The organism is Paraglaciecola sp. QJM3NY_14, assembly GCF_056173245.1.
Window position 1 is genome coordinate 4,152,345 of the sequence record NZ_CM149664.1, and the last position, 115,343, is coordinate 4,267,687.

Below are 115,343 nucleotides of genomic sequence, written 5' to 3' on the forward strand. Positions count from 1 at the left end.
CCATGAGCTCACCAATTTAAATCGGCACCCTTGGTTCGAATACACGACATCCTTGGCTAAACATTGATGCTCAGCGTCCGTTAGCATTAAGCTCTCGTCAGCGATCCCGTAAATAACAGGCGTTACCGCTGAAGGTAACTGCGCCAACCAACGCTTGCTCTCAATTTCATTCCCGTTGAGTACCGCGAATCTGAGCTCAGGTTGCTTCAACAACTCGCGTTTAGCTTGGGCGTAGGCTTGCATAGTGCCGTGATAATCGAGGTGGTCTCGCGTTAAGTTCGTCAACACAGCCACATCTGTTTTAAGCGCAGCAACGCGTTGTTGTACTAATGCATGAGAAGACACTTCAAGGGCGACTTGTTTAACCTGGTCTTGTGCAAATTGCGCCATCAATTTATGCATGCTGATAGCGTCTGGCGTGGTGTTCGCCGTTTCACTATGCGATGCGCATGCCCCTGATTGGTCAATCACACCTGAGCCTAATGTGCCAATTGACGCGGCACGCTTATTAAGTAGCGCTGCCAATTGACTGGTTAATTGTACTGTCGATGTCTTACCGTTGGTGCCCGTCACGCCAATCACTTGTAAGGACTTGGCTGGGTAACCATAAAATGCAGCCGCAAGTGCGGATAACTGAGCAGATAGGTCATAAAAGCTGATGATTAACGATTGCTCGCGCATACTCGTATGCCCGTGCTCTGCTTGGGTTTCGCACTCGGCTATGATGACCTTTGCGCCTAGGCTGATCGCTTGAGGAATAAAATCTCGCCCGTCACGTACATGGCCTTTGAGCGCAATAAATGCACTGTGAATAGCCACATCACGGCTATCAAGCACCAAAGATTCAATCGTAATGTCCCCGGCCTGAATAGCAAATTCTAACAGTAGCGGTTTTATACTCTGCGCTGTTTTTGAATGAGCCCGCTTTAATTGATCTTGGTTAGTTTGCACTTGTTTGCTATCCAGCATGAGACGCTCCCGTAATTGAGGCCAGTGAAGACACTGACTTGTCATCGGGGGGAACGTTTAACATTTGCAAACTATTAGACATGATTTTTGAGAACACAGGCGCTGCGGTATCACCCGCATAATATAAGTCACCGCGGGGTTCGTTGATCAGTACCACTACCGCAAGTTGCGGGTCAGATACAGGCGCCACACCAGCGAAAATACTGACGTACTCTTCGCCGTAACCACCAGCGACCGCTTTTCGACTGGTGCCCGTTTTGCCTGCTACGCGATAACCAGGGACACGCGCTTTCGTGCCTGAGCCGCCCTCATTGACAACACTTTCCATCATGGTCAGTACTTCATGAGCGATGTCCTCGCTGAGTACTCGCTCTTCGGGCGCTTTTTGCTCACTCTTTATCACGCTAAGCGGGCGTTTAATGCCGCCACTGCCCAATACGCTATACATTCTGGCTAGCTGGGCTGTGGTCACCGACAAGCCATAACCAAATGATAAGGTGGATAATTCAAACTCTGACCAGCGGCTGCGATCATGAAATATACCGCTACTTTCACCAATAAGATTCGAGCCTGTGTCGCTCATTAACCCCATGTTGTAATACTGATCTATCAAAAATTGCTTTGGCACAGATAAAGCCAACTTCGAGGTGCCCATATTACTCGATTTACGAATGATCCCGGTTAAATCCAACTCACCGTAGTTACGAGAATCTCGCACCATGCTACCGCCTACGCGCATCCAACCAGGTGAGGTATCAATAACGCTGTCCATTTCTACTGAGCCAAATTCCAATGCGCTAAGCACCGCAATAGGCTTAATCGATGAGCCGGGCTCAAAAGCATCTGTAATCGCGCGATTACGGATCCGGTGACCAGAAACGCCGCTACGATTATTCGGGTTATAAGACGGGTTATTAACCATGGCCAGTATCTCGCCGGTTTGCACATCAACCACCACGGCTGAAGCGGAAGTGGCTTTGTAATACTGCACGGCTTTTTTCAATTCTTTGTAGGCAAAGGCCTGAATACGCTGGTCAATCGTCAACTGAATATCTTTTGGCTCTTCACCGGCTTCTTGCTCTAAAATTTCCACCTGACGGCCTTTGCCATCACGACGAATTTTACGACTGCCAGGGGCTCCCTTCAGCCATTCGTTATATAATTTTTCGATACCCTCGATGCCCTGATCGTCAACATTGGTGAAACCAATTAGCTGCGCAGACACTTCTCCTGTTGGGTAATAGCGACGAGATTCGTCTCGCAAATACACCCCACTGATTGAAAGCTGATCCACATAATCAGCCATCGCAGGTGAAACTTGACGTTGAATGTACACAAAACGCTTTTTCGGATTTTTCACGCGTGAAACGAGCTTGGTGTAATCTTGACCTAACACGTCAGCGAGTGCCTGCCAGCGGCGCTTGTCATTCAATGAACCGTTTTCAACGATGGTTTTCGGGTCAGCCCAAATGGCTCTTACTGGCACACTTACCGCCAAATTCTGGCCATTTCTGTCAGTTATTAAACCTCGGTGCACCGGCATATTTTGCGTGCGTAATGTGCGGTTATCCCCTTGCTTAATCAGCAAGTCAGGGTCGATAACTTGAATGTAAACTGCCCGCGCTGATAGCCCAACAAACACCAACATAATCACGCCTATCACAAGCAAATAGCGCCACTGCAAAGCAGTAGGGGCGACATTTTGCTTCGCTTGCTGATTACGTTTTTTGTTGGTGCTAACTCGGCTCATTTTATTCTCACCACCACTTCTTCATCAGCTTGCGGACGGCGCATGCCTAATTGCTTAGACACCAAGTTCTCAATACGATTATGTTCGGTTAACGCGCTTTGTTCTAAAATCAGATTTCGCCATTGGACATCTAGCTGATCTTTCTTTTGCATCAGGCGCTCAAGCGCAATCGACGCCTGGCGATTATGGTGTGCACTCAAGATAACGGCACCCGCGCTAACTAACAGTGACAAAAACAACAAAACCCGCACGGGATGGCGGGCTAGGTCAGCAAGCAGAAAGCCGACGAGTTTGAAGTTAGTTTCTTGGGTACTCATAATTTTTCGGCAACCCTGAGAACCGAACTACGAGCACGGACATTTCGAGACAACTCATCACTTGAGGGTTTTATGGCTTTGCCTATGGCTTTCATGGCTTTATGAGAATCTATTTCAGCCTGCATAATGGGTAAACCATGGGGAACTTGAAGACCGCGGCTTTGCTCTCGAATAAAGCGTTTTACTAGTCTGTCTTCCAATGAATGAAAGCTGATCACAGACAAGCGTCCACCAGAATTCAAGCTATTTAACGCGGCTTTCAAACCCGTGCGAATTTCATCCAGTTCACTGTTGATATAGATACGAATACCTTGAAAGCTGCGCGTTGCTGGATGCTTGAACTTGTCTTTAACGGGGACCGCCAAATCGATAATTTCGGCCAATTGCGCCGTGGTGGTTATTGGTGCTTCTTGACGCGCATTAACAATACCGTGAGCAATACGTTTACCAAATTTTTCTTCACCAAATTCTTTGATGACTTGTGCAATATCCTGCTCTTCAGCATGGGCTAACCACTGGGCAGCACTTTGCCCTTTAGTTGGATTCATGCGCATGTCTAATGGCCCTTCACGCATAAAACTAAAGCCACGCCCTGGCTCATCTAGCTGGGGTGAAGACACGCCCAAATCCATCAAGATACCGTCTACTTTGCCGTGCAGTTCAAGAGAGGTAAGCACCTCTTCCATTTCTGAAAAGTTACAATGATGTATACTGAAACGTGCGTCATCCGCTAGCGCTTTAGCCGCTTCAATCGCTGAAGGGTCACGGTCAAGGGCAATCAAGCGTCCATTTGGCGATAACTGAGATAATATCTGCTTAGTGTGACCACCACGCCCAAATGTGGCATCCAGATAAACGCCATCAGGTTTAATCGCTAACCCGTCAATGGATTCTTGCAGCAGTACAGATAGGTGTGATGGTTGCGTAGTCATTAGAGTGAGAAATCCTGCAAGCGCTCAGTTAATTCAAAGGCTGCTTCTTGCTCAGTCGCAACATCTTGTTGTATTTGTTGTTGCCAGACACTGTGATCCCAAATTTCGAATTTGTTCAATTGGCCTACCAACATAATTTGTTTATCTAAATGAGCATGCTCGCGCAGCGGCGCAGTCAATAAAAAGCGACCGCTCTTATCCATCTCCCCTTCGGTTGCATAACCGAGCAGTAAACGCTGTAATCTGCGCTCATGGGGATTCATACTGGATAGGCGCGAAAGTTTAAGCTCAATTTCTTCCCATTCAGGAAGTGGGTAAAGCAGCAAGCAAGGTTGCTGGGTGTCAATAGTACACACCAGTTGCCCCTGACAATCATCCAGCAAAGACTGACGATACTTCGTTGGTATCGTTACCCGTCCTTTTACGTCAAGATTGATTGCGTTAGCGCCGCGGAACATTTCCTAGCCTTTTTTATAATTCGTTACTGATTTAGAACCATTTCTCACTAAATATGAGTTTTTGATCCACTTTTTGCCACTTTTACCCACGATGCACAGTTTAGGTACCTCATGTCCATCATGTCAAGGGATAAAACAGGCAATTTGACGATGCCTCAAGCCAGAGAAATCAAGGCGTTGGCTGAAGTGACTGATATGTGAAAGGAATTACTAAAAGTGACGCATTTTGGCATCACCGAAGGCAAATAAATCTCACTACTCGTTTGCGAAGGCAGGTAAGACGGCGGATTTTTAATCAGTCAGGGAAGGAAGTCACACACAAAAGGGGGTAAATATGTAAATAAAATGGGTTAAATTTGAAAATAAATAATATTATAATATATATGTACATAAGAAACTGTCCGACGTTGGTGATTGAACCACGTGTTTGCTTATAATGACAGCCCTATCAATATCAATGAGTTAGTTATGTCCAATTACGCTACTTACCCAAGCCTGAAAGGCAAAGTTATTCTTATAACCGGCGGTGCTACTGGTATCGGTGCGGTTATGGTAGAAGCGTTTATGCGCCAACAAGCCCGAGTCCTTTTTGTTGATGTGCAAGAAGAAGCTGCTCATGCATTGTGCAGCAAATTGCATGCAGAGCTGGGTGCAGCCCCCATTTTTAAGAACTTAGATACAACGCATATAGACGAACTACAAGCCTTTATAAGCTCAATCGGACACAGTCACGGGCGCTTAGACGTGTTAATTAATAATGTCGCCAATGACACACGCCACTCTCCTCTTGATATCGACCAGCAAGGTTGGCGAGACTGTATGGCTGTGAACCTCGACTCGACGTTTTTTGCTTGTCAAAGCGCGATCCGCCTAATGCGGGACAAACGTACTGGCAATATTATTAATATGAGCTCTATCAATGTGCTGATTGGACCAAAACAAATGCCCGGTTACGTAGCGGCTAAATCGGCGTTAAACGGTTTGAGTAAATCCTTGGCCAATCAATACGGCGAATATGGCATACGAGTTAATACTATATTACCCGGCTGGGTGGCCACTGACCGTCAGCTCGCTCTTTGGTTGACGCCAGAAGCAGATAAGGAATGGCAAAAATCCGTTGCCCTGCGCGGCAGTCTTGAACCCATACATGTGGCTAACATGGCGCTATTTTTAGCAGCAGAGGACAGCGCAATGATTACTGGCCAGCAGTTTGTCATTGACGCAGGGCGAACCTGATGAACATGCAGTCTGATATTATTATTTTGGGTGATTGGGGCACAAGCGTATGCCGTCTCTACTTGTGCCGCTTTCATCAACAAGAGCTCACCGTTTTGGCACGCACCAAGGGCATGGGCATCAAATATATTAATAACCCTGAGTCTCGATTTTTTGAGTTATGCCAACCTTGGATAGAATTATACGGAAATGTGCCGGTATTTTTAATTGGTGCCGTCGGCTCTGACACCGGCTGGAAACAAACCAGCTATGTGCCTTGTCCCACAGATAAGAACAACTTATTGGCGTTGAGTAAAAGTTTTTCAGCTCGCGGCTTGAACATCACCATTTTACCCGGTGTGTCTTGTCAGAACCGCCATCATCTGCCTGATATTATGCGCGGTGAAGAAACCCAAGTATTCGGCTTTTTGTCTCAAGTGCTTAACGCCTCCCATAAACGCTTGATTTGCCTGCCAGGCACCCATACCAAATGGGCATTATGTGAAGGTGAAAGCATTGCTTCTTTTGTTACCAGTCCAGTGGGAGAACTCTATGAAGTGCTGAGTCAACATAGTGTACTGCTTAGCCCTGCTTCTGTACCCAGCTGGTGTAAAAGCAGTTTTACCAATGGATTACGGGTAGGCATGCATCAATCGAGTAACTTACTGCATACCTTGTTTGCTACCCGGGCGTATCAGATCATCGACAAACGCACCAACGCAGAAGCTGCTGGTTATTTGTCAGGCTTACTGATTGGGTCAGATGTAAAAGCGGCTATGCAAGATTTTGATATTTTCTCGCATGTGGCAGTCATTGGCTCGGACCATATCTGCGGTTTGTATGTTGAGGCACTAGAGTATATGGGGATCAGCACTGAACATTTTAGCAACGAAGATGCGACCTTATTAGGCCTACAAACCCTAGCTTCAGTAAAATGGCGCGACCTCGCCGCTAATACACCAAGCGAGCAATCGTAACGTGAAGCCAATAAATCAGTCAAAAGACGTGAGTTTATATCGCTGCTTAGCAGTGGAAAACGAATTAGGCGAAGGCGTCATTTGGGATCCCAGGCAACGATGTGCCTTTTGGACAGACATACTAGGCAAACAATTCTATCGCTGGGATTTTGATAACAAGGTTACTCAATACCCCTGCCCTGAAAGATTATGTTCTTTTGGCTTAACCCCTGAGCCAGATTGGTTTATCGCTGCGTTTGAAACGGGTTTTGCATTTTTTAATCCGATTGAACAAGACATCCAATGGATAAGCAAAATAGAAGCCGATTTACCTTACACTCGTATGAATGACGGCAAAGTTGACCGTCAAGGGCGTTTTTGGGCCGGCTCCGTCATCGAAGATGACAGTGTGGATGTCTCCACACTTGCAAGCGACCAACAAGCCAAACTCTATCGCTTAGACGCTAATGGCCAAGCGCGCACAATGTTAGATGGCATTTCCATCGCTAATGGGCTGGCGTTCAGCGCCGACAGTAAAACAATGTATTTCGCTGATTCAGCTAAGCAACAAGTATGGCGCAGTGATTTTGAATCTGAATGTGGCACGCCAAGTCAATTGGAGCATTTTTTTGCTACGACAGGCAACGCATTTCCAGATGGCTCGTGCATTGACAATCAGGGTTACCTTTGGAATGCTCAGTGGGGAAGCGCTTGTGTAAAACGATACTCCCCATCAGGAACACTAGATTTCACCCTACCCGTTGATTGCCAACAGCCGTCATGCGTAAGTTTTGGCGGCCCAGACCTTAATCATCTAATTATTACATCAGCACGAGAAGGGCTATCTCGTGAGGATGATGAAATCTATAAGCACAATGGGGCGGTAATGATTTATCACACACCGTTTAATGGAATAGCGGAGCCAATATGTACAGTGCCTCGGCGGCAATAACACCGTCTCGGCGAAACTGGCACTGTCAGCTCATTAATTAAAATAACAATGAAACGCGGAAAAAATAATGGCAAGTAGAATGTTTAGCGGGAATTTTACCCGTCACATAGTGCAATCGTTGGGCAAGGCAATTGCTTTGGGTGAGTACCCACAAGGGGAGCCGCTTATGGCAGAAGCTGCGCTGTGCGAATCGTTTGATGCAAGTCGCACGGTATTGCGTGAAGCAGTAAAAATGCTAACCGCGAAAGGCATGTTAGATGCCCGCCCTCGCCGCGGCACCATAGTGTTACCAGAGTCACAGTGGAACTTGTCAGACCCTGATATTTTAAATTGGCTACTGGATCGAAAAGGCTCACTGCCAATTATTTCAGAATTCGCCGATATGCGCTTAGCCATTGAGCCTGCAGCAGCAGGTTTGGCGGCGCAAAATTTAACAGAAGAAAACCGGCAAACCCTGAACGCAGCTATTGAGCGTATGGAAGCAGCAGCAAGGGGGGAAGACGATCACCTCGATGCTGACATTGCTTTTCATGTTGGCATTTTAGAAGCCAGCGGAAATCGTTTTTTTTGGAATATGCGTCATACCATTGAGGTTGCGCTACGTTTCAGTATTCGTATTACCAACCGCCACAAAGGCGTAGACCGTGCAAGTGTGGAAGATCATCAAGAGATCCTAGATTATATTTTGGCGGGTGATCATCAGTCCGCTGAGAACCAAATGCGTAGCCTATTGTTAGAAGCAAAAACCCTTCTCAATAAAGCGCTAGACGATGAAAAGAACAGAAAATCTCAACAAAGTTAACCTATAAAAAGTTAACCTGTAAAAGGACCGAAATTGCGATGCGGATCAAAGATTGTATATTAGCTATTGACCAAGGTACTACTTCAACACGAGCCATTATTTTTGCGCCCGATTCGAGCATTATTGCCGTAGCCCAACAAGAATTCACTCAGCATTACCCAAATGATGGTTGGGTAGAACATGACCCAGAAGATATTTGGTCATCAACCGTTGTGGTATGTCGCCAAGCTATTTCAGAAGCAATAGCAAAAGGCGCCCGTATCGCAGCGATTGGCGTTACGAATCAACGTGAAACTACGGTCGTGTGGGATAGAAACACAGGCCAAGCTATTTACAACGCCATTGTATGGCAAGATAGACGCACCGCAAAAACGTGCCGAGAAATGCAAGATAAAGGCTTGTTTGACGTGGTGAATTCACGCACAGGTTTATTGCTTGACCCATATTTTTCCGCCTCAAAGGTCGCATGGATTTTAGATAATGTTGAAGGGGCTCGTGAAAAAGCAGACGTCGGAGACTTGGCTTTCGGTACGATTGATTCGTTTTTGATCTGGCGGTTAACTGACGGACAGGTGCACGCCACTGATGTGACCAACGCCAGTCGCACCAACTTATTCAATATCCATGACATGGCATGGGATCCCAAACTGCTAGAGGTCTTCAACGTCCCTAAATCAGTGTTACCCGTGGTCAAAGAATGCGCTGATGACTTTGGCCATACTACCGAAGATTTATTCGGCTTTTCCTTGCCAATCCTAGGTGTTGCAGGAGACCAACAGGCCGCCAGCATAGGACAATGTTGCTTCAAAGAGGGCGCGATAAAGAGCACCTATGGTACTGGCTGTTTTGTCATGCTAAATACAGGCACCAAAGCCTTTAACTCTAAAAATAAACTGCTCACGACCGTGGCTTACACCATTAAAGGTGAAACCCATTATGCCCTTGAAGGCTCAATTTTTATTGCTGGCGCTGCCATTCAATGGCTGCGTGATGGTTTAGGCGTCATTAAAAGTGCTTCAGAAACTGAAGACTTAGCCAAGTCATTGGATGACGATCATGGTGTATACATGGTGCCGGCCTTTGCAGGACTAGGCGCGCCACATTGGGCGCCAGATGCTCGCGGTGCCGTATTCGGTTTAACTCGAGGCACCACTAATGCACACTTCGTGCGCGCGGCCCTTGAGTCAGTGTGTTATCAAACCTCAGATTTGCTGCATGCCATGGCAGAAGATGGCGTATCACTGGATAAAATTCGCGTCGATGGCGGTATGGTTGGCAATAACTGGTTATGCCAATTCTTGGCTGGCATTTTAGATGTCACAGTAGAGCGGCCTAAAATCATGGAAACCACAGCCCTAGGCGCGGCTTATCTTGCCGGTCTTAAAGCGGGCATCTACGCGTCATGTGAGCAGCTAGCCAGTATGAACGAAGTAGAAAGCAGCTTTGACGCTGAAATGCCTTCTTCTCAGCGCCGAAAACTAATTGCGGGCTGGGAAAACGCGGTACAAAGCACCTTGGGTTATACGAAATGATCAAACATCGCCTTTTTGGGACGCTGCCTGACGGACAGAAAGTCACTGAATACAGCTTGCGAAATAAAGTCGGTATGCAGGTAGATATTCTTGATTTGGGCGGCATCATTCGTCGCTGGTTAGTGCCAGATGCAGAACCGTTAAAATCAGATGTGCCGCAGGTACCAGTGGATATCGTGCTTGGCTTCGATACTCTCGAAGATTATATCGCTGACCAAGCTTACGTAGGGGCACTTGTTGGGCGCTACGCAAACCGTATCGCCAAAGGACATTTTGCGTTAAACGATGTAAATTATCAGTTAGATGTGAATCAAGGTGGTAACAGCTTACATGGCGGTTTTGAAGGGTTTAATCGCCGAGTTTGGCAAGCGCAAACACTAGATAATGACGCTGAAGCTTCCTTGATGCTAACGCTTACCAGTGAAGATGGCGATCAAGGCTTTCCCGGTCGATTAGAAGTCAATGTGACTTACACTTTGCATGAAACAGGTTTGAAAATAACCTACCGCGCAAAAGCAGCGCAAGACACGGTGTTCAATCCTACCCAACACAGTTACTTTAACTTAGCCGGACATAACAGCGGCTCCGTTGAAGATCATCAAGTGCAAATTTTGGCCAGTTATTACACCCCAACCGATGAGCACGCTATCCCCACGGGGGAATTAGTTGATGTAAATAACACGCCGTTTGACTTGCGTGAAATGACGACACTTAAGAGCCCATTACAGTCCAGCCATAAGCAGATAAAACTTGGTAATGGCTTTGATCACAACTGGTGCTTAGATGCTTACCAAGCCAAGATGAATGCGCCAGAGCTGGTCGCTAAGGCTTTCGAGCCCAAAAGTCGGCGCACTATGAGTGTTTTGACTACTATGCCTGGCATGCAGCTTTACACAGCAAATTACGTTGGACCAGAGCCCATTGGAAAAGGCGCAACAGAGTATCAAGGTAAACAAGCATACTGCTTTGAAACGCAGTTCTACCCAGACTCACCTAATCAAAGTCATTTCCCCAGCGCCACGCTTAAGGCCAATGAAGAGCATTACTCTGTGACCGAATATCGTTTATCTTTTTCGTAGATAATTTGCAAAGTATCTTATCCACAAAGGTATAAACAAAAAACGCTGCCATTTGGCAGCGTTTTTTTAATTAAAGCTTACTCAACTTTCGGCGGAGGAATCAGAGCTTTCTTGTGCTTTTGATTTACGGCCTTTATACAGTTTTCGCATAAACGCCCCGAGCCCGAGAACGATGATCACCCCAAACTTCTTCAAAAATATCAATGCAGCCGCGATTAGCCCCGTTTTTGCAAGCACTTTGCCAGCCACCAGCGCACCAATCCCATATGCTGCCACATCGTCTATATCTGGGTTAAAGTCAGCGTATTTTGACCCCTCTTTAAAGTCAGCGATAGCCAGCACACTATCGAGGTTTTGATTGATCAGCGGCAATTGATCCATGCCCGCAATAAAGTTCAGTACTAAAACTCCCTTTCGGCCTAACACACGAATATTGTAATTAAGCGTATTTACCGGCGCATCACCAAATTTAATCTCTTTGGCCCAGTGCAACTTATTCGACGCTTTATCGTAGTAGGGCTTCGCAGCCCAGCCTACTAATGATATAGCGTCGTAACCTTGTGCAACGCGCTCTTCACTGTTGAGTGAGGTATCTTCTTTCATTTGAGTTAGCAAGTCATCGTAATTGATGTCGTCGGCATCGTCGTCTGTGACATAACCATCTTGTTCATACTCAATAGTGACGCCCCAAGAGCTTGTTTCAAACGGAGTCGCGCCTGTTGGAAAAAGCATCCCTAACATGGTCTCTGCACTGCCTGGTGGATTGCCCCATATATCTTCCAATACCTTACGAGAATCCGCAGCGTTTAAAAAATAGAATGTATCTGGCACGTTTAGCTCTGCGACATCCCCAGGTAGCGATATATTACCTGTTTGCGGCTCCATAGAGTCCCATAACGCATTGGCCCACTTTATGTATTCTTGCTGTTCTATATCTTGGGGGATTAGCGCTTGTTGATCTAGCTCTTGTTGAGCCAACTCGCTTGATTGCTGACTGGGTACGGCGTCTTGAGCACGTGCGTTCATCGTTGCGATAAACAGCAAAGTACAAAACACTCTAACTAATAATTGCATAATATCCCTATTAAAATAATCGGCTTTTCATGATCCCTAGCCTACCCATCGCAGATACCTAGCTCACTGATCCGTAAGCTTTTTATATCAGAGCTCGAAGACCTAGTCCAATTTTCATGGCATAAAGATTAAGCACAAAAAAGACCATAGAGAGTTAAATAACTCGGCTATGGCCAATAGGAAGTCACACTCGATGACACACAACTTTGTACTGCAGATTCGGGGTTAGAGCGTACTTAGTAACCCTAAAACTCCTTGACGAAATTCATGTATTGTTTCATGTCGCCCACTATGGCTTGCTCTAACAGCTTGCCGGTATCGATGGCATAAGGCTGATTAAAATGAATATCCCAAACGTCAGACTCTGTACGCCAATGCTCATATACGACTAGGGTGTCGTCTTGCCCCTCGATAATATATAAGTCAAACACTAAGTTTCCTGGCTCTTCACTTCTCGTATGCACAATGTGACTGGAAAATTGTTTAAGCAGCTGCTCTCGATACTCACGCTTAATCTTAAATATAAAAAAGATACTGAAGACTTCATCTTGGGGCTGCACCTGCTTAGGGTTGCTTTCATGCAATGGCGCTGGATGAGTATCCTTTAAATTTAGCACTTCCAAGGGCGACGCAAGAGCCGTTTCAGCCAGCTCAAATAGCGCTTTTGCGTACGGTTGATTCGCATGCGTTTGGTGAGCTTCAGCACTTGCCCAGCGCTCGTAAGCAAAAATGGTCGTTGGTGAATCCTTACCCTCAAAGAAACGCATTTCCAGCATCCCCGGCTCGTTCTGTGAACCTAGTTTATTATCGTTTAAAACCTGTTTGAACGTTTCGAGTTGTTCGGGCTTTACATCAAATTTTACGATCAAAGTGAGCATGGTCATGTCCTTTCTATTGAGATATTTCATTGGGTTTAAAGGCAGCGTCTGTCACTTCAAGTTGCCGCAACAGGTCTGCCTCAGTCAGTGATGAAATACTATCTTTCATTGCTATATTGAAAAACCAGCAGAATGCAGAAAGACTTTCAATGAAAATTTGATAACGAAATGCGAAACTCAGCAGTGCATGCTCTGCATGCTGCGTTCAATACCGAGAATAATCCCGTTTTTGCCGAACCGTACGTCGACAAAGTCCCCCTGATGAAACCGACCTTCAATCTGCTGAATGTTACGAAGAGCATCGATTAAACGTTGAGAAACTCTGACAATTTGCGCGTCGCAGGTTTGCAGTTGCCAGCCGTCGCTTACTTGGGCTAACACAGCATGCTTTTGGTGGTGCATAACCAATACTTCTCGCTGTGCTAAATAGTCAGCGTAATGCGTGGCAAAACGTTCTGAAATCGCCTCCGACTGTTTAGTTGAAGCTAATGAATGCAACGTGACCTGGGTATATGTTTTATTAGCAAATACCTGTGATGAATCATCCCAAGCGCTGTGGTGCCAGAACGTGATCAGCACTAGAAGCAGTGTACTCGCGGCTAACGCAACATTTCCGAGGCGTTGCCAAACGTGCCTATTCTGAAACCCAGAGCGCTGGGCGTTAAGCGTAGAGCGCTTAATTGCTGGTGGCGCTTTGATCTGTGCTTTGCGCGCTTGGTATAAACTCGCTAGTGACGAATCGTTTAATTCATTTTGATTGTGTTTCTCTTTTTGCTCAGACATGCTTGTGTCCTAACCCCTCTTTCAATTGCTCGCGCAGCGATGCTTTGGCATAACGCAGTCGACTCTTAACGGTTTCCTGACCGCAGTGGGTGATTTGCGCAATTTCTTGCATGCTGAACCCTTCTTGTTGTAAACAAAAAGCTTCTCGCTGCACAAACGCTAGCGAATTCAACGCTCCATCAAAGCGCGCTAGCAGTGAGCATGATGTGATAGCAGGAGCAGCTGCCCTATCGATTGGCGCACTTTCGTACACCAAACGTTTTGTTTCGCGATACTCGTCAATCAACAGGTTTCGCGCCAAGGTAAATAACCAGGCTTTAAAAAGCCCTGTGTCCTGATATAAATGTCTTTTCTCAATAACCTTGAGCCACGTCTTTTGACTAATATCTCTTGCCAAGGTGCTGTCCGATAATGTCAGCAGAAAGTGATACAAATCGTCTCCACAAGCATCATAGAGTTTGATTAATACGCCTTGGTCACCTGAAACGGCATATCGTCGCATCAAACGTTCATTACTGTTTGATTGACTAAACCAATATTTCAGCGCTAAGTTAATCGTCAATAGCGTTCCCTCTAAATACGTTCTTTCAACGGTCGTATATCACTTTTACTATGCCAGAGCGTGCGCTAATGGGATAGTTTGAAATCGAGTACCACCGTTAAGCCATTTTGTTGCTGTGGTTTGCCCGCTACGATTTGCGGTTTGTACTTCCATTTCCCCAATACTCTTCTGGCTTCGCGATCAAATGTTCTTTTGGGCTGGGCATCAATCACTTGCACATCTATAACTTGCCCTTGCGTACCGATAGAGAACGTCAATTTCACCCACCCTTCGATACCATCGCGAGCGGCTTGAGGTGGATATTTAGGCTCTATTCGTACCACTGGACGCGCTTCACCTTCATCCAGCGTTATTTGTGTGTCAATTGGGCCTGATGGCCCAGCAATAGTGATATCAGGCACGTACTTAGAGATTAGCGCGGATTTATCAGGCGCTTCTTCTTGAGGCTTGGTTTGCTCTGTGGGAATAGGAACAGGCTTCGGTTTAGGTAAAGGTCTTACTTTTTCAATGACTGGATTTTCTTCAAACTGTTGATAAAGATTAATTATCGGCAAAGCCTCCACTGACGTCACGCCGGTTGCGTTGTTTTCGATTAGTTTTTGCATCGCCACAAATAACCCAAAAGTTACGGTGCTGGCTATTAGCAGGCTGCCCGCTACACGCGCCATAACTTGAAGGGAAGGATGTGTTAATTGAGGTGAAGCTGAATCAAGGGTTGTGTGCATCGCTTTTCTCCTATTGTTTAATGGAGTAACGACGCACAACGCCAAAAGGGGTTAAATTAAATTACACCTAGTCACATTAAAAGGTGAGCCAACAATAGCATTACATAATATGTGACTGAGCCATAAGCGCCGTTGAAGTGTTCAGCGATGATAAAAACGGCACTTAAAATAGGGTACAGCCCGGCTTATTTCCCCGCTTGAAATATGCTCCAGTTGCTGGACAGCTCTAGACTGAATTGGTCAATACTGAGATTAAACCGAGCAGATTTACCAATAAACTGGGTGTTGTCCCATTGTTGGTGAGACACCAAGGCGATAACATTGTCGCCTGACCGAAATAGCTCACTGGGTATAGCAATCTTTAACGGATTATACTGCCAATCTTGGCTATTGAGTGCCTTTCCATTGATGTAAATCTGCTTGATTTGATTTGCCTTTCCGACACTTAAACTCACCACTTCTGGGTCAATTGCGAAGTGCACGTGCTTTCGAGCGATCAGAGTTTCACCTGTAGCAGCCCCTTCCATAGACGCTAGATTCATGAGCGGCCACTGGGAATCATCAAACTGAGGTTGCAGCCATTCACTCTTCACAGGCGTAGAAGTTGAAGGCGGAGTTGAACGTGAAGGTGAAGTTGAAGGTAGCACAGGTTTGGCTTCTTCTTTATCCATAGTGACGGATTGAAGTGGCTCTACTGGGCGCTTGGGTTTGTTCGCCAATGCCACATCTGACACGGTTGCAGTGGATTCGCGCGTGGTACTAGCATTATCCAGAGACACTTTTTCAGTTCCCTGAGTTGGCGCTTTATCTGGAGTAGCTCTTGGATTAGCTCTTAAAATAACGTTGTTTTTAGCGTCAGCCTTGGCCACGGCAACGTCTGGCTTAACAGGTGTGACTTTCTTCACATCTGCATGGCCAATAATAATACCGTTTACGGTCTTAAAGTGTGTGCTATCAGTAACAGTCAACTTAAATGGGCCGCCAGCTTTCTGTCCCGGCATACTCACATGCCACAGACCATTGCTGCCTGCTTGCACCCTGGCCATCGTGTAGGTTTCTTGTTCTTTAATCAGCTTTAGATCAACGGTTCGCCCTGGTTCGGCAAGGCCACCAACGTTAATTTTTTCACCGGGTTGAAGTAACATATTATCGTTTAAGCGGGTGGATAGAATAATGTCCCCCTTTGGATTTCGCATACTAGGCTCAGCATTACCCACGTATATATCATGCAGATACTGGGTCTGTTCACCGTCACTAATAAGGAACTGATAAGGCCCTCCAGGAGGTTGCTGAGCAAGTGATACTTGCCACTGCCCTTGGGTGTTTATGTGCGCTCTGGCCATAGTTACCGTCGTGCCGTCTTTGAGCAGTTTAACATCGACTGTGCCACCTTCAGGCCCCAGACCTTTCAGAGCAATGGCTTTGTAAGCAGGTACACTTTCGCCATCGATGAGTTGCGCCGTTAACTGGGTAGATAATTGAGCAGTTAATCTTGCTGTCGACGCTTCGCTAACGCGTTGCGCGGCCTGAGCTGCTGTGGTCACAGTCGCGATCAACAAAACCGCAGCAAACGCCTTTAAGCGACCGCTAACTAAAAATTTGATCTCCCGCAGGCTGATCATGCTTTCACTCCTCTTGAGCGTGTAGCCAAGCAGATACACTCGGCATTCCATTTAAGGTTGTTAAGTAGATATTGTGTGTATTGACCGAGCATAGAATGAACATCGACGGGGTGCTTACACGCACTAAATAGCGCGTAGCGACTAACGAATGTCAGAATACGATCCCCTAAGCAACTATCCGTCGCTGTCTGTTATTCGTTAGCTGGTTTTCAATAGGAAGGGCTTTAGCAAATTTCACGCCGAGAATTAGTTGAAAGGCCTGATGTAGTAAGTTCAAGGCGCATAGCCATGCTATATGCACGTGACCGATGAGCATGTGCGAGCGTTTTCTTATGAAAGTGCTATGAAAGTGCAATGCCCATAAGTGCGCCATAGTTGTACTTCACTTTCATTTCAGGTTACTTCTTTTCAAATCAATTCTTTTCAAGTCACTTCTTTTCAGATCATACAGCCGTTTGGATCTGCTGAATGATTTTGCGTAACGTGGGCTGAGTGACGTCCAGCAGCTTGGCTTTATGTTGCTGACTCAAATCTTGCTGTAACACCAGTTGCTGCAATGAAGATTCAATTACTGGCCACGAAGCACTGTGCGGCTTATGCTCAAGTATCTCGGTGAAAATTCGACTGCATAGCAGAGTTAACTCAGCGAGATCGAGATGATCAAAATCCTGTTTGTTCAGCTTGGCATAGCGCCGCCTGATGGTCGATTCTGATTGATCAAGCTGCAAAGCGACCTGGTATAAACTGCCCCACTTTACTACGCACTGATTCAACCACTGCTTTTCCAACCAACCACTGATTGAGAACAGTTGATTTTGTTGACATGCAAAGGCAATTGTTTGTGTTAGCAGCGCCGAAACCTGCTCTAATGTCACGCTATCAGGTTTAGTCCCTGCGGTGAGTAAATCTGGCATCTGAGCAGATGAACTGGCACTGCTTTTTAACGAGACATCGTCTCCCTGTTCCTGCAAAATTAAATGCTCAGGCTCCACATATGCACCGGCGCAAAGTATGACCGCACGCATCATGCAATTACGTAACTCTCGCACGTTACCCGGCCATGTATATGCGCTCAGCTTGTCTATGGCAGTGGCAGAAAAATCCAAAATATCTTTGTGGTATTGCCGGCTAAACTTACGCAAAAAATGCCGACACAAGAGCAGAGGATCATCCCCTCTTTCGTTCAATGCTGGCAAGTTAAGGGTGAATACATTAATACGGTAATAAAGGTCTGCTCTAAAGCGGCCCTGTGCTACTTCGTCTGGCAAATTGCGATTTGTGGCCAATACTAAGCGCACGTCAACCTTTCTGACACGTTGGTCACCTACCGCAACAAAGGTTTTTTCCTGAACAAAACGCAGTAATTTTGATTGGATGTCCAGCGGTAGTTCACCCACTTCATCCAAGAAAAGTGTACCGCCATCTGCTTGGGCAATCTTGCCTGGTTGGTCAGTTGTTGCCCCAGTGAAGGCACCTTTTCTATGACCAAATAGCTCACTTTCAATTAAATGCTCGACTATGGTGGAGCAATCAACCGTGATAAACGGCTTATCAGGGTGCAGGCTGTGATTATGCAACTGCTGAGCAATGACCTCTTTTCCTGTTCCAGACTCCCCAATGATTAGCACAGACGCGTCAGTGGGAGCGACTAGTTGTACTTGCTGCATTAAGGTACGCATTGCTGCTGATTCAAATAGCAATTCATGCTCTGGGGATGGATCTTTGTCTGCTACAACGCGGCGATTTTCATCCTGTTCAAGTAGCATAATACGGTCAATAGCAGCCGCTAAGTTAGGAGTCACTTGCGCTAACTGCTCAGCGCATTTGTGTGCGTTTTCCTTCCCATTTGGCGTCCAGCAAACCACTAAAAAGCCCAAGCATTGGGCTCTGGTTTCCAATGGGATAACAGCGCATTGAAAGTCAGATAAATCTGTTATTGGCTGCGCTAAACGCTCATGCGTAGAAGAATTCGTTATATTACTATTTACCCACTGGTGTATTCGCTGAACCTCGATGTCCGCAATGGCTGCGCTATGTGATAAACATGACAAGGCTTCACCTTGTTGGATATACAGACCAGCAAACATGCTCTGTAATCCGCTGGCCAGTAATTGACAGACTTGGGATGAAAAATCCTTTAAAGAATGGGTATTACCAATAAGGCGAATAATATCCCACTGCAAGTTCATCAATCTGAAATCATCGCTGGGTGCTTGTGAGAACTTACCGCTCATACGGTCAAGATTGGCTAAAATATTGGCGTCAAACTGTGGTTGCCAACTGACAAGTTTACCGCCCCCTATGCTACGCGCAGCTTGTAGCGCTGCGTTCGCTCGACGAAATAATTCCAGCGGTGACTGTTCTCCTAACTGCTCTTCTGAATCTAACGACGCTAAGCCTAGGCTAAATTCTAGTTTCAGCTTTTTACTTGTAAATGACATAGAACGCAGGCTCTGTAACATCCTTGTGGCGAGGATCTGGCCCTGTTTTTCGTTTGTTTCAGGTAAATGCGCAGCGAACACAGCCCCACTGTAACGACTGGCAAAATCATTGCCTCTCAATACAGCCGAAATAGACTGCATCACTTCTTTGAGCACCTCGTCGCCAATTTCACGCCCATGAACACGATTAAGCTCTGCAAATTCGTCAGGATTAATCAGCAGCAAGGTGACAGGGGTACTTTGCTCACTCAACTGAGCAACCCATTCTTGGCTTTGCCACTGAGCCACTTCGCGCAAAATGAGCAAGGTTTCATCATTGGGTAACGGCCCGACAAACCCATCTACCATCAATACGGTTTTGTCTAATTGAATGGGAAATGGCGGTAGACGCGTCATGGAATGCGTAAGCCCTAAGTCAGACAATATATGCTGCAGGCGCTTTTTCGCTGTAGAAGAGGGAATATGCAAGCTGCTAAGCCAATTTTGCCCTATAGCTGATAACCCTTTGGTTCCCAGCATAGACAATAACTCAGGGTTAATATCTTTAATTTCCCCACTGGCATTTAAGGTTAACGACAGATCTCCTAAACAATCTGACAACAGGTTTAGTTTATGCTCAACATACACTTTATCTTGGCTAATGCTGGCTTGTTGTCTCAACAGTGAAAGCATCATCGCTAATACACCGCTTGCTCGCCAATCAACGAATATATGCCCAGGAACGGGCTGAGTATCTTGCAAGGCTACGGTGTCAGCGGTTAGCCAATAAACGTCTTGCTCGAGCAGTTCGTATTTGTCAGTTAATGCGATTGCATGATCTTCACTATCACATGCCACTAACAAAGGTGCTGATTGATCACTTTTAATCGCGGTGACGGCTAGGCTAAGTGGCGCAATATCAAACATAAATTCAGTATTGGCAGTGTGCTTTTTTAGCTCTCGAATATGTATTGTATTTGGTTTATCCACGAACAATTGGATACGCTCAAATTCATCTGCTAGCTGGGCGAAGGCGGGAGACATTTTCATCATAATTCTGACATCAGATACGTAAAGTCTTGGCTAAGCAAAGGACCAATATAATCTGCCGCCACAGGCCTAGAAAATAGATAGCCTTGTAACAGTAAATTACTGGTGTTTTTGAGGATGGTAATTTGACTGCTGTACTCTATACCTTCGGCGATAACCCCGAGTGTTAAGCTCTCAGCCAGCGCCAAAATGGCTTCCACTATCGCCACATCATCTGGGGCCGAATTTACATCACACATAAAAGAGCGATCTATTTTGAGAATATCGATTGGAAAACGCTTGAGATAACTCAACGAAGAGTACCCTGTCCCAAAATCGTCTACGGCAAGCGAAACCCCAAGGGATTTAAGCTCAACCAGACGGGCGATGTTTTCCTCGGCGTCACTCATGATCACCGACTCTGTCAACTCCAATTCTAATAACGAGGGAGGAAGCTGACTCTGGGCTAAAACCTTTGCAACCGTTTGGGTAAAATCGAGCTGCCTAAATTGATGCGCAGATACATTGATGGCCATACGCACTGAGTGACCTGAATCTAACCATTGCTTGGCTTGATAGCACCCTTGCTCAAGCACGAGTCTTCCCAGTTCATTGATAAGGCCTGTTTCTTCAGCAATAGGAATAAACTCATCAGGAGGAATAATCCCTCCCTTTAACGGTAACCAACGAACAAGCGCCTCAACCCCAACAATGCGCCCCGTTTTGGCACACACTTGTGGCTGATAAAAGGGTACGATTTCGTTACTTTTTAGTGCTTGTCGAAGATCTTGCTCTAATTGCAGGCGTGCCGCGGCTTTAGAGTTCATGGAGTCTTGGTAAAATTTGTAACAGCAGCGGCCAGATTGCTTGGCAAAATACATAGCAGTATCAGCATTTTTTAGCAGTGTTTCAGCATCTTCACCGTCATTAGGAAATGTCGAAATGCCAATACTGGGGGTTACCACCACTTCGTATTGCTCTAACTGAAATGGCGTACTGAAACTACGAATAACCCGCTCCGCCACCAGCATGGCTTCATTTGGATCATTCAAACGGCTAAGGAAAATAGTGAATTCGTCACCACCAAAGCTAGATAATTGAGGGGCTTCCTTGTTTTTTTCAGCGGCAACGCGCGCAAATGTATCACTGTCTCGTAAATTAGCCTGTAAGCGATGTGCGACCTTGCGTAACAGCTTGTCACCATAGCTGTGACCCATGGTATCGTTAATTCGCTTAAAGCGGTCTAAATCTATAAACAGCATCGCGGCTTGATACTCGTTGCGCTTGGCCATAGCTAAAAAGCGCTTTAAATCTTGCATCAAATATTGACGATTGGGCAACCCTGTCAACGAGTCATAAAACGCTAGCTGATGCAATTCTTGTTGTTGAGTGACTAAATCAGCGAACGCTTGACTAGCGCGTAAAATATACTTAACTCGCTCCCCCAAAATGGGCCATTTAATCGGCTTGGCGATAAAGTCTGTGGCGCCCACCGCATAGGATTTATGGATTGAATCAATATCATCTGAGCCCGTCACCATAATGATGGGGATGTGCTTACCATTTTTATGCTTACGAATATATTCACAGACGTCAAAACCGTTCATTTCAGGCATGGAAACATCTAGCAACAGCAAGGCAGGATTATGCTCTTCAAATTGCTCTATCGCGCGTTTACCATTTTCAGCTTCCAGCACTTCAATGGTGTCACTGGCGAGTGTTTCCCTCATTAAGATCCGTGCTGTGAGATCATCATCACTGACTAGAATCTTAACCTTTCCCTCAATCGACATGTCTGAACGTCTCCAATTTTTCGCAGCTGATGATAAAAGTCGCTTGAATACGCTGGGCTAACGAAAGCACTTCCTGTACTTCATTATTCTTTACTTTGCTCTCTAACTCCCTACACAATTCGTATAAGGCCTTCGCGCCAGAGTTACCGGACATCGATTTAAGTGCATGGGCGATTTCCTCGGTAACGGCTAGATCTAACGGCGCTGTTTGTGATAGTTGGGCCAATTGCTCAACCAGTTTTTCCGCCTCTTGGGTAAAGGCATCAAGTACTTTCGCAAACACTGGGTTACCGGTATCTCGAGAAATATTGAGTAACGTATCCACAGTCGACATGTCTAACAGCGCGAGTTGCTCTTGGGTCTCATCAGTCTCTTTAAGTGCATCGTGAGGTGGGTCTTCATCTGTGATTAGCCCATCTTTAGCAACAGGCGTTTCCAAGAAGCGCGATAACGTTTGCTCTAATTCTTGCAATGAATACGGTTTAGACATGACATCGTTCATGCCGGAGTCCAAGCACTGTTGCCTCAGGTTATCGCCCATGCCTGCGGTCAGCGCTATAATAGGAATATTCGGCCAATTCTGGCGAATAGCTTTAGTCGCAGCGTAACCATCCATGACGGGCATTTGACAATCCATCAACACCAAATCAGGTTGTTGCAAGTTCACTTGCTCTACTGCTTCGGCACCATTGTCAGCTAACCAGGCTTCACACCCCAATAGCCCGAGCATACTTTTGGCGACTTCTTGATTGGTCAAACTGTCTTCTGCCACTAAAATATTGGCAGAAAAATGCTGATGATTGCGATGTTCGTCATCAGCTCGACTCGACGGGATGTTTTCAATGCCCAGCGCTCTATTTAAACTCTTATGCAAGCCTCTAAAATGCACCGGAAGAGGCAAAACATTGCGCGTGTCGTTCTCCTGCCATTGGGAAGTCGGCACCAGACAAATCCAATTATCCAAAGGAATGCCCGCTTCTTGGATAGACGACTGGTATTCACCTTGGCTGATCCATAAGCCCTTTTTGGCGGAAGCAAGTTCAGATTTAACCCGTTGCACGTGCACCAAGTTGATATCTAATTTACTCAGCATGGTTTCTATCGCATGCCCCAACCCACCGTTTAAATTAACTAAGTAGACAGTTGGACAGGCTAATATTGGCGCAGGTTGGATCAATGAGGTGTCCGAAAGCGGTAAATCAATCTTAACACTGAAGCGACTGCCTTCCCCAATGTTGGATTGCACGCCTATTTGCCCCCCCATAAGCACAGTAAGCTGCTTACAGATAGCCAAGCCTAGGCCTGTTCCGCCGTATTTACGTGTGGTTGACGCATCTGCTTGCGTGAACATTTCAAAGACCTTTTGCTGGCGATCTGGTGCCATACCAATGCCGGTATCCTGTACGCAAAATGCGAATCCGCTGTACTTGTTGTTACCCTCATGTTCAGTATCATGACAGGCGACTCGCCTGATACTGACATTGACTTCTCCACGCTCGGTAAATTTGATCGCGTTACTGGTTAGATTGGCGATGATCTGGCGCAAGCGAGCAGGATCGCCGTAGACCTGCGGCAAAGGCTCAGGGGATAAAATGGCGTTAATGTTGAGACCTTTGTTGTACGCAGCCTCACTAAACAGATCGCACACTTCCTCTATCAGTGCTTCTAGGTCAACGGGCACTGACTCCAACGTCGCTTTACCCGCCTCCAATTTTGAAAAGTCCAAAATGTTATTAAGTAAATCCAACAATAGCCTGCCAGATCGGTACACCAGCTGGGCAAAGTGCTGCTGTTTTGGTTTCAGATCTGAGCTTAATAAGACCTCGGTCATACCTAAGACGCCATTCATTGGAGTACGAATTTCGTGGCTCATAATAGCTAAAAAGTCACTCTTCTCTTTACTGGCTTGTTCAGCGAGTCTACGGGCTTTTTCGGTCTCTACTACTGCTTGCTCAAGCTGGCTATTAGCATGACTTAATTCCTTGGTACGCTCGGCAACTTTTTCTTCCAACTCTATGAGTTGTTGCAGTTCTTTTTGCCGTTTTCTACGATATCGCCATATAACGTTGAGGATAATTAGCAGCGCTATCAAGCAATATAAACTGTAGGCCCAAAGGGTTTTCCATGGCGGAGGCAACACAGATATGGGCAATTCAACCCCTTGGGTATTCCACAAGCCTTGGTTGTTGCTAGCCTGTACTTTTAAAACGTATTCACCTGGGGGCAAATTAGTAAAGGTAGCCAAGCGTCTGTGCTCCAGTTCAATCCAACTAGGATCAAGTCCCTCTAACTTGTATCTATATTGGTTTAGGCCAGGCGCGTTATAATCTAAAGCAGCAAATTCAAACGAGATGAAATAATCTGTGTAATCCAACTCCAGATTTTGTAGACGCTGGTAAGGGACATCGAACCACACTTGCTCATTGAGCTTTTTAATGCGCACCAATACCACAGGCGGCACGACATCGTTGTCTTTTATATCATCAGGGTGAAAACGCACAACGCCTTCATTGCCACCGAAATACATGACGCCTTGACTGTCTTTGAACCCCGCGCCGAAATTAAACTCGCTATTTTTGAGCCCTTGTGAGGTGTCGAAATGACGAACCTTGCCGCTTTCTGGGTTCAACCGCGTTAAACCCGCCGTGCTGCTCAGCCATAAGTTGTCATTTTTATCATTCAAAATAGCGTAAATATGACTACTGGGTAGCCCACTGAAACCGTCGAAACGAGTAAAGTGATTTCGTAATTGTCCAATATCACTCGCAGACCACTTGTTTAAGCCGCCGCCTTGAGTACCGACCCAAAGTTGTGCTTTTGAATCCTGGTAAAAAGCCCACGCCATAGGTGCAGATAGACTATCGAAGTCGTTCGGTTGATGCTCTATATGATCAAAATTCAGCGATACCGGATCAAGCATATTAATGCCCGCAACCGTGCCGACCACTATGGTTCCATCAAGAAGTTGGTAGATAGCGAGCACACGATCGCTATTGAGGCTGCGTGGGTCATTTTCGTCGTAGCGATAGTGCACAAATTCTTCACTGCCTGCCGCCAAGTAATTAAGCCCGCCGCCGAATGTCCCGACCCAAATATTGCCGGCACTGTCAGGAAAGACACTGGTGACACCATTAAAACTCAGGCTTTTCGGATTTTGAGGATCATGCACATAATAATCAATGTGCTGAGTATCGACATTGAGACGCCCCAGTCCACCACCTCGGGTACCAAACCACAGCATGTTGTTATCACCACGCACTGTCATCACTCTGGCATCACGTAATGCAGGGGTGCTGTCTTTATTAATAACATCTTGCACTTCGCCTTGGGCGTTTAATCGCGATAAGCCACCATAAGTCGCCACCCAAATAGCACGCTCCCCTTTTGATGACTGCGTTTCCGCAAATCCCAGTACAACATTATTGGCCAAGCCCTTAGTAATATGCTCAAAGGGCACTTCTATATTTTTGGTGATCCCGTTGAACGTTCCAAACCACATTAACCCAGAAGGATCTTGCAATATCGACAGCACTTTATTGTCGTTCAATCCGTTTTCTGTGGTGTAGGTAGTAAACATGTTACGCCCGTTCCACAAGCTTGCACCGGACTCAGTACCCAACCACACTCGCTGACGTTGATCCTGATAAATACTATGTACTAGATTTGCCGCAAGGCTACCTGCCTGCTCGTTTTCATGTTGCCAAGTGGTAAACCTAGTGCGCTGAGGGTCCAACATACTTACCCCTGCATCGTGACTGGCTATCCACAAGCGTTGCTGAACATCAATGAAAACTTGCGTTAATTTGTCACTGAACAGTGGTTCGTTTGAGCCTGCATGAATACGCGTCAGCGTTCTGGTTTTTTTATCTAATTTGAGTAGGCCATTGCCGTCGGTCGCCAACCAAATACAGTTGCCATCTTCCACTAGCGACATGACCGCGGCGTCTTTGTCCAACTCAGGCAACAGAGCACGGGTGTCAAAATGTTCAAATGTCATATCTTGGGGATTGAACCGACTAAAGTTACCGTCGCGATAACCTATCCAGATGTAATTTTCTGCGTCGTGATAAAGAGATTGCTGTCTGTTTGATAATGGTGACTGGCCAGAGTCTTTAGCATCTTGCCAGACGGTGAAGGTCTGCTTGGCTGAATCAAAAAGATTCAGTCCCCCACCATCAGTCGCAATCCATAGTCTTTTTTGCTCATCTTCTAATATTGCGCGTACATTATCTGAACCGAGGGAGTTCGGTTGCCGCGGATCGTGTACAAAACTAAGGAGCTGATAACCATCGTACCGACTGAGGCCTTCTTGCGTGACGATCCACAGGTATCCGGTACTGTCCTGATAAATCTGGCGTACGGTTTTTTGCGATAATTCTCTGTTTAATTCAGCGGACGTAAAACTGAAATTAGGGCTTTCAGAAGCGTGAATACCCATAGCGAACGTGAAGAAAAACAGAACGCCAAATACCTTACTCATGACCATATGCGTGCAGTGACTTATTATTTTTTAAAAAACAGACTACCCCATCGCTGTAGAATTGCCAACAGATACAGCAGCTTGGCAACCTCTCATAGCGCCATAATCCGCAGTTATCGGTTCAATTAAGCTCAAGAATTACGCTTTAAGCAGAAAGGAAAGAATGTTGCATTTTTAATTATTAAAAATAGAAAAGCCTCTTATCGCTATGAACCTAGGCTCAAAGTGATAAGAGGCTTACCGCATACCTCTGGGGAACTAGGTCGTTATTCTTGCAGCATGAAGTTTTCTTGGTTCATGTGTGCTTCTTCCCACATGAAGGCTTCTTCCCACATGAAAGCTTCTTCCCACATGAAAGCTTCTTCCCACATGAAGGCTTCTTCCCACATGAAAGCTTCTTCCCACATGAAAGCTTCTTCCCACATGAAAGCTTCTTCCCACATGAAGGCTTCTTCCCACATGAAAGCTTCTTCCCAAACTTCAAACTCAAACCCTTGAATGTAGTAGTTGCCGTTTTCATCTTTTCGAGCTGCGCCCATATAATGTTGGTCGCCACTAATATCGGCCGCTATGTCCATGCCATTATTCGCACAACCTGATTCATTGGAATCTACGGCTTTTATTGCATTAACACTGCCTGAGCCCTGTTGAAATGGGCTGTAAGCCAGTTTGCCATTCACTTGAGCCATAGTCGTACTGGTCATCAAGCGACATTTCACATCGTTCGCACTGAGACTTGGATCGTCTTGTAACATTAACGCGACTACGCCACTGACCACACCTGAAGCTTGTGACGTACCGGACATGATAAAGCGGTCTTTACCAACCATATACTGAGGGTATTTAGCAGGCACATACATGTCTTCGTTCGCTAAGCTAAACATATGGCCGCCAGGTGCCACCATATCAGGCTTTATAAAGGCCTCGTGAGTTGGGCCCTGAGATGAGAACGAAAGCAAGGTGTCATCATTTGCATTGTCCTGAGTGTAATTATCGCTGATTGCCCCCACGCTTATTACGTAAGGTACGTTTGCAGGTACGCCAATGGTCATTGCACTTGGGCCTGTATTGCCCGCTGATGTCACCACAATGACGTCTTTTTCCCATAATGCCATTACCGCTTGGTTAATGGGATCATCCCAGTAATTTGAACGAGGCGGCGCACCAAAGGAAAGGTTTACTACCCTTATATTTAACGCTTCATGGTTATCAGCTATGTACTGTAGGCCGCGTAATGCGTCTAAGTAAGTACTATGACCGTCTTCGTAAAAGGCTTTTACGACCACTAGGTTTGCATCCGGTGCAACACCTTGATAATAACTGCGCATTTGGCCGTCTACGACCGCACGGTCACTATTGGCAATGATACCTGTAATGTGAGTTCCGTGGCTGTTTTCATCAGTAAGATTACTCACGTTCAGTTCCGTATCTTCTAAAGCATCATATGCCGCTTTAATACGTGTATTATTCGCCGTGTCATTCCCTAACGCGCTATGCGTAGCCCATAGGCCGCTGTCGATAACAGCAACGGTAACGTCTTTACCTGTAATGCCACGATCATGTAGTTCGTCAGCACCAATGTTATTCACATAATAACTGTTGCTATCACCTTCATTTGCTTGGGTGTCGTACCCCTTCACTAGGCTGCGATCGCAACCCTCTTTGAATTGAACATCCAAAGAAAAATCACGTTGTTGGTAATTTTTCACGCCTTTTTTGGCAAAAGATACTTCAACCGTTACGCCTTCGAACGAATCTAGTTTGGCAAAACGTTTGAGTCGCTTAATATCAATCGACAATTCACCAGTCTTCTTGCTGTACAAGCGCCAGTAAACAGTGGCACCGTTCACTTTTACAGAATAGATATGTCCCAGCTCTTCAGGCCATTTGAAAGACATGCTTTGCATGTTAGCTTCCATGTCACGGGCGTTATACAAGTTCCAGCGAATACTTCTATTGGTTAGCTCTGCTACGTGACTTCCATATACTAAACAGTGATCCAATGCGCTGGATGTATAAACGGCTTCGTTCTTTTTGATAGTAATAATGTCAGTCAACTGATTCAGCAAAACTAGCTGTGCGTCACTTACCCGAACGCCAATCCCGTTTATCAGGGGCAACTCATGTGTTATCACGCCGCCAAGCGTATTAATCACTTCAGTTAAGATACTGATTTCAGCCCCCTGAATAATCACTTCATTATTCAGACCCACTAAACTATTAACGGTTTTAACTAATTGTGAAGTTCCGAGTGAACCTGGCTCAACAGTAGATTTGATGTCGTTAACTAAGCTGCTAACTTTTAAGCCCGCTGTTGCGAAAGCGCTAAAGCACACCATTCCCGCTAGCAGTACTGCTCGCTGCTTATTAAATTTTGGTTTCATTATATTTTCCTTTTCAAATCCACTCGCCGAGTTCGAAGTAAATTCAGTTAGCACTATCGCTCTAACGGTAAAGAGCAAGCAGCATGCCAATTTGCAATACACTGATTTTAAAGCAATTTATTTTAACATGAAAATAACGAACGGACTAAAATGAAATTATTGAATGAATAAAATGATGGCAATTAGACTTTTGGTTGCATTCATTTATTTCAATTTATTGTTAAACAAGGCACATACTGGTAGATCAACACCCGTCAATAAGCCCTATATAAGCCCTATATAAGCAAGGTATGGGAGTATATGAGGTGAATTCGAAGAGTCACCTAAGCGTGAAAAAGTGCAGAAAGCCGCCAATAGCGAGGTGGGGGCTTACCAAAGGTCTAAAGTATGATGTAGCTAGGGTACCACGAACGTTTGTAGGGCTGTACTGAGACGAATCTACATCCGTTAATGATTGTCACCCACCATCGCATATGAGACTCAGATACGTATGTAAGAGAACGAGTTCATCGCCATTGAATCTTATCCACTTCATCAATAGAACTCGCTAGCATTAGTTGCCCCGAACGGATCAACGATTCAGTCTCAGCGATTACAGCACTGAACACGTCCTGTTCATCGCACGTCAAGTCAGTAAAGCCTATCCACGTGTTTCTGTTTGACTTTTTAGCGGCATATAAACACAAGTCGGCTACATCAATAGTGCGCTCCCAATTAAGTGAAGTGGGATTGCTCGATAGCAATGGAAACACGCTGAAACCAATTGAACAGGTGACATTTAGCGCAATGTCTTTTTCAATCTTGAATGAGTGCTCTTGAATTGAACGACGTAAACGTTCGGCCAGTATGGCTGCTCTGCTTCGATTGACAAAGCGCGCAACGATAAGAAATTCTTCACCACCCCAGCGCAACAAATAGTCAGTCTCACGAAATACACTTTCTAAGATTGATTTCATTTCGACCAAAACAATATCACCAGCGCTATGACCATGTTGATCGTTGACCTGTTTAAAATGATCTAGGTCAACTAAAAAGAAGACTAAGTCAGTATCTTTTGTCGCTTGTGCAGCACCAGTAGCCAGATTTTCTTCATGTATTGCAAGCACGAAATCTATATCTGCGGTTAGGTGTTGGCTCAAGTAACGGCGGTTTTTGAGGCCAGTTAGCGGATCAGTGAAACTAATCTGCTCTAATTTATCATTGGCTAATCTAAGATCTGCGGTACGCTCTTTCACTTTATCTTCTAAATCAATAAGATGCTGAGCTCGTCGTAAACGCTTTAGACGGTATCTGCGCATAGCGTTCAATAGAATAACAATGCACAAGAACACGTAAAAACAGTAAGCCCACACTGTCTTCCAAGGCGGGGGTAGTACTGTGATTGGCAAGGAGACGCCGTGTGCATTCCATAGGCCTAAGTGGTTACTGGCTTGTACTTTCAGTTCATACCGACCAACTGGTAAATTGGTAAAGGTTGCTTGGCGGCTGTGATCCAATTCGACCCATTTAGGATCTAATCCTTCCAACTTGTAGCGATACTGGTTGAGCTCAGGCGCATTAAAATCTAACGCTGCGAATTCGAAAGAAATATAGTAATCCAAATAGTGTAAGACAATCTCACTCTGCTCTTGATACTGTAAATCAATGCCTACTTTTTCATTCAGCTTCTTTATTCTAACTAAGACCACAGGAGGAACTTTTTTACTTTCTTTAATATCATTTGGATGAAATCGGACAAAACCCGAGTTGCCACCAAAATACATGATTCCCAGACTATCGGTAAAACCTGCGCCAAAATTAAACTCGCTGTCCTCTATACCTTGGGACGAATCGAAGTGACGCATAGTGCCGTTATTTGGATTAAAACGCGTAATACCAGCGGTACTACTGACCCACAATGCACCTCGTTCGTCGGCCTGAATGGAATAAATATGGCTGCTAGGTAGTCCACTACGCTTATCAAAATGAGTAAAGCGGTTTTCTAATGTTCTGATATCCTCTTTGCGCCATTGATTTAAGCCGCCTCCTTGGCTACCAACCCATAGGTTTTCATTATTGTCTTGATAAAATGTCCACGCAGTAGGCGCCGATAAGCTCTCAAACTTATCTTGTTGGTGTTCAATACGCTTGAAAGTCGATGTAATTGGATCGAACACATTCAAACCTGAAACGGTGCCAACGACTAACGTATCGTCCTTTAGTCGAGAGAGCGCTACCACGCGATCACTGTTTAGACTACTTGGATTGTTAGCTTCATTGCGAAAGTGTTTAAATTTCTTGCTATTGGCGGGCAAAAAATTCAAGCCTCCACCGAATGTTCCAATCCACAGATTCCCCTGTTTATCGGGTAATATACTGGAGATACCGTCGAAACTAATGCTGCTTGAATCGTTTGGCGCATGTTGAAAATAGTCTATTGCTTGCGTATCAACATTTAGCCGGCCCAATCCACCGCCACGGGTGCCGAACCACAAAATATTGTCATCGCCACGAACTGTCATTATGCGAGGATCTTCAAGGGCTGGTGAGCTTTCTGTGTTAAGCACCTGCACAACAGCTCCATCACTGTTTAATTGTGATAAGCCTTCATAACTCGCAACCCATATAGATCTATTGCCGGATGCTGAACGAGTTTCAGCAAATCCCAACACTGTATTACTCGCCAAACCTTTATCGATTAACTCGAATGGCACTTCGACACCTCTGGTAATCCCGCCATATGTGCCAACCCACATCAAACCTGATGGGTCCTGTAATATAGACAGTATTTTGTTATTGCTGACTCCATTTTTTTCACTGAAATTTATAAATTTATTTTGAACATCCCATAAGCTAAGACCCTCTTCTGTTCCCAACCATATCCGCTGTTTTTGGTCTTGAAAGATCGTATGAACTAAATTAGAAGCTAAGCTGCTTACTTGGTTCTTCTCGTGTCGCCACGACTTGAACTTGTTCGCGTCAAAATCCAAAAGGCCTAGGCCCGCATCGTAGCTTGCAAGCCAAAGACGTTCTTGTGAATCAACAAATACCTTTGCGAGTCGGTCACTAAATAGCGGCTCTTCGTCATTCATATGAATACGAGTGAGAGAACGATGATTTTTATTTAGGATCAATAATCCATTGCCATCTGTCGCTAGGTAAATATTTTCAGCATTTTCTGTAATGGATGTAATAAACGCATCTTGTCCGATACTTGGAAGTAAATTTCGGGTTTCAAAGTGTGTGAAAGTATTGTAATCAGGATCAAACTGACTGAAGTTGCCATTGTTGTAACCAAGCCAAATGGTCCCATCTCGTGCTAAAAATAAACTACGGATCTTATCAGACATGGGAGACTTACGAACATCACTACCTGATGGCCATTGCGTAAAACTATGATCCAGCGGATTAAATAAATTTAACCCGCCGCCATCTGTCGCAATCCACAAGCGTTTTTGATTGTCTTCGACAATAGCGCGAACGTTATCAGAACTAATGGAATTGATTTGACTTGGATCGTGTACGAAATTTAACAGCTGGTAACCGTCGTATCGGCTCACACCCTCTTGAGTCACGAACCACAAATAGCCGGTGCTATCTTGGTAAACTTGGCGAACCGTTTTTTGAGATAAATGCTTGCTAAAATCAGCAGGGTTAAAACTAAAAAATGGCTTTTCACTTCCTTGCAAACCTGTACTAAAAAAGACGGATAGTACAACCCAAATCATTCCGTTTTTGAACATAAATACATCAATACTACTAAGATAATACTTCAGCCTAACTCAAGCGGGGAGACTTTCCAACAATTGGATAGGTAACAGCGAGTTATAACGCTAGTGCCGATCCACTAGGTAGGATAAAAACACTGAAAATACATGTGTAATGAATTGAAAACCGTCTAGGGAGTTAGCTTTATTGCACTACTCCTGATACCTCTTAGCGAGAAACGCACTACATTTAGTGACGTCCATTGGCATGCCGAGTAAATACCCTTGTAGCCTATCTAATTCGAACTTTTGGCATAGGCTTACTTGATTCTGTGTTTCTACCCCCTCAGCAACCACAATGAAGTCCAATTTTTTAAGCATCAGTGCTAACGCTTCAAAAACTCTTAAGCGTTTATCTGTGATTTGCATAGTGGCTTGCATACTCTTATCTAATTTAACAATGTCAATGGGGTAATCCATCAAGTGCGCGACCGACGAGAACCCCATACCAAAATCATCTAGCGCAATTTTGAAACCATTTTCAGACAAGATATTCAAAGAGTGCGTTACCTTACTGTTATCTTTAATCAATGCGGTTTCAGTTATCTCTAATATGATGTTATTTGCTGACACGTTATGCGCTTCAAGCGTGCGCTGAAACTCGCTCAGTAGCCCATCATTTTGCAACTGTACTGGGGAGATATTAATCGACAGGGTCAAGTTTTCATCAAACCGTTGATGCCAGGTCGAAAGCTGTGCGATTGCGGTTTCAATGACCCACCGTCCAATTTGATCAATTAATTTACTTTGTTCTGCCACGGGAATAAACACATCTGGCGTGTAGCATATTTCTGCTTCTGGCCAGCGAATCAGTGCCTCAAAGCCTAGGAGTTTGTCACTTTTGGCACAGAAAATAGGTTGGTAAAATAATCTGAACGAGTCGTTTTCGAGCACATTCGTTAAGGCATTATGAATAATAAACCGTTGGTTAAATTCTATTTGGTAATGAGGCTCATAAAACCTAATGCCGTTTTTGCCATCTTGCTTAGCGCGATACATAGCAATATCTGCACATTTCAACAGTGCTTGAGAATCATCTGAATCCACTGGGCATAGCGCTACACCTATGCTAACGCCACACACAAATTCTTTTCCTTGAATATTAAAGGGCTGCTTAAATGAATTGAGCACACGATTGCTAATATTGTTTACATCCTCGACACGAGCGATGTCCCCCAGAATAATAGCGAACTCGTCTCCTCCTAGGCGTGCGAACCCTTCATTATTGCGCAAACAACTGCGTATTCTTTTTACAGACTGCTTAAGCACACTGTCACCGGCTTCGTGTCCCATGGTGTCATTCACGTGCTTAAAGTTGTCCAAGTCCAATGCTAAAAGGGCAACATTGCTGCCGTCTCGTTTATTGCTAGCAATCATCACTTTTAAGGTTTCTTCAAAATGGTAGCGATTTGACAGGCCTGTTAGGGGGTCCATTTCCGCCATTTTTTTCACTTCTAAATAACTCATGTGCATGCGCTGCTCGATTTCGAAGCGCTTATTAGCATGCAAAATTGCACGCTCTAACTTGGCTAACGTGATCTCATTTTTAGAAATATAATCTTGAGCACCCGCTTCAATACATTGCAGCGCCAAAGCGGGATCGTCTGAGGCACTTATCATAACGACCGCAGTATTACCCATATCTGGCTTGGCATGCATATCAGTGACCATTTCAATGCCATCCACCTCCGGCATACGACAATCAAGTAAGATGACATCAAATTGATTGCTATCAAGTAGCTCAAGCCCTTCTGCAACAGAACTAGCCTCTTGCACTTCATGATAGGTATCACCCGACGCGCTAAGCGTCCTTCTTACAACACGCCTGTCAACAGCATCATCGTCAACAATGAGTACCTTCATACGCCCCCCCCAATGGATGCATAGCGTCTTACGTTATAACTGAAACATGTTCTCATCCCTGCTCTACTCCATGTTTAGGTTTTGGCCAATACACAGTAAATGTAGTTCCATTTTCGCCATCAGAGTCAACTTCTATTTTGCCACCGTACTGGTTCAGGTGCTTGAGTACAACAGAGAGTCCTATCCCACTGCCTTCTACTTCATCTCTGGATTTCAACGTTTGAAAAAGTTGAAAGATACGCTCAAAGTGTTTTGGGTCTATACCTGGGCCATTATCTTCAATACCTACGACGTAAAAATGTTGCATTTCGCGAAAGCTAACATTGATTTGTGGGCTTGATTTATCGTTGTGCTTAACTGCGTTTCCCAATAAATTTAGCATGATCGTTTTGAACGGAACGGGGGCGACCGTTAGCTCTGCAGGCTCAACATTGATAGTAAACTCTTCTGGGGCATCTAAGAGTGGCGTTAAATCTGCTACCAGAGTTTCCAACACAATGCGCTTTGTGGTTGTATCTTTACGACCAATTTTGGCAAATGAAAGTAAGTCGTCTAAAAGCTGATACATCCTATTGGCACGATTGACAACTAAGCGAAGATTCTCTTGCGATTCCGTTGGCAGAATATTGTGGCAATCTTCCTCAATCCAACCAAGGAGTCGACGTATGGCATTTAAAGGGGCTTTTAAGTCATGAGAAGCGATATGGGTAAAATCATCTAAATCATCATTAGCGTTTTTCAACTGCCGAATCAGATTTTCGCGATCTGTGATATCTCTGCAAATACATAAAATATGAGGCTTTCCGCTAGCGTTGTAAAATCGCCTTTTTATCGTTTCATATACCATCCTTTGACCTGCTGATGAGTACGCCTCTTGTATACTGACACACTGGCCATCTTTGAACGCTTTTTTGTCTTGGATGAGTATATCCTTAGCCTCTTGGCCACTAGGCTCTTTGACATTGGTATTGCCAATAACCTCTTGCTGTCTATCTTTAGGGACAAGTGACATGAACGCTTGATTGGCGTAAATGAACCTAAATTTGGCGTCCTTAACGTAGATCCAATCCTTATTATATTCAGAGACAAGCTGGTCAAGTTCGCGTGCTTGGTGAGATTCGATAATATGTTTGTGCTGCTCAAGATGGCTAGTAATGCCGCGTACTAACACATTTAAGGTAGATATATCCTTGGGCAGAAATTCTCGTTTTTGACTGTAATATAACTCTAAATAACCAAAGGGTACCTTGCCACCAGCGGCGTCACCAAGAACAATAGGCATACTTACGCGATGATAATCGTCGTCGATACAAACCCAGTTCGCGTCTGTTAACTCTGTGGTGTTTACCTGATCTCGATAATACAACGACTGTCGAAAAGAATGGGTATCTGCGAGCATTTGCGCTGTGGCATTTCCGCTGTGGGCGACGGGGATAGCGATATTTTGATAGTGACATGCCAATCTGCAGTAAAGTGGCTCGAGCGTTAGCAAAACAAGTTCGCAGATATTATTTAGGTTGACCAGTAAGGAGGGATCTAAATTCAGCTGCCATTCTGAATCTTCTGCAGCCAGATTAGGTCTTCCGATGTAATGTTCAATCTCTAGCATTTGCCTTCCTTCTCAGCTATCCATCATTTTTAGCCGAGCGCTTGAATCGTTTCATCAAGCACTCCTTGGTTTAATTCACCTTTTACTAAATAACGTTGAACGAACTCATACTTCAAAGCCCGCTCTTTATCTTCACGTCGCTCAGAAGATGAATACATCACGACCACACAAGACAATATGGCTAATTGCGTACGAAGAATGGCAAACTCTTTCAAAAAATCGAACCCGTTTACTTTAGGCATATTTATATCTAAAAAGATGACTATGGGCGGATATTTGTCGGGGTGTAACCGTAGATTCCGTTCGTAATCTCGCAGGTATTCAAGTGCGGTTGAGCCATCGTCCTTTTCTTCCACTTTATCAACACCTAACACCCTTAACTGACGGCGTAGAATATATCGGTCGAGCTCACTGTCATCTACGATAAGTACTTTTACTGTTTTCATATTTACACCTGTTTAGGCAATGTAATAGCAAAAGAGGTGCCACGCTCTGATGTCTCTACCGATATGGTTCCCTTTAAAATTTCCACATGTTTCTTCACAATCGCTAGGCCCAAGCCTGAACCTGAACTTACCTTGGGGTGAAAACGTTTGAACATCTGAAAAATTTCATCTTTTCGAGCGCTTGGAATACCTAAACCGTTATCTTCAACCACTATCTGGTATTCACCCTTTACGCAGCGTGACGATACCTTCACATATGGCTCAGTCTCTTTAGAGTCATCTCGATACTTCCACGCATTTGATATCAAATTCTCTAATATCTGCACAATACGCACTTCGTCACTGAATAGCGGCTGGGTCATGTCGTCTTTTAAGTGAACAAATCCCTTGGAGATATTTTCAGGTCCAAAAAGTCTCTGCTCTATCGATTCTATGACCGCATTCAATGAGATATTAGAGTAGTGACCATTTTCCGCATCCGCTGAAGTCAATGACAAAATACCGATTACCAAAGCCTCAAGACGCTCCATTTGATCATGGATTTTATTGGTATCATTGATGGCATTGGCATAGTTGCCATTTTCAATGTCTTCGACAATAAACTGGGTCAGCATCTTTGATGAGGTGAGCGGTGCTTTAAGATCGTGAGAAGCCCGATATGCAAATTGTGCTAACTCATCATTTGCCCGTAACAGGCTGTTTGTGCGTTCTTCTACTAGGCGTTCGAGCTTCTGGTTAATCTGGGCAGTCAGCATTTCATTAGCGATACGTTTTTTAGCGACTTTTAACAGCGTTTTCAACTCTCCTGTTGTACGTTTTTCTATCTGCTCAAACAGAATTTGCGTATCGTCAGTGCGTCTTAGTAATTTAATTGTGTTCCGGATAGAAGAAGAAATCGTTTTCGACATGTAACTAATAAAGAGGATATTAAACAAGGAAATACAGATAACAAAAGGAATCATAGTGCGCATAACAAAAGATACAGTATCTGCAACTGGCTTCTCAAAATCCGCAGAGTTTTGATTAAATCTCAGTGCAACGTCTCTCAGATCAGTAATAAAGGTGTCACGCTCTATCAAACCTTGAGCGTAGTTATCGATAACGCTCAATGCAAAATTGGCGTCATTGATATCTTTTTTACATATTTCTACTGCGTGGAAAGTACCTATTTGGCGCATGATAAAACCGTTGACAAAATCCACGGTATCTAAGCATTCAGTGGGTTGCTGGCGAACATTTTTGACTGCCATCCGCAACTGCTCTAGGTCACTTTCTCTTTCATCTACTTGGTCTTTTTCCAACGTCGAAATATATGTTGAAAATTGAACGGTGTACTTAAGATGCAAGGAGTTCAACTGATGAAACTTGGCTCCTTTGGAGATCTCAAGTATCGAAAATAGCGTGAGCGTTATTTCGAAAATGGTCAACACAACGATAAGCAGGAGTTTACTGGAGATTTTCATTGGTATCTCTATGGGTGCGGTTTTAAAGGCTTTAATTTTTTATTATCAATGATTTACAGTCGTCCACCCTTTAACTTTAGTCAAGTAAATTAAAATGTGTTGGTTATATCGTTATTTATTAACATAATCGGCGCTGGGAATGTTTCCAACTTTATATCAGCAACGCCGCTCGTCTTCGTTATGTTGATGAAGTAGGAGTGTGGGAAGCCCGCGCGTCGTATAAAATCAATAGCAATATACGGGTGAAAATAGAGGCGATTAACCTATTTAGCGCACCGAAATCTCAAGACTACTATGTGCAAGGCAACTTGGGAGAAGTAAACGACTACGGCCCTCGTTTATTCGCAGGTGTCAGTGTTAAATACTAGCTGCAAGGCGTCAATTGCTATGCACATAGCAATGAACGTCTAATACAAGTCAATGCCGCTCAGTTCTGTTAAGTAGAAGACCTGAGCGGCATTTTTGTATTTATCACTAACATGACTACGTGCTCGTCAGCTTGCTAGTTAGCTTCCAGAGTAAGCGTCACACCGCTCTTATCTCGCTGTAAATGCTGGCGACTATTGAGCAAAAATAGACGATTGGTATCAACATTGGCAGAGTTAACTAAGAAGGTTTTAACCGCTTTAGCCCGCGTATCGGCCAGTTTGCCCAGGGCATGCGGAGGAATATCAATACTGCTTCTCACCTGATTGTACATGGCAATAACTAGGGCTTGGTCCAGCTGCTCTTGAGTGATAGTGCTCTGGCCATCAACTGCATCAGGCTGGTCTTGCAACAATTGGGCTTTTACTGTGAGTCTTTCTTCATCCACTTGTTTATTCGTCGCGCTAGTAAACATAGTGGTTAATGCACTTCCAAACGGACTGGCTAGTACTAGCGTACTTGAAGATAAATCAACAGGAAGAGCAGCCTCCCCAGACACATCAAGTAACTGTTGCTGCAATTTTTGTTCGGCCAATTCGAACGCATCTGGCACCTCGTTCACTGTACCCTCAATGTTAACCCGCAGGCCTGGGCGCTTAGCCAAAGCTTCAGCTAATGTATTCAATTTTTCAGATATATCGTCGTTCAGCGCAGCAGAGCCAGAGGAAAACGCAACTTCATTCAACTCGTCGTCACTGCCGACTAAATTAGCCAATAAGGAAAAAGGCGCGGTGACGGCTTTGGTAATTAAGTTGCCGAGCGCTTTTAAGATGATAGAGCCAAAACCGAAGCTAGGGTTATTCAAATCACCTGACACTTCCATGCCTAAGTCAATCACCCCATCTGAGTCTTGTAACAACGCAATAGCGAGCCCCAATGGCAGGCTAAGCGCCTGATCTGAATCTGTTTTTCTCCCCAAGGTTAGCTGGTCAATCACCACATGGTTGTCACCTCGTAACTGATTGTCCTGCAGGGAATATTTCACATCCAGAGACAACAATCCTTTATCAATAAAGTGCCCCATGTATGTGCCCGAATAGGGATTAACCGAGGTCAGCTCTGCGCCACTGACTGAAAAATTCAAATCGAGAAACATGTCCTCAAGCAGAGGATTAATCGCCCCATTTAATGCAACAGGCGCATAGCCATCAATTTTGCCAGCAATATCGACATCCGCTGTTTTATCAGCACTAGACGACAAGCCTGCAATACTCCCATTGAGCGCCTCGATACTGGATGCAAAACGCGGCCTTAATGAGTTATCTTCAAAGTAAGCCTTGCCGTCGAGCAGGCTAATTTCACCGATATTAATCGCCATTGCAGGTGCCATTTCTGATGACGCTTGCTGGTCAGATTGACGTGCTGTATCACTACTGTCATCCGTTGCTGGTGCATGCTCAGTGTTCGCATGATTTGCAGCTTGCGGTACAACCAAGTCACTGATGTTGGTGTGTTTGTCTTGATCAATCACTAGCTTGGCAAAGGGCTTGTCAAAGGCGATCTTTTGCAGTGAAAATGTGTTTTTCTGTGAGTCGAATTGAATGCCATCCACTTGCATATCTTGCCATTTAAGCAGCGGCTCTTGTTTGGGGCCATCGGTGATCACAAGCGCGCTCACGCCAGCCTGCCCAGTAAAGCGAATAGGGCTATTGACGCCAGCAGCAAATGTACCCGATACGCCAGCGTCTCCCTGTTGCATGTTGACGTTCAAATACTGTGAGATATAAGGCTGTAATTGCGACAAGGCGAACTGGCTAAAGTCTACCGAACCGGACAGTTTTTGCTCCGTAACCATGACCTTACCGTTAGTCGCAAATTTGCCTGATGCACTCGTTGGGCGCTTAGTAGCATCACTTGCTATCCCGAGCTGTAATGTATAATCAATAGGGTTTTCAAAACGTGTATCCACGACCCCTGTTGAGGCATTAATATCAAACACGCGCCAGTGCACGTCGTTAGCCACCATACTTTCAATTATATCGACGCCACCATTGTTCAACGCAAATGATTGCAGGATAACACGCCATGCGGGCTCGGCGGGCTTGGGTGAAACAGATGCAGCCTGTGATTCCGTTCGAGACTCGTTTTGTGGCTCTGTGCCCTGAGCAGTTTTAGCCTCTGGCTCAGGCTCTGATTGTGGCTTCGTTTTAGGTTCAGCTATCGATTCTGTATTGAATTCAGCGTTCGAAGCAGAAGATGTTTCTGATTTCGGCGTCAGTAAAGCAACCAGATCCACACCGTTTTTATCGAGGCTCGCTGTAAACCACGGTTCATCGATTCGAATACTATTAATATCAATCTGCTGCGTAGCAGTATCAAGTTCAACATCGTTTATGTGTATACCTGCAATATTGATTTTAGGCTGGTTACTAGCATCACTGATGGTCAAATCCGTAACGCCCAGTTGCGCACGGTTAACTTGTACGCGCACACCAGTATCATGCTGTGTTACGCCATAGTGTAAATTGAAATCTAACACTCCACTTGTAAGCTTTGCTTCGATCAGTTCATTCGACAATGGCCACAGTGGCGGCAGGGCCATATTCGCAATATCAATGCTTCCCTTAAGCTCAAGGGGCGCGAGTTGAAACAATCCATCCAAACGCAGTGTGCCGCCTTCAGCGGTAACTAACTTAAAAGCATAGTGGTTATCAGGCGACGGGGAGCGGCTCTCTTTAGATACGACTTTGATTGACGCGAGTGTATCTAGGTCGGCTAATTCGAACGCTAACTCTGGGTAATTGATGTGAGTGCCTGTCACCTTGTCTGACAACATCACGTGGCCGTTTGAAAGTCGGAATAATCCAAGGCGAATATGTGGGATTTCGCTAGTCGATTCATCTTCCTGCGGTTGCTTATCGCCATTTTGAGAAAGCGCTTCAATCATATCAGTGAAATTAAAACGAGTATTATCGCCACCCGCTGTGCGTGCTACGCGAGCATATGGCTTTTCTATAAACACATGTTCAACCGCTGGTGTCAGGTGTAATAACGATTGCCAAAATCCTGCATCTAGCTCTAGTCGCGCAACGTGCAAAAAAGGCTCATTGCTAGCTTGTTCGTTAATTTGAAAATTCGTTACCCGGACGCGCAGTAAAAAGGGGTTAATGCGTATTTTTTCGATACTAACAGCGCGCCCTGTCTTTTCACTTAGCACACTGGGCAACTGAGATTGCAACACCAGCGGCGTGATAACACCTAAAATCAGTGCATAAAAAAGATAAGCAATAACCAGATAAGTAGCAATACGTACCCACTTTGCTTGGTTGCTGAACGTTGAAGCTAAATTTTTGAATGACATGGCAGGCTTGATTTTGAAAGGAGAAGAGTATTATAGGCTGGCGAGCCGACCACAGATAGACAATAAGCCCGCCAAACGATGATTAAAGTAAAGAGGTTAACTTACCTAACCCAGATTGAAGCAATGCTTGGGTATCGCTGTCACCGCTTAAGTAAGCGTTGATTTGGGTAACAAAACTGCTGATCATGTCAGAATCTAAACCAAGGGCTTCAAATTGCTTCTTCAATTCGTTAATGCTGCTTAACGAAGAACTATATTCAGAAGCCTTGTCTAACAAGCCTGACATGGCAGAGCTTTTCGACGATGAGTCAGAAGACACGTCTGGAACGTAATCCATTAGACTGTCTAAACCGGGGAGATTTGAAGCAAGCTGGGTATAATCCCCACCCGAGAGGTTTTCTTTAGCATAATCAAAAATGGATGCAACACCGCCTTGTGACTGCTCTTCACTCACCCCTAAATTATCAGATACCATGCTAACCAAGCTTGCTATATCTAATGATTCAGATGCCTCTGAAGCGTCAGTCTGCGTTGTTTGGACTGATTCAGTGTTGCCAGATTTACCTAGCAAACCTTTCAATTTATCTACTGTGTCATTCGCAAACGCCTGTGACGACAAGCTCAACGTGGTAATCAGTAAAATAGAAGATAGTTTCGTGCTGCTTTTCATGCTGCTTTTCATGCTGCTTTTCATGCTGCTTTTCATATATATAAATCCTTAAATTGTTCAATAGCGAGAGTATTTGGGCTGAATACATGTCACATACCACTAGAAACGCGACGTAAATAGGCACCTGCTCCCCTTCATACTCGTTTTAGAATGCGATATATGTATAAAGTTCGATTTTGCCCGTTCGGTTAATACCGCTCTGTTGATAAATTTCGGTTAATAAAGTGAAGTGTCATTAAACGGTATATGTTAACGCAGATTACAGCGGTTTACTCCAACCAGAGTGTAAAGGTTGTCTTTACACTTAAAGGGTCGCAAGTAACGAAAAAGCCCTGAATGACTAAAGCGCAGGGCATTGAAATTCGAAAAATCACTGAAATTGAGTGCCGTGCAGGGTCAGTCAACAAGCGATGAGATTTAACTAACTATGCAAAAAGCATTGAGCTTATTGCCATCTAGGTCCCTGAAATATCCTGCATAAAAACCCGATTTGGCATCCGCTGGGCGAAAGCCAACATCGCCCTCAGTGGTGGCACCTAACTCTAATGCCTTTAGGTAAAACGCATCCACTTGTTCTGGGGTTTCTAGTGCAATCGCCACCATAGTGCCATTACCCACAGTGGCGGGCTCTTTATTAAAAGGCAATGCCACCCCAAGAGATGCCTCTCCCTGGGCTTTGGCCCATGCAATAAAGTAATCAGGCTCTTCCATAAATCGCGTCGCCCCTATCGTTCCTAACAACGCATCATAAAATGCACCTGACTTCGCCAAGTCAGCTGTTCCAACCGTTACGTAACCAATCATTGCGCTCTCCTGTAAGTTATTAATTAACGCAACTTCATAGTAGCCATTGACTACTGACAGCTAATGTCAGTAGTGTTTGAATAACATAACGTCAGGTATTCACAACGCCAAAGCAATCAAATATGCGCAAAGCCGAAAGACTCAACGATATTGTTCATCACTTACGAAGAATGCACCAAGCAGTGACGGCGCAAACCTTAGCTGAAACATTAGAAGTAAGTCACAGAACCATTTATCGCGATATACAAGACCTGATTGATTCCGGCGTGCCAATTTTGGGTGAAGCGGGCGTAGGGTACGTGATTGATAAAAAGTACCATTTACCTCCCATCATGTTCGATGCCGACGAACTAGAAGCAATCGCCTTGGGCATTGGTATGGTGAGTAACTGGACTGACGAAAAGTTCGCTGAAAAAGCGCAAAGTGCTTATCGCAAAATACAAGCAACTCTGCCCGCCCCTTTAATCAACGAGCTTCATCAAATCAGTACGTTTTCGGCCCCCAGTCGCTATAAAATCCCATGGCAGGTGAACTTCACCGAAGTGCGAGAATGCATAAGGCGCAAGCACCTTGTAAGCTTTACCTATACAGATTTAAGCGACCAACAAAGCCAGCGTACTATCCGGCCTCTGGCGTTGATCTCGTTTAGCCCTATTTGGCTACTCGCCGGCTGGTGCGAACTACGCGGCGCATACAGAAACTTTCGCCTCGACCGAATATCTGACTTCACAAAACTCAGCACCCGCTACCAAGACGAAAAAGACAAGAGCCTCGCAACTTACTTAAAGATGGTGAAAGAAGAGGAAAACTCTGCGAACAAAAGCGATGGGGATTGTTAGAAAAATAGCGAAATATAGCTACGTGTTATCTTCAGGCTCATGGTGCAAACCGCTGATTGAAGATCAGGCCTAGTCACCACATTCAGCTAATTGGGACAGCGCTTGCAGATTAATTCACACTTCTAGTGTGCGGTACGTACTTGGAGTTAGCGTGCCTAAAAAATAAGTTACATTGCGTTAGCTCGAGTCCTTGCTCGGTTTTCTGCACATAAGGGTTTAGTTCTACTACGACAGAGACGTGTTCGGTTTGCCCTAAAGAAACAGCTAAGATTGATTTGTATAATTGATATTTCAAGGTCAAATCAACACTTGAAGGGACCCAAGGCATGCGCAGAATCAGATTAGAATTGCAATTTGGTGCCTGAATTGGGAAAGCGCTCTTTTTTAAAAGCACTTCAAACTGCCCACCATTTTGCTCGAATTCTTGCACTGTATAGCGCTCTACTTGCACCACGTTTTCGGTATCAAGCGTAAAACTCAAGTGATAGTAAGGCTTGCCTGACGCACTAAAATTAGTCACGTATTTAGGTTTTATATCAATTACTTGAGTAGCAGAATTCTCTATCTGCTGAGTTGGCCGCTCTTGTTGGGTGGGCTGGCTGTTTGTTGAACAAGCACTCAAACATGGCAAGAGAACCCATAAACCGACACTAAGGGTTTTTCGTGTTCCAAATGTTACTTTCCTCAAGATACTGTTCCCACTTTTCAATGAATTCCCTTGGTTTACCCTTACCCAGCGGCGTATTGTAATATTGTTTCCAATAGTTTGCCTGCGCCTTTATATCTCCCGCATCAGGTAACTTTGCTGGTACCCGCATATAGTGAATTCGCGCCATTGCCGTTGCGTATTTATCGTTGCCCTCAAGCTCTGCAATTTTGTCCGCATCGGGCGAGCTAAGAAAGGCTGTAGCCTTGGCAGCAAGCTCACTGCGATATCTTAAATAGTTGTCCCAAATATCATTATGAGTGGCCGGTTCGATTTGATAATAGCTCAGCGCAGGCCCAGCGCCCATTTGCACGCGATATTTTAAAAACAAACTTTCCTGAATAGCTGTACCCAATAACAATTCTTCCGCAGCTATGTTCGAGGCGCCCATTTGGTTTAATACCGGCTTAATGATACTTTGCCGAAAATCGATTATTTTTCTGGTATCCATTTTCATTTCTCCTATTTTTGATCTTCGTTTGACGTCACTACTTCAATAGTGGTGCTTGATTCTTTTACCCTCACTTCAGTTTCAGCCTGATGAGATAGTTTATCGAGAATGTTGGGGATCATTTTTTCGGAAAAGCCAGCGATAAACGCCCACAATAGGGCTTTGGCTGCATCTATAGTGTGTTGCGGTTGAATTTGGAAAACACTTTTGAGTCCGTTGTACTCATGCTCCTTGTTTACAAATTCCGGAAACAATGGCCCGCTAAGCATGTCGGTAATAAAAAAGGCGTAACAAATCCAACCAAGTAATCCGGCAATAATCGGAGAAATATATATTTGTAGAATCGCGTTTGCCTCGACTCTAGCTGAGACCACGCCCTTTAAGCGAAAGTAGGTACTTATTATGCCCCCGCCCGCCCCGGTAATAAAAATCGCCATGGTTAACGGGAACTCCACTTCACCATTTGCTGGTGCCCATAATGAAACGGCTAACAGCACGAAGATAATGAGTGGTGGCATAAAAGCATGGAAGAATACGTTTCTTGAAATGCGAAAAGCGTTCGGTTTAAGCATTGTTATTTCAACTTAATCGATTAACCCTTCTAGTAATAGCGAATAAACCCCAATCTGACCAGTTACCACGCTAATCGCTGTTTCGTAACCCGCTAGAGCAATACCTTCAAGTGCCAGTGTTTTGGTAACTTGATGTATCGCTATACGTTTCCCATTTTGCAAAGGTGAGCATCAGCGCCACCATTTCACCTGTATTGACAGTGGTCTCATTAGCAAACAACTCTAAATCTTCGTCTGAGTCTTTTCCAAGAGAATGTGAAATCAAATATCAAGCACAATAAAACCGACTTGAGGGTAAAGCTCGTTCTTTTTAGGAACGAAGTGTCGTCGGCCCCATCCACATAGATGACATCGAGAGAGTAGTTCCCTCAAGAGCGCCTTTACCAATTTTTGAGTCATTAATTTTCGTCGCCATACCCTCTGGCTATTCGAGAACGAGGCTTAATGTGTTATTGAAAACTTGAAAAGCAGAAGTCGATATACTAGATTCTGGCTGTCTACGTGTAATAGCTGTCGCGTAATATTTTTATGGATGAAAGGGACAGCAACGTGAATTCCTCAACATCAACACTCCCACTTTCGTACTTCTCTGCTTTTAGTGGGGTGCATTCAAATGCTTGAACTTCTAGGCATCATTATCGCTTTTGCCTCAATCATGCTGACACTGAGTTTACTCGTGACCACTACTTTGACAGCCTTAAATACCGGCGATGTCGTTAAATATTGGATTATGAAACAAGGTATGAGGAAGCTAGCCGACTGCATCGCAAAAGAAACAACTCAGGATGACGAAATCCAGAACAGAATAAAATCGTCTATCGATAGTGTTATTGGTAAAGGCATCGCCCGTTCACGCAATGCGTACACATCTTTTGATGAGCTGTTAAACGCATATCAACAAGCTAACAATAAATCAAATCTCCTTCCCGATAATGTTGAATTAGATAAGGATAAACTGGCGCGCTGGTTTTCGCTAGTAGAAGATGAAACGCGAGGAAGATATAAGGGCTATAGCGACGTTATGTCGATTCTTATTGCTTCTGTGTTTGTCATTGTACTTCAACTTGACGCCATCACACTTATTAAAGATCTTAGTGATCAGATGAGACAGAATTCTGTTTTTAATTTATCGGAAGAACACACCAAGCCTGGGCAGGCCACTAATTTACTTGTCAGCGAGTGCAATATTCCCAATGCAAACATCGCTAGATGCCCCGCTCATAATAAACTTTATTTGGAAAACCATATGCCACTTAGGCCTTTTCCCCATAACTGGTCTTGGAATGACTATCGGAGTCATTTGGGGGGGTTATTGCTCAGTACCATACTCATAAGTTTAGGGGCTCCATTTTGGTTTAACACCTTGAAAAACATCTTGGGGCTAAAAGATGCTGTCGCCATGAGATACGAGACAAAAAAGAATAGAAAGTGAATTCACGGAATAAAGCAAGGGATTATAATGAGCGGAAAATCAAACAACACTATAAATCAGTTTATGCAAGACATTTACGGGCCAGACAATAGTAGAAAGGCTGATGCCAAGTCGAAAGTTAACTGGTTTTCCTGGCCCCCGGATATTTTCTGTATTACATCCATATTATTTGATACCTCAGGTTGGTATCGACTCGTTGTTGAGAGTCCACCGGTATTTCTAACAAAAATTCACAAGTATGAAATTTCATGCTGGTTAACTAACCCTGAATGGACAGAGGAAATTCAGGAATACGCCAATGCGTGGCGGCTTTGGCTGCACATGGTACAACTAAAAAAAATCAATAAGTTAAAAAAGATAGATATATTGGAGTGCGACCCAACGGAGATTAGTAACCAAAGGCTTACGGCAACCATAAAATCTATAGAAAAATCGACACCTAATTCAATTAAGCACGTTAAGTCTAAAAGTTTTAGACGCTTATTGGAGAAGTTTCATCGTTTTTGGGAAGGAACTAAAGCCAGATATCTTGATGAATTGGTAGAGGATGACAGTCTCTTTTACGACACACGAAAAAGTGATGAACTAAATAAAAAAGATAAAAAATACGTCGAATTTATAGTCGACGTGATAGAAATGCATGCCATCGCAGATTTAGTTTCCGTTAATTTGGGTGTTGTCCGCCCCAGTGAAGCACAACGCGGTGTCTTGGAACTTGAAGCCAATACCATGCTTCTGTCGAAAGGAACTCTATCACGTATTTCTAAAGCTCACGGTATCGTACTACCTAAACTTCGCACACCTAAAGTAGGTTTGTCCCTTAGGTCCATGTCACACAACCTCTCTTTCATCAAGTCAGAAGTTGAAGTTGTATGGCGAACTCTCCCCTGGATGAATCTCGATGAAAACACGTTAAATATCGTCATTATTCCCAAACCTAATGAAATAAGTAAAAGCTGGTTTAAACCTATCACTCCGCGTTTTAGGGCTTCTTTCGACAGTGCTAGATACTTTAGCTTTGAGCCGCAAGAGGCCGTTGAAAATCGGGATGCTGCATTCGTGCGAGAGGTTCAGAGAATTATCGAGTCTAGTCGCAAGCACTGCAGACGTGTGCATATGCTGGTTCTGCCTGAACTCGCTATTTCTGAAGCGGAATTGAATCACTTGAAGGAATACTTATTCCTCAATTCATCAAACGATCAAATTCCATTGGTTATGGCCGGCGTCAGATCCTCACGCAGTAGTGTTGAGGATGACGATAATGGCGATACTCGATGTGCTAAGACAGTGAGCAACAGAGTAGTATTGAGTGCATATTTTGCTGGAAGATGGTACGACCTATATCAGGACAAGCACCACCGCTGGAGGTTAGATTCAAGCCAGATAGAAAATTATGGGCTTTCTGGTTTTTTGCCAGGGGGGGGAAGTTGGTGGGAGAACTCATCAATTCCTAAACGAAAAATAGCGTTTCTCAGTGCCACGGGATGGTTCACATTATGCCCTTTGATCTGCGAGGATTTAGCAAGAGTCGAGCCGGTATCTAGAGTCATTCGAGGAGTAGGTCCAAACCTTGTGGTTGCAGCTTTGTTAGATGGCCCTCAAATGAAAGAGAGGTGGCCAGCCCGCTACGCTACTGTTTTAGCAGAAGATCCAGGGTCATCGGTACTCACGGTAACTGCGTTAGGAATGTGTAAGCTATCTCAGCCGAAAGGAAAGTCATTTAAACCCATTATTGCACTTTGGAAAGATCAAGCCGGCTCGTTTGAAGAAATATCAATAGAAGAAGGTTCCGCTGCAGTAATGCTAACAATAGAGGGAACAAAAGATACAGAATATACTGCTCATGGGATAGGGGATAATGCCGCCGCTGGTGTACTCGCTTTGCGTAACGTACATCAAATTAAACTACCAGTAGAAGATGAGTCGGAAAAAAAAGAAGAAGTCAGATACTCAGAACACAGTCCCTGTATTAAATATCTCGAAGCCTTTATAAACGATGACGCAGACTCCCGTGAAAATAACTTGAAAGAACTGTCGATGTTTACCTATTTGATTAATTTTTTTCTTTTCACCTCCACTGAACTCGTTTCTAGCCAAACAATTGATGACGGAAAAAGTCCTTTGGACAAGGAAGCTGCAAATGAAGAACCAGATAATGGCAGTCTGTCGAGCAGTATTATTCTCTACCTCTTCTATAAAGTTTGCTGTCTTACCCGAGAAGCAAAACACACTAACAAAACGGATAGGAAAAAGACAACTAGAGAAATTAAAGAAAAGATCCAGCAACTTGCCAATGAATCCAAAACAAAGGAGCCGGGCCAAAACATTTTACCCTTACTTTTTGTTTGCTGCTTAGTTTGTGATTTTTTTGATATAGCGAGTTTAGAACGTGATGCTTTCCTGCAGTTTAAGAAAAGTGACAATGAGCCTGAATTCGAAAATGTTAAGCAAAGAACAACACTTAAAATATCTTACCTTGAAAAACTAAAAGACACCGTAAAGGGCTTTATTCCAGAAAATTATAGACCGCTCAAATATACTGAGTTGAAAGAAGGCATAAACGGGATGCTACTCAGTAGTGCTGTAGTAGATGAGCTTGAGAAACTGGGACATATGTGGGTGGTGAGATATGCCCAATCGGTTTCATTGGGCATTTTATGGGGAATTTACCTTCACCTTTCGACTACAACTAACATTAGTGCAAACGACACCAAAGCAAATGCACTTATGGAAGAAATTGAAACCTTATTTGCGTTCACTGATAAACCCTTTGATGTTAACGGACAACCTGATATTTAAGAAGGGAGAAACCTGTGCCGAGCTGAACGACCAGACATGGATGTCTGAGCTGGGGGAACTTCATCAGGAACGTGTTAACTCTGTACTCAATAAATCCAAGAATCCAAATTTCAGACACAAAAAAACCGACTTGAGGGTGAAGCTCGTCTTCTTAGGAACGAAGTTCCGCCGAGTTGAACGACACCGCATGGATGCGGTGGCTGGGGGAATTTCATCAGGGATGTGTTAACGCTGTACTCAATACATCCAACAATCCAATAAACCAAATCTCAGATACACTTAAACCAACTACAAAGTTGGTTTAAGTGTTTGGTACCAGTGGGCGGGCTTGATGGGACCGACCTTCGGCCGACGCGCGTGCGTGGCGACTTCGTGAATTTCAGACACAAAAAAACCGACTTGAGGGTGAAGCTCGTATTTTTAGGAACGAAGTTCCGCCGAGCTGAACGACACCGCATGGATGCGGTGGCTGGGGGAATTTCATCAAGGATGTGTTAACTCTGTACTCAATACATCCAAGAACCCAAATCCCAGACACAAAAAAACCGACTTGAAGTCGGCTTGTGTATCTCTTTGTGTAGACAACAAAGAGATGGTACCAGTGGGCGGACTCGAACCGCCACGCTTATTCAGCAACGGATTTTGAATCCGTCATGTCTACCAATTCCATCACACTGGCAAAGGTGCTTTCAGGTTGCCTGCAACCTTTAAGAGCGCCGCATTATAGCGATTTACCTGACGCGCGCAAGTGATTTTTTGCCTTGCTGTTTTAATTGCTCAACTTATCATCAACTTTACCATTTTTGCTATCGTCCCTACCCTAACCCTCATTAACTATGCGAAACTATGAGTAAGTAACTATTGCCATAAAACGCTTACTTTTTTGTATGCTGAATTTCGCTTCACCTGAGAGAACGCCCTTTTGACTTCTGAGCATTATTACCGCGCTGGTTTTTTTCGTCGCTTAGCCGCGATTATTTACGATATTTTGGTCGCTGTTGCTGTGGGTATGTGCGCCGCTATGGTGATGTTGGTGGCTATGTTGTTATTGGTTGAAAACAACGTGCTGAACAACCACGGCTACGAGCATTTCAGTGATTTGATTCAGCATGCGCCTGTTTATCAATACGTATTACAAGGTTGGGTTGGTGCTTGGATTATCGCGTTCTTTTTATGGTTTTGGCGCAACGGCGGCCAAACGATTGGTATGCGCGCTTGGCGTCTGCGTATCGTGAGCACGAATGAAAACCCGTTAACGTATCCCCGCGCATTTTTACGCATGGTGACGTCATTCTTAGGTTTGGGTACCTTGTTGGTATTACTGGATTATAAGCATAAGCAATCGCTGCAAGATCGCATTGCGGGTACCGAAGTGATTTGCCTAACGAAAGAGGCCAACCACCATCGCAGTTGGCGTAATTTGAATTAATTGCTTTGCAATACTGTCTGAAAGCGCCTCTAGCGGCGCAAAAGATGTATCGATATACCGGTGAATACCACACTTGGCAAAATAGCACCGATAAAAGGCGGTATGTGGTACACAGTACTTAATGAACCGAACACTTCATTACTGACGAAAAAGCCAAATCCCGTCAGCACCCCCATTATCACTCGGGCCCCCATGGTCACACTGCGCAGTGGCCCAAAAATAAACGACAAGGCCATCAATAACATGACACCAACCGAAATCGGTTGCAGCACTTTACGCCATAATGCCAAACGGTATCGCTCAGAGTTTTGGCTGTTGTTCTCTAAGTAATTCACATAATCAATCAACCCACGGATGGACAGTGCTTCAGGCTTCACTGTGACCACACCTAATTTATCTGGCGTTAATGACGAAGCCCATGCCCCGTCAGCCGCGTCTTGTACTTGAATGCGGTTATCGGAAAACTCAGTAGATTGAACATGGCTCAACTCCCATGTTTTGTCTTGATACGTAGCGCTTTCTGCGGTGGTAATTTGGCGCAAATACAATTCGTTATCGAACTCGTAAATACTCACATCCCGCAGAGTATCTTTATCAACCACTTCGCCGATACTCACGAAGTTATCACCGTCTTTAGCCCACACTAATCTGTCAGATGAGAACAAACTACCGCCCGATATTGCTTGGGTGCGAATTTCTTTGGCTTTGGTCTCACTGACCGGGGCAACCCACTCGCCAATGACCATTACAAATAACACCATTAAAATGGCCGACTTCATGGCGGATATAATAATGTTCCAGCGACTTTGCCCCGCCGATTGCATCACTACCAATTCACTGTTGCTGGCTAGAATACCCATGCCAATTAAGCCACCAATCAAAGTAGCCATAGGGAAAAACTGCTCAAGCTCACGGGGTAAACTTAAGAAGACGTAAACAGCGGCAACAGTCATATCGTAACTGCCTCTGCCAACGCTTTTCATCTGTTCGATGAATTTGATTAATGCGCTTAGGCCAACCAATACACCTAAGCTCATGGCTGTGGTGCTGAGTAGCGTACGAGCAATGTACCAGTCGAGGATTTTAATCATGCTTTGTTCCCCCGCAATCGTGCTCGTATTCGCACGCCCACTGGCCGCCCTTTAAAGATCAGCGTCATGCCAATGATGCCTATGACAGCGTGCACCCACCATAAACCAAGCATCGGCGGTATTTTGCCATCTTCGAGCACTTTACGCCCGGCAAGCAACAATAAGAAGTAACCAAGATACAGCATGAGTGCTGGGAACATTTTACCAAAGCGCCCTTGTCGCGGGTCAGCAGCACTTAAGGGCACAGCAATAATCACCAAGAAAAATAAGGATAATGGAATAGCAAAACGCCACTGCAATTCGGCTATAGCATCGATGGATGAGTCTTCAAACAATTGCATGGTGGTGTATGCGGATAATTTACGCCGTTTTTGCTCTGCTTCTTGCTCTGCAATTTGAATTTGATACTCACCAAATTCGACCACGCGGTAGTCCTTTTCACCGAGCGTACCTTCGTACTGAATACCATCGCCAAGCACTAGCGTTTCAGACCCATCAGGCAGTTCACGCAAGCCGCCTTGTTTGGCGTAAACCAAGTGTACATTTTGGCTATCGGTGGTGGTGTCGTGTTGTGCCATAAACACACGTTTGAGCGGTTCACTGTCGTTACCGATTTCATGTACAAAAATCACTGCTTTTTCATTGGCGGTTTGTTGAAAACGCCCAGGAATTAATGTGGTTAAACCTGTATCTGCACCCGCTTGTTCTTCAAGTTGATATTCTCGCTCTACTGACAGGGGCGCTAACCATAATGTCATGGCTCCTGTTATCAACGCCATGATCACAGCAAGCACTAGCATAACGCGAGTCACGTACCATTCACTGATACCGCACGCCCGCATCACAGTCATTTCGCTTTCTACGTACAAGCGGCCATGAGCAAGCATGATCCCCAAAAATAAGCTCAGAGGTAAAATAAGCGAGGCCAATACTGGCATACTCAAGGCTAAAAAACCCAGAACTAGGCTAGCAGGAATGTCACCGTTTGAGGCTTCAGAGAGCACCCTAACAAATTTATTGGTAATAAAAATGGCCATCAAAACCAGAAAAACGGCAGTTTGGGATTTGACGGTTTCTTTAACTAAATAACGAAATATCAGCACGCAATATCCAACACAAAAGTGGTAATTTTAGTGGCAAGCTACAAAATTTTAAGTAAACTTAACGTTTTCACACGTTTCATTTGCAATGTGTGCCATTTTAAAGCGCTTGCCCGCACGTAATCTACAGATTATGTCTGGCTTGAGCTCTTCTTGCAATTGCAATGAAACGCTGTTTATAAAGATAACGCCGTAGCGCTTTGCACAACATCACAATAACAAATTCAAAAAGCTCAGTGTTACAACCAGTATGTAATGACAGATTAACAGTTTCGTGACGAGGATGCCCCGTGGAATTTAGTGTAAAAAGTGGAAGCCCAGAAAAACAACGTAGTGCCTGTATCGTAGTCGGTGTATTTGAACCACGCCGCTTAACCTCAGTGGCCGAACAATTAGACGAAATCAGTGGTGGCTACCTTAGCAACCTATTGCGCCGTGGAGATCTGGAAGGCAAACCGGGCCAAATGTTATTGTTACACCATGTACCTAACGTACTGAGCGAGCGTGTATTGTTGGTCGGTTGTGGTAAAGAGCGCGAGTTAGACGAACGCCAATACAAGCAAATCATCTCTAAAACCATTAAAACCTTAAATGAAACGGGTTCAATGGAAGCCGTATGTTTCTTATCAGAGCTTCACGTTAAAGGCCGTGATACCTACTGGCGTGTACGCCAAGCGGTTGAAGCGACGCAAGACTCTTTGTACACCTTCTTGCAGTTGAAAACCAAAAAAGGCGAGCCGCGCAGACCATTACGTAAAATGGTGTTTAATGTACCGACACGCCGCGAGCTGACTATTGGCGAGCGCGCAGTTGAACACGGTTTGGCCGTATCATTGGGTAGCAAGACCACCCGTGACGTAGCCAACATGCCACCCAACATCTGTAACCCTATGTACCTTTTCGAGCAAGCCAAAGCCCTTGAAGCTGAGTATGAAAATTTGCACGTTGATTCTGTCAACGAAAAGCAAATGGATGCCCTAGGCATGCACTCTTACCTTGCGGTAGGGCGTGGCTCAGTGAATGAATCCATTATGACCATCATGGAGCATAAAGGCGGCCCTGCTGATCAAGCCCCTATTGTGCTCGTCGGTAAAGGTTTGACCTTTGACTCAGGTGGTATTTCTATCAAGCCAGGCGAAGCCATGGACGAAATGAAATACGACATGGGCGGCGCAGCGGGTGTTTTAGGTGCCATGCATACCATCAGCGCACTTAACTTGCCGATAAACGTCGTAGGCATATTAGCTGGCTGTGAAAACATGCCTGATGCCAACGCGTATCGTCCTGGTGACATTTTAACCACCATGTCAGGTCAAACCGTTGAAGTGCTAAATACGGATGCCGAGGGCCGCTTGGTACTGTGCGATGCATTAACTTACGTTGAACGCTTCGACCCAGAATTGGTTATCGATGTAGCCACCTTAACCGGTGCCTGCGTTATCGCTCTTGGTCACCACGCAACGGGTGTATTCAGTAATCATAACCCTCTTGCTCATGAGTTAGTAAATGCATCAGAGCAAAGTGGCGACAAAGCATGGCGCATGCCGTTATGGGATGAATACCAAGATCAACTAGAAAGCCCATTCGCCGATATGACTAACTTAGGCGGTCGCCCAGCGGGTTCAATTACCGCTGCTTGTTTCTTGTCGCGCTTCACGCGTAAGTACAACTGGGCACACATGGACATCGCTGGAACAGCTTGGGTTGGCGGTAAAGAAAAAGGCTCTACTGGTCGCCCTGTGCCTATGCTATCTCAGTTCTTAATGAACCGAGCAGGCATTGAGTCTGAAGATTAGTCAGCCAATAATAAACGGATAACCTGATGTCAAAGGTCACGTTTTACCTGCTTGAACAAGAAGCAGAAGCAACCAGTCAACAGCCAGCGCACCTTGCGCTGGCTTGTCAATTGGCGGCCCAGTGTTTTAGCAATAAACAGCGCTGTGTGGTGATGTGCCAAAGTCAGGCACAAGCAGAACAATTCGACGAGCTGTTATGGCAACTGCCTAATGATCGTTTTGTGCCCCACAACCTCACTGGCGAAGGCCCACAAGCGGGCACACCTGTTGAAATTTGCTGGCAACGCCCAAGCCAATTTAATAAGCCGGTACTGATCAACTTAGCTGACAACATGCCTGATTTTCATGGCAAATTCAGTCGAATTTATGATTTTGTACCCGCCGCAGATGCGCTAAAGCAGCAAGCTCGTGAGCGCTATAAGCATTATCGCGCCGCCGGCCACCAACTAGATACGTTACCCAGCACTGAGTTACTCAACTCACTCGCTGGTCATTAGTCATCGCAATAACGAGACCCAACACAATGGATAAAACATTTAGCCCACAAAACCTTGAACAGCAATGCTACCAAGCGTGGGAAGATAAAGGCTATTTTAAAGCCAGCGGCGAAGGCCAACCTTACTGCATATTACTACCGCCCCCCAACGTGACTGGCAGCTTACACATGGGCCATGGTTTTCAACAAACCATCATGGATACGCTAACTCGTTATCACCGTATGAAGGGTGACAATACCTTATGGCAATGTGGTACCGACCACGCGGGTATCGCTACGCAGATGGTGGTGGAACGTCAGCTAAACGCCCAAGGTAAAACTCGTCACGACTTAGGTCGTGAAGCGTTCGTTGAAAAAATTTGGGACTGGAAGAAAGAATCCGGTGGCAACATAACCCAACAGATGCGTCGCTTAGGTACGTCACCCGATTGGGATCGTGAAGTCTTCACCATGGATGACGACTTGTCGGAAGCTGTGAACGAAGTATTTGTTCGCTTGCACGAAGAAGGCCTGATTTACCGCGGCAAACGCTTAGTCAACTGGGATCCGGTATTGCACACTGCGGTATCAGATTTAGAAGTACTCAGCGAAGAAGAAAATGGCTTCATGTGGCACATGCGCTACCCATTGGCCGATGGCACAGGTGAGCTGATTGTCGCCACCACACGCCCCGAAACCATGCTGGGTGACACAGCCGTTGCGGTTCACCCTGATGATGAGCGTTACCAAGGCTTTATCGGTAAGCAAATCAAGCTGCCGATTACAGGCCGTCTTATTCCGATCATCGCAGATGACTACGTTGAGCAAGACTTCGGTACTGGCTGCGTAAAAATTACCCCTGCCCATGATTTCAACGATTACGACATGGGCAAACGTCATAACCTAGAGATGATCAACATTCTCACCGATGACGCCAAAATTAACGATGTTGCCCCAGAGCAATACCGTGGCCTTGACCGCTTTGATGCACGTAAGCAAATCGTCGCTGATTTAGACGCCGCAGGCGTATTGGTTAAGATTGAAGACCACAAATTAAAAGTGCCCCGAGGCGATCGCTCTGGCTCGGTTATCGAACCTTATTTAACCGATCAGTGGTATGTGGCAGTTCAAGAGCTAGCGAAACCCGCAATTGATGCCGTGAAAAGTGGTGAGATTAAATTCGTTCCTGAAAACTGGGACAAAACCTATTACCAGTGGATGAACAACATTCAAGACTGGTGTATTTCACGCCAACTTTGGTGGGGTCATCGCATACCTGCTTGGTATGACGAAAATGGCAAAATCTACGTTGGCCGCACTGAAGCTGAAGTACGCGAAAAGAACGGCCTTGAAGCCAGCGTCACATTGCGCCAAGACGAAGACGTGTTAGATACGTGGTTCTCTTCTGCCCTATGGCCATTTGCCACTATGGGCTGGCCAAAGAAAACCCCAGAGCTTGATACTTTTGTACCTAGCGCCGTATTGGTTACCGGTTTCGATATTATTTTCTTCTGGGTAGCCAGAATGATCATGATGACCAAGAAATTCACTGGGCAAATTCCGTTTAAAGAAATTTATATCACCGGGCTTATCCGCGACGAGCAAGGCGATAAAATGTCTAAATCGAAAGGCAATGTTATCGACCCTATCGATTTGATTGACGGTATCAGTATTGATGACTTAGTCGCCAAGCGCACCTCAGGCATGATGCAACCTAAACTAGCCGCTAAAATCGAAAAGAATACCCGCAAGAGCTACCCAGAAGGCTTTGCTGCTTATGGCACCGATGCATTGCGCTTTACGTTTGCTGCGATGGCGTCTACCAGTCGCGACATCAGCTTTGATGTGAAGCGAGTTGAAGGCTATCGCAACTTCTGTAACAAGTTATGGAACGCATCGCGTTTTGTGATGATGAACGCTGAAGACCAAGACACTGGCGCAAATGGCGGCGACATGGAGCTTAGCCTAGCAGATAAGTGGATTTTGGCGCGCTTCCAGCAAACCTTAAAGGACTTTGAAGATGCCTTAACGGGTTATCGTTTCGATATTGCAGCGAACTTGGTGTACGAGTTCACTTGGAATCAATTCTGTGATTGGTACTTAGAGCTATCGAAGCCGGTACTTAACTCTGAAGTGAGCACTGACGCGCAAAAACGCGGTACCCGCCATACATTGGTCAATGTACTTGAAAGCATTTTGCGTTTAGCGCATCCGATTATGCCGTTTATCACAGAAGAGATATGGCAGAGGTTGGCGCCGCTATGTGGCATTCAAGCCGACAGCATCATGACTCAGCCATTCCCAGCGCAAAGCGAAGCGCTGCGCGACGAAGACACACTAGCCGAAATGGAGTGGATCAAAAGCGTGATTGTGGGCATTCGTAATATTCGCGGCGAAATGGATATCTCACCTAATAAACCGTTAAATGTGTTGCTTCGTAACGCCAGTGCTCAAGATTGGCAACGTTTGCAAAGCAGCCGTGAGTTTTTAGGGGCGCTAGCCAAACTTGAAAGCGTTGAATTGTTGCAGCCAGAAGAGGAAGCCCCTGCCAGTGCTACCGCGCTAGTAGGTGAGATGGAGATTCTTATTCCTATGGCTGGACTAATAGATAAAGACGCAGAACTGGCCCGGATTAACCGTGCGTTAGCAAAAATTGAAGCTGACTTTGGCCGTACTCAAGGTAAATTGAGCAACGAAAAATTCGTTAGCAATGCACCACCTGCGGTCATTGATAAAGAAAAAGCCAAGCTTGATGACTTCACCATGCAAATGACGAAGTTGAAAGAGCAGAAACAAACCATTGAAAATTTGTAAGTAGTCCCCCCTGCGCAGGCCTACTTGCCTGCGCAGTTTATTGCCATCGATATCTATACGAACAGTACACGTCATTTAACTCGCACACCTTGTAAAATCAGTGCGGGTGAATTTGTCGCCAAGCCTGGTGTGAAAAGTGCAGTGTGAAAAGTACGGTGTGAAAAGCCTCTTGTAACAAAAATTAATTAAGAAAAGAGATTTACGACAATAAACGAAAACAATTGGTATAAATTAGACTAATAGCTGACTATTGAATAACGTCAATATGTAATACTTGCTTGATACATTTCAGCTAGTTACACGCTTTTTTGATCTAGGGGACTGCAACATCAATCGGATACAATTTGTACTTTTGTGCATCAGCATGCTGACGTGTTTTTCTTATAAAGTCACCGCTGACGTGCCTAAAAGTGAGAATGTGACAATCATCTACGCATCTGACATGCCGGTTATAGGCTTAAAACATGTCGGAGGTTATCCTGAGCTCTCTAGCGCGCTGCAATCGTATCGCAATCAAAAAGATACCAGCACGTTTTTTTTATTCGGTGGCAACAGTCTGGCGCCTAGTCCGCTTTCATCCCTAGACCGCGGCACACATATCATTGATATTCTTAATAGCCTAGAGCCCGATGTAATGTCTGTCACTAAGCGTGAATTTAGCTATTTTGAAGACGAATTGTCATTACGCTCCTACGAGGCGGCTTTTCCGCTGATATCCAGTAATGTTTATGACAAACGCAGTAAAGCCAATGTAGACGGACTACTCGATTACGTCATAGTCGAGCAAAAAGGGGTAAAGCTCGGCGTTATTTCTGTGCTAGATGATAGCGCTATCACTGACTATTTATTAAAGCAGATTGTCATTCGCGACCCACAGCAAATCATTACTGAAACATCCAGAACGTTGCGAGAAAAAGGCGCTGACATTGTCATCTTAATGTATTCCTACAGCTTTGCGTTTATAGATCAGCTATTGAACAAGCAGATTATCGACATATCAGTAACAACAACACCTGAGTCCACGATCATACCTGATGAAGTATTACCTCAACATCCTCACGCCGTTGTGTTGAATTACCTGAATCACTTAGCTGAAATAAACTTAAATGTGCATACCGGCAAAAAACCTAAGCTCGACATAAGCTGGGTTAGCAAAAACCTATCGGAATTTTCCAAAGAGCCCATAGTTGCTGGGCAAGTAAAAGGCTATACATCTCGCTTAAATCGCCTACTCGATCAACCCATCGCTAACGTTACACAAGCTTTTCAAACCAAAAGGATCAGCGTACGTACCGAAGAGAATGCCTTTGCTAACGCCGTGGCTGATGCATTGAAATCATTCGCCAATGCCGATATGGCACTGCTTAACGGTGGCATCATTCGCGGAAATCGCTCATACACCAAGGGGCAACAACTCACACGCCGTGAAATCGCTGAAGAATTGCCCTTTCGCAGCAAATTGGCTGTATTAACAGTGACGGGTTTGCAGTTAAGAGCTGCGATTGAAAATGGGTTAAGTGAGATTGAAAATGTGCGTGGCCGTTTTCCGCAGATTTCAGGTATCGAGGTTAAATACGATTCACATCAAAAAGCGGGGGAACGGGTTGTGTCTATCACGCTTGATGGTAAAGCGATTGTGCCAACCCGAGCCTACAAATTAGCCACCACAGACTACATGGCACAGGGCGGGGATGGCTATCAAGTACTCAGTGCTTGCCCTCAGATTACGCTGGGATATATGGAGCCGCCAATGGTGGTTGACGTGTTTATGGAAAGCATGAGAAACAGCAAAGAGTTAGGACCAAATTTAGATGAGCGACTAGTAGATATTCATGAGTAAACAACTCCCAGCTACCAGCAAACCGGGTAAAACGTTAAAGGCGCGTATACCTCTTAGCAGCGTATTTGCAATAGCGTTTGTTAGTGTGTTCGCCATTTTTATCAGTGTGACTATATTAGCCCATTCACGCCTGAGTGATTTTCGTGAAATCCTCGATAACCTTGCGAATAAATCGTTGCCCAACGTAGTATTTTCAGAGCAAATAAACAATCACATCACTGCCCTTTCAGCCATCAGTGATGGCCTGAGTTATGCCAATTCTGAGGCAGCACTGCGTATTGCTGAACGGAATGTTAATGACAAGATGGAGCAGATTAGAACTGTTGCTGAGCGTCAAGGAGGCACCCAGTACCTTGAGTTTCACTTGAATGCGATTGAAAGTGAAATTCTAGAGTTAAAAACCATCGCGCTACACAGGATTAAGCTTGCCAAGCAACTTGCTGTGCAGCAAAAAGCCTTGTATGCGCTCAATAATAAAGTGGTTAAAATCACTACTGCCCCATCATTGTCGAAGAAGGATATTCAAGGTTTGCAAGATTGGCGTGCCGCATTGTATGAAGCTGTTGCCCTATCTAGCAATGCCGCCAATTTGACTCGGTTGCAAGCTATCCGCCAATCGTCCTTTGCGGCTCACACCATCACTGATACTTTGTATAAAAACGCCAATGCGTTGCCTATTTCCTTGCGCCCTAGATTAGTTAAGATCGTCGATGAATTCACCCATATTGCCCTACATGATCAGGGAATATTTCCGTTACAAATTAACCTGTTGCGCATATCAGGCCGGGTGACCGGGCGCGGCAACTTTGTGCATAGTTTGATCACCGATTACGCACGTCTACTCAACTTTAAGTCTTATCAATTGAGTGATTCCCTTATCACTCAAACAAGCAGAACCTCTAGCCGAATCAAAGAACAAATAGACAATGTGGAGCTGTACGTCATTGGCGCACTCATTTTACTGTTAGTCATTGTATTCTTTATTCAAAATCGCGTGGTTAGACGCTTAGTTCAGCTTAATATGGTGGTTCAAGACAGGGCCAACGGCTTTAGCAATACTACGCATATCTCAGGCAATGATGAAATATCTGACATTGCCGATACCATCGACTATTTTGCCACGACCATCGAGCAGCAAAAGCTCGCCTTACAAGAACTATCACTGTTAGATGGATTAACGGGTATCCCCAATCGCAGAGCGTTAGATGAACGATTAGAGCGTGAACTAAGGCTAGCGAACCGAGAAAAATGGTCCCTGTCGTTACTCATGATTGATGTGGATTATTTCAAACTTTACAATGACAATTATGGTCATGCAGCAGGCGACACAGCTTTGGTGGCGATTGCGCAATTACTCGAAAGGTTCGCCCAACGCAGTGGTGACTTTGCCGCCAGATACGGCGGTGAAGAATTCGTATTTATCTTGCCCAATACAGATAAAGATGGTGCGATAAGAGTTGCCACGGCGCTACTAGAAGCCGTGCGTGATGCAAACCTTGAGCATAAATACAGTCCCAAAGAAGAACATTTGACCATCAGTATCGGCGTGTCAACCTGTCAACCGCAAGATCCGAAAGACGCAGACTATGTTCAACGTTTAGCGGATCACGCACTTTATTCAGCCAAACAAAGTGGCCGCGACCGGATGGTGCATTATTCGGATATTATCACCTCGTAGTATCGCGCAAAAAACGTCGCAAATCATGCGACGTTATAAATTAGTGAGTATTCTTTTTTGCGACTTCCTGGGGAAATTGCTCATCGAACCACATTCGTATCATGTTTTTCTCATAACGTAAGTTCTCAGACGCAAAAAACGGATTGTGGCGATTTTGAAAAGACATGTCTTTCAAGTTTTGCTCACCTTGCTGAATCACAGCGCCATCGGCCCCAAGCAACTCAAAGCTAAACGCAATACGCGGAATATCGATACTTTTAATCAAGCGCACATCGTTTGCCCCACTGCCCATACCCACAAACGAAGCGGGCCAAACCTGCCCTGCTAAATCTAAGTTCGTTACGTTCATCTTCAGGGTCTGGCCTTCAGGCAAGGTTTCAGCGAGCTCTGTAATATATTCGTCTAATTGTTTAAACGTGCGCTCTTTAAAGCGGGTACGCGACTCATTTGAAGGGCGCACATCTGTGTATTTCTCTGGGTCTTGCCACGTCACATCCACTTTAGCCTGGCTGTAGGCCTGCCCAGATAACATTAACGTAACGCCCGATAACAGGACGACAGCTAGATTTTTCATATTCATTCACCTTTTTTTGTGCGAATTTAAGATGCGCTTGAGCCATGTCGCATATCTCATATCGCATTTAATCAAAGTCTACCGCAAACGCGCTGAATACGGCCTGAACACTATTTCACACCTTTATTTAACACCTTTAAGCGACTTATATCGGCTACTCATAAGAACAACTCATGAGAGCGCTCTCTCTAATCTAAGCCTTTAAAAGTAACATGCATTAACAATAACATTAGGGCCAAAAGCGCTATTTCATCTTGGCTTATATTAAATAGACCGTATTGCGGCGAATAAATTCGCAGTACATCAGCCGCGTGCTATCAAAATATTTAGACTTCTGGCTATTGTCCCCATTGCTAGCTTCCAAAGGCAGATAACACGACTTCAATTACCAAATAGCGCTATTGCCTAACCACCGCTCATGTATTAGTGCAGTAGCACGATTTTATAGCCGCTGGGGGATAACGTTGATGCTTGAAGGCTAACAATGTAATTAACGTCTTGATCAATCTCCAGCATTTCACTTCGTGCGAGTAATAACGGGCTATTATTCTCATCGTTATGCACCATCACAATCTCGTACTGACCACTTTTTATAGTTAAGCGCGCAGAGTGTTCAAAGGCTAAATTTTGGGTGCGATATTTCGCCGTACTAATGGTTTCATTTTGGCGTACAAAGAAGACATCAAGGCCATCATAATCTGGGTTCACATTCACCACTTGGATGTCGTGTTCGACACTTTGCGGCAAGTTACTTTCTTCAAACGTCAGTGTGACTAACTGTTGCTCCTCATCTTGGTATATCACGATCGCATTGCTTCTGCCTTGGCTCAGGCTTAGCAAACGATTTGAGAATGCAAGATTATCATCGTCACTGACCTGACCTGACAATTGATAATCACCAAAAGCGATGCCTCGAAAATCACTCAAACCATTGGCAGCCACAGACACTTGTTGCTGATTATCCTGGCCACCCTTTACATCTACGATCACGTCTTTTTCTTCAAGACTATTGTAAATGCGATATTGCGCAGCCTCATCTGTTGAGGTGTATTTATTTACGGAAGAAGAGTTGATGACTAAGTCCATTTCGATATTATTCTTTATCGCTCCAGAGCTGGCACGAATGATCATTGTGTATTCAGTGGCGTAACTAAATGCAATGGCTGAACTTTCAAACACAGGGGTATCTTCACCGGGCAGGGTTAAATACACCTGATATTCTCCCTGGCTAAACGAACTCGTATCTTCGGTTTGCCATGAGTCAAATTGCTCAAGTTCGTCTGTTGACACAGTCGCCAACAAATGTGCATTCGCAAATGAGCTGCCATTCTCACCTAAGTACACATCATAGTCTTGGTCGCTCGTCAGTACTGATGTAGCAAATAATCGAAAACGTTTATCCAGTTCTGTACGTTCAATTTCATAGGTATTAAATATCGCCGCACTGTCTTTTGCGCTAAGCACCACCAGCATTTTATGACCCGTGCTCACTTTTACAGATAACTCTTCTAGGGTATGCGTAACACCATCATTGTCTTTTTCAGTAAAGGTCAAACCAACGTCATTATCTTCAAGTGTGAGTACACTAGTCGCATCACCGTATACGGCAGAGCCGGCGCTACTGCTCTCATCAATACTGAGAAAAACAGAGCCACTTCCCCCAGAGCCGTTGTAAAACTGCAAGTAAGGCTTGTCATATTTTTTGCTGTCTTCTTTATCATCAGAGCCCCCACATGCGCCGAGTTGCCAAGTGAGAATGAAGATGAATAAACCGCGTAAACCAGTACCTAACATGGTGCATTTCCTTGATGTTATGAGCCAATGTCGCCCGTCTTAATTCGGGCCTATCTTGTTGGCTTAATATCCTAATCACACTGCGTGAGGTGTCTCGATCTTAATTGCGAGGATTTGTGAATAATTGTAACCCTGTGGTGAGCTTTACCCGCGGGTTTGCTAGGATGCATCAATAGAAAAGTTCGCAGTTTTTATGAACTTTTGATAATTATCTTATGATCAACGTTGTTTCGAAGTGTGGGTGTAGTAAATGGGTACAAACAGTATAAAAAAGCTAGGCGCAAAGTGCATTTTGCTATGCTTTTTTACCCTCGCAAAATACGCGTACGCAGACTGCAACTCGGCCCAATGCATCGAAACTGAGAAATGGCGAGTGGGAATAGCCCTCGGCGCTGGCGCAAAGACCAATCCACTCGTTGGCGGCGATGCTATCCCTCTCGTGCTCATCCCCGATATAGCCTACTACGGTGATAACGTTTATTTGGATAACGCCGAAGTCGGCTATCAATGGATACAAACCCCGACTTTTGCGCTAGACACCTTTTTCAGCGTTAACACCGAAAAAGCCTTTTTCACCTTTTGGCACCCCAGCAATGTACTTGGTGCTTCTGGTCATTTTTTGAGTAACGCTATTGGGCCGTCAAACGCGTCTCCTTTTGATGATCGCCAAGTCTCAGTCGACGAAGTAAAAAGTCGAAAATGGGCGATAGATGCTGGTATACGCTGGCATAAACGCAGCGCCCACTCCCAGTGGCGCGTCGCGGTCAAAACAGATGCCTCAAACGTGCATCACGGGCATCAATTTGAAATTAGCTACCAACACCATTGGCCGCTAAACGAGTGGCAAGTTAGCTTAGCGCCAACTGTGATTTGGAAGAGCAGCAAATTAGTTGATTACTATTACGGTGTGGATCAGCAAGATAACGTGCTCCGTGATCTTTATTACGACGCTTCAGCGGGTTGGCAACCCAGCTTAGCGCTCAGCGCCAACAAGAAGATAAACCAACAATGGCAATGGCTTATCCGAACCAGTGTGACTTGGCTTCATTCAGGGATGACTAACAGCCCACTAGTAGATAAAAAATACACAAGTACGGTATTTATTGGTCTTGGGTACGTATTCAGATGACGCAGATAGTTTCAACTCATTCGTTGGAGCACGCATAATTTGAGAGTGCTGTTAGCCTGTTTAAGCATAGTTTTAGGGGACAAAGTACACGCTGTAGAGCATGACGTTAACTGGCAAATTCAGCCGATAGTGTGCGTCACTCAGCGCGTTGGCACACAGTGCCAGTTTACGCTCTCAGTTCAGGTACAAAACGAATACCAGCAGGAATACTGTGTGTATGTGGTTAAACTGTCACCACAACGGCTATTTTGCTCCAGCGAAACGGTTGTGCAAAAAGACTTAACCCTGACCATAGATGACAACACACGTTTATTATTAAAAGACGCATTGGGTAAAACCCTTCTTCAACAACCGCTAAGGGTGAAGTCGACCCGGCGCAGTACCCGTTTTCGGGTCAACAATCCTTGGAGCCTTTTCTAATGCCGCACATATTACTTGTTGAGGATGACGCGCGACTCAGCCAGCTTGTGAGTGAATACTTGAATCAACATGATTTCACCGTGACCAGTTTAAGTGACGGCACGGGTTTGCTTGATGAGATTAAACAACATTCGCCAGATTTGGTTGTGCTTGACGTTATGCTACCGGGGGATAACGGCTTTACGTTGTGCAAAAAAATTCGCCCTGAATATCAAGGACCGCTGTTATTTATGACGGCAAAAAATAGCGATTTTGATCATGTACTCGGCCTTGAGATTGGCGCAGATGATTACGTTATGAAACCGGTCGAACCCCGGGTGTTGTTAGCGCGTATTCAGGCGCTGCTGAGGCGAAGTAATACTATTAAAGCCCCGATTGAGAGAGCGACCCAACTGCGTTTTGGTCAGCTAACACTTGATTATCTAGCACGCAAGGTGACCCTTAAAAACGAAGATGTGCCTCTAACCAGTCATGAATTCGATATGCTCTGGAAATTGGCCGCAAATGCGTCTCAGCTAGTGGATCGCAACACGCTGTACCGCGAGCTTATCGGCAGAGAATATGATGGTTTAGACCGCTCTGCGGATGTGCGCATTTCGCGTCTGCGTAAAAAACTGCAGGATGACCCTCGTCACCCCTATCGTATTAAAACCATTTGGGGAAAAGGGTTTTATTTCGTCGCTGACGCGTGGGAATAATCTTTCAGTATGGCTAGATTGTTTATCAGTTTGTACCTTTTTATTGTGTTAGCCATGATTGGCCTAAGTGCAGGGTTAGAACGCCTTTTCAGCCATCCCCCCCAAGGCCCAACAGGCCATGTTACGACGATAATGACCTTGTTTGACGCGGCCAAAAACAATCATGACAACTTACTTGCGTTGGCCCAAAGTACCGCTCTGCCCCACACAGTTGTGCCCTACAACAGTATTGGTTGGAGCGCACAAAGCGCGGCTCAGCTCAAAAATAATAAAAGCGTTTTATTGTACGACGAGAAAATGGGTGAACAGCTGTATATCGCCCTTAACAAAAACGACTTGTTAGAGCTCAATATCACACGCCCGCAAACCAACAGCCAAACGCTCATGGTGTACAGCGGCATATTCTTCGTATGTTTAGGGGCATTAATCGCCCTTTGGCTATGGCCATTGTGGCGTGATTTAAGTGCCCTAAAACGCAGCGTGAGTCATGTTCAAGACGATGGCAGCCTAGTGGATAACCACATTGCTAGCACATCACACATAGCCCCCATTGCCCAAGCGCTTAACAACATGAGCCTAAAGGTAAAGAGTTTGCTGCAATCGCAACGAGAGCTATCTGGGGCTGTGGCTCATGAGTTTCGCACGCCGCTAGCGCGTTTAAAATTCGCGCTTGAAGCACGACCCGCGAGCAATTCTGAAAAATGGAATGCCATGTCTCTGGATGTGGAAGAGCTGGAAAGACTCGTGCAAGAGATGCTTGACTACGCCGGTAGTGATGTACTTATCCCTGAGCTTAATTTAGCTGAAATCCCGTTGAAGGAGCTTGTAGAGCAAGTGGTTGCCCATCTGCAAACCCTGCATTTGAAAGATCATCAGGTATGTATTTCTGGGGAGAACATACTGCTACTCGCAGATGATCATTTCGTACAAAGGGCGCTAGAAAACCTACTGGTGAATGCCAGTCGATATGCAAAGTCGCGCATTTCAATCAATATCACCCAAGACCAAGACCATGTTTTGCTCAGCATAGAAGACGACGGGCCAGGTATTCCAAAAGACGTCCAAGAAAAGATATTTGATGCATTTTATCGCCCAGATGAAGCGCGCACGCGTGCGTCGGGCGGTGCGGGACTGGGCTTAGCTATTGTACGGCGTATTCAGCAGTGGCACCAAGGGGACTGCCAAGTACACAATTCAGCGCTGGGCGGCGCTGCATTTGTATTGCGCTACCCCCGCCACGACCGCCAATCACCAACGCCCTAACACGACCTTACATTTCTCTATTATCTGCAGCACAGCATCCTGATCTGTATCAACCTTTAACATAATCGATAACGCAAACTAGCGTAATGACAGCAAAAAAATGCTAATATGCGCCGCGATTATGTGCCTTAAGCATCTCGGTTCAGTCAAGGAGCAGCAATGAGTGACCGCATTCCCGTAAAAGATATTTCCCCGGTTCAGGTGCATCGCCCTGACAAAAGCAAACACAATGATCAGTACACACCTCGCAATCGAATCTATGTGAGAGCGGTTAAAGGTGCCCTAGAAAACTTCAGGCGCTTCTTTGGTTTAGTGTTTCTATCTATTTTTGCCATTCTGCCGTGGTTGCAATTTGAAGGTAGCCAAGCCATTTTGCTTGATATCGGCGCTCAGCGTTTTCAAATATTTGGCTTAACCCTATGGCCACAAGACTTAACGCTGCTAGCCTGGATATTCATTGTTGCCGCATTCGCTTTGTTTTTCGTTACGACGTTTGCTGGTCGTGTATGGTGTGGCTTTATGTGCCCGCAAACCACATGGACCTTCATCTATATTTGGTTTGAAGAAAAAATTGAAGGCAGTCGTAACAAGCGCATCAAATTAGATGAGCGCAAGATGGACACAGACAAGTTTATCCGCAAAACCCTGAAGCACATTGCTTGGGTGAGTGTTGCGCTGCTTACATCCCTCACTTTCGTTGGCTATTTTACGCCTATCGACGCCTTATTCGTCGACTTCTTTACTTTTTCCTCAAGCTTTTGGGCAACCGTATGTGTGCTATTTTTCGCAGTTTGTACCTATGGTAACGCCGCATACATGCGTGAAATCATGTGTACCCACATTTGCCCTTACGCACGTTTTCAAAGCGCCATGTTCGACAAAGACACCTTCACAGTGGCTTATGATGCACAGCGCGGGGAACAACGCGGCCCACGTTCGCGCAAGGCCACGCGTGAGCAAAATGCTGCCAAAGGCTTAGGTGACTGTGTTGATTGTAACTTGTGTGTGCAAGTGTGCCCCACAGGTATCGATATCCGTAACGGCCTGCAATACGAGTGCATCAACTGTGGCGCCTGTGTTGACGCTTGTAACGGTGTAATGGACAAAATGAATTACCCGAAAGGGCTTATCAGTTTTACGTCTGAAACTCAGTTAGCGGGCGGTCAGACTAAAATATTTCGCCCGAAACTCATGGGTTATGCCGTTGTTTTAGTCTTAATGAGTGCCTTACTGGTCTTTGAACTGTTAAGCCGAGTACCATTGGAAGTCGACATTATTCGAGATCGTAACGCTCTTTATCGTGAAACCAACGACGGCCTAATAGAAAACGTATACACCCTTAAAATACTCAATAAATCACAGCATACTCAACATTTTGATATTGCAGTGAATGGTCTTGAAGGCCACAGATATATAGGGGAACAGAGTGTCACGGTAATGGGCGGTGAGGTATATAACCTGCCAATCAGTATTGCAATCGACCCGTACCAATTAGAAGATCCTGTGACGGCCTTTAGCTTTACCATTCGTGCTCAAGAAGACGAGGACGCCGTTATCGAGCAAACCTCTAAGTTTTTGTATCGTTGATGAGTACATTTAATTTTAGCGAGCTAACGCCAGACCTCATCTTAGATGCCATCGAATCTGAAGGCGTATTAGTGGAATCCGGTTTGCTCGCTCTCAACAGCTATGAAAATCGCGTTTATCAGTTTGTTGGCCAAGATAGTAAGCGTTACGTGGCAAAGTTTTATCGGCCCCAGCGCTGGAGTGAAGCACAACTAAACGAAGAACACAGCTTTTCGTTAGAACTCGCTGAACATGAAGTGCCTGTCGTCGCGCCCCTCGTGATCAACGGCAAGAGCCTACATTTATACCAAGACTATCATTTTGCACTTTTCCCCTCCGTCGGTGGGCGCCAGTTTGAAGTTGATAATTTGGATCAGCTTGAGTGGATGGGCCGTTTTATTGGGCGTATTCACCAAGTGGCTAAATCACGTTTATTCACCCACAGACCAACCATTGATATTGACGATTATTTGGTGAAGTCAGTGGCTGAATTACAAAATAGTCAGCTTATTCCTTCAAGCTTACACGAAGCGTTTTTCACTATTTTAGAGCAAGTGGTCGCGCTGACTAGTGAGCGTTACCACACAAGCGACATGATGCGTTTACATGGTGATTGTCATCCAGGTAATATCTTGTGGCGCGATGGACCTACCTTTGTGGATTTAGACGATTGCCGTAATGGCCCAGCCGTACAAGATTTGTGGATGATGCTATCAGGCGATCGTCAAGCTCAATCGCTTCAGTTAAGCACCATAGTCGAGGCCTACGATGAGTTTTGTGAGTTTAACCCCAAACAGTTAAGCCTAATTGAACCTCTTCGCGCTATGCGTATGGTGCATTACATGGCGTGGTTGCATAGACGTTGGCAAGACCCTGCCTTCCCTCAGGCGTTTGCTTGGTTCGCTGAGCCCAAGTATTGGGAACAACAAATACTCGCGCTTAAAGAGCAGTTCTCCGCTTTGCAGGAAACTGAACTTCGTATTTAAGCTTATTCAGATTCTGTTAATCGCCAGCGCAATAAGATAAATTTTCTTTTAATGCCAACTCCGTAAAATCATTAGCCACTCAGCGAAAATTTAATGGAATTGGTATAACTGGTTACAAAGTGCAGTCGGCATTTTATGTTAGCTATGCTAATCTGCCCCGAGTTATTTTTACTAAAGAGATGAATTAACAATGAAAAAAATCATACTTGCTTTTTTTATTGCGGTATTAGTGCCGCTTCAAGCATGCGCCCAAGAAACGTGGAAAGAAGGTGAGCATTACACCATCATCAACGAAACCGCCACTGACAAACCTGTCATCAATGAATTCTTCTCTTACTGGTGTCCACATTGTTTTCAGTTCGAACCCATCGCTAAAAAGATCCAAGAGAAAATGGGTGACGATGTGAAATTCGAAAAAGTACACGTGAACTTCATGGGCTTTACCAGCGGTGAAACCCAAGACGATGCTAGTCGTGCCCTTATGGTAGCTCGCGCATTGAAGAAAGAAGATTCTCTAAGTACCGCTATTTTCCGTTACATTCATGTACAGAAATCACCTATCACCAACATCAAAGATTTAAAAAATATCTTTATGGTAAACGGTGTAGAAGAAGCGGATTTCGATAAGCTTGTGAGTAGCTTTGGCGTCAACAGCATGTTGAAAAAGAACAATAAGCTAGTTCAGGAATACCGCAGTCACCTGCGTGGGGTACCTAACTTCATCGTTAACGGCAAATACCAAGCTAAGTTTACCCGTGATATGAACAACGACGATATTGTTAATTTGATTGTGTGGTTGTCGAAACAAAAATAATTCTCACGACATAATCTTGTCAGCGCATACTGACTAAAAAGCCCCAAAAGCACTTGCTGTTTTAGGGGCTTTTTTTATGACCATTTATTAACGTGAATTCTCATTTCAAACCGGTAAATTAAAACACCTTACACAGTGCTATGCTTGACGTTGAGCGGTATTTCCCTTTTAAAAAAGAGTGACAGAGAACCTCATTGTGTCAATATAATACTACTTGTGCGCTTTGAAATTCGCTGTGCGATATTCACTATGTATCGGTCAGTACTTTACAAACCCTGATTAGGTTAGGTTGAATTATTCATTCCACTGAAAGCCGAAGGTAAGCCATTTATGCCTGAGTATGCGTCAGATAAAGTTCTACCTTCTCGTTGGTATCGTGCTGTCGCGTTTGTCGCGTTATGGTTAATTGTTTGGCTGTTAGCACAATTGATGGAATACACCGCCCACGCAAGTGTGTGGTTTCCCGTATCAGGCTTAACCTACGCAGCTCTATTAATTATCGGTATCAGGGCAATTATACCGCTTATGCTGTGCGCAGTGATAGTGACCATACTGACTTGCATCCAGTATTCCCTCCCGCTAAATCCCCCCCAGATGATACAAGCAGGTCTTTTGTTCGGTTTCGCCCATATTTTACCTTACTGGTTGAGTGCATATCTATTTGCTTGGGTAGCCCGTCAAGACAAACTCAGTACACCTGGGCTGATTATCCTGTATATCATTCACACCGGCGTAGGGTCACTTGTTACGACTATGCTGGTGATCTTCAGCTTGATTTACAGCAATATGATGACTGCGTCTGAAATAGGCCAAGCATGGTTACCCTTTTGGATCGGAGATTACGTGGGTGTGTTGGTATTAGCGCCGCTTTTTGGTGCTTTACTTAGTCGATATTTCTCACATGAGCGCTTTGATCTCGAACAATATCTAAGCCCGAATCAAACCACAACCAGCTCCGAGTACCCGCATAAAATTATCGTCGTCACCTTACTCGTCATATTAACCACCTTACTCAATCAGTACTCAGGTCAACAAGCGAGTGCCTTTGCTATTTTCCTGCTCGTGCTGCCGCATATGTGGATAGCATGCACGGAAAGCGCACTGTTCAACCTACTCAGCTTAACTTACAGCTGCATTATCATCGCGCTATTCGTCAACATTTTTGGATTAAATGAATTCGCCTTAATTTATCAATTTGCCATTGTGATCGTTGCTTCCAATGCCCTATTCGGTATTGCTGTACCCGCATTGATGGCACACAACGAAAAACTGCAAGCTATCGTCACCACTGATGCACTGACCCAAGCTGCGTCGCGTCAACATTTTATGCAACAAGCTGAACGAGCAGTAAATCGCAGCCAAAATGACGAGGTGCCGTTGTCACTTATCATGTTCGACATGGATAACTTCAAAAAAGTGAATGACACCTTTGGCCATAGCGCTGGCGATAAGGCCTTGCAGAAGGTTTGCCGGGCGGCGCAACTGTCCCTGCGCCCCACAGACTTACTAGGGCGTTTCGGCGGCGATGAGTTCGTGGCGCTACTGCCAGATTCAACCATTAACGATGCTCAGCAAGTAGCACAGCGGATTTTGAGCAATGTTAACGCCGCCGAAGTCGCTCCGGGTCAGCCGATAGAATGTAGTTTTGGTGTTGCACAGCTTAAGCGTAATCAGAACTTCACAGAGCTATTTAACGTAGCCGATAGAGCGTTGTATAAAGCCAAACGAAGAGGTCGAAATACAGTCGTTAATGAAGATGGAGTGGAGCTTAAATCTGCCAGTTGATAGGCGTACGTCCGCTGTCGAGCAAGATTTGATTGGTTTGAGCGAAATGCCCACATTCGAAAAAGCCACGATAAGCAGATAATGGGGATGGGTGCGCAGCGGTTAAAATATGGTGCTTTGAGGCATCAATAAGCCCTGCCTTTTTCTGGGCATGACTACCCCACAACAAAAATACCACGTCTTGAGCATGCTCATTGATAAGTGCAATCACTTTGTCGGTGAATCTCTCCCAGCCAATCTTGGCATGCGAATGGGCTTTACCTTGCTCAACGGTGAGCACTGTATTAAGCAAAAATACACCTTGCTCAGCCCAAGATTGCAAACAGCCATGCTCAGGCACAACAAAATCCGGAAAATCGTGCTGCAGTGCTTTGTACATGTTTTTCAAAGAAGGGGGTGTTTTCACACCTTTTTGTACTGAAAAGCTCAAACCATGGGCCTGATTAGGCCCGTGGTAAGGGTCTTGCCCAAGAATAACCACTTTGATTTGATTAAACTCGGTGCAACTAAAGGCATTAAATACGTCTTTAGCGGCGGGATAAACCACTTTACCGTTCGCTCGTTTGCTCGCGATAAAGTTCATCATGTCGGTGAAGTAAGCTTGCTGCTTTTCTTCACCGAGTAGCGTGTGCCATGTTGCGGCTTGCGTCATTTACCCAGCCTTATATAACCGCTTAGCCTAGTAGGCTAAACAAGTGCTTTTTCAACACGTCATAATCGCTTGGTAAATCCACAGCGAAGCTTTCTTTGGTAGAACAGTCAACCAAAGGTTGAGGTAAACTAATCGGTTGCCCCAATACGTTTTCGACCGTTTCGCGGAACTTAGCAGGGTGCGCCGTACCAAGGAATATCCCTGTATCGCCTTCATCCATATGGCGAAGCAATGCTTTGTAAGCAATCGCCGCGTGAGGCTCTGTCACATAGCCTAACTGCGCAAGTTGACGCATAGCCACTTGGGTATAGTCTTCGTCGACCATGTCACCTGACAGTATTTCACGTGACAAATAACCTTGCTCGATGATGGCTTCAATACGCGGCCAGTTATTTGGTTGGCTAACATCCATCGCGTTAGACATGGTCGCCACGGTACTTTTAGGATCCCACTCACCGGTTTTCAAATAACGCGGCACGGTATCATTCAAGTTAGTAGCAGCCACAAAGTGCTTAACAGGCAAGCCCATGGTTTTCGCAATCATGCCGGCGGTCAAGTTACCGAAGTTGCCACTAGGCACTGAGATAACCAAATCATCACGCTGCTCTTTGCTTAGCTGAGAAACGGCTTCAAAGTAGTAACAAACCTGCGCGACTAAACGGCTAATATTAATGGAGTTAGCTGAGTTAAGGTGCAAACCTTCACGCACTTCAACATCATCAAACGCACTTTTCACCATTTGCTGACAAGCATCAAAGTCATCTTCAATCGAAACAGTGTGAATGTTGTCACCTAAGGTGGTGAATAGCTTCTCTTGCAGTGGGCTAATTTTGCCTTTCGGGAATAAGATAACCACATTGATGTTATCTAAACCATGGAATGCATGAGCAACGGCAGCGCCAGTATCACCAGAGGTAGCAGTCAAAATGGTGATTTTTTCGCCAGCGGCAATTTCGGTTAAACATTGAGCCATAAAGCGGCCGCCGAAATCTTTAAACGCCAGTGTCGGACCGTGGAATAACTCAAGGCTGTAAATATTATCTGTTACTTTTGCCAATGGCGCGTCAAATGCGAAAGCGCGCTCAACGATACCCTGTAAACAATCTCTAGGGATTTCATCACCAATCAGCTGGCTTAAAATTTCAACCGAGCGTTCAACAAATGGCATATCAAGAATGGCATCGATATCATCAAATTTTGGCAAACTAGTAGGGAAATATAACCCTTGGTTTTTGCCTAACCCTTTTTTAACCGCTTGTGCAAAGCTGACTTTGTCCGAAGGGTCTTTTAAATTAACTAGTTCCACGTTTCTTACCTTATGTGCTTATTCAACTAAGCGTATTTTAATATTATGCTAGGCGCTGATGTCTTTTGCCACAGCACCTTGTTCATCAAGCTGACACACATGGCTAAAGCCGGTGTCATTTTGGATATAATTCTCTTGCAACCACGTACTGATGGTTTGCGCCTGTTCAAGGTTGTCGCACACGGCAAATACAGTCGGCCCAGATCCTGAAATACCAAACGCCATAGCGCCATTTTGCATCGCAAACTCACGTGACTCATCAAAGTGCGGCAATAAAGATTTGCGATACGGTTCTGCGATAACATCCGTCATCATACTCACCGCGAGCTTCTCGTCTTGGCGATAAAGCGCATCCACAAAAACAGCCAACTGACGGCCAAATTTCAACGTATTTGGCATAGACACCTGCTTCGGCAAAATATCTCTTGCCGCTGCGGTTGATACCGTAATACCTGAATAACACGCCACCCAATACCAATGTTTGAAGGTTGGCAATTGTAAGGCAAGCGTATCGGCTTGTTCTGCCATTAAGGTCAAGCCACCTAAGTAACAGGGTGCGACATTATCATAATGTACACTGCCACTGATCTGACCTTCCAATTCGCCCATAATCAGCAGCAACTCATGCTGGTTAAATGGCACCTCGCCCAATAACTGGCCGTAAAATTCATTTAAACCATGCAGTGCGGCCACAACCGATGCCGCACTTGAGCCTAAGCCACTGCCAATAGGCAGATGTTTATGTAAGGTCATTTTGACTGGCGGCAGCTCGACGCCCTTTTCGCTCATCACTTTTACAAAGTGTTGATAGCAACGGGTCACTATGTTGGTGTCAGGATCCGCTGGTAATTTATGAGCAAAAGCACCTTCTACCGCAAGGCTAAACTCATCAGCCAATTCAAGGTCAACTTCATCCCCAAGCACTGTGCCGTCAACGGGCTTCAACGCAGCACCTAGCAAATCAAAGCCTAAGCTAACATTACCTGTTGAAGCTGGGGCAAAAGCGCGAAGCGTTTTACCCATCATGTCATTTAATTCGCTCATTACACGTCTTGCTTCCATGGCATGGTTCTAAGTACATCAGCAAAAACGCCTGCGGCTGTTACCGCAGCGCCCGCTCCATAACCACGTATTACGTAAGGAATAGGCTGATAATAATTACTGTGGATCGCCAACGCATTTTCGCCTTCTTTGATCACAAACAGAGGGTGATCTTCGCCCACCGCCTGTATCGAGACTACGCATTTACCTTTGCTGATAGAGCCTACGTACCGCAGTACTTTGCCTTCTTCTTTGGCCGCGTTAACTTTATCTGTGTACAGGGCATCTAATTCAGGTAGCTTTGCCATGAACTCGTCGATGCTGCCGCTATCGTCAAAGTGCGATGGCAACACAGGCTCAATTTGAATGTCTTCAAGTTCAAGCTTCAAGTCAGCCTCGCGAGCCATAATTAATAGTTTACGGGCCACATCCGTGCCGCTTAAATCATCACGCGGGTCTGGCTCAGTAAAGCCGTTCTTTTTAGCAATTTCAGTGGCTTGAGAAAGCGTTAGACCTTCATCTAACTTACCAAATACAAATGACAATGAACCTGACAAAATGCCTTCAAAGCGCTGAAGTTCATCCCCGGCGTAAATCAGTTTTTGCAAGTTATCGATTACCGGTAAGCCCGCGCCTACTGTGGTTTCATACAAGAACTGGCGATTAGTATTTTGCGCTGTTTCACGCAATTGCTGGTAATATGCGTAAGACGCAGTATTGGCTTTCTTGTTAGGCGTAACGACATGGAAGCCGCTATTCATTAACTCAACGTACAGCTCAGCAATCACTGTGCTGCTAGTGCAGTCAATCACCACCGGGTTTACCAAGCTGTTGCGCATCACAAAGTTTTGCAAAGCATCAACAGAAAGCGACTGCTCGCTAGCATTTAGCTGGCTTGTCCAATCGGCGCTTAAGTCCACTCCGCCCGCTTCTAATAAAAGTTTGCGGCTGTTGGCAATACCATAAATTTTCAAGCTTATGCCACGTTCGAGTAACACCGCTTGCTGGCGAGCAATTTGCCCTAACAATTCTTTGCCGACCGTACCACAGCCCACTAAGAACACATCAATCGCGTGTAAATTTGAAAAGAAATTCTGGTGAACCACTTTCACTGCTTTTCTCGCTTTGCTGCTTTCAATTACCGTTGAAATTGAACGCTCAGACGAGCCCTGAGCAATCGCCACGTTGTTTACCCGCGCTTGTGCTAATGAGCTAAAGAACTTAGCCGCCAAGCCTTGTGAATGGCGCATACCGTCACCGACCAAGGTCACAATCGCTAAATCATGACGTACTTCAATTGGGTCGAGTAAGTTATTCGCCAACTCTAATGCAAACGAGTCTTCTAACAAGTCTTGAGCGCGGGTGGCATCTTTACTATGAATACAAAAACTGATGCTGTACTCAGAAGAAGATTGCGTAATAAGGCTGATCGAGATATTCGCATTCGACATCACTTCAAATACACGGCTGGCCATACCAACCATGCCTTTCATGCCTGGGCCCGCCACATTAAACATGGTCATGTCATCCAGATGCGAAATACCTTTAACGCTCGTCCACTTGGTGCTCTTTTCGTTGCTGATAAGCGTGCCAGGCGCCGCTGGGTTAAGCGTATTACGAATAAGGCAGGGAATGTGGTGCTGTGCAATCGGCCCGATGGTTTTCGGGTGAAGTACTTTCGCCCCGAAATAAGAAAGCTCCATGGCTTCTTGATAAGTCAGTTTATCGAGCAATACCGCACCATCAACCTGGTTGGGATCGGCATTATAAACACCGTCAACGTCTGTCCAAATCTCACAACATTCGGCATCGATACACGCAGCTAAGATAGCGGCTGAATAATCAGAGCCATTGCGCCCTAGCGTGACTTTCTCGCCTTCGGCATTTACGGCCACAAAGCCTGGCATAATAAGCACTACGTCGCCTGAGCTATCAACGTCACTAAAACGTGCTTTGCTCACGGCCACATCGGCGATGCTATCGAGGTAATCGCCTTCTGCTAAAATCAATTCAGCTGGGTCGATAATTTGGTTTTTGGTGCCAAGGGTGGTCAGTATCTGGCTGAAGATATTAACGCTCATGTACTCGCCAATGCTCAAAATCTTAGCGACCACAGATTCAGGCGCGCAGCGTAATAGCGCAAAACCTTCAAGGTGTTGATTCAACTCATTCAAAATGCGTTGAATGTAAGGGGCAAGTTCACTGTCATCGAATTCAGGAAGGGTATCTTTTAAATCATCTAAAATACCAAAAAGCACCATGTTCAGCTTAGCGAACAACTCGCCGTAATCTTTACCACTACCCGCTTCTTCACATAACAGAGATAGCGCATTGGTTACGCCTTTAGGGGCTGATAACACAACAGCTGCGCCGTTGCTTGCGTGGGTATCCAAACAGATATCTTTAACCCGTAAATAACGCTCTGCATCAGCTAATGACGAACCGCCAAACTTCAACACCTTCATTTATTTTGCTCCTCTGGTGGTTGTTTACGCAGGGCTTTCACCGCGTCGAAACAACCATTAATTAACTTTTTGCTGCGCTAAATAACAAAAAAGCCCGCTATATTTGCGGGCTTTATGTCTGTTTTATGTGCACAAGCCAGCGATCACCTCAAAGAGGTAATAATCATAATCATGCCGGTGGTGCTTGTTATTATTTTCGAATCTACGTTCATGGAGCTCAATTTGCCGTATAGACGTCTATATGTCAACCGTCTAGACGTCTTGTTTTGATATTTTTTATCCACAGATTAGATCTAAAGAAATAACGGAAGATTTAGTTGTTACTTAATAAAATCATACACTTAATGATTAATTGGGGCTAATAAGCGTGTGAAAGCGTGGATAATCGGTAAAATTCATAACCGCTTTATTTGTTACAGGCAGAAAAATAATAGCTTGAATGAGGTTCGCGCGTGTTTTTGTGGCTGCTTATTTAGCAAATAGTATCTTTAACACGGCTTATTTATATAGGCGTTGTTAACGGCTTATTACCTAATAGGCGTCACTTAATTGGAGTATTTCCACTTCACGCGCGATAGCTATAACTAGCGAGTTTTTTTAACTTTACCGTTTTCCTATGGTCACAGCGCTTATAATAAACCACGCGCCCATTCTTTCTATTTTTATGCTCTGAATAAAATCTTGCGCTAAGATGCAGAGCGACGACCTGTTTCCTTCTCGGGCACTTCTGCAGGCGGTTGGTTCGTCTTTCCACCTGCGGTTAGCCATTCGTCACCGCACAATTTAAGTATGTGCTTGGGCATCACGTCGGGTTGTTCATTATCTATAAGGGTATCCAGCACTTTTTGCGTTACTAGCACAATCCCTTTTGGGGTGACGGTAAAACCTTGTTGTTGAGCTATGTCTTTGTCATTCAGAACAAACTCAGCCGGTATATTTACCCCCTTATCCACAATCACGTTTTCTAGTTTAGCGCCAAAGCCAACTGTGACGTCAGGCAGCAACACACATCTTTCTATTACAGCGCAAGGGTCGATTTTGCAGTTAGTAGACAATACCGATTGTTTGACACTGCAACTGTCTAGACGACAACCTGAGCCGATGAGGACTTGCTTAATATCACACTTAGCCAAGTCAGAGCTGTTTGTGATCTCCACTGGGGAATTTGCGAACGCACTGCCCCATATCGGCCAGGCAGGGTCGGTAAAATTAAGCATGTCGCGGTTATTGAGTAAATCTAAGTGGGCACGCCAATAGCTGTCTAAGGTACCAACATCTCGCCAATAAGGTATTTGATCGCCGCTAGGATCGCGAAAACGATGAGCGAAAACGCGATGCTGCTGAATAATGCTAGGGATCACATTCTTGCCAAAGTCATGTGCAGAATCAGCGACTTTCGCGTCTTTTTCTAACAATGAATACAACACATCGGCATTTACAACATAATTGCCCATCGACGCTAAGCAGTAATCTGGTGCATCAATTAACGCGTGAGGTGTATCAGGTTTCTCAGCAAATGCAGTAATGCGGCCATCACGCGCAGCACTAAGTACCCCGAGTTGTTTGGCAGCATTTTTAGTCGGCACTTCGATACAAGACACCGTCATATCTGCGTTGTTATTCACATGGGTAGCTAACAGTTTGCGGTAGTCCATTTGATAAACGTGATCACCCGAGAGGATCATCACATACTTAGGCGCTTTCCCCTTGATGTAGGCGATATTTTGAAAGCAAGCATCTGCAGTACCTTGGTACCAACTCTGGTCATTTTGCTGGGAAGCAGGCAGCACATCAAAACAACCGCCGACATTGCTGTTCAAGCGTCCCCAATGGTTCATCAAGTGACGTATTAAGCATTGCGATTTATATTGTGTCAGCACGGCAATTTGATTCAACCCTGAGTTCACACAATTAGACAGAGGAAAATCAATAATTCGACAATGACTGCCAAACTCTAATACGGGTTTAGCACGCATCTCCGTTAGCCCATCAAGGCGCGAACCCTGACCGCCAGCAAGCACTAATACCAAGGTGTCTTTTACTACCGTTTGCATATCTGCTTCCACATTCATAACAAGCTCCGATAAAGGTCGTCCCTGACCAAGTGTTGTACTGTTCGTTAAGCGCTAACGCTTAGTAAATGAGTCACTTAGCGAACCTTAACCAGAAATTTCGATTTTTCGTTGCAGCTCTTGAGCTTTTACCGATTTAGGTAAAGTCACCTTGAGCAAGCCTTTTTTGAACTCGGCTTTTATCGCATCTTGGTCAACGCTTACCGGTAAACTGAAACTGCGTTGAAAGCTACCGTAGCTGCGCTCCATAATGTGAATGTTGTCGTCCTTGTCAGCTTCATTTTCGTAATTCTTCTGACCGCTTAAAGTCAAGATGCCGTCGGATAAATCTAAGGTAATGTCGTCATTATCAAGGCCGGGCAACTCGGCGGTTAAGGTATACGCTTTTTTGTTCTCAGTGATATCAACCTTTGGATCCACAAAATCTAGTTTGCTTTCGCCCTTTGCTGGTGTCTCTCGTACGAACGGAAAATGCGAACTGAAGTTTTGCACAAAATCATCCAAAAAATGTTGGCCAAACAAATGAGGAAACTGGCCGGAAGGTTTTTTGTCAGTAGAACGATTCGTTAAGTTGATATTACTCATCATCAATCTCCTATCAAAAATTTGAATTGGGTTGGCTGATAAGCTTGCTAGCACGACATCGCCTATCAGCTAATAAAATTAAACTCGATTTTATTGATCCTCATCTTGATCCAGATCAACATTCATTGTTGTTTTATTGAGCGCTTGTAAATCATTATAAAAACACAGGATGAATGACCAGAGTGGAAGGATGAAAGGGATAAGGGGATAAGGGGATAAAGGGATAAGCAGCGAGCATAAATTGAGACCGCTTTTGATAAAACGTTACCTTTTACTACTAAGCGTTGGGCTTTGCCTGAAAATAAATGTATAAGTAACGCTGCTTCACCCAGAGCCAATATACCGAGTGCCGCCACCTAAAACCCTGACCTGCCCCCTGATATTTAAGTAATGTTTTAATGCAATATGTTTGCGAAACTTGTGTCAAATACCTTGAAAAATGAACTTGCGAACAGACTTGGTAAAGTGGCCATACATATAAACGCTAACTGACAATATCAACAATTTTTTCTCTCAAAGAGAGACTTAAGATGAAGTAAACGGTTTAATGTCATTTAAGAAGTCATTTGGTTTTACTAAATATCCCGCCGAATTGGCAGAGCGGTTAAACCGCCAACATTTATGACTAAAAATCTTCAGTGATTTATCGACCATAGAATGACAATATATACAGGTCGTAAACAGTCATAAGCCAAAAGAGCGAAAAGCAAAGAGTACGTAATGAACGCGTTAATTGAAAAAGACATTCAGACTATCCAGTCTATAGAAGCTGTGCCGCATATAATGAAGATGCTGTCAGATGCCACCGGATTGCGCTTCATTTGCATTGCACGGGTTACAGATGAGAAGTGGACGACCTGCGCGGTATTCGATCAAGTTAACTTCAACCTTCTTCCCGGTGACGAGCTTGATATATCAACCACCTTTTGCATTCAGGTAAAAAGGTCAACCCAGCCGATTGTTATTGAACATGCTTTAAAAGATGATCACTACAGCAAAAGCGAAATTCCAATCATGTATGGGTTTGAAAGCTACTTTTCGTTTCCCATTTACAATAAAGACGGTGATTTTTTCGGCACGCTGTGCGGTTTAGATCCCCTACCGATAAAGTTGAAAACGGTTGAGATTCAACAACAAATTAAGTCATTCGCTGAGTTGATTTCTCGCCAGATTGAAGTTGACGAACAGCTCATCACTGCCCAATCCGAGTTATTCAACGAGAAAGCAGCGGCCAAACTTCAAGAGCAGTACATTGCCATTCTAGGGCACGACTTAAGAACACCATTATCTGCTTTGACTATGGGGGTGAGTTTTTTAAAAGATCAAGTAACGGACGCCACCTCTCAAAAAATACTCGCACGCATGGACAGCAGCGCAACAAGAATGAAACGCTTGATTAGCGATGTGATGGACCTAACCCGAGGTAAAATGGGTAACGGCATGCAGTTAAACGTTAAGACGGTGAACAACCTAGAAGATATTCTTACCCATACCGTTGATGAGCTCTCTGGGCTGCACCCCCAGCGTGAAATACAGACTCACATTGATATCAAGGGCTCGGTTAATTGCGACCCTGAGCGAATCGCCCAGTTGCTATCTAACCTGTTAATCAACGCCATTGTGCATGGCGATCCACAGCAAGCTATTGAGGTGACATCACAGATAGAGAGCGGACTATTCTCACTGAGCGTGAGTAATGGCGGCGAGCCAATTAAACCAGAGGTGATTGATAAACTGTTTCAACCTTTTTGGCGCAATGAAAGCAACAAGCAAACCGGCGGCCTAGGTTTGGGTTTGTTCATTGCTTCCCAAATCACCTCTGCTCATGACGGTACATTATCCGTTTGCTCAGACGACAGCAGAACGACGTTCACGTTTCAGGCAACTATTGGCATGAATGCGATTGAAGGTTAGTGAATGATGATGTCTAGCGCGTCTATTGTTTTAACTACTTTTTATTAACTCGCCTGTTAAAACGACTAAAAAATCTTGAATAGGGCTGTCATCAGCCCTGCTCAAAGCACGAGAAAAAATTCAAGATAGCCTAGCTAACGCTTTCAAAACAACACGGCGTAAGCAACACCAATATAAAACGTATCCAATCAAAGTTATAAACACGAGCCTAAAAGAAACACTGTAAACTCGATAGGTGACACTGCGCACTACCCTATCTTTGAAACTAGCAGAGCCATAGCCACAAAGGGATAACGTCGCTATTAAAATGCGCTTGAAGCTCCCCTAACGAACACATTTCATACCTACCTAAACCTAGGCGCTTGCCTAACAACTGACTTAGCGCGCCGCTTCCTTCTCAGCGTTCAATATTCCCGTCAAAATCCGCAATCGGCCTGATTAAAAGTACTTAAATTCTTGTTGTTGGAATATCCACCTTGAAGTCGGTCTGAGCTATTACGAGATTTTAAATACGGATGTAGTTATAAATTTGTTGAAAGTGCGGTCAGCTGCATTTTGTTGAAAGTGAGTTTCGTTGCAAAAGATGGTGAAAAAGACTTTGTAAAAGAATTTTGAAAACGAATGTGTATAACAGACCCTTTAGGTTAAGCGCTGTGATGGGGTAAGCAGTAATAGGGTCTGAGTACTTTTTGCGGCAACCGTCTCGCCTATTAAAAAGCATTCTGGCCCTTTTTATTAATAATCCTTTTAATTTAGAATGTAAATTGTACTGTATATTTATACATGATATAAACACTAAGATAATTTAAAAACTAAATAACGGATACACACGTGTTGTTTCATCATTTCTGACAGAATCGACTGCCTTTGTGTATTTGCTTAGGGAAGTAATAATCTGCGATGCATGACAAACTGATTCAAAAACTCGAAATCCTCTCAGATGCAGCTAAGTACGACGCATCATGTGCAAGCGGTACGGCCGGTAAACGCAAGGCTGGGAAAGCTGATAAAACGGGCATTGGTTCGCTTACTGGCGGTACAGGAATATGCCACAGTTTTACCCCTGATGGGCGCTGTGTCTCTTTACTAAAGATACTAATGACGAACTACTGTATTTACGATTGTCACTATTGTATCAATAGAGTATCAAGCAGTGTACAACGTGCTCGTTTCACTGTGAGAGAAACGGTAGATTTGACACTGAATTTTTATAAGCGCAACTACATCGAAGGCTTGTTTCTTAGCTCAGGTATCGTCGGTTCCCCAGACCTTACAATGGAAAGCATGGTGCGTATTGCAAAGTCGTTACGTATCGATCACGGGTTCAAGGGGTATATACACCTTAAAACAATTCCCAATGCCTCGCCTGAACTACAGGCTGAAGCGGGTTTATATGCCGATAGGCTAAGCATTAATGTAGAAATGCCGATACAGCCTTCATTAAATAAATACGCGCCAGAAAAAGACCTCGGCGCTATCCATAGCTCGATGAATACTCTAAAAGACAAAATAGCCGAGCATAAAGTAGACAAAACGCATACCGGTAAACGTCCTCCTCGCTTTGCCCCTGGTGGACAGTCTACTCAAATGATCATAGGGGCCGATGGCTCAAACGATAAAGTCATTTTGGGAACAAGTGTTAAACTTTATAGCCAACAAAAGCTACGCCGCGTTTATTACTCTGCGTTCTCGCCAATACCAGATGCGTCTGAGGTTTTACCACTCAAGCCAGCGCCTTTGATCCGCGAGCACCGTCTTTATCAGGCTGATTGGCTATTGCGTTTTTATGGCTTTAATCTTGATGAAATCTTGCACGATGACATGCTTGATATGGACCATGACCCTAAACTCGCGTGGGCATTGCGCAATCGTCATGTATTCCCAATTGATTTGAATAAAGCCGACAAACTGATGTTGTTACGAGTACCAGGTCTTGGTGCGCGCACCGTACAAAAAATTGTAGCGATCCGCCGTTATACAAAGCTTAACTGGATGGATCTCACTAAAATGCGTTTGCCATTACAAAAGCTAAAACCGTTTATTACTGTGAATGATTACTCACCTGCAATTCACTTACTCGATAGCAATAATTTTGAGCTGCAGTTCAAACAGCCGAAACAGTTTGAGCTCTTCGGCGCCTAAATGAAGTAGCCTCAACATGAAAACAATTACCATCACTTCCGTGCCCGGATATAACGAGTGGCGCAAAGCATCAAGAGAATGTTTAGCGCAATCTATTTTCCCTGAAAATATTATTTGGCAAACGTCAGAGTCCATACAGGACGACTTGTTTGGGCATCATGAAGAGAGTATTGCGGCCCCTAAAGGGCAGATGAAACACACTATTCCCAAGTCAATACTAATGCTTTTTAAATATGCGCTGTGTCATCGAGATGCTAGCCGCTTCGCACTGTGTTATCGCGTTTTATGGCGCGTTATTTTCGAGAACAAAAACCTTATTCAGTTAAAAACTGACGAAGATATAATGCAGCTTGTTACTTTAGCTAAAGCGGTAAAACGTGATGCATACAAAATGAGTGCTTTTTTGAGGTTTAGAGAAGTTGCGCTTGACGGACAAGAGCACTTTATCGCTTGGTATGAACCTGAGCATTTCAGCTTGGAGGTTAAACTCGACTTCTTCCAAACTCGCTTTAAAAATATGCGCTGGTCGATACTGACGCCTTATCGGGCTGCTCATTGGGACACTGAAAAGTTAGTGTTAGAAGATAATCCCGACCCGAGTGTATGCCCTGATGACGACCGTATCGAAAAATATTGGCTCACTTATTACACTAATATATTTAATCCCGCCCGCATCAAAAAGAGCGCGATGCTAAGCTCAATGCCCAAAAAGTACTGGAAGAACATGCCTGAAACAGCACTAATCGACGATATGATAAAACAATCGGACGCGAGAGCCCGCAAAATGATAACAGATGGGAATAAACGCTAATTTCGATGATATAAAGACACCCTCGATATAAAGACGCCCATAATAAGGATGGTCAATTTTAAGCCTAAACGACACTCGATTTATGTCTCACAGCAAACACATTCCCTACACATCTTGTAGCCTAGCTTCTTACCTAAAGGCTGACCTTAAACGCCGTTTTTTTCCTCAAGGCACAGTATTCCAGTAAAAATCCTCAATTGACCTGACTTAAAGACCACAACTATTCTGGTAGGAAACTCCACCTTGAAGTAGGTAAGGTTTAATAAGTAGTTTTAACTATGGATGTCTTTGTCAGTTGTTTGCAAGTTGATCAAGAGAAGAGAGCCCTTACTTGAGAAATATTTACAATTTTACCCGTAAGATAGTTAGCGAATTTTGCTATTGCAATTGTGATGGCGCAAAAACACGCTTTTCTTTTTCGTTGTGATCAGTCTACAAGCTGTATTACGACTGCAACTCAAACAATAACGTCAGAAATTGACAAAGTAGGTCTATGGTTTGCAAGAAATATTAACTCACAATCTGAAGGGGTACATTATGAGCAACAAAAAATTTATCACGAACGTAGGTATTGGACTTGCCGCCGCATCGGCAGGGATTATAGCAAGAAAAACGCTACAAAAATCGTGGGAAAAGGTGACTAACGAACCCGCCCCGAAAGACAAGGAAAGTGAAAACACTGACCTTAAAGAGGCTGTAACGTGGGCAGTAGTGTCAGGCATTGGTGCTGGTATTGCTAGAATGGCCGTTCAATATGTAATTGATAAACGCCAGTCAAAATAACACTTTAAAATTGATAGCGTTTAAAAGTTGAAGAAGGACGATTTAAAGGCACCCGAGATAAAAATCGTCAATTTTTAGGGCTAAACCACATTCAATTTATGTATCATAACAAGCACTTTCCCTACATATTTTGTGCTTAGCCCCTTGCCTAAAAGCCGACCTTAAACGCCGTTTCCTTCCTCAACGCTCAACATTCCAGTGAAAATCCTCGATCGGCCTGACCTTAAGAAGGTCAACTCCTCGTGTAGGAAGCTCCATCTTGCAGAAGGAGAAAATCAGTAGATAATTTTAGTGATGGGTGCTTGTATATTTTTATGAACAATAAGGTTAAGTTTAATATTCAAGCAAGAGAGAAAATAAATTAAAACTTAAGGAACAGCTTTAAACGCTGATAACAAGGAAGCCAATGAAACTTAAATTAGCTTTAGAAAATTGCTATGGAATAAATCAGTTAAATAGAGAATTTGATTTCACAAAATCAGTAAGTAACGTTGGTGTTAATTCACTCTATGCGCCAAACGGCACGCTAAAAACATCACTTGCTAAAACCTTTATCGATGTGGTCAACGGAAAAGAAACCAAAGATTTGATCTTTCCTAAGCGTGTGACTAAAAGAAATATCACTATTGATAATGTGGCTATCACTCCTGAGCAAATCATGGTGATAGAGTCATACAATGAAAGTTATAGCTCTAAGCAAGTTTCAACACTGTTAGTAAACGATACGCTAAAGCAACAATACGATACAGCGTTAAAAGAAGTTGACCAAAAGCGCACAGCGCTAGTTAAAGCAATAGCGAAGCCAGCAGGTAAAAAAGGCGTTGCTATCAATGCTTTTCCTAAATTAATTTGTGAAACTTTTGGGAAGCCTGAAAAGACATTCTTAGAGTTACTAGCAGAGTTACAGCAAGAAACAGTGCCGGACTACAGTTACTATACCGCTTATAAGTTTGCAGACCTATTTAACGATAAGGTATTAGCGGTAATCGCTGAAGGTGACTTTGCCAAAGAGTTATCAGATTACGTTGATACTTACGATAAATTAATTGACCAATCAACAGTGTTAACAAAAAGCTTCAATCATCAAAAAGCCGGTACAGTTTCCAAAAACCTTGGCGAGGCGGACTTTTTTAAGGCGAAACATAGTGTCAATATATCAGTAGATGGTAAGCCTCAATTGGCTGAAGATTTAGAACAACTAAATGCAATATTACAAGCTGAACAAGAGAAAGTACTCAATAGCGATGACCTAAAACAACAATTTGCAAAAATAGACGATAAGTTAAAAACAAAAGATACTGCTGCTTTTAGAGATTTTATTACTGAAAACCCAGCGTTGCTCGCTGACTATCAAGATATCCCTCAATTTAAAAAAACGGTTATTAAAAGCTACCTACAAGCGCATCAAAGTTTATGGGATGACTTAGTCACAACCTACCAAAATAACCAAGCTGTGGTTGAAGGTATTATTCAACAAGCTAAAGCCGAACAAACAACCTGGGCAGCTGTAGTTAATACGTTTAACGAACGTTTTACCGTGCCATTTAAACTAAGCGTAAACAATCAAGATGACGTTATTTTAAATAACCAGGCTCCAACAATTCAGTTTGAATTTAATGATGGACGTAGCGCTCCTGAAATAGTCAACCAAGAAAGCTTAATTGAAGCGCTTAGCCAAGGTGAAAAACGCGCATTATACATTCTGAATGTGCTATTTGAGGTCGAGGTTAAAAAGCAGCAAGCAATGCCAACGATTATCGTCATTGACGATATTGCAGATTCATTCGATTATAAAAACAAATACGCTATTGTCGAATATTTACAAGACATTGCTGGAATAGATATCTTTCACTTATTTTCACTGACTCACAATTTTGATTTTCACCGAATAATCAGTAGCAGAGTGGGCGTTAAACGCAAAAATAGATTAATGGCAACGCGTTGTGTTGATACAACTGACATTTCCCAAGAAAGATATCAAAATGATGTTTTTGCCGCTTGGAAACAAGAGCTAGCAGGTAATGTTGGATATTTATTAGCAAGTATTCCATTTGCACGAAATATAGCTGAATACTGCGGTCATCAGGCGCACTACACAAAGTTAACCTCTCTATTACACATAAAACCGGATACTACCGATATTAAGGTATCCGATCTTGAAAATATCTATAAAGCCATCTTTGCAGACCAACAAGGCTTAGTATTACCAAATCAAGAAAATATATTAAAAGACATGATTTATGCTAAAAGCGAAGAGTTACTGCAAGGTAATACCGATGCTATAGAGTTAGAAAATAAGGTGATATTAGCCATCTCTATTCGCCTAAAAGCTGAAGAATTTATTATCAGCCAAATAAACGATAGTGTTTTCGTTTTGGGTATCACCAAAGATCAAACTAGAAAGCTATTCAATAGGTATTGTGATTTATTTTCAAGCGAGTTAACAATTCAGGCGTTACTTGATCAGGTAAACCTAATGACGCCTGAGAATATTCATCTTAACTCATTCATGTACGAACCCATTTTAGATATGTCTGCTCATAGGCTTTACAAGCTGTATGCAGATATCAAACGATTATCAGATACCAAATAAAGCAATAAACATGAAAAAAATGGAACAGATAAGCAAGCAATCAGCTGAATCTAAAAGCCTTGCTATGATCGATGCCAACATTGACCTATCAAAACAGATATCCCCTGATGTATTCCCGAATTCAGATAATAAGTGCACCACTCATGGTTAATTGGGGATAGACGAACAACTGCCTGTTGGTGGTATTCTTAAGTCGCCAAACAAAAAGAGTATCACCATGAGTTACAAGCAGTTGATCGAAGCAGAATAAATGGGGTCAGAGTCATTTTAAAATACTGACCCTAAACTTGTCATAAAAGCCTGTTTAACTCTTCTACGAAATCCTGAAAATCTTAACTTAAGAAAAAGAAACACCTTCTTGTATGGCAAAGCCATGCTTTTGATGTACCGCGACTCCAATTTTCCAGATTTTAGGCAGACTTGCCAGATGCTCTGACATGGACGTCAGGGCAAGGCGAACCGCTTTACATGGATGTTACCTTTCGCCGCTCTGGCATTGAAGTCTATTATAAATATGAATTGAAAATTGGCTGGAGCGCGGCTTCTTTTGCCTACTTTTCTTAGCTGTAGAAGAAAAGTAGGTCTCCCAGCATGGATGCTGGGAGAAAAAAGCCATGGATGGCGGTAAGCGAAGCGCATGCTTTTAAGCGTAGCGCCCCTACTCTTCTATATACGTCTCAATACTTGGACAAGAACAAATCAAATTACGGTCCCCGAACACATCATCAATACGGTTAACCGAGGGCCAGAATTTGTTTTTCGCGACGCTGGCGACTGGATAGGCCGCTGTGTGGCGATCGTAGCTGCGATCCCAGTTGGCGTCGCAGATATCATCTAGGGTGTGCGGTGCGTTGTGTAATGGGTTGTCTGTGGCACCCCACTCACCTGATTCGACTTTTGCTGCCTCGGCACGTATACAAACCATGGCTTCAATGAAGCGGTCTAGCTCGACTTTGGCTTCTGATTCCGTTGGCTCGATCATCAGCGTACCCGCTACTGGGAAGCTCATGGTCGGTGCGTGGAAGCCGTAATCGTTTAGGCGCTTGGCGATATCGACTTCGGTGACGCCTGATGCTTCTTTGATGGGGCGCAAGTCGATAATACATTCGTGTGCTACGCGGCCATTTCGCCCGCGATACAAGACGTTGTAGTGGCCGTCTAGCTTATTGGCGATGTAGTTGGCGTTTAAAATTGCTACTTCAGTGGCTTTTTTAAGCCCTGCACTGCCCATCATTTTGATGTACATGTAGCTGATGGGCAAAATAGATGCACTGCCCCAAGGCGCTGCGGATACCGCGCCATTGCCGGCACTGGTGTTACCGGTGTCGATCACTTTATGGTTCGGTAAGAACGGCGCTAAATGGGATTTAACCCCGATTGGCCCCATACCTGGGCCGCCGCCACCGTGTGGAATACAGAAGGTTTTGTGCAAGTTCAAGTGCGATACATCTGAGCCAATGTAGCCAGGTGAGGTAATGCCTACCTGTGCGTTCATGTTGGCACCATCAAGATACACCTGACCACCAAACTCGTGCACTATGTCGCACATTTCTTTGATGGTTTCTTCGTACACACCGTGGGTAGATGGGTAGGTAATCATGGCGCAAGACAGGTTGTCTGCTACTTCTGCGGCTTTCTTGCGTAAATCGGCTAAGTCGACGTTGCCGTTTTTATCACAGTTCACCACCACCACTTTCAGGCTGACCATTTGCGCTGACGCTGGGTTAGTGCCGTGTGCAGAGCTTGGAATAAGGCAAATATTACGATGCCCTTCGTTGCGGCTTTCATGGTAACGCTGAATAGCGATAAGACCAGCGTATTCGCCCTGTGCACCTGAGTTGGGCTGCATTGAAAGCGCATCGTAACCTGTGATATCTAGCAACCATTCGCTTAATTCGCTGAGCATTTGGCTGTAGCCTTGTGCTTGCTCAATAGGCGCGAACGGGTGCAATTTACCAAACTCAGGCCACGTCACTGGTATCATTTCAGCGGTGGCATTCAATTTCATGGTGCACGAGCCTAGGCTTATCATCGAATGATTAAGCGCTAAATCTTTGTCTTCTAGTGATTTGATATAACGCAGCATTTCAGTTTCTGACTGGTAGCTGTTGAACACTTCGTGGGTCAAAATGTCGCTGGTGCGCACTAAATCAGCCGGAATGGACTGACTGCCTTTCGCCACAATTTGCTGATCAAGTTGGTTAATGTCTAAACCGTGATCGTCGCCTAACAACACGTTGAACAAGTTTTGTAGGTCATCCCGGGTGGTGGTTTCATCAAGGCTGATACCCACAGCGCAGTCTAAATCACTACGTAAATTCATTTGCGCGGCATGAGCTGCAGCCACGATCGCGTCTTTTTTGTCGCCAACATTCACGGTAATGGTGTCGAACCACGTACTGTTGGCCAGACTCACGCCTTTGTCGGCATGTTGAGTAATACCGGCAGCAAGAATGTCTGCAAAGCGGTGAATACGTGACGCAATGGTTTTTAAGCCATCTGGACCGTGGTACACAGCGTAGAACGATGCCATGTTGGCCAACAACACCTGAGCAGTACAAATGTTTGAGTTGGCCTTTTCACGGCGGATATGTTGCTCACGCGTTTGCAGTGCCATACGTAAGGCTGGGCGACCACGCGTATCTTTTGACACACCAATAATACGCCCAGGTAAGGAGCGCTTGTAGGCATCTCGCGTGGCGAAAAATGCAGCGTGCGGCCCGCCGTAGCCCATAGGTACGCCAAAACGTTGAGCAGAGCCTAACACGACGTCTGCACCCATTTCACTTGGCGCTTTAAGTAGCACCAAACTCATGATATCAGCCGATACCGCGACTATGCCTTTGTTTGCTTGTACTTGGGCGATGATGTCGGTTAGGTCATTTACTGCCCCTGTGGTGCCTGGGTATTGTAACAAGGCACCGAATACATCATGGCTGGCTGCATCTGCCGCTTTGCCCACAACGACGTCAAAACCGAACATATCCGCACGGGTTTGAATAACATCAAAGGTTTGCGGGTGTACATCGTCGGCCACAAAGAACAGATTTGATTTTTTGTTTTTCGATACGCGTTTAGCAAGGCCCATGGCCTCAGCTGCAGCGGTAGCTTCATCTAGCAATGAAGCAGAGGCAAGCTCCATTCCAGTTAAATCAATGGTCACTTGCTGAAAGTTAAGCAGCGCTTGCAAACGCCCTTGGGCGATTTCCGGCTGATAAGGTGTGTACGCTGTGTACCAACCTGGGTTTTCTAGCACGTTACGTAAAATAACGTTCGGGGTTAGGGTATCGCTGTAACCCATACCAATGTAAGAACGGTTTACTTGGTTCTTGCTGGCCACGGTTTTCAAATAGGCCAAGGCTTGTGCCTCAGTTTGGCTTTCACCCACGTTTAGGCTTTCTGGCAAACGAATACCTTCAGGTACGGTTTGCTGCATTAAATCGTTCAACGAGTCGGCACCAACACATTCCAACATGTCAGCCATTTCAGCTTCACTTGGGCCAATATGGCGGCGAATAAAATCTTGCGTTTGCTCTAACTGCGAAAGGGAAAAATTAGCATGTGGCATAACTGGCTTACCGATTCCTTAAAACGTGAGTGGCCTAAATCAAAGCAAACAACTTTGATTTAAGTAATATATTTGGTGGTACAAGGGACAGTGTTAGCCTATGTTGCCGTTGGCAAGGCACTAACTCTGCTTAGAAACATGAAAAACAACCGTCGTTAAAACAACAAAGAGCAACACTAGGTTGCTCTTTGTATTAACGAATACTTATTCTTCTTCGATGCTGTTTTCGTAACCTTCAGCGTCAAGCAGGCCTTCAACTTCATCTGCATCGTCTGCTTTGATGCGGAACAACCAACCGTCGCCGTATGGGTCAGAGTTAACTAGCTCTGGGCTGTCTTCTAGGTCTTCATTTACGCCAACAATTTCGCCGCCAATTGGCGCGTAAACGTCTGATGCCGCTTTTACTGATTCCGCAACAGCGATGTCGTCGCCCGCACTGACGGTCGCGCCAACGTCAGGTAATTCAACAAATACCATATCGCCCAAAAGCTCTTGGGCATGCTCGCTGATACCGACAGTAAACGTACCGTCGCCTTCAGGGCGAACCCATTCGTGAGTAGTGGCATAACGTAGATCTGAAGGGATATTGCTCATAGTTGTTCCTAAATATTGAAGTCGTTAGCTCAAGCTCGGCAGCAACAAAGTACTGCCGCACCAGTTGATTTCTTATAAAACGCTTTTGCCATTTCGCACAAAGCTGGGTTTAACCACATTTACTGTAACCCACTTTTTACGCATTTCCACCTGTGCGGTATCACCTACTGATGCAGGCACACGCGCCATGGCAATACTGTGCCCTAATGTGGGTGAGAACGTACCTGAGGTGATAATGCCCTCGCCGCCTTCCACTTGTACGGCTTGGCCGTGACGAAGTACGCCTTTTTCAGTGAGCACTAAGCCCACTAGTTTGTTGGTACCGGCTGCTTTTTGTGCTTCTAGGGCTTTACGGCCGACAAAGTTACGCTCTGCTGGCTCCCATGTGATGGTCCAGCCCATGTTGGCTGCAAGGGGTGAAATGGTTTCATCCATATCTTGGCCATAAAGGTTCATGCCTGCTTCTAAGCGCAAGGTATCGCGCGCGCCTAAACCACAAGGAGCAACGCCTGCATCTAATAGCTTTTGCCAAAAGTCAGCGGCTTGCTCGTTAGGCACCATAATTTCGTAACCTGCTTCGCCTGTGTAACCTGTGGTCGCAATGAACAAATCTTCAGCCTGCACACCAAAAAACGGCTTCATGCCTGCTACGGCTTCATTTTGAGCTGATGAAAACAAGGTTGCGGCTTTCTCTTTGGCTTGGGGGCCTTGTACGGCGATCATGGCGAACTCTGGGCGTTCGGTAATAGTGACGTCAAAGCCTTCTGCTTGCGCGTTCAACCAATCCATGTCTTTTTGGCGCGTGGCTGAGTTAACGACTAAGCGGTAGTTGGTGGTTTCAAAGTGATACACAATCAAGTCATCTACCACGCCGCCTTCTTCGTTAAGCATACCGCTGTAAAGGGCCTTGCCACGCTCTTTCAATTTCGCTACGTCGTTAGCTAATAAGTGACGAAGGTAGTCTTGAGCTTGCTCGCCAACCACATCAACAATGGTCATGTGAGATACGTCAAACATACCGGCAGTGCGGCGCACAGCGTGATGCTCTTCTATTTGTGAGCCGTAGTTGATCGGCATTTCCCAGCCGTGAAAATCAACCATCTTAGCGCCTGATTCCAGATGCTTACTGTGCAAAACCGTTTTATTTGGCATGTGACTTATCTTTTTGATTAACGTGATTGCCAGTATAGGTAGCTGGTTTGGTCACAACAAATTGAAAATATTTATGCTTACATTAACATTCCTTATCTATACAATTAGTTTCATCAGGTTAGCTAATCTATGTGGTGAATAATGAAACAACTTTCGTTAGATAACTTACGCACTTTTGTGACCGTGATTGATTTAGGCGGTTACGCCAAAGCCGGTGAGTACCTTGGGCGCTCGCAACCCGCCATTAGCCTACAAATAAAGCGTTTGGAATCACAGCTTAATAAACGCTTGTTCAGTAAAGCGGGGCAGCGCCACGAAGTGAACCATGACGGGCTGAATTTGTACCATCAAGCGAAGAACATGTTGGCGATTAACGATGAAATATTCCGCCAATTTGAACCCGCATCGATTCGCGGCCGATTGCGCTTGGGGATACCCAGCGAGTTTGCGACCACTCTACTTCCCAGCATTGTGGGTGAATTCAGTAAATTATACCCAGATGTGTCGTTAGAGGTGACTTCAGCGTTAAGCAAGTCGTTACTCAGTGAAAATCAGCGCCAAGACTTTGATTTGATCATGGCATTGTTGCCTCATAACCAAACGGTTGATGGCGAATTACTGCTGGATGATGACTTGGTGTGGGTTGGCAATCGAAACCAAAACTTTACCAATAACACCTTGAGTTTGGTGCTCGCGCCTGATGGCTGCATGTATCGAAGTCGCGTTATTCAAGCGCTAAAACAGCAAACTACTCAGTGGCGTATTACCTACACTAACGCAGATTTAGCCGGTATTACCGCTGCGATAAACCAAGGTTTGGGCATAACCGCACTGGCGCGAAGTAGTGTGCCGAAAGAGTTGAATATTATTCGCCATGAAATGCTACCCGATTTAGGCAAAATTCGTATTGCGCTGTTCAATCAAGCACAACGCTATTGGCAAGCAAGCGATAAATTGGCTGAGTTTATAAAGTCGCGTTTAGGCGAAATGTAATCAGGGAAAATACTGGGGCTAGAGGCCAAGTTTAGGTTTGGGGTTAGGTCTAGGTTTAGGTTTAAAAGAAGTTAAATGCATGAACGAGCAACGAAGCGTATGGAGGTTATATTGGCAAAGAGCCTGACTTAGTAGCTGAAGAAAATGGGATTATTGATGGCAATTGCTCGTTAAATGGCACATGCGCGTTAAAAAGAAGGCTTTGTGTAAAAGAGATTATCTAAAAAGGAGTGCTACCGAGCTTCAAGTCAGCCGGTTAAAATCAGAGGCGGAACGTTTAGGATAATATAAAAACGTTTACGCCCCAGAGCGCAATAAAAACATACCGACACAGGCGACTAACAACACGACTGAAAAAACCTCGCGATTATATTTTCCGTGGTAATAAGCTTTACGGCGATCTTTCAATGCCTGATATACACCCGATTCGTCATGCTCTGACTTTCTATCGTACATACCGTGCTTCATTCTATTATCCTCTGCATTATCTGCTCATAATATATTTATCGGCGTTATGGTAAAAAAATAAACCGTCAAACCGAAAATATATCAATCTATGTATATTGGATAATATAATACCCTTTTAGTTCAATTTCATCTTTTTTTACGAAATATTAACAACTTAACGTGATGAATAGTTCTAAAACGGACTAAGCAATGACTGTTTTAGCTGGCATTTACCGTACGAAACGGAGTTGCCATTAATCGTCAGACTTTAAACGCACATAAGTTCTGTATTTCTTTTTTAGCAGTTTATCTATGTAACGGGTCAATTTGATCTTGTGACTAATGGCGTCATCTAATGCATCAGTTAATTCAGTGAGCATGGTCTTGTAATACGTCACATCTTTTAGCACATCAGGTCTGGTTTCGCCTGAGGCTGATGTTGATGGTGCCGCAGCGGGCTGGCCATCACTTGGCGCCTGCTCTGGGGCTTGTTCTTCTGGCACCTTGTTCTCTGGTAGAAACATTTCATCGGCGACTTCTTTCACTACCGCTTCTACGGCATCTTCGTCAAACGTTTCGAGCTCTTCAAGGAATCCATACAGTAGGATGCGGTCCATCAGGGTATTAATTTTACGAGGCACCCCACGGGTGAACACAAATATTTTGCTGTAGGCATCGCTTGAGAATAACGTTTTTCCGCTATAGCCAGCGTGATGCAATCGATACTCTATATAGGCTTGGCACTCGTCTTCTGTTAACGGGGATAAATGACAAGAGGCCACAATACGCTGACGAAACTGTTCCATATTCGGCGCGCGCAATATGGGTTGTAATTCTTCTTGGCCCAATAAGAAACTTTGCAGCAGCGGCTTACCGTTCTTTTGATAATTCGACAACATGCGTAATTCTTCGATGGTTTCTAAGGGCAAGTTTTGCGCTTCGTCCACCAGCAATAAGGCGCGTTTTCCTTGTTGGTGCAACTGAGTAAGGAAGAGTTCTAAGTCCCCTAAAATGTCGGATTTAGTGCTGCCTTTGACGGGAATTTCAAACTTACTGGCGACCATTTTCACTAGTTCGTCAGGGGTCAATTTGGGCGTCACAATTTGCGCCGCCACAATGCCGGCCTCCATGGCATCCAGTAAGCTATTGGCAATAGTGGTTTTACCTGTGCCAATGTCACCTGTGATAACGATAAACCCTTCAGCTTGTGACAAACCGTACTGTAGATATGACATAGCTCGCTTATGCCATTTACTCGCAAAAAAGAAGCTAGGGTCAGGCGTGAGCTGAAAAGGCTTTGAATTTAATCCGTAATAATTTTCGTACATAAAAGCGCTGGGTCCGTTGGGCAAATCGCACTAGCAAATATCATCTAAGCTTAAGCTATCAGGGTAAGACTTAGCAACGCCTATACAGATAAAGGCTTAGAAAGTTATGCGCCTGGTATGAAAAGTGTGCCTGCCAATACAGTCAGCACACGGTTGTTAAACACGATTGAAAGCTAAACACGGTTGTTAAACACGGTTGCTACACCACGTAATAATAAATTGAGAAAAAGTGGCAAATACACCCAGCCGTCACAAACACATGCCATATCGGATGGGTATAACGAATTTTCTTCGCCACGTAAAATATCACCCCAATGCTATAACAAAGGCCGCCCGCAATCAGTAGCCAAAGCCCTTCAGTGGGCAGCGACATATACAAAGGGTAAATAAAGAAGACTGCTAACCAGCCCATTAATAAATAGGTTGCGACAGATATTTTTGGGAATCGCCCTGCGGCTAAACACTTAAAGCCAACACCAATAGCGGCTAAGGCCCATATGAGCGAGATACCAATAACCCCCACCCAGCCACCAACAGCAAGCAACATAAAGGGTGTATAGGTGCCTGCAATTAATAAGTAAATAGCACTGTGATCAATCACTTTTAACACGGACTTCGCTTTGGGGTTTGAAAATGCGTGATACAAAGTAGAAGAGAGAAACATCGCTATCATCGATGCCCCATAAATTAACGCAGCCACTTGCGCCAAGGTATCAGCGGCGCGAGATAATAAGAACACCAAGCCAACGATAGACGCGATACATCCTATGCCATGGCTGAGCGCATTTAGCCACTCCTCCACTATTGTGTACGGCTTTAGATGAATTGTGGGTGGCACCTGTTGTTGCATGCAAAAACCTCAAGCGTTAAATGACCAAACAATAGTAGTGTTTCAGCGAACACTTGTACACTGAAGAGTCTGTTAGGTGTCATTTAGTTCAAATATCCTGGCGCGATGGCCAAATTATCGACTTTGTTTAAGGTAAAACGATTCTGTAACCACAACTGATATTCTGCGCCTTCAAGTACACCACGCTCAGTGCAATCAACGTTCCAGCGCCTAAGCAGATACCCGGCCATTGCGGCCCGTACATTGATCAATAGTTGGCTGTTTTCCATGCCGTAATCCATTTCAATCGCCGTGGCATATTTAACGTTCTTGGGGTGAGGCACAAGTTGCAGAGGAATGAGGCGCTGCCATTCTTGGTCAGCCAATGCCTGCTCGTCCTCTTTACCGGCTTCTTTTATCGTTACTTTACTGATGCGGGTTAACACAAAATCTCGAAAACTTTGGCTTTTACGATCAAAAGCGCGTACATGCCAGCGCAGGCCATTATCGACAATAGAGTGTGGTACTAACTCTCTGGCACCTGAGCCACTTGAAAGTGAGGTATAAATCACACTGACTGCTTTTTTGTTCAAAATGGCTTGCACTAAACGCGCAACAATAAAGATATTGGGTACATTGAGGTTTGATGGCGACTCTACTGGGTAGTGCACATCCCCTATTCCATCAAACCCATCGGATATGTTGTTAGCCATTTTCACTAACGTTCGCGTGGCGTCATGTTCAAATACCGGCTGAAACTGTTCGGTTTGCACATAGCGTTTTTCAATACTGTGGTAGCGCATATTCTTAGGGGCAAGTTCTTTATAAATATTGAAATCCCGAGAGCCTGCTGACAAACCCACTTCGAATCGGCTTATGAGATCTTGGCGATATATCGCGCCTTTAAAAAGTAAACAAAAATCGATGTAAGCAAGTCGTTGTTTTTGGGCAAAACCGAGTTGTTCTAGCATATGTCTTCAAACTGAATGTAGTGTGCCCACAATATGGTTTATTTTAAATCGGTTGTAAAGAAGCCGTAGAATTTAAGACCTAACAGAAAACAAGCCCCTAGGCGCGCAGCTTGCTACGACCTAGGGGTGTCCACTCGAATCAGATTAGGAATGTGCCGGGGTAGATGCTGATTCAGTATCGGGTTTGGCCCTAAGCCCTAATAAGGTCAGTAGGTTAATGATGCCTCGCTTAGCGTCTATTTGAATCATCAGTAAACCAGGGATCAAGATAAGGGTAATAACAGTGGCAAACAAGATCCCGTAACCGAGCGACGCCGCGGCCGGAATCAAAAATTGCGCCTGCATGGATGTTTCCCCCAACAAAGGCACCAAACCGGCGTAGGTAGTCACCGAGGTGAGTAGCACGGCTCGTAAACGACTGGTGCAAGACGCTACAATTGCATCATGCACGCTTAAGCCTTCTTCTTTAACCAATTCGTTAAAACGCGAGACCAGCAGCAAGCTGTCGTTCACCACCACCCCACTTAAGGCAAGAATACCGTTTAGTGACAATATGCTAATGGTTAAGTCATTCCACCAATGACCAAGTATCGCCCCTACAATACCAAAAGGGATCGCCACCATGATCAGCATGGGTTGAATATACGATTTGAGCGGTATCGCCAAAAGCACATAAATGACCAACAATGCCGCAATGAACATAGTACTCATGGAACTGGTAGTTTCGCTTTGCTGCTCTGCTTCACCGGCAAAATACACGTTTAAGTTTGGGAATTGAGCGGTTAATTCCGGTACTAAATCACGGCGTAAGTTATCCACTAACACATTCGATGCGATGACATTCTTGTCCACTTGGGCGCTTAAATAAATAGCCCGTAAACCGTCGATGCGGGTAATTTCGTCCTGCTGATATTCACTGCTTATGGTGGCGACATTCACTAAGGGCACAACAGTGCCATCCGGTAAACGAATGCGCGACTGCATGATGTCGGCTGGGGTTTGACGAGCATTCTCTGGGTAACGCACCCTCACCTTCACTTCATCTTTATCACGTTGGTAACGCTGTACTATCGCACCACCGAAGGCTTGCAATACCTGCTGCGACAAGCTGGCGGTGTCCATGCCTAGTGCTCGGCCTTGCGCATTCAGAGTGAACTTTAACTGTGGCTGACCGGGATTGAAGTTATCGTCAATGCCATTCACCCCTGGGGTGATTTCAAGGCGCTCTTTGAATAATGCACCTGCCGCCATAACGGTCTCGTCATCCCACGCTTTGAGCTCAACCTTAAAGTTATCAACCATCTTGCGGGTGGCTAGAATTTGCAGCTTTTTGCTGCCCTGGGGAGTGCCGGATAAACGCTGCCACTCTTTGGCGAACTCACTGGCGCTAAATGCGCCGCCACTGATCAATTCAACCGTTACACTACCACTGGTATCACCGCTGCTAACGACCTGCAAACTAGTGATTTCGCTTTCTTGGCTATCAAGTTTAGCCATCAGGTTTTTCTCGGCTTGTAGCGCCGTTTTTTCAAGCATAAACAAATTAGTGTTGGTTTGACCAAACGCCGCATCATTTTGCATGACTAAATCTGCGCTGACTGTATCCCCAGGAATACTTGGAAAGAAGCCGACCTTAACAGCCCCTGTCATCGGCATGCCAATCACCAAAATCAAAAAGGCAATAAACCCTGCCACCACGGCATAGCGAAAACGCAATGAATACTCGATGACCTTGCGATAAATAGTGTCACTAAACCAATTTAAACCGTAATCGGCGCCGTGCTGCACTTTGGACCACAAACCACTGAGGCCTGCTTTTACTTGGCGCTCGGTATCAATGTGCGCTAAGTGCGAAGGCAAGATGAGTTTCGACTCGACCACTGAAAGCAGCAAACAGATCGTCACCACGGTGGCAAACTGAGCGTAAATTTGCCCTAACGGCCCTGATACATTCGATAACGCCATGAAGGCAGCTACCGTGGTGAGCACACCAAATATGGTCGGTACGGCTACTTTCATTGTGCCTAAAATGGTGTTGTTGAGACTGTCGCCGTGCTGCCTGCGCGTGCTGTACACACTCTCACCAACCACAACAGCATCGTCGACCACTATGCCTAGTGCCATAATGAAGCCAAAGGTGGTCATTTCATTGATGGTCAGCCCAGCGTAGGTGTCAGTCATAAAATACAAGGTGCCGAAAAATACAAACGGCAAGCCACCCGCCACCCAAAGTGCCACTCGTACGTTCAAAAATATGGCCAAAATAACGAATACCATCATGATGCCTGTAACCGCATTTTTGGTCAGCAACGACAGGCGCTCGGTGATCATGGTGCTTTTGTCGTACCAACTAGTGAGTTCAACGTTTTGTGGCAATAACCCGCGCTCGTGCCAATTGTCGATCACGCTGTGCGCTTGCTCAACAATGGCGGTAATATCGCTGTTGTCGTCCATTAATATTTCAATGGCCACCGCGTTTTGTTGGTTGTATCGCCCTAATGAGTTTGCGTCTTCAGCAAAGGTATCCGTCACCTTAGCGACGTCACCCATTTTTATTTGCGCGCCGCTTGGTGTGGTTAACAATACAATATTGGCAAAGTCGCTTTGCCAATAAGCCTGATTAGCGGCTTTCAAGCGAATAATTTTGCTACTGTCACGCAAGCTCGTTGACAACGGGCTTGAAGATTCTTGATTGATCACATCACTAATGTCGCTGATGGTTAGGCCATACGCCTGCAATTTCCCTTCGTCTATTTCCACTGACATCATGGGGTCTAGCACCCCCTTTTGTTCAACATCGCTGATGCCGGACTGAGCGAGTAAATCCGCTTTAAGTAGCTCCCCTAGGGTTTGTAAAGTATGACGGTCGGTATCGCCAAATAGCTGTATCGTTAAGGCGTGATCTTGGCGTCTGGATTTATCGATGACCGGCTGCTCTGCATCTGCAGGGAAGTTATTGATGGCATCCACTTGGTTTTTAACGTCTGTGAGTAATTCATCGAGCGAATAATCAGTTTTCTTCTCGATACTCACGTGGCTCCCGGTGGCGTCAGAGGTTGAGGTAATGCGCTTGATGCCAGGCACGGTTTCCAGCGCCTCTTCTATTTTTAGCGCTATGCCCTCTTCGGCTTGTAATGCGTCACCGCTGTCGTACGTCACAGAGACTGATATTTTGTCTGGTTCAAGACTGGGAAAAGCCTCTTTGCGTAAAGTTGAAAGAGACATAACCCCCATCACAATCACACTGACCAGTAACAAGTTAGCCGCCACTGAGTTATTAGCAAACCAAGCGATAATGCCGTGCAACGGATTGTTATTACCCGATGATGAAGGCAATTGATGCTGACTCATAACGTCTGCTCCTTGTTCATCGCTGAAGGCTTATCTACCGCTGAAGGCTTCTCCGTCGCTGATTGCTTGCTTTCTACCGCTAACGGCTTCTCCGCCGCTGAAGGCTCAACCAAAGGCGTGACCTGCATGCCGGCTAGATAGCTTACCAACGGGCGAGTCACCACCTTGGCTTCGCTAACGCCATCAATAGGCTTGATGTAGACGTATTCACCCCGCTCGAAGATTTTATCAGCCATCACATTAACTAAAATATTTTGCTCATTTACAAACCAGACTTGTCCATTTTGAGAGACCGCAGAAGCAGGCAACTTCAACACGTTACTCAGTGTTTTACCTGTAATTTCAGCTGATAAAAACGTTCCAGGCAGCAAAGGAGTCGCCTGTTCAAAGGGCTTGTCTAGGGCCACGATCACGTTGCGCTGACGGGAGTTAGCATCTAAATGCTGTTCGAAACGGGCAATATAGCCTGTCCAACGTGTGCCCGTGGTCACATCTTGCAAAGTGACAGGCGCAGCCAATTCACGGCCTAAATTTTGCCACTGGGCTAAAGATAAAGGCACGGCTATTTCCACTTTATCCGTGCTGTTAAGTGTGGCGATGGTATCGCCAATATTTACGTAGCTGCCTAAATCGATATCTCGGCTTAAAATAACGCCGTCAAAGGCGGCTGATATATGCGTATTTCTTTCATCGCGCTGGGCCGTTTTTAATGCAAACATGGCGTTATCAGCATTGGCCTGGGCTGCCTCTAGTTGTAACGTGCGATATACCAAGGGTGAACTTGGCGCTTGGGTAACGCCTGAACGCTGCCATTCACGTTTGGCTTGTGTCCCTAAATCTTTTTCTTCCTGTAAAGCAAGTTCCGCCTCTGCCAGTGTGGCTTTCGCACTAGCCAGCGCTTGGGCGTATTGGGTGCTGTCAAGCGTAGCTAACACGGTGCCTTTTTCGACGATATTGCCTGTGGCGAACTGTGAACTCATGTCAATCACTTCGCCTTGCACCTGCGCTTTTAGCGTGAGTGCCCAGTGAGCTTGTGCTTCACCGTGCCCGGTGACATAGGCCTGATAATGACCGGGGGTGGCGAGCACCACGGATACGTTTGGTGCGCTAACCTTCGTCTCTGCTGGGCGCGGCGCATTAGCGCTCTCGGCCATTTTGTAGCCGTTATACATAATGGCTAAACCAATACACACGACTGCAACAACAGTGACCAGGATTGGGGTTGGCGAAATTTTCATGAAGATACTCCAAGGCCCAGTGCGAGGCCTAAATCAATGCGATTGGTTTGTAGGGTGTAATTAAGTTGTGCTAGTTGAGCTTGCAGGTCATACACAGTTTGTTGCACTGTGAGTAAGTCTAAAATGTCGACTAAACCTTGCTGGTATTTGCTTTGATAGTTACTGAAGCTGCGCTGGGCGCTTTGCAATGCACTGTTGATTTGCGCTTGCTGGGTCTTAAGGGATTGCTCTTGACCTAAGGCATTTTCTACTTCGTTAACGGCCGTTAATAGTGTGTCTTGATAGTTCCAAAATGCCTGTTCGGCATTGAGTTTTGCGATATCAATTTGAGCACGAAGTGCGCCCCCTTGAAATAACGGTGCGCTTAAATTACCCAATAACGTCCACAACGGACTCTTCAGTAAGGCTTCGCTGGGTGTATTGGCTAAATCGCTCAGTGATGCCGATAAAGTAACTGACGGTAATAGGGCTTTATAAGATACATCCACCAAATATCGCTTTGCTTCAATTTGATAAAACGCACTTTGTAGATCAGGACGACGAGACAAATCTTGTACAGGGAGGTTAGCCAAGGGTTGCAGCACATTAGGCATTGTTGATGAGACGAAGAGATCGTCCAACGTATCAACCCCCAATAGCACTTCAATAGCGCGTTTTGACTGAGCAATTTGTTCAACGTAATCAGCGATGGTTGCCCTCGTTGAAGCCGTGCTGGTGCTAGCCGTATCAAGCGCTTCTAAATCACCTAACCCAAGTTGATAACGCTCGATTATGCTTTGCTCGTTGTTTTCGAGCATCACTAAGCGCTGCTGTTCAATATCGAGTAGGTCTTGGCGTAAAATGATGTTCAGATAAGTGCGTATGACACTGGCCACCAGCGTATCGCGCGCACCTTGATAATCCGCTTGAGTACTTGCAATAGTCATGTCTTGAGCCGAAACGCTGTCAGCATTTTTTTGCCATACGTCGGCTTCCCAGCTCACACCTAACGATGATGAATATTGCGTACCTTCATCTTCGCTGCGCTGAGCGTTAACGTCTGCATTCACATTAAACCATTGGTTCGCCGCCGTGACTTGACGTTGTGCATAAGCCAATTTCAAGGCCACCCGCATTTGGTTATAAGATGGGTTATTCGCCAATGCTTGGGCAATAATCGGCTTAAGTTCGTCAATGCTAATCAGATCGGTTAGATAAGTAACCTGCTGTGCATTTTGCTGAGTGTATTGCCACTGCTCGTGCTGTTTAAGCAGTTGCTCAGTATCTTTGGCTTTGTAGCTAGGTTGACTGCTGCACGCGGCCAACCCGCAGGTAACGGCGATTAATAGCATCGCCATAGGCTTGTAGAGGTACATGATTTAACCGTATTGACGTCATCGAATGCGCGAAGGGTAATCAGCCATGGGTTAAGGCGAGGTTAAATTTACAGCCATCGCGTGAGACTTTACGTTAATTTACATTGTCCTGCGTCATGGGCTTTGGGCTTTGGGCTTTGGGCCACACGATTTGTTTTTTTGTTTTATGGTTGGCGTTTATATGTGAAACTTTACCGTTTTCATATTCAGGATGTCATACGCGACGTGCAACCTTGGTTTCTGTACATCATTGAAAACAAATATCAGCATTATTACACTGGCATTTGTAAGGACTTGAGCAAGCGTTTTGCTCAGCATAATAGTAGCGGCCCGCTGTGCGCAAAAGCCTTGCGAGGTAAAGGCCCACTGAAGATGATTTACGCCGTTGAGTTAGTTGATCACTCTGATGCATTAAAAATGGAACTGTGGGTAAAAAAACTTACGAAAGCGAAAAAAGTACAGTTAGTCAGTGGTAGGCTGGTTAGCCCGTTTGAGACTGACGCTGCACCTCTCGCGACCGTTGATAAGACTGAGTGTTAGCGTTTATATTATCCGAAAAGTAATGTCGTCATTACGGATCCCCAAATAGGCCTTCTGTATGCAAAACCTTCAACAAATATCCCCTTTCCCTCAAGCACTGTTAGTGATAGGGGAGCGCCATTGGCAGGCGCTGTCAGAGCACGATTTATTTGAGGCCCAATGGCAAGTGCATAAAGCGCAACTATGTCGAGTGTTCGGTTTGAGCGACTTCGTGGCGCGTCAATGTATTCAGCACCCGAGCTTCGTGGGTGAGCTACTTTCATTACTCGAAGACAATAACCAGCAACCAGATTACCCCGCTTTACTGGATGCTGCATTAGAACACGTTACCACTGAAGATCAGCTACATAAAACGTTGCGCTTGTTTCGCCATTTACATATGGCCCTTATCACATGGGCCGACGTGACCAACACCCAAACGATTGAAGAATCACTTAAACGCGTGTCGGCATTATCTCAAGCGCTTATCGTACACGCCAGCTTATGGCTGAAAAATGACTTATCTAAACGCTTTGGTTTGCCCATGGGGAATTTGGGCGAACAACCTATGTACATCATCGGCATGGGTAAACTCGGTGGCCGTGAACTTAACTTTTCATCAGACATCGATTTGATTTTCACCTATCCAGAACAAGGCATGACCCAAGGTGGCCGCAAGTCTATCGAGCACCAGCAGTTTTTTACTAAACTAGCGCAAAAACTGATCACAGCATTGCATCAAATCACCGTAGATGGCCAAGTGTATCGGGTCGATATGCGCCTGCGTCCTTTTGGCGAAAGTGGCCCTCTGGTGATGCATTTTGCCGCTATGGAGGACTACTACCAAGAACAAGGTCGCGAGTGGGAACGCTACGCCATGGTGAAAGGCCGAATACTAAACCCTGACGCCACTTACTACCCAGAAATTGCCAACATACTGAGGCCGTTTATCTATCGCCGTTACTTGGATTACAGTGCGCTAGATTCACTTCGCAAGATGAAAGCGATGATTAAAAAAGAAGTACGCAGACGTCAACTTAGTAACAACATTAAGCTTGGCCAAGGCGGTATTCGTGAAGCCGAATTTGTTGTGCAAAGTTTGCAGCTTATTCGTGGCGGTCGAGAGCCTGCACTACAAGAACAAGGGTTGCTGCATAATCTGCAGGTCCTGATTGATATGGAAATATTGCCTGAGGACGACGCCAGTGCATTGAAAAACAGCTATTTATGGCTGCGCAAGGTAGAGCACTGTTTACAGCAATTTGACGATAAGCAAACCCAAGTCCTTCCCGACAACGATATCGATGAATTGCGCTTAATCACCATACTCGGGCTAAAAGATTATTCACACTTTACGCAGCAGCTAAGGGAACATACACACCTTATTCATGAACAATTCCTATTGTTAATTGGTGAAGATGCCGCGCCTGAACTTGTCAAAGACGATGACATCCTTTCCCCCCTAGAAGACTTATGGTTATTACCTTTAGCACCTGAAGAGCAATTGGAAATACTCAGTGCTTGGCTCTCCACCGAGCAAGCTGAACTGTTTAATTCATCACTTGTGGCCTTTGGTAATAACTTAAGTGCGAGTCGCATTGGTCAGCGTGGCGAAAACATTTTAAACAAACTGATACCTCAGTTGTTGCTGATTATTTTGCAACAAGCACCAGACGCAGCAAGTCATAGCCTAAATCGTTGCTTACAGGTTTTTCGCGCTATTTATGGGCGCACAGCCTACTTAGATTTGCTGTTTGAAAACCAAGGGGCGTTAAAGCAATTGGTGAGCTTATGTTCTGCCAGCCCGTGGGTAACTGAGCAGATCAGCCGCTTTCCGCTGCTTCTGGATGAATTGCTTAATCCTGCTCAGTTGGTTAACCCGACGCAGCTGACCGAATATAGCGCTGAACTTAGATTGGCCATGTTGCGCATTGATGAAACAGACCTTGAACAGCAAATGGAAGCCTTGCGCCAATTTAAACTGTGCCAGCAGCTGAAAATTGCCGCCGCCGATATTACAGGGGCATTACCTGTGATGAAGGTGAGTGACCACCTTACCTACTTAGCCCAAAGTATTGTCAGGCAAGTGGTTAATTTGGCATGGCAACAAATGACCGAAAAATACGGTGAACCCGATTACGCTGATCTGCCCAACGAGCAACACGATATGCTCAGTCGCGGCTTTGCTGTTATTGGTTACGGTAAGTTAGGGGGATATGAGCTGGGATATGGTTCTGATCTCGATCTGGTTTTTCTGCATAATTGCACCAGCAGAGCGCCAACCAACGGCCCGAAAGCCATAGAATCTGGGTTGTTTTATCTTAAACTTGCACAACGGATCTTACACTTATTCAACACTAAGACCGCGTCGGGTCAGTTGTATGAAGTTGATATGCGATTGCGCCCCTCTGGTAATGCAGGATTGCTGGTTTGCCATATTGATGGGTTTAGCGAATACCAAACTCAAACAGCATGGACGTGGGAGCACCAAGCGCTTACTCGCGCTCGCTTTATTGTGGGCAGCCCTAGCCTTGCCCAAGAATTTTCGGTGGTGCGCCATCAAATACTCGCCCAAAAACGTGACCTTGGGCCACTGCGAGAGAGCGTTGCTAGTATGCGTGAGAAAATGCGCAAGCATTTGGGCTCATCAACCAAGTCAGGATTTGATTTAAAGCAGGATTTCGGTGGGATCGCCGACATTGAATTTATCGTTCAGTATTATGTGTTGGCTTATGCCTGTGAATTTCCTGGGCTAACCAAATGGCCAGACAACGTAAGAATTTTGCAACAACTGCAATCAAGTGGGTTATTAAGCGTTGAAGACACCCAGCTACTCAATGATGCCTATTTAACCTACCGTAATACTAATCACAGGTTAGTACTTCAACAAGCTGACCAGGCACCAGATGCCAGTGAGTTTAGTGATTTACGCGATGGTGTGAATCGAATTTGGCAGCAGGTCTTTGTGAAACAAACATAGGTTTGAGGTATTAACTTACGACTTTGCAGTTCTGTTGCAGATACTTGCTGTTGACGTCGGTAATCACCAAAGATCGCTGCTTTGGGCACACATAGGTTTTGACGGTTCCGTCAAAATTGCTATCAATCGCCCGGCCGATTTCGTCTAGGCTACCTACAATTGAGTTATCAATTTGAAAGGGGTGTTTGATAATAAAATCCCGGTTAAGCTCCCAAATCACTTGCATCCCTTCAGATTGCGCATAAGTAATGATGCTGTCTCGCAGGGTACTACCGGCTTTAAAAGAACGGTGTTTGTATTCCCCAACCCAGTTAGCAGGTAATGGCTTTTGCAGGCTTTCCATTCTTTTCAAACGTTCAGCCAGGGGCGTATCGGATATATTCACCACATTAACGAAATCGCCGATGCTCTCTTCTCTGGGGTGGCGAGACGACAAGCGGTACTCAGCGTAAAAATCAGTCATGTTTTGCGACACGGATTTAGGGCCTTCTCCCCCTTCAGGAATGGGCGCATTCACATTTATTTGTTGCAGTACAATCACAAACACAGCAATTAATATAAGCGCTAGCGCCAATAACGCGTGGCGCCACCATACAAATGACTGAGATTCACTGGGATTGTATTTCATGGATACCTTGTTACTCACATCGCCTACTTATCAAAACTGCACTTGATTAAATGTACGCTAAAATTAAACCGCAACGCACCCAGCGGGATATTAGTCATAAAGCGACGGGTCGCTCTTGTTGGGACGCGTCTTAAACCGTTTGTGCATCCACAAATATTGCTCGGGCGCTTCTAAAACGAGTGATTCAACCATTTTATTCATTCGCGCTACATCTTCTTTATCGTCACCAGAGGGAAAATTCTCCAGCCCTGGGACCACTTTAATTTTGTAACCGCTGGCCGTTTTAATCGGCGCAAGAAATACGGTCTCACAGTTCGCTTCTTTTGCAAATAACAAAGAGCCGGTTGTGGTGGCGGTGTGTTCTACCGCAAAAAAGGGGGCAAATTCACATTTAGTGCGGCCGTAATCTTGGTCAGGTAGGTAAAAGCACACTTCTCCCTCGTTCAACGCTTGAATGAGCCCGCGTACATCTCGCTTGTGTATCATATATTTGTTTGAGCGGTTTCTGCCGTGGTATTGCATGTACTCCATTAGCGGGTTGTTGTGTCTGCGATAAAAAGCCACAGAGGGGTTTCGAAGCCCTGCCACACGCACGGCAAACTCTAAGTTCATATTATGAATCGCATACGCCAAAACACCTTTACCTTTAGCCAAGATAGCGTCGATGTGCTCGTATCCTTCAAACTCACTCATTTTTTCGATACGCCAAGTCGGCCACCACCACCCCATGCTGGCCTCAAGGATCGCCATGCCCGCGTTATCAAGATTGGCATCAAGTATTTTTTGGCGTGCCGCAGGTGTGTAATCGGGAAAACACAATGCTAAATTTCGTTTAGCAATGTTTACGCGTTTCTTTGCAAATACCAACAACAGCTTTCCTAGCCCTTTGCCAACATAGGTTTGTAGACGATAGGGTAACCAAGATATTGCATACAATAAAACGATCCCCACCCAGGTTAGCCAAAACCGAGGATGAAAAAATGCAAGCGTAAACGTGGGGGCTTGAACGAAAGACGGACTCAAGGTCGGCTCCGGTGGATCAAAAGTGTCGGCTATTGTAATCGACTAAAGACTGATTGCTAGTGACCGTTTCGTGATTAAAATACTCCATATAGTCCAAATTTCGTACACCAACGTTAAACAGCGCCTATTTAACTGGGTATATATTTTCATTTACTTTACTCTATATGTATTGAAATGGATTTTTTTTGGCGCTTGCCTGTACCGTTAAGAAATACGTCCAAGCTCGAACAAAACGGTAGAATCTTAATTATTCGGAACATATATGCCACGACTAAACCTGCTAGACGCGTACTACTGTGGATTAGAAGCCGTAAGTAGCGCGACACTGCACATAACCAAAGATCAAATCGTATTGTTTGCGAATGAAGCTGCTTGCGAGCTGTTTGGGCTAGACAGCAAATCGTTGATTAATATGCCGGTCGAGCGGTTATTGGAGAATTTTTACTCTAGCAATGATCATGCATTGAATAATAATCTGTTCTACTCAGAAGCCAAGGGCAACAAGCTGCTTGAGGGCATATTCAAATGCACACTTGCAAGCGGCGAATACCTCATAGCACAAGCCAGTGTTAAATCTGTTGATTGGCTTGATGATGACTCCTCATACGTCGTCACGATTGACCCAGACAATGTTCGCCCTCCTTCGGGCAATGAAATTTACGACATCATTCACCGCATTAACGTAGCCACTACCGTGGCTCAAATTGGTATTTGGGAGTTCAACCTTGATGAGCAAAAACTCATATGGGACGAGCAAATGTATACGCTATATGGTTGCAACCCCAAGGTCGTTAGTGGTGAATTAAGTCAGTGGAGTGATTTGCTTCACCCTGACGATAAAGAAGAAGCGCTGAGTGCCTTAAATCATTCTTTAACGAAGATTGCTAAACTTGATATTGCCTTTCGTATTATTACTCCCTGTGGCGAAACTCGGCATATGCGCGCCTTTGCTAGGCCATTGCGCAGCCCAACGGGCAATGTGGCGAAGATTATCGGAGTAAATTACGACATTGGTGCACAGAAGCAACACCAGCAATGGTTGGAAAATGGGCTGCAAAGCAACGAACTGTTTATTAAAGTTTTACGAGAAACTGACAACGCTGTCATCATCACGGACGAGAACGTCAAAATAAAATGGGTCAACCCGGGCTTCACTCGTATCACAGGATATTACCTTGAGGAAATCTTAGGTAAAAACCCTGGCCACGTGCTGCAAGGTTCGCAAAGCAACCCTGACAAAATAGCCATTATGCGCAGTGCCGTTGAAAAACGAGAACGATTCAATGTGGAAATTCTCAACTATCGCAAAGACGGCGAGCATATTTGGTTGAAAATCAATAGTCACCCTATGTACCTAGGCGGCAAGTTTAACGGTTTCATTGCCATCCAAAGTGATATCACCGAGCAGAAAAATGCAGAGTTAGCTCTGCTTAAAGCCAATAAGATTCAAAAAGCCATACTTGATAGTGCTCACCTGTTAATGATTTCATGTGATGCGCAAGGCAAAATACTGACCTGCAATCAAACTGTAGAAAAAGCACTGGGCTATACCAAAGCAGAACTAAAACAAAGCGGCAATATTCAGCAGTTTATGATGCAAAATGAGCTGATTGATTTCATGCAAGTCAGCACCCAGCGACAAGGTTCATCACTCGACGCCTTCTTCTATCTAGCCTCTCAAGGGCAAGTGGATGAAAATCAGTGGACGTTCGTAACCAAAAACAATGTTCAAGTTCCTATGGAGGTCACGGTTACCGGGGTCATGTCACCCGATAATCAGGTAGAACGCTACTTACTCGTTGGCCGAGATATCAGCCAAATTAAGCAATTTGAAAAAGAGCGCCGCCACCAACAAGATTTACTAGAAACCACAGGCGAAATGGCTAATCTGGGAGGTTGGGCCTTAAATCTTGAGACCGATGAAGTCACTTGGTCAGACCAAGTTTACCGGATTCATGAATTACCGGTCGGTTCAGATGTAGACCTCTCCAGCGCGATGAAGTTTTATCCTGAGGATGTTCGCCCATTAGTGCAAAAAGCCATTGATAGCTCCATAGCTGCCGGCAAAAAGTGGGATCTGCAGGTTCCTTTTATTACGGCCAAAGGTAAACATATTTGGGTCCGAGCTGTTGGCTATGCAGAATATCAAAACGGTCGACCTGTTGTATTGAGAGGCGCTTTTCAAGATATCACCGAAATGAAAAAAGCCGAAGAGCAAGCCAAAGAAGCGAGCCGCGCGAAAAGCGAATTTTTGGCTAACATGAGCCATGAAATACGTACTCCTATCAATGGGATCGTTGGTATGAACGACTTATTGCTAGCCACTGAATTAACCGACAAACAGCGTCATTTTGCTGAATTGGTGCACAGTAGTAGTGAATCTTTATTGTTACTGATCAACGATATCCTAGATTTTTCTAAAATCGAGGCAGGCAAATTAAGTATTGAGTCTATCTACTTTGATCTACATCTTTTGTTGGGCAATATTATTGATACATTTGCTAGTCGCGCCCAACAAAAAGGGCTTGAGCTCGTGTTCGATTTGCAGATGGATGTGCCCCAATGGATAACAAGCGATCCCGGTCGTATACGGCAAATTTTGAACAACCTATTAGGTAATGCCATCAAGTTTACTCATCACGGTGAAGTCATTATGCGGGTTGCACTAGAGGGGGATAATCAACTTAAATTCTTCGTGCAAGATACCGGGATTGGCATTCACGAAGATAATCAAAAAGCGTTGTTCTCTAAATTTATGCAGGTTGATTCATCAACCACACGCCACTTCGGTGGCACAGGGCTCGGGTTGGCCATCAGCAAACAATTGAGTGAACTTTTAGGTGGCACAGTCGGCGTATCTAGTCAGTGGCAACAAGGCTCCACTTTTTGGTTTACCATAGCGCCTGAAGCGTTGAACGAAAACCAAATACAATTTAGTCCGTTGTTTCCTGAGCGCGAAGCGCCGCTGCAAGTTTTATTGGTAGATGACAACCCCACGTTAAGCACAGTTTTAGGTAAATGGCTCACGTCAAATAACATGGTGGTACAACACGCTGAGAGTGCATCAAGTGCGTTAAAAGCACTCAGACAGTCGCATCTAAAAACGACGAAAATAGACGTCGCATTAATTGATAGTAATTTGGCTGGCATTAATGGAATTGAACTCACCAAAGCGATCCGCAGCAACGACCTCTTTGCCAAGTTACACATCATATTGATGACGCCCCACGACTGGCTTGAGAAGGGTACGTCAAGCCAACTAGCTGACCCTGTTAGTTATATAGCGAAACCGGTTAAGCCAGAGACACTCAAAGGAGCGTTTACTGGAGCATTGGAAAACGGCGATAACACCAAGCTCATTACCGCCCTACCCGAGACCAAACTACTCAACAAATATCGCCAAGCGCCACATATTTTATTGGTAGAAGATAACTTTATTAATCAACAAGTGGTTATTGAGATGCTTAAAAAGCTGCACTGCAGCGTACAGGTGGCTGAGAATGGCCAAGAAGCAATTCATACTTTGGAAGAATCAGAAGCGAAATTTGATGCGATATTGATGGATTGCCAAATGCCCATCATGGACGGCTATGAGGCGAGTCGTACCATCCGCAAAAGTCAGCATAGTAATTACGCGTCAACGTTGCCTATCATCGCATTGACCGCCAATGCCATGAAGGGAGATAAAGAAGCCTGCTTAGCTGCTGGCATGAATGCTTATTTGACTAAGCCAATCGTGTTAACTGAGTTGAGGGCTGAGCTCATCAAGTGGTTAGCTTAACAAGCACCAGTATGCGCTATGGTTTAATAATCATTGGCTATGGCGTTTAATTTTTTCTCGAATTGCTGCATGTGCTCTTCTTTTTCATAATCAAAGTGATACTGGTTATGAAAACCGAAGCGCAGCTTCACTTGCTGATCTTCCATAAAGATGGTGTAGCCATCGTAGTCACTAAATGCGGTGACGCCACCCAGAAAGTAGCCATCTCCTTTCTTTTCTCCGTTTTCACGGATCTTTTCGAATATTGATAGAATAAATTTACTGTCCATTTCGTTTTTCATGTTGCCGCCTTTCGTTGCTTATTCAGGGTATTTGCATTCTTAACATACGAGGTTTGCAATAATTACGCCCAATTAAAATTGATAAACACATACCCATAAAATGTTTGCACCCACGCCTACAAACGCACCATACCTGTAGTCATGCGGGCAAAATTGAGCTTTATCAATATATTAGTCACAAATTTTTTAACGTACTACTGGATCATTTGTAGTGTGTGATCAACGTAAAAATGGGACAGTGCAACGAAAAAGTCACTCACCGAGTGATACAAAAAAGCCACTGGAAAAAACAGTGGCTTACAAGTTTGCATAATGTGACTCTCAGCTTAGCAATGCACTAATCAACCAGTGCCTGATAAGCCATATTTTTGAAGTCCTTATTGTACGAGAAGAAACTCGAGGGCATTAATTGGGTCATAGCGATGACAATCATTTGCTCTTTTGGATCAATTCTAAAGTAAGTTGAAGCCGCACCAGCCCAACCATAGTCGCCTTTAGAACCCATCGTATTTGCGCCCTGTTCGTCGACCGTAACAGACATAGCAAGTCCATAACCTTCACCTGTCGAAGAGGGTTCAAACGGGATCAGACTCGCTGGTAAGTGGTTAGTGCGCATATACTCTACGGTTTTACGACCCAGAATACGCTTTCCTTTGTATTCCCCGCCATTTAACAGCATTTGAGCGAATGTATAGTAATCTGCGATGGTTGACACTAAACCACCGCCACCTGATTCGATTTCAGGGGCAGACAAGTAATCACCCAGAGGTTCATTCTCCATAGGAACGGTTTGACCTTGCTGATTGATGACATAAATTTGTGCTAAACGATCTTGCTTACTTTTCGGCAC

General features: G+C 44.8%; 84 protein-coding genes, 1 tRNA gene and 1 pseudogene (2 of these 86 cut by a window edge). 34 read left to right on the forward strand and 52 right to left on the reverse strand.

Annotation, left to right across the window (positions count from 1 at the left end; genetic code table 11):
* The 5 genes in view from AC0VYA_RS17785 to mraZ are tightly spaced (each overlapping or abutting the next) and all read right to left on the reverse strand, a layout consistent with a single transcriptional unit that may run on beyond the window.
* Window positions 1-969, reverse strand: partial view of a UDP-N-acetylmuramoyl-L-alanyl-D-glutamate--2,6-diaminopimelate ligase gene (locus AC0VYA_RS17785; protein WP_475489155.1) — the 5' portion only. The gene continues 609 nt to the left of window position 1, outside the view; only the first 969 of its 1,578 coding nucleotides appear in the window; the start codon lies at window positions 967-969; the stop codon falls past the left edge of the window.
* Window positions 959-2,719 carry a peptidoglycan glycosyltransferase FtsI gene (locus tag AC0VYA_RS17790; protein ID WP_011576255.1) on the reverse strand — a complete coding sequence of 587 codons (1,761 nt, stop codon included), beginning with the start codon at window positions 2,717-2,719 and terminating at the stop codon, window positions 959-961. Before AC0VYA_RS17790 ends, AC0VYA_RS17785 begins: the two co-directional genes overlap by 11 nt.
* Entirely contained in the window at window positions 2,716-3,036 is a 321-nt protein-coding gene (gene ftsL / locus AC0VYA_RS17795; protein ID WP_011576256.1) for a cell division protein FtsL, read from the reverse strand. The genes AC0VYA_RS17790 and ftsL overlap by 4 nt, the downstream gene beginning before the upstream one ends.
* On the reverse strand, window positions 3,033-3,968 hold the full coding sequence (gene rsmH, locus AC0VYA_RS17800; RefSeq protein WP_475489156.1) for a 16S rRNA (cytosine(1402)-N(4))-methyltransferase RsmH: 936 nt from the start codon (window positions 3,966-3,968) through the stop codon (window positions 3,033-3,035). Before rsmH ends, ftsL begins: the two co-directional genes overlap by 4 nt.
* Entirely contained in the window at window positions 3,968-4,426 is a 459-nt protein-coding gene (gene mraZ, locus AC0VYA_RS17805; protein WP_006994258.1) for a division/cell wall cluster transcriptional repressor MraZ, read from the reverse strand. The genes rsmH and mraZ overlap by 1 nt, the downstream gene beginning before the upstream one ends.
* A gap of 468 nt (window positions 4,427-4,894) precedes the next feature.
* Between mraZ and AC0VYA_RS17810 the strand changes: the two genes are divergently transcribed.
* The 6 genes from AC0VYA_RS17810 to AC0VYA_RS17835 all read left to right on the forward strand — a co-directional run bounded on the left by AC0VYA_RS17810 (window position 4,895) and on the right by AC0VYA_RS17835 (window position 10,962).
* Entirely contained in the window at window positions 4,895-5,662 is a 768-nt protein-coding gene (locus tag AC0VYA_RS17810; RefSeq protein ID WP_041714588.1) for an SDR family NAD(P)-dependent oxidoreductase, read from the forward strand.
* Entirely contained in the window at window positions 5,662-6,618 is a 957-nt protein-coding gene (locus tag AC0VYA_RS17815) for a 2-dehydro-3-deoxygalactonokinase (protein ID WP_475489157.1), read from the forward strand. Before AC0VYA_RS17810 ends, AC0VYA_RS17815 begins: the two co-directional genes overlap by 1 nt.
* A 1-nt stretch (window position 6,619) precedes the next feature.
* Entirely contained in the window at window positions 6,620-7,549 is a 930-nt protein-coding gene (locus AC0VYA_RS17820) for an SMP-30/gluconolactonase/LRE family protein (protein WP_475489158.1), read from the forward strand.
* 67 nt (window positions 7,550-7,616) lie between these two features.
* Window positions 7,617-8,351: a FadR/GntR family transcriptional regulator gene (locus AC0VYA_RS17825; RefSeq protein ID WP_011576261.1), complete on the forward strand. Its 735-nt coding sequence runs from the start codon at window positions 7,617-7,619 to the stop codon at window positions 8,349-8,351.
* Window positions 8,352-8,389: 38 nt separating this feature from the next.
* The gene (gene glpK, locus AC0VYA_RS17830; protein WP_475489159.1) at window positions 8,390-9,883 is read left to right on the forward strand and encodes a glycerol kinase GlpK; all 1,494 of its coding nucleotides are present in this window, start codon (window positions 8,390-8,392) and stop codon (window positions 9,881-9,883) included.
* The gene (locus AC0VYA_RS17835) at window positions 9,880-10,962 is read left to right on the forward strand and encodes an aldose epimerase family protein (RefSeq protein WP_475489160.1); all 1,083 of its coding nucleotides are present in this window, start codon (window positions 9,880-9,882) and stop codon (window positions 10,960-10,962) included. Before glpK ends, AC0VYA_RS17835 begins: the two co-directional genes overlap by 4 nt.
* 81 nt (window positions 10,963-11,043) lie before the next feature.
* On the opposite strand, the gene AC0VYA_RS17840 is transcribed toward AC0VYA_RS17835, so the two are convergent.
* From AC0VYA_RS17840 to AC0VYA_RS17910, 15 genes are all read right to left on the reverse strand, one after another.
* Entirely contained in the window at window positions 11,044-12,036 is a 993-nt protein-coding gene (locus AC0VYA_RS17840; RefSeq protein WP_475489161.1) for a DUF2167 domain-containing protein, read from the reverse strand.
* Window positions 12,037-12,281: 245 nt separating this feature from the next.
* Entirely contained in the window at window positions 12,282-12,914 is a 633-nt protein-coding gene (locus AC0VYA_RS17845) for a putative quinol monooxygenase (protein WP_475489162.1), read from the reverse strand.
* 177 nt (window positions 12,915-13,091) lie between these two features.
* A complete protein-coding gene (locus AC0VYA_RS17850) occupies window positions 13,092-13,697 on the reverse strand; it encodes a hypothetical protein (protein WP_475489163.1) in 606 nt (201 codons plus the stop codon).
* Window positions 13,690-14,199 (reverse strand): sigma-70 family RNA polymerase sigma factor, encoded by a 510-nt coding sequence (locus AC0VYA_RS17855; protein ID WP_475491090.1) that lies wholly within the window; start codon window positions 14,197-14,199, stop codon window positions 13,690-13,692. The genes AC0VYA_RS17850 and AC0VYA_RS17855 overlap by 8 nt, the downstream gene beginning before the upstream one ends.
* A 125-nt stretch (window positions 14,200-14,324) precedes the next feature.
* Window positions 14,325-14,984, reverse strand: coding sequence for a TonB family protein (locus AC0VYA_RS17860; protein WP_475489164.1), 660 nt, complete (start codon window positions 14,982-14,984; stop codon window positions 14,325-14,327).
* Window positions 14,985-15,169: 185 nt separating this feature from the next.
* On the reverse strand, window positions 15,170-16,606 hold the full coding sequence (locus tag AC0VYA_RS17865; protein WP_475489165.1) for a DUF1533 domain-containing protein: 1,437 nt from the start codon (window positions 16,604-16,606) through the stop codon (window positions 15,170-15,172).
* A gap of 443 nt (window positions 16,607-17,049) precedes the next feature.
* Window positions 17,050-20,079, reverse strand: coding sequence for a sigma 54-interacting transcriptional regulator (locus tag AC0VYA_RS17870; protein ID WP_475489166.1), 3,030 nt, complete (start codon window positions 20,077-20,079; stop codon window positions 17,050-17,052).
* On the reverse strand, window positions 20,076-21,848 hold the full coding sequence (locus AC0VYA_RS17875; protein ID WP_475489167.1) for a two-component system response regulator: 1,773 nt from the start codon (window positions 21,846-21,848) through the stop codon (window positions 20,076-20,078). The genes AC0VYA_RS17870 and AC0VYA_RS17875 overlap by 4 nt, the downstream gene beginning before the upstream one ends.
* Window positions 21,838-26,334, reverse strand: a complete 4,497-nt coding sequence (locus AC0VYA_RS17880; protein ID WP_475489168.1) for a hybrid sensor histidine kinase/response regulator — start codon at window positions 26,332-26,334, stop codon at window positions 21,838-21,840. Before AC0VYA_RS17880 ends, AC0VYA_RS17875 begins: the two co-directional genes overlap by 11 nt.
* 260 nt (window positions 26,335-26,594) lie before the next feature.
* Window positions 26,595-28,712: a S8 family peptidase gene (locus AC0VYA_RS17885; protein ID WP_475489169.1), complete on the reverse strand. Its 2,118-nt coding sequence runs from the start codon at window positions 28,710-28,712 to the stop codon at window positions 26,595-26,597.
* Between the two features lie 506 nt (window positions 28,713-29,218).
* On the reverse strand, window positions 29,219-32,434 hold the full coding sequence (locus tag AC0VYA_RS17890) for a ligand-binding sensor domain-containing protein (protein WP_475489170.1): 3,216 nt from the start codon (window positions 32,432-32,434) through the stop codon (window positions 29,219-29,221).
* Between the two features lie 177 nt (window positions 32,435-32,611).
* Complete coding sequence (locus tag AC0VYA_RS17895; RefSeq protein WP_475489171.1) at window positions 32,612-34,321, reverse strand: two-component system response regulator; 1,710 nt, start codon at window positions 34,319-34,321, stop codon at window positions 32,612-32,614.
* Between the two features lie 52 nt (window positions 34,322-34,373).
* Entirely contained in the window at window positions 34,374-35,930 is a 1,557-nt protein-coding gene (locus tag AC0VYA_RS17900) for a PAS domain-containing sensor histidine kinase (RefSeq protein ID WP_475489172.1), read from the reverse strand.
* 29 nt (window positions 35,931-35,959) lie between these two features.
* Window positions 35,960-36,376 (reverse strand): response regulator, encoded by a 417-nt coding sequence (locus AC0VYA_RS17905; RefSeq protein WP_475489173.1) that lies wholly within the window; start codon window positions 36,374-36,376, stop codon window positions 35,960-35,962.
* Between the two features lie 2 nt (window positions 36,377-36,378).
* Window positions 36,379-37,839, reverse strand: a complete 1,461-nt coding sequence (locus AC0VYA_RS17910) for a sensor histidine kinase (RefSeq protein ID WP_475489174.1) — start codon at window positions 37,837-37,839, stop codon at window positions 36,379-36,381.
* Window positions 37,840-37,970: 131 nt separating this feature from the next.
* Between AC0VYA_RS17910 and AC0VYA_RS17915 the strand changes: the two are divergent.
* Window positions 37,971-38,207 (forward strand): annotated as a pseudogene (locus AC0VYA_RS17915) (hypothetical protein); the annotation flags it as partial.
* A gap of 134 nt (window positions 38,208-38,341) precedes the next feature.
* Here the strand turns inward: AC0VYA_RS17915 and AC0VYA_RS17920 are convergent.
* From AC0VYA_RS17920 to AC0VYA_RS17930, 3 genes are all read right to left on the reverse strand, one after another.
* Entirely contained in the window at window positions 38,342-41,566 is a 3,225-nt protein-coding gene (locus tag AC0VYA_RS17920; RefSeq protein WP_475489175.1) for a DUF748 domain-containing protein, read from the reverse strand.
* Between the two features lie 82 nt (window positions 41,567-41,648).
* Complete coding sequence (locus tag AC0VYA_RS17925) at window positions 41,649-42,236, reverse strand: DUF2780 domain-containing protein (protein WP_475491091.1); 588 nt, start codon at window positions 42,234-42,236, stop codon at window positions 41,649-41,651.
* Window positions 42,237-42,653: 417 nt separating this feature from the next.
* A complete protein-coding gene (locus AC0VYA_RS17930) occupies window positions 42,654-43,040 on the reverse strand; it encodes a VOC family protein (RefSeq protein WP_475489176.1) in 387 nt (128 codons plus the stop codon).
* Window positions 43,041-43,162: 122 nt separating this feature from the next.
* On the opposite strand from AC0VYA_RS17930, the gene AC0VYA_RS17935 reads away from it, so the two are divergent.
* The gene (locus AC0VYA_RS17935) at window positions 43,163-43,879 is read left to right on the forward strand and encodes a helix-turn-helix transcriptional regulator (RefSeq protein WP_475489177.1); all 717 of its coding nucleotides are present in this window, start codon (window positions 43,163-43,165) and stop codon (window positions 43,877-43,879) included.
* Window positions 43,880-43,988: 109 nt separating this feature from the next.
* Here AC0VYA_RS17935 and AC0VYA_RS17940 read toward each other — a convergent pair whose 3' ends face one another.
* The 4 genes from AC0VYA_RS17940 to AC0VYA_RS17955 all read right to left on the reverse strand — a co-directional run bounded on the left by AC0VYA_RS17940 (window position 43,989) and on the right by AC0VYA_RS17955 (window position 45,873).
* A complete protein-coding gene (locus AC0VYA_RS17940) occupies window positions 43,989-44,567 on the reverse strand; it encodes a hypothetical protein (RefSeq protein ID WP_475489178.1) in 579 nt (192 codons plus the stop codon).
* On the reverse strand, window positions 44,530-45,042 hold the full coding sequence (locus AC0VYA_RS17945) for a hypothetical protein (RefSeq protein WP_475489179.1): 513 nt from the start codon (window positions 45,040-45,042) through the stop codon (window positions 44,530-44,532). Before AC0VYA_RS17945 ends, AC0VYA_RS17940 begins: the two co-directional genes overlap by 38 nt.
* Window positions 45,043-45,047: 5 nt before the next feature.
* Entirely contained in the window at window positions 45,048-45,608 is a 561-nt protein-coding gene (locus AC0VYA_RS17950) for a hypothetical protein (RefSeq protein ID WP_475489180.1), read from the reverse strand.
* 106 nt (window positions 45,609-45,714) lie between these two features.
* The gene (locus AC0VYA_RS17955) at window positions 45,715-45,873 is read right to left on the reverse strand and encodes a hypothetical protein (RefSeq protein WP_475489181.1); all 159 of its coding nucleotides are present in this window, start codon (window positions 45,871-45,873) and stop codon (window positions 45,715-45,717) included.
* Between the two features lie 348 nt (window positions 45,874-46,221).
* Between AC0VYA_RS17955 and AC0VYA_RS17960 the strand changes: the two genes are divergently transcribed.
* Together AC0VYA_RS17960 and AC0VYA_RS17965 are read left to right on the forward strand one after the other, a co-directional pair.
* A complete protein-coding gene (locus AC0VYA_RS17960; RefSeq protein WP_475489182.1) occupies window positions 46,222-47,040 on the forward strand; it encodes a hypothetical protein in 819 nt (272 codons plus the stop codon).
* Window positions 47,041-47,067: 27 nt separating this feature from the next.
* Complete coding sequence (locus AC0VYA_RS17965; protein WP_011576287.1) at window positions 47,068-49,839, forward strand: hypothetical protein; 2,772 nt, start codon at window positions 47,068-47,070, stop codon at window positions 49,837-49,839.
* Between the two features lie 593 nt (window positions 49,840-50,432).
* On the opposite strand, the gene AC0VYA_RS17970 is transcribed toward AC0VYA_RS17965, so the two are convergent.
* Window positions 50,433-50,518: transfer RNA gene (locus tag AC0VYA_RS17970), tRNA-Leu, on the reverse strand.
* Between the two features lie 243 nt (window positions 50,519-50,761).
* Here AC0VYA_RS17970 and AC0VYA_RS17975 point away from each other — a divergent pair.
* Window positions 50,762-51,268 carry an RDD family protein gene (locus tag AC0VYA_RS17975; protein ID WP_475489183.1) on the forward strand — a complete coding sequence of 169 codons (507 nt, stop codon included), beginning with the start codon at window positions 50,762-50,764 and terminating at the stop codon, window positions 51,266-51,268.
* 29 nt (window positions 51,269-51,297) lie between these two features.
* Here AC0VYA_RS17975 and lptG read toward each other — a convergent pair whose 3' ends face one another.
* Together lptG and lptF are read right to left on the reverse strand one after the other, a co-directional pair.
* Window positions 51,298-52,359: an LPS export ABC transporter permease LptG gene (gene lptG, locus AC0VYA_RS17980; protein WP_011576289.1), complete on the reverse strand. Its 1,062-nt coding sequence runs from the start codon at window positions 52,357-52,359 to the stop codon at window positions 51,298-51,300.
* Complete coding sequence (gene lptF / locus AC0VYA_RS17985; RefSeq protein WP_475489184.1) at window positions 52,356-53,462, reverse strand: LPS export ABC transporter permease LptF; 1,107 nt, start codon at window positions 53,460-53,462, stop codon at window positions 52,356-52,358. The genes lptG and lptF overlap by 4 nt, the downstream gene beginning before the upstream one ends.
* A gap of 287 nt (window positions 53,463-53,749) precedes the next feature.
* Between lptF and pepA the strand changes: the two genes are divergently transcribed.
* The 5 genes from pepA to AC0VYA_RS18010 all read left to right on the forward strand — a co-directional run bounded on the left by pepA (window position 53,750) and on the right by AC0VYA_RS18010 (window position 62,062).
* Window positions 53,750-55,255 carry a leucyl aminopeptidase gene (gene pepA, locus AC0VYA_RS17990; protein ID WP_006994216.1) on the forward strand — a complete coding sequence of 502 codons (1,506 nt, stop codon included), beginning with the start codon at window positions 53,750-53,752 and terminating at the stop codon, window positions 55,253-55,255.
* A 26-nt stretch (window positions 55,256-55,281) separates the two neighbouring features.
* Window positions 55,282-55,752, forward strand: coding sequence for a DNA polymerase III subunit chi (locus AC0VYA_RS17995; RefSeq protein ID WP_011576291.1), 471 nt, complete (start codon window positions 55,282-55,284; stop codon window positions 55,750-55,752).
* A 26-nt stretch (window positions 55,753-55,778) separates the two neighbouring features.
* Window positions 55,779-58,544, forward strand: coding sequence for a valine--tRNA ligase (locus AC0VYA_RS18000; RefSeq protein WP_475489185.1), 2,766 nt, complete (start codon window positions 55,779-55,781; stop codon window positions 58,542-58,544).
* Between the two features lie 364 nt (window positions 58,545-58,908).
* On the forward strand, window positions 58,909-60,384 hold the full coding sequence (locus tag AC0VYA_RS18005) for a bifunctional metallophosphatase/5'-nucleotidase (RefSeq protein ID WP_475489186.1): 1,476 nt from the start codon (window positions 58,909-58,911) through the stop codon (window positions 60,382-60,384).
* Entirely contained in the window at window positions 60,377-62,062 is a 1,686-nt protein-coding gene (locus tag AC0VYA_RS18010) for a diguanylate cyclase (RefSeq protein ID WP_475489187.1), read from the forward strand. The genes AC0VYA_RS18005 and AC0VYA_RS18010 overlap by 8 nt, the downstream gene beginning before the upstream one ends.
* Before the next feature lie 40 nt (window positions 62,063-62,102).
* Here the strand turns inward: AC0VYA_RS18010 and AC0VYA_RS18015 are convergent, their stop codons facing one another.
* Window positions 62,103-62,636: a DUF3016 domain-containing protein gene (locus AC0VYA_RS18015; RefSeq protein ID WP_473475980.1), complete on the reverse strand. Its 534-nt coding sequence runs from the start codon at window positions 62,634-62,636 to the stop codon at window positions 62,103-62,105.
* A 423-nt stretch (window positions 62,637-63,059) separates the two neighbouring features.
* On the reverse strand, window positions 63,060-64,430 hold the full coding sequence (locus AC0VYA_RS18020; RefSeq protein ID WP_475489188.1) for a DUF4397 domain-containing protein: 1,371 nt from the start codon (window positions 64,428-64,430) through the stop codon (window positions 63,060-63,062).
* Window positions 64,431-64,680: 250 nt separating this feature from the next.
* Between AC0VYA_RS18020 and AC0VYA_RS18025 the strand changes: the two genes are divergently transcribed.
* From AC0VYA_RS18025 to AC0VYA_RS18060, 8 genes are all read left to right on the forward strand, one after another.
* A complete protein-coding gene (locus tag AC0VYA_RS18025; protein ID WP_475489189.1) occupies window positions 64,681-65,559 on the forward strand; it encodes a MipA/OmpV family protein in 879 nt (292 codons plus the stop codon).
* Between the two features lie 45 nt (window positions 65,560-65,604).
* Complete coding sequence (locus tag AC0VYA_RS18030; RefSeq protein ID WP_475491092.1) at window positions 65,605-65,979, forward strand: DUF3019 domain-containing protein; 375 nt, start codon at window positions 65,605-65,607, stop codon at window positions 65,977-65,979.
* Window positions 65,979-66,677, forward strand: coding sequence for a response regulator (locus tag AC0VYA_RS18035; RefSeq protein WP_011576299.1), 699 nt, complete (start codon window positions 65,979-65,981; stop codon window positions 66,675-66,677). The genes AC0VYA_RS18030 and AC0VYA_RS18035 overlap by 1 nt, the downstream gene beginning before the upstream one ends.
* 9 nt (window positions 66,678-66,686) lie before the next feature.
* Window positions 66,687-67,940, forward strand: coding sequence for an ATP-binding protein (locus tag AC0VYA_RS18040; protein WP_475489190.1), 1,254 nt, complete (start codon window positions 66,687-66,689; stop codon window positions 67,938-67,940).
* Window positions 67,941-68,099: 159 nt separating this feature from the next.
* On the forward strand, window positions 68,100-69,527 hold the full coding sequence (ccoG, locus tag AC0VYA_RS18045) for a cytochrome c oxidase accessory protein CcoG (RefSeq protein ID WP_473475987.1): 1,428 nt from the start codon (window positions 68,100-68,102) through the stop codon (window positions 69,525-69,527).
* Window positions 69,527-70,492, forward strand: a complete 966-nt coding sequence (locus AC0VYA_RS18050; RefSeq protein ID WP_475489191.1) for a serine/threonine protein kinase — start codon at window positions 69,527-69,529, stop codon at window positions 70,490-70,492. Before ccoG ends, AC0VYA_RS18050 begins: the two co-directional genes overlap by 1 nt.
* Window positions 70,493-70,682: 190 nt before the next feature.
* On the forward strand, window positions 70,683-71,306 hold the full coding sequence (locus AC0VYA_RS18055; RefSeq protein WP_006994201.1) for a thiol:disulfide interchange protein DsbA/DsbL: 624 nt from the start codon (window positions 70,683-70,685) through the stop codon (window positions 71,304-71,306).
* Window positions 71,307-71,636: 330 nt separating this feature from the next.
* Entirely contained in the window at window positions 71,637-73,091 is a 1,455-nt protein-coding gene (locus AC0VYA_RS18060) for a GGDEF domain-containing protein (RefSeq protein WP_475489192.1), read from the forward strand.
* On the opposite strand, the gene ung is transcribed toward AC0VYA_RS18060, so the two are convergent.
* The 6 genes from ung to AC0VYA_RS18090 form a co-directional block, all read right to left on the reverse strand.
* A complete protein-coding gene (gene ung, locus AC0VYA_RS18065; RefSeq protein ID WP_475489193.1) occupies window positions 73,075-73,743 on the reverse strand; it encodes a uracil-DNA glycosylase in 669 nt (222 codons plus the stop codon). The two genes, AC0VYA_RS18060 and ung, sit on opposite strands and share 17 nt — an antisense overlap.
* A gap of 22 nt (window positions 73,744-73,765) precedes the next feature.
* A complete protein-coding gene (gene thrC, locus AC0VYA_RS18070) occupies window positions 73,766-75,049 on the reverse strand; it encodes a threonine synthase (RefSeq protein WP_475489194.1) in 1,284 nt (427 codons plus the stop codon).
* Window positions 75,050-75,097: 48 nt separating this feature from the next.
* On the reverse strand, window positions 75,098-76,093 hold the full coding sequence (thrB, locus tag AC0VYA_RS18075; protein WP_475489195.1) for a homoserine kinase: 996 nt from the start codon (window positions 76,091-76,093) through the stop codon (window positions 75,098-75,100).
* Window positions 76,093-78,555 carry a bifunctional aspartate kinase/homoserine dehydrogenase I gene (gene thrA, locus AC0VYA_RS18080; RefSeq protein WP_011576307.1) on the reverse strand — a complete coding sequence of 821 codons (2,463 nt, stop codon included), beginning with the start codon at window positions 78,553-78,555 and terminating at the stop codon, window positions 76,093-76,095. Before thrA ends, thrB begins: the two co-directional genes overlap by 1 nt.
* Window positions 78,556-79,241: 686 nt before the next feature.
* The gene (gene glgC / locus AC0VYA_RS18085; RefSeq protein ID WP_475489196.1) at window positions 79,242-80,627 is read right to left on the reverse strand and encodes a glucose-1-phosphate adenylyltransferase; all 1,386 of its coding nucleotides are present in this window, start codon (window positions 80,625-80,627) and stop codon (window positions 79,242-79,244) included.
* An 87-nt stretch (window positions 80,628-80,714) separates the two neighbouring features.
* A complete protein-coding gene (locus tag AC0VYA_RS18090) occupies window positions 80,715-81,215 on the reverse strand; it encodes an Hsp20 family protein (protein WP_473475999.1) in 501 nt (166 codons plus the stop codon).
* Window positions 81,216-81,932: 717 nt separating this feature from the next.
* Between AC0VYA_RS18090 and AC0VYA_RS18095 the strand changes: the two genes are divergently transcribed.
* The 6 genes from AC0VYA_RS18095 (at window position 81,933) to AC0VYA_RS18120 (ending at window position 89,606) form a co-directional block, all read left to right on the forward strand.
* The gene (locus AC0VYA_RS18095) at window positions 81,933-83,126 is read left to right on the forward strand and encodes a GAF domain-containing sensor histidine kinase (RefSeq protein WP_011576310.1); all 1,194 of its coding nucleotides are present in this window, start codon (window positions 81,933-81,935) and stop codon (window positions 83,124-83,126) included.
* 900 nt (window positions 83,127-84,026) lie between these two features.
* On the forward strand, window positions 84,027-85,268 hold the full coding sequence (locus AC0VYA_RS18100) for a putative DNA modification/repair radical SAM protein (RefSeq protein ID WP_475489197.1): 1,242 nt from the start codon (window positions 84,027-84,029) through the stop codon (window positions 85,266-85,268).
* Window positions 85,269-85,284: 16 nt separating this feature from the next.
* Window positions 85,285-86,079 (forward strand): TIGR03915 family putative DNA repair protein, encoded by a 795-nt coding sequence (locus AC0VYA_RS18105; protein ID WP_475489198.1) that lies wholly within the window; start codon window positions 85,285-85,287, stop codon window positions 86,077-86,079.
* A 537-nt stretch (window positions 86,080-86,616) separates the two neighbouring features.
* Window positions 86,617-86,862, forward strand: a complete 246-nt coding sequence (locus tag AC0VYA_RS18110; RefSeq protein WP_475489199.1) for a DUF4235 domain-containing protein — start codon at window positions 86,617-86,619, stop codon at window positions 86,860-86,862.
* A gap of 406 nt (window positions 86,863-87,268) precedes the next feature.
* Window positions 87,269-89,455 carry a hypothetical protein gene (locus AC0VYA_RS18115; protein WP_475489200.1) on the forward strand — a complete coding sequence of 729 codons (2,187 nt, stop codon included), beginning with the start codon at window positions 87,269-87,271 and terminating at the stop codon, window positions 89,453-89,455.
* A 10-nt stretch (window positions 89,456-89,465) separates the two neighbouring features.
* Window positions 89,466-89,606, forward strand: a complete 141-nt coding sequence (locus tag AC0VYA_RS18120) for a hypothetical protein (protein WP_157043428.1) — start codon at window positions 89,466-89,468, stop codon at window positions 89,604-89,606.
* 507 nt (window positions 89,607-90,113) lie between these two features.
* Here AC0VYA_RS18120 and gcvP read toward each other — a convergent pair.
* The 3 genes from gcvP to gcvT form a co-directional block, all read right to left on the reverse strand.
* Window positions 90,114-93,023 carry an aminomethyl-transferring glycine dehydrogenase gene (gene gcvP / locus AC0VYA_RS18125; RefSeq protein ID WP_475489201.1) on the reverse strand — a complete coding sequence of 970 codons (2,910 nt, stop codon included), beginning with the start codon at window positions 93,021-93,023 and terminating at the stop codon, window positions 90,114-90,116.
* Between the two features lie 204 nt (window positions 93,024-93,227).
* Entirely contained in the window at window positions 93,228-93,617 is a 390-nt protein-coding gene (gene gcvH / locus AC0VYA_RS18130; protein ID WP_011576318.1) for a glycine cleavage system protein GcvH, read from the reverse strand.
* Between the two features lie 72 nt (window positions 93,618-93,689).
* Entirely contained in the window at window positions 93,690-94,769 is a 1,080-nt protein-coding gene (gene gcvT, locus AC0VYA_RS18135; RefSeq protein ID WP_475489202.1) for a glycine cleavage system aminomethyltransferase GcvT, read from the reverse strand.
* A gap of 141 nt (window positions 94,770-94,910) precedes the next feature.
* On the opposite strand from gcvT, the gene AC0VYA_RS18140 reads away from it, so the two are divergent.
* Window positions 94,911-95,762 carry a LysR family transcriptional regulator gene (locus tag AC0VYA_RS18140; protein WP_011576320.1) on the forward strand — a complete coding sequence of 284 codons (852 nt, stop codon included), beginning with the start codon at window positions 94,911-94,913 and terminating at the stop codon, window positions 95,760-95,762.
* A gap of 297 nt (window positions 95,763-96,059) precedes the next feature.
* Here the strand turns inward: AC0VYA_RS18140 and AC0VYA_RS18145 are convergent, their stop codons facing one another.
* The 7 genes from AC0VYA_RS18145 to AC0VYA_RS18175 all read right to left on the reverse strand — a co-directional run bounded on the left by AC0VYA_RS18145 (window position 96,060) and on the right by AC0VYA_RS18175 (window position 105,281).
* A complete protein-coding gene (locus AC0VYA_RS18145) occupies window positions 96,060-96,230 on the reverse strand; it encodes a hypothetical protein (RefSeq protein ID WP_198136251.1) in 171 nt (56 codons plus the stop codon).
* A gap of 233 nt (window positions 96,231-96,463) precedes the next feature.
* Window positions 96,464-97,537 carry an XrtA/PEP-CTERM system-associated ATPase gene (locus tag AC0VYA_RS18150; protein ID WP_011576321.1) on the reverse strand — a complete coding sequence of 358 codons (1,074 nt, stop codon included), beginning with the start codon at window positions 97,535-97,537 and terminating at the stop codon, window positions 96,464-96,466.
* 199 nt (window positions 97,538-97,736) lie between these two features.
* The gene (trhA, locus tag AC0VYA_RS18155) at window positions 97,737-98,387 is read right to left on the reverse strand and encodes a PAQR family membrane homeostasis protein TrhA (protein WP_473476019.1); all 651 of its coding nucleotides are present in this window, start codon (window positions 98,385-98,387) and stop codon (window positions 97,737-97,739) included.
* An 83-nt stretch (window positions 98,388-98,470) separates the two neighbouring features.
* Window positions 98,471-99,337: a WYL domain-containing protein gene (locus tag AC0VYA_RS18160; RefSeq protein WP_011576323.1), complete on the reverse strand. Its 867-nt coding sequence runs from the start codon at window positions 99,335-99,337 to the stop codon at window positions 98,471-98,473.
* A 144-nt stretch (window positions 99,338-99,481) separates the two neighbouring features.
* Window positions 99,482-102,688 carry an efflux RND transporter permease subunit gene (locus AC0VYA_RS18165; RefSeq protein ID WP_475489203.1) on the reverse strand — a complete coding sequence of 1,069 codons (3,207 nt, stop codon included), beginning with the start codon at window positions 102,686-102,688 and terminating at the stop codon, window positions 99,482-99,484.
* The gene (locus tag AC0VYA_RS18170) at window positions 102,685-103,926 is read right to left on the reverse strand and encodes an efflux RND transporter periplasmic adaptor subunit (protein ID WP_475489204.1); all 1,242 of its coding nucleotides are present in this window, start codon (window positions 103,924-103,926) and stop codon (window positions 102,685-102,687) included. Before AC0VYA_RS18170 ends, AC0VYA_RS18165 begins: the two co-directional genes overlap by 4 nt.
* Window positions 103,923-105,281 (reverse strand): TolC family protein, encoded by a 1,359-nt coding sequence (locus AC0VYA_RS18175; RefSeq protein WP_475489205.1) that lies wholly within the window; start codon window positions 105,279-105,281, stop codon window positions 103,923-103,925. The genes AC0VYA_RS18170 and AC0VYA_RS18175 overlap by 4 nt, the downstream gene beginning before the upstream one ends.
* Window positions 105,282-105,506: 225 nt before the next feature.
* Between AC0VYA_RS18175 and AC0VYA_RS18180 the strand changes: the two genes are divergently transcribed.
* Both AC0VYA_RS18180 and glnE read left to right on the forward strand, forming a co-directional pair.
* Window positions 105,507-105,821 (forward strand): GIY-YIG nuclease family protein, encoded by a 315-nt coding sequence (locus AC0VYA_RS18180; RefSeq protein ID WP_475491093.1) that lies wholly within the window; start codon window positions 105,507-105,509, stop codon window positions 105,819-105,821.
* 58 nt (window positions 105,822-105,879) lie between these two features.
* Window positions 105,880-108,780 carry a bifunctional [glutamate--ammonia ligase]-adenylyl-L-tyrosine phosphorylase/[glutamate--ammonia-ligase] adenylyltransferase gene (gene glnE, locus AC0VYA_RS18185; protein ID WP_475489206.1) on the forward strand — a complete coding sequence of 967 codons (2,901 nt, stop codon included), beginning with the start codon at window positions 105,880-105,882 and terminating at the stop codon, window positions 108,778-108,780.
* A gap of 10 nt (window positions 108,781-108,790) precedes the next feature.
* On the opposite strand, the gene AC0VYA_RS18190 is transcribed toward glnE, so the two are convergent.
* Both AC0VYA_RS18190 and lpxL read right to left on the reverse strand, forming a co-directional pair.
* On the reverse strand, window positions 108,791-109,408 hold the full coding sequence (locus tag AC0VYA_RS18190) for a toxin co-regulated pilus biosynthesis Q family protein (protein WP_475489207.1): 618 nt from the start codon (window positions 109,406-109,408) through the stop codon (window positions 108,791-108,793).
* Between the two features lie 90 nt (window positions 109,409-109,498).
* Window positions 109,499-110,431, reverse strand: coding sequence for an LpxL/LpxP family Kdo(2)-lipid IV(A) lauroyl/palmitoleoyl acyltransferase (gene lpxL, locus AC0VYA_RS18195; protein ID WP_473476026.1), 933 nt, complete (start codon window positions 110,429-110,431; stop codon window positions 109,499-109,501).
* A 262-nt stretch (window positions 110,432-110,693) separates the two neighbouring features.
* Between lpxL and AC0VYA_RS18200 the strand changes: the two genes are divergently transcribed.
* Window positions 110,694-114,212 (forward strand): PAS domain-containing hybrid sensor histidine kinase/response regulator, encoded by a 3,519-nt coding sequence (locus tag AC0VYA_RS18200; RefSeq protein WP_475489208.1) that lies wholly within the window; start codon window positions 110,694-110,696, stop codon window positions 114,210-114,212.
* A gap of 23 nt (window positions 114,213-114,235) precedes the next feature.
* Here AC0VYA_RS18200 and AC0VYA_RS18205 read toward each other — a convergent pair whose 3' ends face one another.
* Window positions 114,236-114,493 (reverse strand): DUF3081 domain-containing protein, encoded by a 258-nt coding sequence (locus AC0VYA_RS18205; RefSeq protein WP_011576332.1) that lies wholly within the window; start codon window positions 114,491-114,493, stop codon window positions 114,236-114,238.
* Between the two features lie 337 nt (window positions 114,494-114,830).
* On the reverse strand, window positions 114,831-115,343 hold the end of the coding sequence (locus AC0VYA_RS18210) for a serine hydrolase domain-containing protein (RefSeq protein WP_475489209.1). The gene runs 747 nt beyond the window's last position; the window shows 513 of its 1,260 coding nt (coding positions 748-1,260); its start codon lies off the right edge, out of view — the gene reads right to left on this strand; it ends in the stop codon at window positions 114,831-114,833.

What these genes read in the sequence shown, in the direction of transcription:
- AC0VYA_RS17790 (WP_011576255.1), bottom strand. Translation starts at nt 2,719, where the DNA reads ATGAGCCGAGTTAGCACCAACAAAAAACGTAATCAGCAAGCGAAGCAA.
- ftsL (WP_011576256.1), bottom strand. Translation starts at nt 3,036, where the DNA reads ATGAGTACCCAAGAAACTAACTTCAAACTCGTCGGCTTTCTGCTTGCT.
- rsmH (WP_475489156.1), bottom strand. Translation starts at nt 3,968, where the DNA reads ATGACTACGCAACCATCACACCTATCTGTACTGCTGCAAGAATCCATT.
- mraZ (WP_006994258.1), bottom strand. Translation starts at nt 4,426, where the DNA reads ATGTTCCGCGGCGCTAACGCAATCAATCTTGACGTAAAAGGACGGGTA.
- AC0VYA_RS17810 (WP_041714588.1), top strand. Translation starts at nt 4,895, where the DNA reads ATGTCCAATTACGCTACTTACCCAAGCCTGAAAGGCAAAGTTATTCTT.
- AC0VYA_RS17815 (WP_475489157.1), top strand. Translation starts at nt 5,662, where the DNA reads ATGAACATGCAGTCTGATATTATTATTTTGGGTGATTGGGGCACAAGC.
- AC0VYA_RS17825 (WP_011576261.1), top strand. Translation starts at nt 7,617, where the DNA reads ATGGCAAGTAGAATGTTTAGCGGGAATTTTACCCGTCACATAGTGCAA.
- glpK (WP_475489159.1), top strand. Translation starts at nt 8,390, where the DNA reads ATGCGGATCAAAGATTGTATATTAGCTATTGACCAAGGTACTACTTCA.
- AC0VYA_RS17835 (WP_475489160.1), top strand. Translation starts at nt 9,880, where the DNA reads ATGATCAAACATCGCCTTTTTGGGACGCTGCCTGACGGACAGAAAGTC.
- AC0VYA_RS17840 (WP_475489161.1), bottom strand. Translation starts at nt 12,036, where the DNA reads ATGCAATTATTAGTTAGAGTGTTTTGTACTTTGCTGTTTATCGCAACG.
- AC0VYA_RS17845 (WP_475489162.1), bottom strand. Translation starts at nt 12,914, where the DNA reads ATGCTCACTTTGATCGTAAAATTTGATGTAAAGCCCGAACAACTCGAA.
- AC0VYA_RS17850 (WP_475489163.1), bottom strand. Translation starts at nt 13,697, where the DNA reads ATGTCTGAGCAAAAAGAGAAACACAATCAAAATGAATTAAACGATTCG.
- AC0VYA_RS17855 (WP_475491090.1), bottom strand. Translation starts at nt 14,199, where the DNA reads ATGCGACGATATGCCGTTTCAGGTGACCAAGGCGTATTAATCAAACTC.
- AC0VYA_RS17860 (WP_475489164.1), bottom strand. Translation starts at nt 14,984, where the DNA reads ATGCACACAACCCTTGATTCAGCTTCACCTCAATTAACACATCCTTCC.
- AC0VYA_RS17865 (WP_475489165.1), bottom strand. Translation starts at nt 16,606, where the DNA reads ATGATCAGCCTGCGGGAGATCAAATTTTTAGTTAGCGGTCGCTTAAAG.
- AC0VYA_RS17870 (WP_475489166.1), bottom strand. Translation starts at nt 20,079, where the DNA reads ATGATGAAAATGTCTCCCGCCTTCGCCCAGCTAGCAGATGAATTTGAG.
- AC0VYA_RS17875 (WP_475489167.1), bottom strand. Translation starts at nt 21,848, where the DNA reads ATGTCGATTGAGGGAAAGGTTAAGATTCTAGTCAGTGATGATGATCTC.
- AC0VYA_RS17880 (WP_475489168.1), bottom strand. Translation starts at nt 26,334, where the DNA reads ATGGTCATGAGTAAGGTATTTGGCGTTCTGTTTTTCTTCACGTTCGCT.
- AC0VYA_RS17885 (WP_475489169.1), bottom strand. Translation starts at nt 28,712, where the DNA reads ATGAAACCAAAATTTAATAAGCAGCGAGCAGTACTGCTAGCGGGAATG.
- AC0VYA_RS17890 (WP_475489170.1), bottom strand. Translation starts at nt 32,434, where the DNA reads ATGTTCAAAAACGGAATGATTTGGGTTGTACTATCCGTCTTTTTTAGT.
- AC0VYA_RS17895 (WP_475489171.1), bottom strand. Translation starts at nt 34,321, where the DNA reads ATGAAGGTACTCATTGTTGACGATGATGCTGTTGACAGGCGTGTTGTA.
- AC0VYA_RS17900 (WP_475489172.1), bottom strand. Translation starts at nt 35,930, where the DNA reads ATGCTAGAGATTGAACATTACATCGGAAGACCTAATCTGGCTGCAGAA.
- AC0VYA_RS17905 (WP_475489173.1), bottom strand. Translation starts at nt 36,376, where the DNA reads ATGAAAACAGTAAAAGTACTTATCGTAGATGACAGTGAGCTCGACCGA.
- AC0VYA_RS17910 (WP_475489174.1), bottom strand. Translation starts at nt 37,839, where the DNA reads ATGAAAATCTCCAGTAAACTCCTGCTTATCGTTGTGTTGACCATTTTC.
- AC0VYA_RS17920 (WP_475489175.1), bottom strand. Translation starts at nt 41,566, where the DNA reads ATGTCATTCAAAAATTTAGCTTCAACGTTCAGCAACCAAGCAAAGTGG.
- AC0VYA_RS17925 (WP_475491091.1), bottom strand. Translation starts at nt 42,236, where the DNA reads ATGAAAAGCAGCACGAAACTATCTTCTATTTTACTGATTACCACGTTG.
- AC0VYA_RS17930 (WP_475489176.1), bottom strand. Translation starts at nt 43,040, where the DNA reads ATGATTGGTTACGTAACGGTTGGAACAGCTGACTTGGCGAAGTCAGGT.
- AC0VYA_RS17935 (WP_475489177.1), top strand. Translation starts at nt 43,163, where the DNA reads ATGCGCAAAGCCGAAAGACTCAACGATATTGTTCATCACTTACGAAGA.
- AC0VYA_RS17945 (WP_475489179.1), bottom strand. Translation starts at nt 45,042, where the DNA reads ATGAAAATGGATACCAGAAAAATAATCGATTTTCGGCAAAGTATCATT.
- AC0VYA_RS17950 (WP_475489180.1), bottom strand. Translation starts at nt 45,608, where the DNA reads ATGCTTAAACCGAACGCTTTTCGCATTTCAAGAAACGTATTCTTCCAT.
- AC0VYA_RS17960 (WP_475489182.1), top strand. Translation starts at nt 46,222, where the DNA reads ATGCTTGAACTTCTAGGCATCATTATCGCTTTTGCCTCAATCATGCTG.
- AC0VYA_RS17965 (WP_011576287.1), top strand. Translation starts at nt 47,068, where the DNA reads ATGAGCGGAAAATCAAACAACACTATAAATCAGTTTATGCAAGACATT.
- lptG (WP_011576289.1), bottom strand. Translation starts at nt 52,359, where the DNA reads ATGATTAAAATCCTCGACTGGTACATTGCTCGTACGCTACTCAGCACC.
- AC0VYA_RS17995 (WP_011576291.1), top strand. Translation starts at nt 55,282, where the DNA reads ATGTCAAAGGTCACGTTTTACCTGCTTGAACAAGAAGCAGAAGCAACC.
- AC0VYA_RS18000 (WP_475489185.1), top strand. Translation starts at nt 55,779, where the DNA reads ATGGATAAAACATTTAGCCCACAAAACCTTGAACAGCAATGCTACCAA.
- AC0VYA_RS18005 (WP_475489186.1), top strand. Translation starts at nt 58,909, where the DNA reads ATGCTGACGTGTTTTTCTTATAAAGTCACCGCTGACGTGCCTAAAAGT.
- AC0VYA_RS18010 (WP_475489187.1), top strand. Translation starts at nt 60,377, where the DNA reads ATGAGTAAACAACTCCCAGCTACCAGCAAACCGGGTAAAACGTTAAAG.
- AC0VYA_RS18015 (WP_473475980.1), bottom strand. Translation starts at nt 62,636, where the DNA reads ATGAAAAATCTAGCTGTCGTCCTGTTATCGGGCGTTACGTTAATGTTA.
- AC0VYA_RS18020 (WP_475489188.1), bottom strand. Translation starts at nt 64,430, where the DNA reads ATGTTAGGTACTGGTTTACGCGGTTTATTCATCTTCATTCTCACTTGG.
- AC0VYA_RS18025 (WP_475489189.1), top strand. Translation starts at nt 64,681, where the DNA reads ATGGGTACAAACAGTATAAAAAAGCTAGGCGCAAAGTGCATTTTGCTA.
- AC0VYA_RS18035 (WP_011576299.1), top strand. Translation starts at nt 65,979, where the DNA reads ATGCCGCACATATTACTTGTTGAGGATGACGCGCGACTCAGCCAGCTT.
- AC0VYA_RS18040 (WP_475489190.1), top strand. Translation starts at nt 66,687, where the DNA reads ATGGCTAGATTGTTTATCAGTTTGTACCTTTTTATTGTGTTAGCCATG.
- ccoG (WP_473475987.1), top strand. Translation starts at nt 68,100, where the DNA reads ATGAGTGACCGCATTCCCGTAAAAGATATTTCCCCGGTTCAGGTGCAT.
- AC0VYA_RS18050 (WP_475489191.1), top strand. Translation starts at nt 69,527, where the DNA reads ATGAGTACATTTAATTTTAGCGAGCTAACGCCAGACCTCATCTTAGAT.
- AC0VYA_RS18055 (WP_006994201.1), top strand. Translation starts at nt 70,683, where the DNA reads ATGAAAAAAATCATACTTGCTTTTTTTATTGCGGTATTAGTGCCGCTT.
- AC0VYA_RS18060 (WP_475489192.1), top strand. Translation starts at nt 71,637, where the DNA reads ATGCCTGAGTATGCGTCAGATAAAGTTCTACCTTCTCGTTGGTATCGT.
- ung (WP_475489193.1), bottom strand. Translation starts at nt 73,743, where the DNA reads ATGACGCAAGCCGCAACATGGCACACGCTACTCGGTGAAGAAAAGCAG.
- thrB (WP_475489195.1), bottom strand. Translation starts at nt 76,093, where the DNA reads ATGAGCGAATTAAATGACATGATGGGTAAAACGCTTCGCGCTTTTGCC.
- thrA (WP_011576307.1), bottom strand. Translation starts at nt 78,555, where the DNA reads ATGAAGGTGTTGAAGTTTGGCGGTTCGTCATTAGCTGATGCAGAGCGT.
- glgC (WP_475489196.1), bottom strand. Translation starts at nt 80,627, where the DNA reads ATGAATGTGGAAGCAGATATGCAAACGGTAGTAAAAGACACCTTGGTA.
- AC0VYA_RS18090 (WP_473475999.1), bottom strand. Translation starts at nt 81,215, where the DNA reads ATGATGAGTAATATCAACTTAACGAATCGTTCTACTGACAAAAAACCT.
- AC0VYA_RS18095 (WP_011576310.1), top strand. Translation starts at nt 81,933, where the DNA reads ATGAACGCGTTAATTGAAAAAGACATTCAGACTATCCAGTCTATAGAA.
- AC0VYA_RS18100 (WP_475489197.1), top strand. Translation starts at nt 84,027, where the DNA reads ATGCATGACAAACTGATTCAAAAACTCGAAATCCTCTCAGATGCAGCT.
- AC0VYA_RS18105 (WP_475489198.1), top strand. Translation starts at nt 85,285, where the DNA reads ATGAAAACAATTACCATCACTTCCGTGCCCGGATATAACGAGTGGCGC.
- AC0VYA_RS18110 (WP_475489199.1), top strand. Translation starts at nt 86,617, where the DNA reads ATGAGCAACAAAAAATTTATCACGAACGTAGGTATTGGACTTGCCGCC.
- AC0VYA_RS18115 (WP_475489200.1), top strand. Translation starts at nt 87,269, where the DNA reads ATGAAACTTAAATTAGCTTTAGAAAATTGCTATGGAATAAATCAGTTA.
- AC0VYA_RS18120 (WP_157043428.1), top strand. Translation starts at nt 89,466, where the DNA reads ATGAAAAAAATGGAACAGATAAGCAAGCAATCAGCTGAATCTAAAAGC.
- gcvP (WP_475489201.1), bottom strand. Translation starts at nt 93,023, where the DNA reads ATGCCACATGCTAATTTTTCCCTTTCGCAGTTAGAGCAAACGCAAGAT.
- gcvH (WP_011576318.1), bottom strand. Translation starts at nt 93,617, where the DNA reads ATGAGCAATATCCCTTCAGATCTACGTTATGCCACTACTCACGAATGG.
- gcvT (WP_475489202.1), bottom strand. Translation starts at nt 94,769, where the DNA reads ATGCCAAATAAAACGGTTTTGCACAGTAAGCATCTGGAATCAGGCGCT.
- AC0VYA_RS18140 (WP_011576320.1), top strand. Translation starts at nt 94,911, where the DNA reads ATGAAACAACTTTCGTTAGATAACTTACGCACTTTTGTGACCGTGATT.
- AC0VYA_RS18145 (WP_198136251.1), bottom strand. Translation starts at nt 96,230, where the DNA reads ATGAAGCACGGTATGTACGATAGAAAGTCAGAGCATGACGAATCGGGT.
- AC0VYA_RS18150 (WP_011576321.1), bottom strand. Translation starts at nt 97,537, where the DNA reads ATGTACGAAAATTATTACGGATTAAATTCAAAGCCTTTTCAGCTCACG.
- trhA (WP_473476019.1), bottom strand. Translation starts at nt 98,387, where the DNA reads ATGCAACAACAGGTGCCACCCACAATTCATCTAAAGCCGTACACAATA.
- AC0VYA_RS18160 (WP_011576323.1), bottom strand. Translation starts at nt 99,337, where the DNA reads ATGCTAGAACAACTCGGTTTTGCCCAAAAACAACGACTTGCTTACATC.
- AC0VYA_RS18165 (WP_475489203.1), bottom strand. Translation starts at nt 102,688, where the DNA reads ATGAGTCAGCATCAATTGCCTTCATCATCGGGTAATAACAATCCGTTG.
- AC0VYA_RS18170 (WP_475489204.1), bottom strand. Translation starts at nt 103,926, where the DNA reads ATGAAAATTTCGCCAACCCCAATCCTGGTCACTGTTGTTGCAGTCGTG.
- AC0VYA_RS18175 (WP_475489205.1), bottom strand. Translation starts at nt 105,281, where the DNA reads ATGTACCTCTACAAGCCTATGGCGATGCTATTAATCGCCGTTACCTGC.
- glnE (WP_475489206.1), top strand. Translation starts at nt 105,880, where the DNA reads ATGCAAAACCTTCAACAAATATCCCCTTTCCCTCAAGCACTGTTAGTG.
- AC0VYA_RS18190 (WP_475489207.1), bottom strand. Translation starts at nt 109,408, where the DNA reads ATGAAATACAATCCCAGTGAATCTCAGTCATTTGTATGGTGGCGCCAC.
- AC0VYA_RS18200 (WP_475489208.1), top strand. Translation starts at nt 110,694, where the DNA reads ATGCCACGACTAAACCTGCTAGACGCGTACTACTGTGGATTAGAAGCC.
- AC0VYA_RS18205 (WP_011576332.1), bottom strand. Translation starts at nt 114,493, where the DNA reads ATGAAAAACGAAATGGACAGTAAATTTATTCTATCAATATTCGAAAAG.